The following is a 115,343-nucleotide window of genomic DNA, read 5'->3' as shown; positions in this document are numbered from 1 at the left end:
ATAGTGTACGACACTAAAAACAAGAACGCTGGAAGTCCAGCGTTCTTGTTTTTTTAAATATAGGAAAGTATAAGTTTTCACCATATACATGTTCCAATATTTCATCGGTAAACGCGCCTGTCAAAGGACGGCGGAGCCGTTTATCCTTGATACTACATATGAAACTGGCTGTATGACCGTAATACTCAACAACTGTATACGAATGTAAAAACAAGTATATCGAAGAGAAGTGTAAGCGTTTTTATACTGGTTGTAGGAAGAAGTATGTTGTCTTACAGGAGGAGGCTTGTTGTCTTACAAAAGGTGAAGGGTTAATGTGTTGGCGGGATTAGGAAAGTTTGAAATGAAAAGGAAAGATGAATAAAGGAGGAAAATGAAGTGAGATGTTCGCGAATTTTTTTAATCATGTTTATTGTAATCGCTTTCTGTATGCCATCCATTGCTCCGGTGCAAGCGGAAGCGGCGGATGTGAATTTGGCGCTTAATAAGCCAGCGGTAGCATCCAGCACAGAACATGACAATGGTGTGCCATGGCCGCATTTGCTGCCAGAGAAGGCGGTAGACGGCAGCGCATCAAGCAGATGGTCTGCTGACCGAACAGATGATGAATGGTTCTATGTTGATTTGGGGGAAAGCATGACGGTATCGCGAGTTGTCATCAACTGGCTTACAGATGCCATGGCAGAAAAATTTAAAATTCAAGTGTCAAATGATAAAGAAACCTGGACGAATGTATATGCTGACGACAGGGAATTAAAAGCTAGCGCCTCGGGAAAGGATACGCTGGAGTTTGAACCGGTTCAGGCACAGTACGTGAAATTTCAAGGCATTAAGCGTACAAGTCAATTCGGTTATTCTTTTTTTGAGTTTGAGGTTTATGAGAAGCATGTAAAAAAGCCGGCAAATGTGAATTTGGCGCTTAATAAGCCAGCGGTAGCATCCAGCACAGAGCATGACAATGGCGTGCCATGGCCGCATTTGCTGCCTGGAAAGGCAGTAGACGGCAATGCCTCAAGCAGGTGGTCAGCTGACCGAAATGACAATGAATGGTTCTATGTGGATTTGGGAGAAAGCATGACGGTATCGCGAGTGGTGATTAACTGGCATGTACCTGCTGTAGCGGAGAAATACAAGCTGCAAGTGTCAAATGATGCGCAAACGTGGACGAATGTATTTGCAGGTGAAACGGAACTGACAGCCAGTTCTTCAGGAAAGGATATTATAGAGTTTGAGCCAGTTCAGGCGCGGTATGTGAAATTTCAAGGTGTGAAGCGCGCCAGTCAATACGGCTATTCCATCTATGAATTTGAAGTCTATGAGAAACATAATCTGTTGCCTGCATTGTTAAAAAAGATTCAAGATGAAGCAGTTGTCACTTCAGATCAAACTGTATTTCAATTTCCTGAGCTGGATGAAGGATATACAGCTAGCTTGATCAGCACTGATAATTTACAAGTAATTGATGCGGATGGCAATATTCATAAGCCGCTTGTATCCCAGCTCGTACAGCTGTATTTCAAGCTTGAAAGTACAAATGATGCTTCTTATTTTGCCATGGCTAATGCAGCAGTTTTGGTGCCAGGGCAATATGAGCAGCAGCCTGACTCAAATCCGGAGCCGAGAGTGATTCCGTCGCTTCGTGAATGGCTTGGCGGTCAAGGCAAGCTGACGCTTACTGCACAGTCAAAAATAGTCATTGATCTTGCTTCTGAAGGGCAATTAAGAGATATGGCGGAGATTTGGGCGCAGGAGCTCGCAGAGACGACGAAGCTCAACCTGGCAGTTGAAGCAGGACTGCCGCAGTCGGGGGACATATATTTAACTTTCGATAACAATCAGGAAGTGCTTGGCAAGGAAGGGTACTTGCTAGAAATAAAAGAATACGCGACAATTCGCTCGGCGCATTACGAAGGATTATTTTATGGAACGAGAACGGTGCTGCAGCTGCTTGCTGGCAGTGAATCCGGTCACGATATGCCGCAAGGATTGACTAGAGACTATCCTAAATTTGCAGACAGAGGGTTTATGCTGGATGTAGCCCGCAAGTTTTATACGATTGAATTTTTGCAGGATTACGTCAAGCTAATGTCCTATTATAAAATGAACCGTTTCCAAATCCATTTGAATGACGATGTCGGAGGGACGGGGAAATTTCGTCTGGAAAGCGAGATCTTCGATGGCCTTGCAAGCGATGATGGTTACTATACGAAGGATGAGTTTAGAAATTTACAGAAGCTAGGCATGGATTATGCTGTTAACGTAGTGCCGGAAATTGATACACCGGGTCATTCAGGCGTGTTTATCGCTTACGACGATAAGCTAGGCACGGGCAGCCAATTGGATATTGAGAGCACGTATGCGCAAGAATTTATTAAGAAGCTGTTCTCTGAGTATATGGATGATCCTAATCCAACCTTTATCGGTCCTGAAGTTCATGTCGGCACCGACGAATATGCAGGCACCAATAAGGAAGCTTTCCGCAGCTATATGAATCTGCTTATTGAGCATGTGTCTGACAGTGGCAAAAAGCCTCGCGTGTGGGGCAATCTGACCAAATTCAATGGCGATACGAAGGTAAACACGAGTGCCATTATGGATATTTGGTATGAGGTGGACGGCAGTGCCAAGGATGCAGTTGAACAGGGCTTTGATATTATCAATGTGAATACGAATTTGCTTTATATTGTTCCGCAGTTGTACAGCAACTATTTGAATTATGAATACCTCTATAACAAATGGGAAGCGAATGACTGGGTAGAAAACAAGCTTCCTGACGGACACCCGCAAGTGAAGGGCGGCATGTTCGCGCTTTGGAATGATGTATCGGTCGAGAAGGGCGTATCTATGGCAGATACCCATCAAAGAGTGCTTCCATCCATGCAGATTGTTTCAGAAAAGCTATGGGCGGGTACGCGCGCAGACGGAGATTTAGCCGCATTCCAGGCAGATGCAGCGAAGCATTTAGATCCGCCGGGTACACATCTTTCTCATCGCATGCCTCAGTTAAACGAACGAAATGAACTGTTTGTATACGACTTTGAGGAAGATTATACGGATCAATCCGGAAACGGCTTTGACGGCACAGCTGCCAATGTTGATATCGTTGAAGGGATGCAAGGCAAGGCAGCAGCTTTGAAGGGCGGCAGCAGCTATATTGAAACGGGATTAAGATCAGTTGGCTTCGGCTGGACAATGTCTATGTGGATGAAGCCGGACAAGGACAATGCAGCGAATGCTGTATTGCTAGAGTCGCAAGACGGGCAGCTTGTTTACAATATTGACGGCACAGGAAAAATTGGCTTTAAAAAAGAAGGCTATAGAAGCACATTCAATTATAAAATCGAGCCTGGGCAGTGGACGCATATTATTATGACAGGCGACGATACTGGAACATCCATTTTTATTAATGGTTCTGAATTTGCGGTTACGCTGAAGGACGGCAGTAAGCTGGATACTTTGGTGCTGCCTGTTGCTTCAATCGGCAGTTCGGAAAATGCGTTCAAAGGCCTTGTTGACGAAATTGTTGTCATGAATAAATTTATTGATTTTCATGGCAATCTGGCTCTTCATAAATCGGCATCATCATCTGAGATTGAGTCAAGTGCTTATTCAGCAGATAAAGCCGTAGACGGCAAAGGAAATACCCGCTGGTCGAGTGCTTGGAGGGATGAAGCATGGTTTATGGTCGATTTGGGTGAGGTAATTGAAGTGGATACCGTGTCGATTATTTGGCAATCAGCCTTTGCATCCGAATACAAGATTTTGGTATCGACAGACGGTAATAATTGGACAAATGTTGTCCCTTCCAATAATGGCATAGAGCGCGGCAAGCGAGGACGTGTAGTAACAAGCTTCAAAAGCACGCCGGCCCGTTATGTAAAATTCGAAGGGATTAGAAGAGATACGATATTCGGGTACTCCTTCGAAGAATTTGAAGTATTTAGTGAAAATAATAAGCTGGGCAATAAAAAGCCGATTCTTAATCTGATCAATCAGATCGCAGACAGTCAGCTGAACGAAGCGAATTTCTCGGAAGAAGGCTGGAAGGCGCTGCAAGCCGCTATCGTAAAAGCGCAGGCTGCTGTATTGTCTATAACGTTGACCAAGCCGGTGGCAGATGAGCTTCTGGGTGAGCTGCAAGCAGCAAGAGATTATTTGACACTTGAAGAAATTAGAGAATTAATTACGCTTAACATAAAAGAAGCCATTACGAAAAATGTAGCCTTGCCTCAAAAGGGAGCTCAAGGCACTCGCATTGTATGGAGCAGCTCTCATCCTGATTATTTGAATGCAAACGGTCAGCTGTTAAAGCGCCCGAGCAAAAGCCAAGGTGATCTTCAGGTCAAACTGACGGCAACGATCGTGAAGGGCAATGCAGAAATTAAGAAAGATTTCCTTATTACAATAAAAGCGCTGGACGGTACGCCATGGTATCCGAATCCGAGTACTGGCGGAAATAATGGCGGAGGAAGCGGATCTGATAACGGAAACGGCAGTAGCGGAGAAGGAAATGGTTCGGGAAATAATGGAGGCGGTTCTGAGCCAGGAGAAGGCAGTGGAAATAATAATGGCGGAAACAGTGGAGGCGGCAGCAGCCAAGGCAGCTTTACGGATACCGTTAACCATTGGGCTGCGCCGTCCATCGAGAAAGCTGTAAAAGCTGGATTTATTAAGGGATATGGAAATGGACAGTTCAAGCCGGATAAAACCGTTAGCCGCAGCGAATTTGCTGCAATGCTTGCAAGAGCCCTGAAGCTGGAAGACAGCAGTGTGCTTAGCTTTAAAGACGAAGCAGACATTCCGAATTGGGCGAAGGCAGATATCGCCAAAATGCTTGCTGCAGGTATCGTGAGCGGATATGACGATCAAACCTTCCGTCCGGCAGCGCAAATTACACGCACAGAGCTGTCTGTTATGGCTGTTCGTGCTCTGGGGCTTCCGCTAAAAGATGGCAGCAGCCTGACTTTTGCAGATGCAGAACAAATTCCTCATTGGGCGAAGGCGTATGTGCAAGCTGCTTTCGAAGCGGAAATTATGAACGGACGAAGCAATAACAGCTTTGCCCCGACTGCAACAGCTACACGTGCTGAGGCGGCAGTTATCGTACTGAGAATTATGGAAACAATGGATACAAATAAGTAACATGATAATTCGTATTCAATAGTTTAATGAGACAGGGGTTGTCCTTCGGCTGCGTAGCTGAAGGGCAGCTCCTGTTTATAGCAAGAACCGACCATGAATCGATGCAGCCGAAGCTTGCTTATTGCCAAATTTATCCCACTGGTTAATGGTATTTATTAAAAGCAAGGCTTGCATGCTCGCTGTATTTCACTCTATTGAATGTAATGTACGCGCGGAAAAAACTAGATAATTACTGCTGTAGACCGTCTGTACCGTTTGCTCTTTCTCCCTCACAATTTTATAATTAAAGGAGTAATACAAGAGTAAACCACAGGAGGGATAAGTAATGAAAAAAGCTGTTGAAACATTATTCGTCAATACGTTTATTGATGGTATTTTGGATCCAGAGAAAGACATGCTTGGCCCTGTAAAAGATGGTGGACATATTATTGCTAACACTGCTCCCGGTTGCTGGGGGCCCATGATTACACCTTGTATAAAAGGCGGTCATGAAGTAACAAAGCCGATCTATGTCGAAGGGGCAGAGATTGGAGATGCTATTGTAATCAAAATAAAATCGATTGAAGTAACGTCTCTGGCTACAGCATCAGGCAATGATGAGCCTGTAGAAGGCCGTTTTCTCGGCGATCCTTTCGTCGCTGTAAAATGTCCCGGCTGCGGCACCCTGCATCCTGAGACCGTCATCAAAGGCATTGGGCAGGAAGCAATACGCTGCGCAGTATGCGATGCTGATATTACGCCATTTATATTTACGAACGGATATACAATTGCTTTTCATGAGTCCGGCAATGTAGGAGTAACGCTGCCTAAGCAAGCAGCAGAGAAAATTGCAGAAAACGGCCGTCATTATATGAGCACGCCAGATGCATCCGTGCAAAATCCGATTGTTACGTTTGCTCCGCATGATCTTACCGGTGTTGTAGCTCGAATGCGTCCATTTTTAGGTCAGCTTGGCACAACCCCGTCGAAGGCGCTGCCTGATTCGCATAACGCAGGCGATTTCGGTTCATTCCTAGTGGGAGCACCTCACGATTATGCGGTTACACAGGAGGAGCTGGACGAGCATCGGACAGACGGGCATATGGATATTAGCCGTGTACGAGCCGGTGCAACCTTAATTTGTCCGGTCAAAGTTGCCGGCGGCGGCGTATATCTCGGCGATATGCATGCGATGCAAGGAGATGGAGAAATCGCCGGGCATACCGCGGATGTAGCCGGTATTGTTCATTTGCAGGTAAGTGTGCTGAAAGGCGCCAACCTCGAAGGTCCGATTTTGCTGCCTAATGTTGAGGATTTGCCTTACACAGCAAAGCCTCTCACAGATGCAGAACGGCGCTCGGCAGAAGCGCTTGCCGCAAGGTGGGGAGTAGCTGAAATCGAGCAATCGCTGCCGATTTCCGTTGTAGGAACTGGCGTTACGCTTAATGCGGCGACGGACAATGGTATGGCTAGAGCAGCCAAGCTGTTTGGCGTAACTGTTCCGGAGATTATGAACCGGGCAACGATTACCGGGTCGATCGAAATTGGCCGCCATCCGGGCGTCGTTACCGTTACATTCCTGGCTCCTCTTCGCTATTTGGAGAGTTCGAAGCTGGATCATATTGTGAAGCAGCAATATGAGGGATAGCGTACGGCTATTTGAGGAATAAACCAAAACCCAAGAACACCGAGCTTTCGGCGTTCTTGGGTCTTTTTTTCCTCCAGCACGAAAGGGCTCGTGCTTAGAAAGGAGGAAGCGGTGTACGCGCCCGTTTGTACGAACTCCCGTACAAATACGTTTAACTGAAATAGTGTGCAGATCCTTTTGTACGAACTCCTGTACAAAGTACGTTTAACTGAAATAGTGTGCGGGTCCTTTTGTACGAACTCCCGTACAAAATACGTTTAACTGAAATAGTGTGCGGGTCCTTTTGTACGAATTTCCGTACAAAAACGGTCAACTGGAGTAGTGTGTGCGTGCAATCAGCGTCCGAATGTCATCCAAACGCGCGAATGTATATGATTTTTCATATACAATTGAGCGATCCGCGTCCAAACGCGCGAATGTATATGATTTTTCATATACAATTGAGCGATCCGCGTCCAAACGCGCGAATGTATATGATTTTTCATATACAATTAAGTGCTCCGCGCCCAAACGCGCGAATGTATATGATTTTTCATATACAATCGGGCGATCCGCGTCCAAACGCGCGAATGTATATGATTTTTCATATACAATTGAGCGTTCAGCGCCCAAACGCGCGAATGTATATGATTTTTCATATACAATCGGGTGATCCGCATCCAAACGCGCGAATGTATATGATTTTTCATATACAATCGCCCGTCGGCCCTACATGCGTCTACCCAGCATGCCCGCCCGTCGGCCCTACATGCATCTACACTACATGCCCATCTGCCCTGCATGCGTCTGCACCACGCGCCATCAGTTGCAGGTTTTACTGCTTCACCAGCTCGACGTTATCAAAATAGAAGCTGCCTGTCTGCCCTTTGTACGCATGAAGCACAACTCGTACCTGGCTTCCTGACGCTGTAAAGGTTAGCTGCTTGTTTTGCACGCTGCCGCTCGAGCTGCCGACCTCATACACGCTCGTGCCATCGTAAACGCGCAAGTAGCCAAAGGTTTGCCCGTCTGAGCTGTTCATATCCGCTCGCAGCGTATATGTTTCCGATGGCGTAACGGATACAAGCTGCTCAGCCTCTGCACTAAATGTTGTCGCTGGCTGCAGCTTCATTTGTCCTGCGGAAAGTTCCGCTATTGCAGGTGCAGTAGATATATCGGTCCAGTGCTGTGTTCCCGAAAAGTCGCCATTTTGAATCAGATTGACAGCTGGCGGCCCGCTCGGAGTTGGTGTTAGCGTAACGGTCGGCGTAGGCGTAATGGTTGGTGTTGGTGTAACTATCGGTGTTGGCGTAATGGTTGGTGTCGGTGTTGGGGTCACAGGTCCGCCGGAAGAAGCCTTCGGATATTCGGAATATTGGGCAAAGTCATAGCTGCCGGGGAAGACGCTTTCCATCACTTCTTCATCGCCTGCCTGATGGAAAGGTGTGATCCGAACCCAATCGATCTCCAGCTCGGACGTATCAAAGTTTGCTTTGCCAGCCCAGCCGCGCGGGAACCATGCCCCAATCCAGAAACGGCTGGCACGGGTCGGAATATGAGTATAGGTTGTGTTGACCAGCTGGTCATCAACATAAAACTCAACCCGTGGTGTTTGCCCGGTATCGCCGGTATGCCAATCAAAGCGATAGGTATGGAACTGCCCGTCATTTTGAGCGGCGCTTAGTGTGGTATAGTTTGTCGTATATTCATCATCATTTTCTCCGATCCAAGTGTTAAGAAGCGCTTTGCTGAAGGAGAAATCTTGGTGCGCAGGACCAGGCCGCCCCGGAAATTCGATATCAATCTCATGATTGATCGCATAATAGCCGTCTCCATCTTCACCACAGCCTACTTCTTTGCAAATAAAGCCAGGATCATCTGGATACAGCTCTTCATAGTGGAATGTCCACAGTGCTGAGGCGACACCCGGATCCGGAGCTACTTTCATCCTTACCTCATAGCTGCCTGAAGCGTAATAGTTGGTCGTTGCGACTGCGGCGCCGACTCGTTTGCCATCTGTACGCTGTGAGCCATTTTTGTTAATCCCCATTACAGGGCCATTATAATAATTGCCATGCGCTTCAAGAACGAGATTGCCGTCCCGCAGCTTAACGTTTTGCGGCACGACTCCGCCATTGAAGCTCGTTTCCCGGCTGAGCTGCCCGCCCCAATTTTTCTTGGCGATCATCCAATTTCCCGGATCAAGCGAGCTGCTTGTAAAGTCATCGTAAAAGACATCCTCCGGTATAGTCGGGTCCAGATAGGACCAGCCGTCATTCGGATAGGTTTCGGGGAACCAATTATCGCCTTCCTGCTCGAAAGGAGTAATTTTCACCCAATCCACTTCAAGGGTTTCGATATCAAAATCAGGCGTTCCCGCCCAGCTGTTAGGAAACCATGCGCCAATCCACAATCTGCTTGCATGGGTAGGGACATGGTCAGTTGTTGTATGGATCAGCACATCATCGATGTAAAATTCAACCCGTTTTTGTTCGTTATCATCCCCCGTATGCCAATCAAAGCGATAAGTATGAAATTGCCCGTCATCAACTGCCTGCCCGAGGCTCGCATACTCAGTCGTGTACTCGTCATCATTTTCGCCTATCCAGGTATTGAACAAGCCTCTGTCAAAGGAAAAGTTCGTATGAGCCGGACCCGGACGTCCCGGAAATTCCATATCGATTTCATGATTGACCGCATAATAATCCTCGCCGCCTACAGGCTTGTTCTTGTACATAGGATCGCCAGGCTCATATTCCTCATAGTGGAATGTCCAAATGGCCGAAGCTACGCCAAGCTGAGGGGCAACCTTCATACGCACCTCGTATTTGCCAGATGCATAATAGTCCAAAGTAGCGATCGCACCGCCTACCCGTTTGCCGTCCGGGCGCAGGGAAAAATCACGGTTAATTCCTTTCACATCCCCGGTGTATTGATAACCGTAAGCTTCGATTACGAGCTTGCCATCTTGGACGGAGACATTTTGCGGCAGCACGCCGCCGTTGGCATTATTTCCGCCCCACTGCTTGAACGCAGTGAGCCATTTTGTCGTGTCCAATTTATTTCCTTGGAAATCATCGAAGAAAATACTTGTTTCAATTGCATCTGCTTTTAAAGCTCCTGGAGTTAGAAAAAGGGGACAAATCAGTACAACACAAAGCAACCGGTAAATCTGCTTTTTCAATGACATGATGATCCTCCTCTTATGGTTTATGGCCTTCTGACCACATTATTTGATTCCATATCCCGCCAAGTCAATAAAATTGTTGGAAATATAGAGGATTGCTACATACTCACAGAATTGACAACAGTAAATCAACAGATTTGCAACAGTTTGAGGGGAACGCTTCTTTAGCTTGCGGGACCGGCGGTATATGCTTCAAACAATACAGTATCTGCTGCAAGCAACAGGGAAAGGAGAGGAGAAGTAATGAGAGGCAAGCCATTTAGTACGCAGCTGCTTAGAGATTCCAAACGTCATTATCAGCTGTACATGCTGGCAGTTCCAATGATTTTGTTTTACCTCATTTTTGTATACACGCCGATGTACGGCATTATTATCGCCTTCAAAGATTTTTCAATCGTGAAAGGAATCGCGGCAAGTCCTTGGGTGGGCTTTGAAAATTTTCGCAATGTGTTTGAAAACATTTTTTTTAAGCGTGCTTTTTTCAATACGTTATTTATTAGCTTTGGGAAGGTGCTGTTGGGCTTTCCTGTTCCGATTATTTTGGCGTTATTGCTTAATGAGGTCCGGATTCGCTGGTTCAAGGGATTGTTTCAAAATGTGATGATTATTCCTTACTTTTTATCCTGGGTCGTTTTTGCAGGTATTTTGGAAAATCTGTTCAATGCATCAGGTCTGATCAACGGGATTTTGGCGGTTAGGGACAGTGAGCCTATCGCTTTTCTGGCGGACACGAATTGGTTTCTCGGCATCGTTTTTGTCTCCGATATTATAAAAGGCGCAGGCTGGGAGACGATTATTTATTTGGCGGCGCTCAGTTCCATTGATCCGCAATTGTATGAAGCGGCTGAGGTGGACGGGGCGAACCGCTGGAAGCAAACCAAGCATATTACGCTGCCGGGCATTGCCAGCACAATCGTTATTTTATTAATTTTAAGAGTTGGCTATTTGATGTACGCAGGCTTTGAGCAAATTTTTGCGCTGTATTCGCCTATTGTTTATGAACGAGCAGATATACTCGATACATTCGTTTATCGCCTTGGCATTGAACAGGGCAATTACAGCTTTGCCGCAGCGGCCGGGTTATTCCAGGGACTAATTGGGTTGGTACTGTTATTCAGCGTTAACTGGATTACGAAACGAATGGGCTCCAGCGGTTTGTTCTAATAATGGCTAAGGAAGGAGGCGGAGCGCTATATGCTCGCGAAAAAAAGAACACCGCTGTCTCAAGTATTCATTGTGGCGGGGCTGACGGCATTCATGCTTTTGTTGATATTTCCGTTCTATTATGTGCTTATGATTTCCGTTATGCCTAATCAGAATTATGTAACGCAAGCGTATCACCTGCTGCCCAAAGGATTTACCCTGGAGTATTACGAGCTTATTTTTACGGATAAAAGAATGATAAATGCGGTGATTGTTTCGATCATCGTAACGGTAGCCGGTACCTTCCTCAATGTAATCGTAAGCGCGGCAGGCGGTTATGTGCTAACGAAAAGCAGTCTGCTATGGCATAAAGGGCTTAACCTGATGGTGATTATCCCTTTAATGTTCGGCGGCGGGTTAATACCGCTTTATCTTGTCATTAAAGGGTTGAATCTGACAGGCAGCCTTTGGGGGCTCATTTTGCCGTTTGTATGCAATTCCTTTTATATCATTTTAATGAAAAACTTTTTTGCCAGCCTGCCGGTTGAGCTGGAGGAAGCGGCCAAAATAGACGGCGCCAAGGAAGTGAAAGTATTCACCAAAATCGTGATGCCTTTATCAAAACCGATTCTTGCGGTTATGACCTTGTTTTATGGCGTATTCCGCTGGAATGAATTTTTTTGGTCCGGCATTATCGTCGGTCCGGATAAATATCCGATGATGGTGCTGCTCAAGCAGCTTATTCGCCGGGTGGATTCACAGATGCAGATTCAGCTGCCTGGACTTGTGCCGATGTCGCTAACCTCGGCCATAATCGTTGTGATGGTTATTCCAATTGTGCTGGTTTCACCACTAATTCAGAAGCATTTTGTTAAAGGGATGATTCTGGGGGCAGTTAAATCATAAAAAGGGATGAATATGAGGAGGAATGAATATGTTCAGAAGGTGGTTGCATTTTTCAGTTGTTATCATTTTAGTTATTGTGCTAGCTGCGTGCAGCAGCGGAAAGGGAGGCACAGAAAATCCTTCTAGCTCGCCTAGCTCAAATGGGGAAAAATCAAGCGCGCCTCCTGCCAGCGCCTCGCCTTCACCGGAAGTAAAAGCTGATCCAAGGCCTATATCCATTTTCAGTTATGACAGATCCGATTACAGCGGCGACCGGGTATTAAAAGAAATTGAAGAAAGAACGAACACCAAAATTACGATTCAACCAGGAATACCGTGGGATGAAGAGCAGCTGAATATGATGGTTATGTCCGACAGCATAGCGGATATCGTAACCATTATTGACAATGACAGCTTTGACCGGACAGGTCAGTGGATTAAAGAAGGCCTGCTAACACCAATCACACAGGAAATGCTGGATAAGTTTCCGAACCTGAAGCAGCTTGTGACTCAGGGCGAATTCAGCGATTTGAAGGTAAATGGCGATTACTATTTGATTCCGATGCGCGATGAGCCGCCGCTAGGCTCTGCGGGACAATTCGTATTTCAAATCAGGCAGGACTGGCTGGATAAGCTGCAGCTGCCGATGCCGACAACGACGGATGAATTCTTCGATACACTGATGCAATTTAGAGATAAAGACCCGGATGACAACAATAAGGCAGATACTTATGGGCTAATTACAAATGGTCTCGACAAGCTCGTTTCCTATAGCGTTGGCTTCTGGGGATTGCCTCATGATGAAAGAAGCACAGGCTTTTTGAAGGTTGGCGACAACTATGAATATTGGGCGATTCAGCCTGAGGTGAAGGAAGCGCTGCGCTGGGTGAAAAAGCTGTACGATAACAAGCTGATTCATCCTGATACGTTGACGCAGACGAATATTGTACAGACAAGACCTGTATTTGCGGAAGGACGCATCGGTGTCACAGTAGAAAATATGAACTTCGACCAATTAATTAACCGCAACAATGCGCTGAAGACGAATGTGCCGAACGGAAATATTGTACAGATGGCGGCATTGAAGGGGCATGACGGACCTTACGGCTATTCGCAAGGAAATGGCCACTATGCATACACGGCGATATCTAGTAAAGCGAAAGATCCGATGGCTGCGGCTGAGCTGCTTGACTTTTTAATTTCTGAGGAAGGAACGAAGCTGAGCACGGTAGGCATAGAAGGCGTTCATTATACAATGAAGGACGGCAAGCTGGAGTGGAATTTGGAGGAGAAGAAAAAGGATGCCGGGTTTAATGAGAATACTTCTGGTCAATTCCACGAGCTGAACTGGGGTATCGTACGCTGGTCGCCGATGGTTAGCGAGTTTTATATAAAAGCGTCAGAGGTTACAGTGCCTCAATATGGCGAGATCGTAAACAAAAGCTTGGAGCAGGTCAATAAATATTTAATAGAGCCGGCCTCTTATAATGCGATTAATACGGAGTGGTCGCAATTTATGGGAACAGGCAAAACGCTGCAAAATGAATTTTTTATTCAAGCTGTGCAAGGCAAGGTAGATATTGACGCAGGCTTTGAAAAGTTCGTTGCAACATGGAAAAGCGCCGGTGGCGAGCAGGCTATGAAAGCGATGAGCGAAACGATTAAAGCTAGCAAATAATGCCACTGAATCGATTAGATTAGAGCGTCAGAATTGATTATGAAATTGACTTAATTGCAAAATTGAATTTAATAGGGAAAAAATGTCTATCTGATGGTACTATAAAGAGAAGAAGGTTGGAGGCTGCCCGCTTGTAGATGGCGGGCAGCTATTGTCGCTGAGGAGGGCATATCATGGTTGTAAAGCCGCTAAGCAGATCTATAGGATACCTGATATTGCTCGCCGTGATATTGATAACAGCATGCTCGCAAGCCAGGTCTCTTCCGAACGGTAGCGAGCATAGAGAAAAAATAAGTATATACAGCTTTGACCGTCAGGATTATCAGACAAACGATGACCGGGTGCTCACATATATCGAGGAAGCTAACGATATGGATATCGAAATCAACACTGGGGTATGGGATGATTCCCAAATGGATGTGCTTATTGCGGCAGGAGATTATCCGGATATACTCACTATCGTTGATAGCGAGAATTATGGTCGGTTCAATAAATGGATTCGTGACGGCAAGCTTATTCCGTTTACACCTGAGCTGATTGATGGGCTTCCTGATTTGCAAAAAGCGCTCTCGATCGACAGGCTGGCAAACCTGAAGGTGAATGAAAGCTTCTATGGTTTGCCGATTCAAGATGAGCTGCCGTATGACAGTCCTGGCCAGCATGTGCTCATGATTCGCGAGGATTGGCTGAAAGCGCTTCAGCTGAAGCAGCCCGAAAGCTTGGAGGAGCTTGAGCAGGTGATGGCCGCTTTCAAGCAGCAGGATCCGGACGGCAATCAGATGGATGACACCTACGGATTGATTTCCGATGGTCTTGCATCTATCGTCAAGCAGCTAATGGGAGCGTGGGGAATTCCGGTTGATGCCCGCAGTACAGGCTTTCTACAGGTTGGCGAACAGTATGAATACTGGGTGATCCAGCCTGAGGTGAAAGAAGCGCTATATTATGTAAAGGGCTTATACGATAAAAAGCTGATTCATCCCGATACGCTGTCTGCAAGCTCTAATGTGCAAATCCGGCCAAGGTTTATAGAAGGGCGCACTGGAATCATTATTGATAATATGAATTTTGAAGAGCTGGTAAAAAAAGAAGAGCAGCTGCAGCGCAATATGCCGCGGGCCCAGCTTACGATATTGCCCGCACCTGCCGGACCGGCGGGTGAGCGCGGCTACAGCGTCGGATCGGGATATTGGGGCTATACGGTCATTACAGACCGGGCCGCCAATCCGCGTGCGGCGGCTGAGCTGCTCGATTATTTGCTGTCAGAGGAAGGAGAACGATTAACGCTTTACGGCGTTCCTGATGTTCATTATAAAGAGCAGGATGGTAAGTTTATGCTTAATATGGAAGAGAGGAGCAAGGATATTGGCTTTCATTCTGCGACGACGGGAGCGCCTCATGAATTGAATTGGGGTATCGTAAGCTGGACCAGAATGACGGAAGAGCCGTATTTGCAGCTGCGCGATCTGACCATCCCTGGGTTCTCTTCAAAGGTTAAGGACAATCTGGCTATTGCCCGGGAGCACTTGATCTATCCGGCTGCCTTCCATATTGCAACTCCGGAATGGATATCGTTCAAGGCGAATTCCGATCAGCTGTATGACGAGTATTTCAGCAAAATGATTCGAGGGCAGCTGGACATAGAAAAAGGCTTCGCCGAATTTGTCGAGAAGTGGAAAAGCTCCGGTGGGGAAAGAGCGATGAAAGAGATGAGCGATGCGATCAAGGCGGCTCAATAAGGAATAAAAAAGGTGGGATAGGCAAGTGGTCAGATTCCAGCAATGGCTTTATCAAACGTTTATCCGCAGCAGGCTGCCGTTTTATTTTGCTATTGTCGTTCTGCTTGTTATCGCGCTCCTTATTGTGCCGCTTTATTTCACTTTCTCAAACAATTTGCGCGCTCAGATTACAGGCATCAATGCTTCCTTGCTGTCGCAGATTGAGAATCAGCTGGATACGATGCTGAAGGATATTGATCGTTCGTCGATAAAAATTTTAGAGGATGCCGATGTAAAGCAGTTTATATTTTTATCAAAAAATAATTTGTTCGAAGATGTTGAGGACTACCAATCCGCACTTAAGAAAATGTATGACAAGCTGGCCGGAGAAGAAAAAATCCATGGAAATATGATAGCTGTTTCATTATATATTCCAGGGGCAAGTCAGGTTGTTATGAGTAAATTTACAAAATCTATTGCGGATTATGAAGATCGCCAGCTGCTTGAGAAGCTGGTAGCAAGTGATTTGCCGAGCAGCGGTTGGCTGGGCAAGCGGCTCACCGAGACGAATTACATTAGCGGGTATGCTGCCGAACAGGAAGTGTTCAGCTTCTATCGCCATTTGACAAACGATGGAATCGTGAATGACGCCTTGCTGCTCATTAATGTAAGATTAGACCGGCTCAGCGGTTTGTTTAAAAATTTGGACAGCGAATATCCGCTTGGCATTACGATCGCGGATGAAAGCAGGCAGCTGATATATACACAAGCGAAAGATCTTGATATCGGTGCTTATTTGCAGCATGCTTCTCCGCAGGATGATTATTTCATTTCCAAGGTGCAGTCCCGCTATAATTTGTGGGAGTACGGGGTAATCGTGCCGAAGAAGTGGCTGTTTGCACCGATGCAGTTTATTACGAAGGTTACAATTTTGCTTACGATCGTTGTCATCTTATTCGGATTGTTTGTATCGATGTATTTAACAAAACGCTTTTATCGCCCGTTCGATGCTCTGCTTGCGCGGCTTAAAGGGAAGCTGCCTTCAGAAGCACAGCAGCCCGCACAGGTGGATCAGCTGCAATATGCGTTTAGCTGGATGATGGAGTACACCGAACAATACAGCAAAATTATGAAGGATAATTACACTGTTATTAAAAATAAAAGCCTGCTAGACATATTAAAAGGCAATAAGTGGGCGGGCAAGGACTATGTAACACTTCGGCTGGATGAGTCAGCGGCAGTTTTTCAGGTCATTAGCTGCCATTGCGACGAGGTAAGTGAGCTTAGTGAGCAGGATAAAGGGTTGTTCGTCTTTGCGGGGGTTAATATTGCCGAAGAGACGGTCAATTATGAGGGCTATCAATTTGAAACGGTGTATATTGATGAGCAATCGTTCGCTATTGTGTTTAGCGGCGGCGATTCCTATCCCGAACCGGATCGCTTCGGTGAACTGCTGGAAGTTTTAAAGCAGCGGTTGAAGCTGTATTTGAAGTACAATTGGACGATAGGTGTAGGCAATCGATATGCAGAGTTCAGACAAATTGAAACCTCTTACCGGGAATCGCAGACAGCACTTCGTTATCGGATCGTAAGCGGGAATGGCAGTCTGATACGCTTTAAGGACCTGCAGCTTTATAATGAGCTGACCCTGTCCGAGAATGAATGGATGAGGCTGAAGGATGACATTATGAATCATATACGGGTTCATAATGAAGAAGAGGCCTATACGGCTATACGGCTTTTTGGCGAGTGGATAAGCAAGCATGCCTACCCTAATGAGCATTTGAACCGCATTTATTATTATTACAACTCTGTGTTTATGGAGCTGGAGACGATTATTTTTGAGCTTAATCTGAATCGTGATGCTATCATTCCTAATGTGAGGTATTCCATTGGAACAAGTCATCAGGCTTTAACGATTACGGAGCTTGAGCAATTGCTGCTCACCTGCTGCCGAGAGCTGATTCTGGCTCTATCTTCGCAAAAGCAGCAAGCACGATCTGCGCTTGTCCAATCGATTCTCACCTATATAGAGACGGAGTATCAGGCGCAGCATTTAAGTCTGGAAAGCGCGGCTGAGCGATTTAATATGAATCCATCTTATTTCGGACAAATCATTAAAAGAGAAACGAATAAAACCTTCCTGCAGTATTTGAGCTATATTCGCATTCAAAAGGCGAAGGAGCTGCTGGATGATCATGAGTTGAAAATACAAGAGGTGGCCGAAGCGACGGGCTATGGCAATCGTTCTACTTTTATACGCGTGTTCAAGGCGCAGGTAGGCATTACACCTTCCGAGTATCGCAACAGACTTATGACGGGCTGAGATATAAACAGGTATGAGAAAACAGGTATAGTGCAAACAGGTATGAGAATAGTGCAAACAGGCATGAGAAAACAGGCATTGTGCAAACAGGTATTAGAAAACAGGCGTTAGGAGCAAACAGGTATGAGTTGCAACAAGGTATGAGTTGCAACAAGGTATGAGGTGCATATAGGCATGGGATGCAAAAAGCAGCGGGCTGAGGACGGTACCTTGTTTTTCGTCTCTAGCTGGTCAGACGATCCGTTATTATGCTCAAAATAGCAGTTTTGAGGTTCCAAAGTGACAGACGTTCCGCTATTGATCCATAAATCGCAGAAAAAGCCCCATTTAGAGCCGAATAGCGGAATGAGTGACCGCGAAATTAAAAAAATGGCGCTTTTAAGGCAAATAGCGGAACGTGTGACTATGTCGAATCATTATAGGCAACCTTGCAGATCAAGCAGGTTTGGAGCCAGCATTTGGACGCTTGGTTCAGTCAGTTTGAGGAGCATGTGTGCAAGATACTGAACAGATATTATGAGGCTATGACAGACATTTATCCAGAAAAGTAGAAAAGTAGAAAAGTAGAAAAGTAGAAAAGCAGATTCTAAGGAGTTGTTTGGATGATCGGCAAAAGCTGATGTCTGAACAACTCTTTTTGTAAATAAAAGCTTCCCTCTATCTGCTAACCTATTATAATAAAAGAACAGAGACAGCACTGCTTGTATGGGTATAGAATACATCATCGACGGATGCGGAAAGCAAGGGGTTGAGTAAAAAATGAAAGCGTTTCAATATATGCTTCCTTCCAGAACTAAAACGAATTCTTTGTTTGTTCATCTTATTTTAGCCTTTTTATCGATCATTATTGTTCTTGTTACTCTTCACTTTATTACGATTTCGATCTCCTCCAACAAAGTAAGAGAGGAAATTATTAAATACAATACGCTGAATCTCAATAATACGGTCGAGAGCTATGAGAAGCATTTTGAGCTGTTGAAGGGAACGATGCTGTCCTTTTTAATCCATGACGATGTGCGCCAGTTTTATAAATCGAGTCAATATATTAAGTTTCCGATTATTCAGGCAGAAATACAAAAGATTGTCAGCAATTCAAATTTGTTTATACGCGATGTGTTTCTTTATTCCAAAACGACGTCGCAAATACTGGATAAAAGCAAAAGTACAAGCCCTGCATCGATGTTCGGCGTTTTTATGTACAACCCTCAGTATACAGAGCAGTTTTGGGAGGGGCAGTTTGAAGCGGATTTTGCTTATAAAGTATTGCCGGCAGTCCGATTTGAGGACAGAACATCATCACGAGCTTCGGTCACATCCGATCAGCTTCTTCCAGTGTTGTTCAAAGGATATGCACCGGATCAATTTTATATTGCCGCGCTAATGGATGCCAAAGGGATGCTGGATCAATTTCATATTTCATTAAACGAAAATCTGGTTATTCTGGATGGACAGCATACCATTTATTCCAATGCTACGCCTCAAGTGGCGGAAGCTATGCCTGAACAGATGCCTGCAGACAAACAATATGTGTTATCCAATCAACACTACTATTTTTATGATAAAGGCGAGCAAACCGGTTTTACCTATGTTCATATTGTTCCACAAGAAAGCATTGCTGCTCAAATGAAAATGAAAGCGACCCTGCTCTTTGTTTTGTTTGCCGCAATCTTTGCAAGTATTACTGCAGCCCTGCTGTTTATCCGAAAAATCAATAATCCGCTCAAGCGAGTGATTGAGGCTCTTGGTGATATGAATGCGGGTCTTGATCTGCAGGGAAGCAAAATCAAGGAGTTTCATCTGATAAGCGACCGCTTCAAGCAATTAGTAAAGGCGAAACAGAGCATTCATAAGGAACTGGATCAGGAAAAGGAACAGAGTCGTCATTATTCCTATATGAGACAGCTCAAAGAAATTCAGTTTAGCGGGGGCTTGAGCAAGCAGCAAGAGTTATCCTTTACAGAGCAGCCGTTTGTTGTTTTGCTGTTTGAGTTTATTTTTAAGCAACGCAGTGAGCAACTTAAGGATACGGAGAAAAAATGGTATTTGTATGCAAAAGAGTTTGTGGATTTATCTGTAGCAAGAGGCGGAAAAGAAGCTTTAACCTTGCAAATGGAGCGTAATCAGGTGCTGAGTCTGTTGTTTTTGGATAGCGGGCAGCAGCTGGAGGAGATACTTGGCAAAGTAAAAGCGGTATTTGATCTGGATCGTGATTCCGGTTATGCGGTTATTGCGGTTAGCTCAGTGTACGACAATTCTGCAGAACTGACAAAAGCGTATGAGGAAGCTGCAAGCTATATGCAGTATCAAATGTTCCATGATGAGACGCAAATTCTGTCGGCAGCGGCAATGAGCAAGCTGCAGCCTTTATTTGACACTCATATCGTCGCTTCCGAGCAACAGCTGGATGCACAGATTAGTCAGGGTAACAGGACGGAAGCCGTGGAGCTGCTGCAAAAATCATTGGCGGAACTCCAGAAAAGAGGGAGTACGAGGACAGTTGTTGCTGCTTTTATAAAAAGAGTAACGGATAAAGCGCTGCGAGCACTTCATCTGGCAGGCGTACCGGATACAGAACTGAACGATTTTTCCAGTGCTATTAAGCGTCTTGACCAGACATGCAATTTTGTTGAATTGGAGCATGCTTTTATTCCTTTGCTGGAACAGCTCTGCAAGCGTATCGAGGAACAAAAGCCGCAACAAAGCGATACGGCTATTACATTTATTACTACATACATTAAAGAGCATTTGGCAGAGGAAATTTACTTGGATGCGTTAGCGCAAAAACTGAAAATGAGCAGCGGTTATTTATCGGTTTATTTTAAAGAAAAAACAGGACAGAACTTTATCGACTATTTAAACGAGATGAGAATTGAACAAGCCAAGCATTTGCTGGAGCACACCGATTTGAAAGTAAGAGAGATTGCCGTGCAATGCGGCTACCAAAATATTAACTCATTCAACCGTATGTTCAAAAAATTTACGGGTACGACGCCAGGAGAACACCGCAAACAGAATTTTAGTGACCAATAGACTGTTTTTTATATTGTGGTACATTTTTTAGATTGCTAATTTATCGTGAAGGTTATGTAAAACTGCCGATTTACCCTCAATAAGCTTGCCGGATATAGTGAGGATGTCACCCGAAAGGGTCATGAAGTGAAGTTGAGAGGGGAATGGTGAAAGAATGAACGTGCTATTGAAAACGAAAAAACAGCGTTCAACTAGGTATGGGCTGATTATTGCTATTTTATCCATACTGCTGGTCCTGCAAGCTTGCGGCGGAAACAATTCAGGTCAACCGACGGAAACAGGAAATTCGGGCAATGCCAAACCAAGCGCTAGTGAAGGTACAGGCGATAAGCCAATTACGCTTCGAATGTTTACTAACATCAACCAGGGCTGGCCTTATAGTAAGGAGTGGCCGATATGGAAATGGATCGAAGAGGACACGAATATTGCTTTGAATGTAGAAATACCTACAGGAAACTACCATGATACACTTGCGCTTAATATTGCTTCAAAAGATTTGCAGGATATTATTTATGTGCCAAGTGAATTGACCAACAAGTATGGAACAGAGGGCGTATTTTTGGATCTGTCCAAGCACTTGGATGAGCTGCCGAACGTAAAACGATTTTTGGAAGAAAATCCGCATATCAAGTCGAGAGTGACAGCTCCAGATGGTGAGATATTTCATATCTTGCATGACGGAGCGGGCATTACGAATCAAATGATATTGTTTTACCGCGAGGATATATTTGCCAAGCACAATTTGCAGCCGCCGACTACGTGGGAAGAGCTGTATGAGGTAAGCAAGGAGCTGAAGAAGCTTTATCCGGATAGCTTTCCATTTATTTATCGCCACGGGCTAGGTAATTTAATGAATTTTGCGCCGTCATTCGGGACATTCCCTGCCTACTTCCCTGACCCGGAAACAGGTAAAGTGCGCTATGGTCCGACAGAGCCGCAGTTCAAAGATTTGATTGCTTATTTGAATCAATTTTATAAAGAAAAGCTGTCGCCGCCTGATTTTCTGTCAATGGATCCAAAAACATGGACACAAGCGATGCTGACTAACCAGTCCTTTATTACAGTGCAGTACATTGGGCAAATGGAAATTATTAATAATCAATTGTCGGAAGGACATTTGAAGCTGCTGCCTCCTCCGGCAGGAACAGGCGGCAAAGGCTATATAGCCGATACTAACTATGAAGTGCACGGCTTTGCGATCTTCTCGCAAACAAAAAATAAGGAAGCTGCTCTCAAACTGCTCGACTATTACTACTCTGACCAGGGAAAAGAAACGTTAAGCTGGGGCAGAGAGAATGAAACGTATATCGTGGACAATGGAGAAAAGAAATTTAAGCCAGAGTTCAAGGAATTTACCGATTTGCGTAAAAATATGGGGATTATGACACCTGGAACATATGGTGAATTTGATACCAGTGCGTTAATCAGCATTATTAACGAGCAAGAAAGCTATGCCTATGAGGAGGCGCCTAAATATGCCTTCCCGGTACAGGTCGTTACGCCTAACTTTAAAGAGGAGGAGCTGGAGCGATTCCAATTGCTGCAGGAGCCTATTACCAAGCATTATGAAGAGAATATGGCCAAGTTTATTATAGGCGAACGCTCGCTTGATCAATGGGATGATTATGTAGCAGAAGCGGAAAAGCTTGGAATCGAGGAAGTAAAAGCCATGCATCAGACCGCGTGGGATCGTCAGTCAGGCAGCAAGTAGTGCAATTTGCCTGTAGCAGCATCTTCATAGAAGTTGTTCTGTTACAGGCAGGTCTTTAACAGGAGGTGGAGACAGCGTGAAAATTCGCGCGGGAGGCAGCCTGGTAAAGGGATTGGCACGGGATAAATACTTGTTGCTATTACTGGCGCCCACAGTTTTATACTATATCATTTTTAAATATATTCCGATGTTCGGCATTGTCATCTCCTTTAAGAACTACAGTCTTTTTAAGGGGATTTGGGACAGTGATTGGGTTGGTTTAAAGTACTATATCCAATTTTTCTCAAATAAAGATTCATTTAACATTATACGCAACACCTTCTTGCTGGGGTTTTACAAAATATTGTTCAGCTTCCCAGTCCCAATTGCGCTCGCTTTGTTACTGAACGAAGTGAGGGTTGCGGTATATAAACGCTTTGTGCAGACAGTCAGTTATTTGCCGCATTTTATTTCAACCGTCGTTGTTGTGGGCATGGTAACGATGTTTTTGTCGCCAACGACAGGAATCGTCAATCAATTTATTGAATGGCTCGGTTATGAACCGATTAACTTTCTGCAAAGCGCAGGCTGGTTCCGTACAGTATACGTGACTTCGGAAATTTGGCAGGAGGCAGGCTGGAGCTCGATTATTTACCTGGCTGCATTGACCGCTATCGATCCCCAGCTGTATGAAGCTGCCGATATGGACGGGGCTAACCGCTGGAAGAAGATGAAGCATATTACTTTGCCGGGCATTGCGCCAGCTATCGTTATTATATTAATTTTGAATATTGGCAAAATGATCGATATTGGATTTGAGAAAGTATTTTTGCTCTATAACCCTGCTACTTACGAGACAGCTGATATTATATCAACCTATGTATACCGTACTGGTATTGTACAAGGGAATTTCTCTTACGGTACAGCAATCGATTTGTTTATGGGTTTGATCAGTCTCGTCTTTTTGAGCGGAGCCAATTACATTAGCCGCAAAATTGGCGGCAACAGTCTATGGTAGGGGATGAGTATGAGACTAAAACTGCAGTGGTTTTCCGTAGTGAATGTGCTTTTGTTGCTAATTGTTGCACTGGCAACGCTATACCCGTTTATTTATATGCTTGCTGTATCCTTCAGCTCAATGGAATATGTATTGCAAAACAAAGTCAGTATATGGCCCAAAGGCTTTAACTTGAAAGTCTATGAATATGTGCTGAGGGATGAGCGTATTTGGATGGGATATAAAAATACACTAATTTATACAACTTTAGGTACGCTTCTTTCCCTTATTGTTACTGCGATGGGGGCGTATGCGCTATCAAGACGAATACTTGTGTTCAAAAAGTTTTTTCTTATGATGATCGTCTTCACGATGCTGTTTAGCGGCGGGATGATTCCAACATTTCTCGTAGTAAGAGATTTGGGCTTTATGAATACGATTTGGGCGATGATTATACCGGGGCTTGTATCTACCTGGAATTTGATTATTATGCGTACTTTTTTTCAGGGGATTCCCTATGAATTAATTGAGTCTGGCAAAATCGACGGATTAAATGATTTAGGCATCTTTGCTCGTATAGTCATGCCGCTTTCCAAATCGGTATTGGCAACGATCGGGCTCTTCTATGCGGTTGGCATCTGGAACAATTTCTTTAGCGCACTATTGTATTTACGGATGGAAAGCCTGTTCCCGCTGCAAGTATTTCTTAGAAATATTGTGCTTGCCGGACAATACCAGGATGGCGCAGTAATGGGCGGAGCCGATGGAGAGATGCTTATCGATGAGCCGTTAAAATTCGCAACGATACTTGTTTCTACTTTGCCGATTATTATGGTGTATCCGTTTATTCAGAAATATTTTGTAAAGGGCGTACTGATCGGTTCCGTGAAAGGATAAGCAACAATTGGATATGGAGGATTAGTGATGGAAAAGATTTCGACAAGTGAAGCGCAGGAAATGCCGCATTACTGGCGCAACAGCCTGCTTCATATTGAACAAGCCTTAAAGCAGGTGAAACGCGGTCAAGTCCGGAGTTTGGCTGTCTCGGCAGGGGGACGCGAAATCGCGGTAGTTGAATATGGGGAAAAGCAGCCGTACAATCGTCTAGCGAACTACAACTCTGCTTGTGGTGCAGGCGATACACGTTATTACAAGGACAAAACAATCAATAACCGCCCGGTTATTCTTATTATTGGCGGCATTCATGGAGGAGAGCTGGAGGGCGTAGCAGCAGTGCTTAATCTGATTCATGCGTTGGAAACAGGAACAGATTTGCGCGGAAAACAACTTATCGATGCCGACCGGGTGCTGGAACAATTCCGCTTATTGCTCATTCCATGCATGAATCCGGATGGGCGCGCTCGTGTGCCTGTTGAATCAGTGCTTGGCATGACTATGGAGGAGCTGCGCTACTTTGTGCAGGGGGCATGGCAGGATGGCTCGCTATGCGGCTGGCCGGATTGTAAAGCTATCCATCCTATACTGGAGCATGCGGGTCATTTGGGAGGATACTTCAACGATAACGGCATTAATATGATGCATGATCAGTTTTTTATGCCGTGGGCAGAGGAAACTAAGGCGCTCTTGAAGCTGGCGGATGAGGAAGCGGTGGACGTTTCTGTACAATTGCACGGGGGAACGAATGTAGTCAATCAGATTTTGAATACTGCCTATATTCCTCTATCGGTGAAACGAAAGCAGCTGGAGTTTTGCGAGCAACTAAAAAAAGTTAGCGATGAACGAGGGCTTCGCTATTTGGTCAATGAACTGAACGAGCGGGACGGCGAAGCGGGATGCCCGCCGTCATTTAATTTGGCATCAGCGATGCATCATGTAAGCGGCGGCATGAGTATGGTCTATGAAACAAATATGGGGCTTGACGCACCGGGCGAGTGCTATGGCTATGAAGAGATTATGGACAGTCATATGACATTGTTTGAGCAGTTGTTTCTTTTTAACTATTCGATCGAGTAAGGATAAAGGAGGCTGCAATTATGATGAAATCAATGCTTCGGATTAAATCAATCACACTATTTCTGTTAGCTGCTATATTACTGCTTCCGTCAGGTGCAGGCTTTACAAATCGGGCATGGGCGAATCAGACGGATACTATTAATTTGGTGAAGAACGGTTCGTTTGAACAAGCAGTAGTAACGGAAGGATTGGTCCCACAGTGGGGAGCTTGGCTCCCTGCTGGCAACCCGGTTGTTTCAATTGTTGAAGAAGATGCTAAACAAGGGCAGCAAGCGCTATATATCTCAGCTACTCAAACTGGAAGTGTAGGAGTACTGAACCAATCAGTAGCTGTTGGCAGTCAAAAAAGTTATGTGCTCGGCTATTGGATGAAAACAGAAGATATTGATGCAGGCGGCGATCCTTTGGGCGATGCCTATGTGCGCATTCAATTTTTAAATAGCCAAGGCACACAAACCGGCTCTTCTCTTGCGACAGGCAGCGCAGATAATAGCGGAAAGTGGCGCTACTACAGCACCAGCTTTACCACTCCTGCGGGGACAACGATGATTAAGGTGGAACCTATGCTATACCGGGCAAGCGGTCATGTTTGGTTTGACGATGTGCTATTGTATGATCCGGTAAATAACACAGCTGATGGATTCATTCATGCTGAAGCGGAGCTGCAGGCAAGTGGAACTGTAAGGCTTGCATGGATGCCGCTTCTATCTGGAAGCAGCGGAAGACAAGTGACGTATTATATTTACCGCAGTAATGAAAGCGATTTCATAGAAGGGGACAGCTTATTGGTCGGCACTGTTCAGGATCAGCAGTTTTATGATCGGTCTGTGAAATCAGGTGAGAATTACTACTATACCGTCCAATTTGAAGCAGATGAGGGAGAATGGATCATGTCTGATCCCATTCAAGTTACGGTTCCCGCACAGCTGCCAGCCGTACAACCTGTACAAAGCTTTAAAGCCATCTATACGATTAATCAGGAAATTATGTTGACATGGTCATTGGAAAACGATCAGCGTGCGGCTTCCTTGCGTCTATATGCCAGTGACCAGCCGATCACAGAGCTAACTATTGGAGATGCGCTTGAAATGGTAGGAGCTGAAACGCCAGCACCGGATCGGCTGGAGTGGATTATTCCTGTTTCCCAATTTCCACAATATAATAAGCCATATTACGCGGCTGTCGTTACCGACGGAGATGGTCATACATCGACAGTGGCAGCTTCACAGGTGTATTCTTTTCTGCCGCTTATTGATGAAGCAGCTCCCGAGGCCGAGCACCCTTATTTGATGACAACTCAGCACAAAATCAATCAAGTGCTTGCCAACATACCGAATTACCCCTGGATGCAGACGATGCGCAATATGATTATAGCCAATGCGGATATAGCCAAAACAAATTATAGCGGGATGACGGTGCCGCTACCGAAAAATGATGGCGGGCACTGGCAGATGACCGATGCAGCAAGACTGCTTGCTTATGCCTATATTGTTACCAATGATGAGAGCTATGCAGCAGCAGCCCAACATATTTTGCTTTTATACGCGGATTATTACGCACAACATGATTTTATTTTCAATCAAAGCAAAGACGATGGTTATATGCTGGTTCCGCTTGCCTGGGGATACGATCTGGTATATAACAGCAGTGTTTGGTCAGAGGAGCAGAGAGCTCGTGTTGAGGAAGGGGTCTTCCGCACAGGAGCAAAACGAATTTCACAATTGCCGCGCGGTCGTTTGAATAATCAAGGAGTAACAAACTGGGCTGTCGGGGTCATTGGCTTTCTATTACGGGATCAGACTTTGCTTAATGAAGCTTTTGACAGGGATAACTATGGTTTAAAATACAACATTATTAATGGTTTGCTGGACGATGGCTATTGGTGGGAACAGACGATGGCTTACCATGAGGAAAGAACGGAGTATATGATTTATTTGGCAGAAGCAGCCGCCAACAGCAACTATGATTTATACGGCTATATGTTTAATGGCGAGCGGGATATGGCCTACCAGGGCAGTGATGCACCGCGGATGGTTGAGGGAAGGCTCACGGAAGCAGAGGATAGAAGTATAAAGGAACTGCTGGATTTTCCGTTCTACTTTATGTTTCCGGACTTGTCCCGTCCTGTGTTTGCTGACTCGGATTATTCCTATTTAACAGCTCGAAACATGTATGAAATGGGCTACTCTCATTATGAAGATGAGAAATACGGCTGGCTGCTGTCTCGCTATTTGGGGCATGATCGTTCCAATGGCGGTTTGGAGCAGTATTACAGCTTATTCTCCGCTCAGCCACAGCTGCCGGACGGAGCAAGCTTTACGATTGGCAACGGATATTTCAGTAAAAAGGGATATAACAAATTGGGCAGCTCGATATTTCTGGACAGCGGGGCAGCTATACTGCGTTCGCCTGGGAATTACATGGAATCTGTTAATTTAGCTATGCAATGGTCGCCGTTTGGATCGGTTGGACATTCCCATGCGGATAAGCTCGGTATTGTGTTATTCGGACAAGGCAAGCAAATTTTAGTTGACCCGGGACGCTATACTTATGGTTCAGCCGGGCATAAGGAGTTTGCCAAGCATACTTTGGCGCATAACACATTGGTCGTAGATGAAAAATCGCAATATCCTTACACAGACAGTGATGATGAGTGGAAAGCGGATGCGCCGGACAGATCATCGGGCGGTGAACGGAATGCAGTGTCTATCGGACCAGTTGCCAGAATATTGCAGGCGTCAAATCACAATGTATATGTTGATCAAGGTGTGGACCTTACGCGTACCGCTGTGCAGATTGATGATTACGTCGTTGATATTTTTAAAGCTGAAAGCACACAAGCTCATCGTTATGATTATCCGCTAACTGTAAACGGCTTGCTGGAACATAGCAGTACGGTACTTGCGGCGAGCAATCCTGAGGTCAGATTGGGCAGCTCGATGGGCTACAAGCATGTTAAGGAAATTTCCAAGGGAACAACGGACGAAGCTTGGAGCACAAGCTGGGATTTGGGGGAGAATAAAGGATTTCGAACGACTATGCTGGCTGGAGGGGAAACCGAGGTTATTAAAGGCAGCGGTATTTCCAAAAGCGGTAATTTTACTAATGAATTGTTAATTGCCAGACGAGATGGACAAAGCCATACACTTTTCTATAATGTGCTGGAGCCTTACACGAAGGGTAGTAGCGAGCGGACGATTACTCCGCTTACTGTGCAGCAAAGTGATCCGAATAGCCCGGAGGCGCAAGCCGCTCAAATTGTTTCTGCGGATGGTGTCAAAGACACGATTATGGCAGGGATGCAAAGAGGAGAGAAGCAAGCGGGGCTATTAACTAGCGATGGGGAAATATCCATTCATCGTGAAATATCTTCTTATGATGAGATGCTTGCGTTAGTTAATGGGACTCATATATCCGGAATTGATTTATCGTTGCAATTGTCTGCCGCATCAACGATTCAATTGACACGATTAGCCGATCATGCGTTGCGCATCGATTTTGACGGAAGTGAAGCAGCCGAGGTGGCAATTAGCGGTTTACCGCAGTCGTATCAAGTTTATCAATTGGCATTGCAGGATGAGAATGAGTTGTCAGAGGTGGTATTCACCTATTCAGGTACGGAGCAAACGATAAGCTTTACAGCTGAACCGGAAAAGATATATATCCTTGCTACTGTACAAGGGGCGGCTTCCTTGCCTGCTCCAACGAGCATTCCAATGGGAGGCAATGAGCAGCAACAGCAAGCACTGCTGCCGGGCAAAGTTGAAGTGATTCAATCTCCGCTTGCAGGAACAAAGATAGAAGCTGAGGATTTTGTTAGGGAAACAGGCGGAAAAGTTACTGTTGCGTTTAAGGAAGGCTCACATACAACGAATAATCCGCTTGGAGATGCTTTTTATGGCTGGGATAACAAAGGGCATCAGCTGGAATGGGAGATTGATATTCCAACTAGCGGGAAATATCGGGTCATGTTGCGTTATGCGACGCTTGTATTAAATTCCGTTCGAGAATTTCAGATGGATGATGGACCGCAATGGCAATTTCACTTTCCACTAACACCAGGCTGGAATGACAGACGGAATGGCCTGCTGCAAAAGGCAGACGGCGAGGATCTATTATTTGAACTGGAGACTGGCAAGCATACGATACGGATGGACAATATTAGCGGTGCGCTGAATCTTGACTATTTTGTACTGGAGCTAGTGGAAGCAGACGTGTCCGAGGGTGGCAATCCTAACAATAATGAGAATGGACAGAACGGAGAGAATAGCAGTCAGACCGGCAACAGCAACGAGAAAGAAAATGATGAACAGGATAACCATAATTTAGATAACAATGAGCGTACAACTATTGATGCAGATGAAGTTCAATTAACAGATGTGGAAGGGCATTGGGCTAGCACAGCCATTCAAGAGGCGGTGCGGCTTGGTATTATAAAAGGCTATCCGGATCAGACGTTTCGTCCAGATGTTAAAGTGACCAGGGCAGAATTTACAGTTATGCTGGCAAGGGCATTAAAGCTGGAGGGACAAGAAGTGCAGCTGACCTTTCGTGATAAGCAGGAAATCAGCCAATGGGCGCTTTCGGCTGTAGCAGGAGCAGTGAAGGCTGGAATCATTCATGGATACAGCGATGATACTTTTCGGCCTAAAGCGCTGATCAGTCGTGCTGAGCTAGCAGTCATGCTGGCTCGCAGCAATAACTTGGCAGCAGCTACACATACCGTTCCGCTATTTAAAGATGTACAGCATATTCCATTGTGGGCAAGAGAATATGTTGCAGCTGTATATGAAGCAGGTATGATGGTTGGACGTGCCAATCAGCTGTTTGCTCCACAGGAGCAAGCATCGCGTGCTGAAGCCGCAACGGTTCTCGTACGTATGTTAAAGAAAACATAGGTTTTTGTATTTTCGCCGAATTAGGGTCAATATCTACATTCTCCTAGTATTCAAAAAAGGCCTCGGTCCTGCATCAGGACCGAGGCCTTTTGAATATTTATTAATGCTGTGTCCAAACCTTCAAATCTGCAGTTGTCTGCAAAATATCAGCTGTTTGTTCAGGACCGGAAATCTCTCTTTCAATAATATACTCGCCTGTAAAGCCGATTTCTTGCAGCTTTTTAATGAAATTTGGAAAATCTACTTTACCTAGACCAGGGCGAACCTCTTCTCCAAGCTGTTCTCCATCAGTCGGATAAAGCCCGTCTTTGACATGGATATTGCTTACATAGGCGCCGATTGTATCAAGAGCGTCGATTGGATTGCCTTTTCCATATAGAATAAGGTTGGCCGGGTCAAGATTAATGCCGAGATTTGGCGTGCCGATTCTTTGAATCGTACGAAGCAATACGATAGGCGTTTCTTGCCCTGTTTCGAACCAGAAGCCAATTCCTTTCTCATTGCAGTATTCCGCTACTTCACGGATTGCGTCAACTACAATTGGATACTCGGGGTCAGTCATATTTTCAGGAATGAATCCGCAATGTGTAATAATAGCAGGTGCGCCGATCCAGGTTGCGAAGTCAGCCCAGCTTTTTAAGGCAGCAATACGTTCTTGGCGATATTGCTCTGGCACAAGTCCGAGCGTAACGGGACCTTCAGTGAAATTCCACTTGGCTGGTCCTGGAACGCCTGCCCATACAGCGCATACGCGCACGCCGGATTCTTTTGAATCCTTCACAACACGCTCAGCATTTTCTTTTGTGCATTGTGTCATATCCCAGGAGTTTAGCTGGCACACTTTAAAGCCGAGGTCGCTGACCGCTTGGAAAATATTGCCTTCCACATTTGTATTTAAGCTATGAATAACTCCGATTTCCATTTGTTTATTGCCTCCCCTATTTGCTTATATGTTCTATTCTACTTATTTTTTTGCAGAAAGATTTAGCCAATCTTTTAATTTGTTTGCACTAACGCTTGCATTATTGACCGGAATATTTATACTTTATGGATTATAGCCAGATTGATGAATGAAGGCATGAATGCTTTTCAAATCAACTCGTTTCCGCTCCTTTCCAATAAACAACAGGTTTATGGCTCCGAGCAGCTATTTAAAATTTGCCTGCAGCAGCTTTTGCTTACTTTAATTCGCAATTCTGCAGGGAATCGGGAACGTCAATCGCTTATAACGATTACTAGAGAAAATCAAACTGCTGATATGGTTAATCAGCTTATCCAGTACATTGAGCAGCATTTGTCAGAAAAAATTACACTCGATGAATTATGCGCCCATATCAACTTGGGCAAAACACAAACGAATATTATGTTTAAGCGAGCAACTGGGCTCGAATTAATAGCCTATGTTAATAAAACAAAAATTGAGCATGCCAAAAAGTATATCCGCGAGGAAACGTATAATATTTCAGAAGTTGCCAATTTGCTCGGCTATAGCAGTATCCATTATTTTTCTCGCCATTTTAAAAAAGAAACCGGCATGACGCCGTCTGATTATGCGAAGACGATCAAAGCGCGATATGAAAAAATGGAGTAACATTTTTTTTGCAAAACGCCTCTGCAATACTTCACAATTCGACAAATTTTGTCGATATTTCTTATAAGAAAATTGTGGGGGCTACATAATGAAAAAGAAGCTTAGAATGTCTTTAACGATTAAAATGACTTCAGCAATTATATTACTGCTAAGCATTGTATTTACAGTAATCATAGTAAGCACTCTTAACCAGCTTAAATCAATAAGCGTGGATAAGGGAGAGTTGGAGGCTAAATATGCTGCAACTGCATTTGCCGCACAATTTTACGAAGAGTTAAATGGCTATAAGCAGGAGCTTGATACGATGGCTATTGTCCTCCGCCATGCAAGCGAGAAGCAGCTTTATTCCAGAGAAGAGGTTATTCACTTGCTAGAGCAGATGCTTCAGGAGCATCCCGAGCTGCTAGGCGTTTATTCGGTATGGGAGCCTAATGCTTTCGATGGCAAGGATGCCGAAAACAAAAATAAAAATGCGTATCACGATGAGACAGGAAGATTGGTGCCGTACGTTGTCCGCGAAGGCGATGGCTTTAGCATTGAGGCGGTGCGTGACTATGAAACGGTTGGCAGCGGAGATTTTTACTTGGTATCGAAAAACGGCAAGGAGCCTGCTCTGATTGAGCCGTATAAGTATGTGCTAAGAGGGGAAGAAATCCCGATGACCACGCTCGTTGTGCCCATTCTTAATGATAAGGATGAGTTCCTTGGCGTTATTGGCTTCGATATATCATTAGATTCCCTTCAAAGCAAAGCTACACAGGTTAAGCCGCTGGGCGGATATGTTAATGTTATTTCTGGACAAGGCAAATATGTCGCCAATTCCGAACAACCGGAAAAAATATTGGAGCTGTATGCTGACGAAGAGGACAAAGCAAAGTTGCTGGATAATGTGATCTCCGAAACGGGCATGACGGGCTACATTGAAAATGTGCATGGCGAACAGGCTCTTAGTGTCTTCACAGCTATTACGCTGGAGGATATTGATAATAAATTTTACGTAGAGGCTGTTATTCCTGAGAAGGAAGTACTGAAAGACTTTAATGAAAGTAAAATGTTCTTCATTATAATGGGCATCGTATCGATGTACGCGCTTGCTGTTATTTTAATTATTCTTACCAGAATAATGATTATTCGACCAATCAAACGCTTTGTCACTAGTGTGCAAAAGATGTCCGAGGGAGATTTGACCCAGCATGTGGAAGTGAAGAGCAGGGATGAAATTGGACAAATGTCAGAAAGCTTTAATCATATGACAAGCGAGCTGAGAGGAATGTTTCATCTCGTAGCTGATCTGTCCATGTCTGTAGGAGCAACCTCGGAAGAGCTGACAGCAAGCGCTGATCAGACATCAAAAGCGTCTGAAACTATCGCTCGAAATATTGAAGAGGTTGCCGCAGGCTCGGAGCTGCAAAATCGTTATGCAGGCGAGACAGCAGTGGCGATGAATGAGATGTCTGCTGGTATAGAGAGAGTTACGGAATCTTCCGCTTCTGTATTATCGTTTGTAAATGATATTGTGGAGCAAACTAAGCTAGGTAACATTAAAATGCATGAGACGGAAGTGAAAATGAAAGACGTGCTCGGATCTTCCGTTGAAGCCGGAAAAGCGATACAAATGCTGGAGGAGCATTCCAAAGAAATAGGCGGCATCGTAAGCATGATTTCGCAAATTAGCAGTCAAACTAATTTACTGGCTTTGAACGCCAATATTGAAGCGGCTCGGGCAGGCGAGTTTGGACGCGGCTTCTCTGTCGTTGCAGCTGAGATTCGCAAGCTGGCCGATCAATCTCAGAAAGCGACTGCGGAAATTGCGCAGCTCATTGCCAGGGTTCAAGCAGATACAAGCAATGTCGCTGCAATCATGGTGCAAAATTCCGAGGATGTAACGATAAGCGAGCAGCATATTATCGAAAGCGCCGATCTATTCCAGCTGATTACCGATAAGATGGAAAGCGTAGGCGAACAAATGCAGGAGGTTTCAGCAGCGTCTGAGCAAATGAATGCGAGCGTGCAGCAGGTTAACGCCTCGGCGCATGAGCTTTCCCGCATCGCTGGCGAGGCCACTGACAATTCGCAAAGCGTAGCTTCAGCTTCCGAGGAGCAGCTAGCTTCGATGGAGGAAATCGCTTCGGCATCGGCTACCTTAAGCGATATGGTGCAGGAGCTGTTGGAAAAGCTGAGCAAATTCAAAATCAGCTAAATTTGCCCCTAACAAAGCCCGCAGAATAGAACACTTAATAAGTGGCTATTTTTGCGGGCTTTATCAATGTTACAATTTATAACGCAATTTTCGCAAAACCAAAATAGGCATAAATGTATGATGCAACTGGACTAAGGAATACGTCCCCTATAATAGCTGCCCAAATCGGCCTAACGGTTGCTATCGATGCTATTTCGATTATTTTAGCTTATTTGAGCATTTAACGGTTGCCATGAGCGCTATTGTATCATTTCTCAAGCAAAATCAGTGCTTTTTGGGAAATTAAGCGTAATAGCAACCGTTAGAAAATTCAAGCTGTCATTTTTGCACGAATAGCGTTTATGGCAACCCTTAGAAGTTTATCATTAACAGTGATGGATTGCCAATGTCACCAGTTACATACAAGGCAAGGCTTGCCTGTCAAATTTATGCGATAGCTGAGTTATAATTTACTGGTAAATGCGCTCGTCCATAGGACGGCAGAAGCTGTTTATCCTTGATAACTTCTTCTATTCAATTAAGCCCATTTCTTTATATATCGTGCGCGACACTACGCCGTTAGGCAGCAATTTCCGATCACGTTGAAATTTTTTGAGAGCTGCCGTAGTATCCGAGCGAAATTTCCCGTCACATACACCTGTAAAATATCCGCCGCTCTTTAATCGGGATTGAATTAATTGCACGTCTCCGCCAACATCGCCTTCTGCCAAATCTCTAGGGTCTCGACTCATATCACCAAGCACATGACCGTGTATCGTAACTTTAGTGCCAACCGGAATAATCTCATATAATTCTAAAACATGCGAATTGTGCATACGAATACATCCATGGCTGAGATGCTGGCCGATGGAATGAGGCTTGTTGGTGCCATGTATGCCATAGTAGCCCCAAGGAACGTTCAACCCGAGCCAGCGCGGGCCAAAAGAAGGTCCCCAATTCTTCCCTTTGTAAATGATTGTATAAACACCAACAGGGGTTGGCGTAGAAGGATTGCCTACAGCAACTCTATACTGCTTGTATAGTTTTCCTTGTTTATATACAGTTAGACGGTGTTGAAGCGGAAAAACCTCAATTGTATATTCACTTTTTGGCGCATAAATCGGTAACGGGTCTTCAGTCGCAAGAACAGGTGCTGATGATGTGACGGAAGCCCATACGAATACAATAAGCTGCAGCACAAGTATACATCTGAAAAGTCTCATTTGTTATCTCCATTTACGTCATAAATTCTTGAACTTAATTATATGGGCAGGGCAACAATTAATAATAAGGTTTCCAGAATATAAGAAATCATTCGAATATGAAAAAAGCTGATTCCATTAAATCATGGAACCAGCTTTTTAAGCTTAGGATGGAGTGTTATCCTTTTCTCCTGCCGCAGGAGAATAAGCTATTAAATTAACCTTTTCTCCAATTGTTTCTTCGATTTTTTTCTCGAGGCTGCGAATGTCTTCGACTAATGATTGATCCAATTCAGTGAATTTGTAGTTGTTATCCATAATAATCTCCTAGCATGACCTTTTTCGAAAGATACCGTACATCCTCGATTAAGGACGACGAAGCTGTTCTATCTTATTATGGATAAACGATTGCTTTGCTATACGAATGGGTATTGGATCAGCTCATTGACGGAGCTGATAATATAGGTTGGCTTATACGGGCTTGCCGCAGCATCCTCCTCAGTAGCAGTGCCGCTTAATACGAGCGCAGTGTCTACTCTTGATTGGTTGCCCATATAAATATCGGTTTCCAGTCTGTCGCCAATCATTAAACATTGGCTTGCTTTCAAGCCAAGCACAGCAAGCGCTGTACCGATCATATGCTTGGACGGCTTGCCCATGACCATATCAATTTTTTTGCCAGTAGCTCCTTCTAAGGCGCCGATCATGCTGCCGCAGTCTGGCACATCCCCGCCCGGCATCGGGCAAGTGCGGTCCGGATTAGTGGCCATCACTACTGCTCCGTGCTTGACAGCACGATAAGCAAATTCAATATGCTGATAATGAAAGTTGCGGTCCCAGGAAAGAATTACGACATCGGTTTCTTCTGGTGAGGCTGCGAAAGGAATACCTTCCTGCTCAAGCTCTTCTTTGAAAACTGCCTCTCCTATAACATAAACTTTCTTGCTGTTAAATTGCTCACGCAGCACCTTTAACGTCGTTACTACAGGACTAATCATTTGTTCAGGAATTGCCTGAATGCCCAGATTGTTCAGCTTCTTCATAATATAGCTGCGTGATTCGATCGTTTTATTCGTTAGAAAAACGGCTTTTTTTCCATCTTCCATCAGCTTGTTGACCGTTTCGACGGCACCTTCTATCGCTTGCTGCCCGAGATATAAGGTTCCGTCCAGGTCGAAGATGTAGCCATTGTATTGCCGCATTTCTTGCTGCCTCCTTAAAACTTTTTCGAGCATTTTGCAGCTTTACAATTTCACATTTGCAATAACCGCATAATGATCGGATGGGAAGCCGTAATTACGCTGTTTCGTATCGACATAAGCAGATAATAGCTTTATATTTTGAGAAGCAAAAATAAAATCGATCGGCTCGCCGTCATGATCCCCTGAATAGCCGTGGAAGGTGCGTCCAGGAGGAGCATTCATAACCGAATAAACAGATTGGAAGCTCTCATGCAGCATGGCCAGCGCTAAATTGCCAGGTTCTGCATTGAAGTCTCCAGTAAGTAAAAACGGTACATCTTTGCTGGTGCTAGAAGTAATATGCTCGATAAGCAAGCGGGAGCTTTCTTCCCGCGCCTGCTGCCCCAGATGATCATAATGTGTGTTATAGGCATAGAAATGCTGGTCCGGCTGTATTTTGCTGGCAAGAAGCGCCCAGGAGCAAATGCGCGGAAGGCTGCTATCCCAGCTTAAACTGCCGGGATTATCAGGTGTTTCTGACAGCCAGAATTGTCCTTCCTCCACGATTTGAAACAAATCTTTTTTGTAATAGACCGCACAAAACTCGTCTGTTTCCGCTTGCCCTAAGTCCAGGCGGCCGCGGCCAAAGCGACTGTATTCAGGCAGACCCTTATCCAGATCCTTCAGCATGTCAAGCGTGCCTTCCTGTGTGCCAATAATATCCGGATCAGCTTCTGTGATCGCTTCTATAACACGGTCAGTCCGGTTCGGCCAAACATTGATCCCGTCTATCGGTGTATTTACTCTCAAATTAAATGTCATTACGGTCAGCTTCATTCGATAAGCCCCCAATTAGGTTTCTTATATTGAAATATTGATTAATTGTTGTAAAGACAAAAAGCAAAGGAAAAGGATGGCGCTGCGACCAAGATTGGACTTACGACCGCTGTTGTATGTCAATTTATTTGACTTTATAAACCAGATATTGGTTAAATTGCCATACAAAGGCGGGCCACTATCGTTTCTCCAGTTCCAATCTTACCCTCCGCTTCTCCCTTCTTTGCTTCAAGTAATGTTGCTACAATTAATCTGCAATTTCCTTTATTTAACGGCACCATCAGTTAAACCGCCGATAATGTATTTTTGCGTAAAAGCGTAGAGAACCGTAATCGGCAGCATAGACAGCACGAAGCCGGCAAATGCAAGGTTAAAGTCAAAGCTTACTTCGGATTTAAAGTTATAAATAAACAACGGCATCGTCCACATATCCGGATGTCTGTTCAGCATAATGACTGGCAGTTGGAAGTCGTTCCAAATCCAAAGGCTGTTCAGAATAAGAATAGTAGCAATGATCGGCATCATCAGCGGGTATATAATGCGGGAAAATGTAAGCCAAACGCCGCAGCCGTCAATTTTTGAAGCCTGGTCCAATTCCATCGGAATGTTTTTCAAAAATCCTACCGACAAGAACAAGCCCTGCGAGAAGGACAAGGTTACATACATAATAATAAGTCCCGTTTGATTCAGCATTTGCAAATTGCTCATATGACGGAAAATCGGAAGCATAACCGCCTGGAAGGGGACAAAAATACCAAGCAATATTAATGTGTATACGCCCTTATAGTAAGCTTTATTCCAGTTCCGGGAAATAGCATAAGCAACCATTGGAATAACAAACAGCATAATGAGCAACGAAACTGAAGTGATTAGAAAAGAATTTTGCAACGATTGCAAAAAGTTCGCTTTTGTAATAACAGCAGTGAAATTGTCCAAATATAAGCTCGAAGGCGGAGCAAGAAAGCTTTTATTCGTCTCAGCCCTTGATTTGAAAGCTACGAACAGCGTAATGACAATTGGAAAGAAGATAAAAAGTGTTCCGATGCTTAGGAACAGATAGCTTAAAGCGCGAAGCAGCTTATTTTTCTTCATTGTTGTCCAACCTCCTTACGCGATAGCAGCTTGATTTGGATAAAGGAAATAAGCGCAATGAGGAAGAACACATAAATGGCTTCTGCTGTACCGTAACCAAACTTCATTTCGTTCATGCCGTGCTGATAAATTAAAAAGCCGAGCGATTCTGTTGAGCTTGAAGGACCGCCATTTGTCATCGCTACGATGTAATCAAACACGGTTAGCCCTCCTTTGATCGCCAATACAACATTAACAGTAAGCATTGGAATCAGGAACGGTATCGTTACTGAGAAGAAGCGCTGCATAGGCGAAGCACCGTCAATAATAGCCGCTTCATTCAAATCCTTTGGAACACTGGCAAGTCCTGCGATAAAGATAACCATCGGAACAGCAAAGCCCTGCCAAATATTCGTAAGTGCAATTCCGTAAATAGCGGTCTGCTTATTACCAAGAATATTGCGCGACAGCCAATCAATGCCTAAAGCTTCGCCGATAGGCGGGAAAAGGGCATAAAAGAAGTAGTTGAAGATCATACCGACGGTAATCATGCTAAGTACCGCTGGGAAGAAATAAACAGAGCGGAAAAAACCGCGCATTTTAAGCGATCCGCTAAGCAGCAAAGCAAGAACAAGCGCAACGCCAAGCTTGCCGATTACGATAATAACCGTATAAAGCCCCGTAAAAACCAAGCTGTTCATGAAGCGTTTATCCTGCAAAATCTTCATGTAATTTTGTAAACCAACCATATCATAGGATAATGAAAAGCCGTCCCAGTTCGTCATACTGTAGTAAACGCCGATAAACAGCGGAACAAGAAAGAAGATCATATACAATGCGACGGCAGGAAGGGTGAGCAGGAAAAAAATCAAATTGGACTTTGATCCTCGTAAATTCATATGTCTACCTCCGTTAAAAAACAAGGCGGGAGCACCTCGCGCATCGTTGAATGAATCAAGGTCTTCCCGCCTTATTGGATTACATTATTGATTCAATACATTGTAGAAAATAGAATCAAGTGCTTTTAAATATTGCTCTATATCTTTTGTTACGAACATTTCTTGCGTAGCTTTTCCAACCTCGGCATTCAAGCCTGGCGGCCATACGCGTTCGATCGTCGGGTAAACCTTGCCGTCTTTGATCAATTGGCTTAAGGAAGCCATTTCAGCAGATCCAGTGTCTACACCATTAATGCCTGACGGATAGCCCCCTTTTTCCAAGTATGCTTCAACGGCTTCTTTGGAGGACATAAACTCTACAAATTTACGAGCTTCAGCTTCGTTTTTACCGCCTGTTGGAAGACCGATCGCAGTGTCAACGGATACCTGTGTTTTTAGATCCTCTGCTTTTTCAGTCGGAAGCGGGAACATAGCGAAATCAAGCTCAGGATTATTCAATTTAATTTCTTTTTGCGCCCAAATTCCTGTGAACCACATTGCTGCCTTGCCATTGGAGAACTCGCGCAAAGCGTCGTCATATCCAGTTCCCATAATGTCTTTTTGTCCAAATTCTCTTAGTGCCAGCAATTTTTCAGCGAATGGCTTGAATTCAGGGTTATCTGTAATATGAGCCTTGCCATTCATTACGTCGTCCAAAAATTGCTCTACGTTTGGCATGGTTTGCCCCATTTTATAAACAACCTCTTGACGAATGCCATTGAAATCCTTGTCATGGAATAGCATCGGCGTAACGCCTGCTGCTTTCAGCTTCTCTGAAACATCAATAAATTCTGCGTAAGTGGTTGGCACTTGCAAGCCGTGCTCAGCAAAAATAGCTTTATTATAGTACACGCCTAGCGTAGCAAGACCGATTGGGACCATGTAGTTTTTGCCTTCTATTTTGCTGATTTCAGCAATTGCAGGCAATACATTGTCAAGCAATGGATCGTTAGTAAGATCTACTACACGGCCTTCAATAGCCATCTTTTGAAAAACCGGGTTATGCGGATAGTGTGTAAAAGCGGCAGGCGCATCATTGGTAGATACACGCATAGACCATACGTTTTCCGGGTTTGGCACATTGTTTTGCTCGACGATAATGCCAGGATTTTCTGTTTCGAATTTTGCTATCAGATCATTTACAATCTCGACAACCTCAGACTTCATCTGGAAGTATTCGATTTTGACCTTTCCGCCGTCATTTCCCCCGTTATTGGATACGTTTTCAGTTTTACCATTAGAACAAGCTGCAGCTACTAATGTCAAACCGAGCAGGACTGCAAGACCGCCCTTGATCAAGCTCCTTTTCATTTGCCCAACTCCTTTTCTTTGTTGTACAGTGTTCATTTTATCAAGAGTATAAATCCGACAAATAGGAGAGTTATGACTCTATGAATAGGAGAAAAATGATCTTTAAAAACTTTTTATTTGACTTGTATCATTTTACCCGGCGTATCCCCGAAATATTTTTTGTACATTTGAATGAAGTAGGAGTCATCATTAAAGCCAACGCGCTCTGCCGCCTCTGAAATCGATCGTGCCTCGCCGTTCTCCAGCAGCTTTTTCGCTTTTTCCATACGTACAGACAGCAAATAGCTGGTAAAGCTGACGCCGCTTTTCCGTTTAAATTGCCGGCTTAAATAACTCGGATCTACGAAATATTTATTTTTGGCAAGCTCCTCTAAAGTGATGCGTGAAGCATAATGGAGCTCGACATCTGTTTTAATATTTTCAATCAGCTCTGTCTTTGCTTCCTTTTTCTTAAGCAGGCCGCAAATTCCTTTTGTCCAAGTCTCAAGCTGCCTGATATGCGCTTCTGCGGTAAAGTAATCAAATAAGCTGTGCTGCTCAATAAATGAAGCTTCCACCTCTTGGTTGGTATGGCCTATAATGGTGTTCATAATATGAACGGCTTTTGCAAACCAGTCCTGCTGCATATAGGCAGAAAACTGCTTTTCTGTCGATTGAGCAGGCCATGCATACAGCATGGCAACAGCTTCATCCTCTTGCAGATTAGTTAATTTACGCTGGAAGGTTTGCGCCCAATCCGTTAAAAAGGCGGCATCATACAAATAGTCGGATAGTATGCTGCTGCTGTTTATCGTTTTCTTGGACCCGCTCAAAACCGCTTGCAGACTGGCCAGCTTGGCTGCCTTGTAGGATTCATGAATGTTCTGTCCGCCCTTTTGCAGGGAGGAGGTTCCGCTATAGGCGATTGAGACTGTCATTTCGCAATTTTGTTCGAGTTGTTTGTTGACAGTGTCGCAAAGAACACGGATGCTGTCATATTGAAGATCGATCTCTTGCCCGCACAGCCAAATGGCGAGAAGATGTGGGTGCTGGCGGTCAGACAGCAAGGCAGCATACTTAAAGCGCTGACTAAGCAGCGAGCGCAGTTCTCCTGCGGCTGCAGCATGAAGCTTAGGCTCCAGCCATAGCACGATTGTGCGGGAGCAATCATTATGCTCATCAATATTTAAACTGGCGCTAAGCTTTGCAGCAATGCCAGTATTATTTTCTTCGAATAGAGCCGCTTCTATTAGTCCGTTCAGCTGCTGCTTTTCAGCAGCTATACATTTCTCGTTCAGCTTGTCGAGCTGGGGATAAAGCTCTGACCGGTCAACCGGCTTTAACAAATAATTATCAACTCTGTAACGAATCGCTTCTTGCGCATAATGAAAGTCATCAAAGCCGCTAATTATAATAACAGCCGAACTGATTTGATTGTCATACACATACTTTGACAGCTCCATGCCGTCCATGCCGGGCATGCGTATATCGGTCAGTATAATATTCGGATTATGCCGCTTTATTAGCTCTAGCGCTTCCGTTCCGTCCTCCGCTTCCAGCAGCTCTGCCTCCGGATTCCAGTCCGCCGCCATTTGCATAACGGCTTTTCTTGCAAAATATTCATCATCAGCTATTAGTATTTTCATTGCTGCTCATCTCCTCGCTTATCGGAATATACATCATAATTGTTGTGCCTTGCTGTTCCGAGCTGTTTACTTCCATACGGTAATTCTCGCCATAAAAATAACGGATGCGCGCATGGACATTGCGGATGCCGAAATTGCGATTATTATCTCCGTTCAGCTCAGGCTTGCTTTCGTTTAAAATATCAGTAAGCTCTTTAAGCTTATCAGGCGGAATACCTACTCCATCGTCTTGAACAGAAATAAATAAGGTTTGGTCAAGCTGCTTAATGGTCAGCTTTAAAATACCTTGACCGCCTTTAGGCTCAAGCCCGTGATAGAAGGAATTTTCAATAATCGGCTGAATTAAAAATTTCAATATTTTATAAGACAGCACCCGCTTATCAATATCGTACTCAACTTTAAACTTGTTAAGAAAACGGATTTGCTGAATTTTAATATAGTTATTAATTTGTTCAAGCTCGTTGCCGATCGTGACCTCATCGCCGAATTTAATATTATAACGATAAATGCTTGAAAGGCTTTTAGTCATGATTGATATTTGATCAAGACGATGCAGCTCGGATATCGCATGTATCGTATTTAAGGTGTTATATAAAAAATGCGGATTGATTTGCGATTGCAGCATTTTTAGCTCAGCAATCTTTTGCAAATTGCTGGACGCAATTTCAGATTCACGGCTCTCCTTCAAGCGTTTAAACATCTCGTTAAAGCTGTTTATAAGCCGGCCGATCTCATCCCCGCGATCGCTGCTTCGAACCGGGAGAGGCACATTCAACGTATCGACGGTTTTCATGGACTTGCTCAAATTCAAAATAGGCAAAATGAAATAGCGGTGGAAGAAAAAAGCGAGCACAAACGCTGCGAGCAGGGAAAGGACGCTGAGCAGCACATAATTCAAAGTATTCGTTACAAAAGTATCAAAAATATGATTGACAGGTATAAATTGAATGATCGTCCAGCCAGTTACCTCGTTAATATTGCCGCTGAATAAATACTGCTTGCCGTTGTATTTTAGCTGCAGCGTTTTTTTCTCGTCTCGTGTAATTTCCTGAAACTTGCCTGCTATTCTTTCCATTTCCTCGAAATTGGCATTGCTCATAAAAGCATCTGAGTTATATAAAATTTTGTTGCCATCAAGCACCAAGGTGCCAAGCTGGGCGGAATCATCGGAAATACCGCCGAGCATATTTTCAAAGGCACGGTTATAAATATCTACTTTTACATAGCCTTCACGGCCATTCGTTAAATACAGATCGGATAAATATCGGATTATAGAAATGGTATGATTTGATTTACTGTCCGAAGTATCCTCAGTTACGATAAAAGGAGCTTGTTTTATTTTTTCCTTGCCATATCGGCTGACAGCAGTCATTACCTGGTCCACTTTCTCCGGCTTACTGCCATACATGCCTCCATTGGGCGTTACGATGGAAATCATCGCAATATTGCTGTTAATGAGAACAAATTGCTCCATAGACGATTGCATATAGTTGCCATCCGAAATGTATTGCTGTTCGGAGGACGGTCTAGTTTTACGGACAATTTCCATGAGCCGGGGCTGTGTCATATAAAAAAAGGAGCTGCGTGCCAGGCTTGTAAAAAAGTCGTTAAGAGTTACGTTAGTACGTCTGTTGAGCTGCTGTAAAATATTTTCGTAATCTGTATTGGTCTGTTTGTACAGCTGCAGACCTGATGCAAACAGTGCGGACATAACCGGAACAACTATAATAATAATGTAGGTCAGAATAAGCTTCTTGCGGAAAGTAGTATGGTGAAAACGGCGCACTAATCGCTCGAACATAGCTGCCATCCTTTCAAAATTGTATATCAGTATTTATGACATGTTCAAAGCTCAAAGGCAAGCAGGCTAGAAAAAGTTTGTTCAAGTTTTCGCTTGATTTAGCAAAAAAATACCAAACAAAAAATGAAAAGCAGCTTGTTTCCGTTAGGCGGATACAAGCTGCTTTTCTTTGTTGTACAATAAAATATTCCATTTCGGCAGGCAATTATTTTGCAGGCGCATAAGGTGCCAGCGTACCGCCGTCAAAGCATTCAAAATCAGTTATAAAGGCAGAAACTTTTTTATCGTCTAATTTGTTGTGAATGAGATCGACAAGAAGGCTGACGGTCTCTTCTTTTTTATTGCTGGAAACAAAATAAGTAGTCAGCTGAGGCATGCTTAGCTTGACTAATTCAGTAAAGCCCGAGCCTACCAGACTGATTTGACCTGGTACAGCAACGCCTATGCTTTGCAAATATTGAAGGGCGCCAAACTGAATAACTGTATTCGCACAGAAGGCTGCTGAATAATCTAAACGCAGCATGTGAGCCCGCTTGCAAATCTCATAGCCATTCTCATCATTGCTAATTTGAATGAGCGATTTATCCACTTCGATCCCCATATCTTTATGCGCATTTAAATAACCGTCCAAAGTGTGTTGATGAATAAGATAGTCGAGTGTACCCATAAAAAGGGCAATACGGGTATGTCCCATTGAAAGTAGGTTTTTGACAGCATCGTAAGCAATCTTTCGGTCATCAATTGCAATATAGCTGACGACGTCTTCCACTTCTTCAATAGGTTTTCCATATAAAATATATGGCGTGCTGGAATACTGAAAAATACGCATTAGCTTTTCATCAACATCTCCGGCTATTACAAAGCCGTCAACCTCTTGATTGTCTATAATTTTTTGCAGCTTATTCAATGATTCAGCTTCATGTGTAATGTTCATAAAAATCAATCCGTATTGATGCTGGCTCGCAGCAGATTCAATCGCATGCAAATCCGCCATATAACGCGGGTCATTAGCGTCACGGTCATACAGCACATAGCAAAGCTTAGGAGAAACCTCGATATCTCGATAGCCGAGGTCTTTGGCTGCTTGCAATATTTTGCTGCGGGTTTCTGCGGAAATCGTACTGCTTGGTGTATTGTTGAGCACGAGAGAAACGGCAGTGCGCGAAATGCCGAGGTATTCTGCTATTTCTTTTTTAGTTACCATATCCATAAACTCCTTTGAAAACTGTTCATAACGCTAGTTATATTATAGGCTGAAACTGGTCTATACGTCAAACTTTAATATAATTAGTGGTTTAACTCAGGATCCAAAACAGGTATGTAAGCACATTAAATGTAAAAAATATTATTTGAAAACAGGGTTGACAACAATTTATAACGGGTGTTATGATCACCTTGAAAACAGGTTTACCGATTTATGGGTAGTGTAGACCTAGGTTAAGAAGGGTGTGATAAGGTGCGCCAAATAACGGCAGTGTTAATGGGCGCCGGGGCAAGAGGAAGATTTGTGTATGGAGCTTATGCCAATAAGTATCCAGATGAATTGAAAATTGTCGCGGTTGCAGATCCCGATGAAGAACGCAGAACGCTTGCAGCTGCCGAACATGGCTTATTGCCAAATCAAGTGTTTGAAAGCTGGGAGCAGCTGCTTGATCAGACTAAAATGGCAGATATCGCTATTATTGCAACACAGGATAGGATGCATTTTCTACCTACAGTGAGAGCATTGGGGCTGGGCTATGATGTGCTGCTTGAGAAGCCAATGTCTCCATCAGAAGCTGAGGTTATTGCGATGATCGAAGCCTCCCGCAGCTCTGGGAGATTGCTAACTGTATGCCATGTATTGCGTTATACCTCTTTTTGGTCAAATATTAAGCGGGTGATTGAAAGCGGTGCCATTGGGGATCTCGTATCCATACAACTGAGCGAGAACGTTGGATATTATCATATGGCACACAGCTTTGTAAGAGGCAATTGGAACCGCTCGGAAGAAACAAGCCCCATGATATTGCAGAAGTCATGCCATGATATGGATTTGCTGACGTGGCTTATGGATGAACCGTGTATAAGGGTTAGCTCTTTTGGCTCTTTAAAGCATTTTTGTCTTGAGAATGCCCCGCCCGGCTCGACTGAACGATGTCTGGACGGCTGCACCGTAGAGCGTGAGTGCCCTTATTCTGCTATTCGCATCTATGAGGAGGCAGAGACGACAGACTGGACCAGATTTATAACGCATGATCTTTCAGCACAAGGCATTCGCAAGGCGCTGCAAACGGGGCCGTTCGGAAAATGTGTTTATCGCTGCAATAATAATGTTGTCGATCATCAGGTTGTGAATATGGAGTTTAATAGCGGTGCCACAGCATCCTTTACGATGTCTGGCTTTTCGCACGATATTTCAAGAACGGTTCAAATCATGGGAACGATGGGCGAAATTCGAGGCTATATGGAGAAAAATGACATACAGCTTTACCGATTTGGAGCTAAGCCTGAAACGGTTCCAGTCACTCTTGAAGAAGGAGGGCATGGAGGAGGCGATGAAGGGTTGATGCGCTCGTTTTTGGAGCAAGTACGGTCTCATGGCGAGGATGCAGGGCCAGGGCTGACATCAGCTGAAGCCTCCATGCAAAGCCATCTGATGGCTTTTGCGGCAGAGAAGTCAAGGCTTTCTGGCGGCAAGTCTATTGAATTGGCAGTTGGGCTGAGAAGCGATCAGCTTTTAAATAGCATCAGCTGAATAAAAAACTAGGGGGTAATTCAATTGAAAAGGTTTTCTGTACTTTTATTATCCGTAGTAATGTGCTTTGCCTTATTAACAGCTTGCGGCTCCAATGGAAACAATAAACCGTCAAGCTCGCCTTCAGCAACGCCGAATGAGTCTGCAGCTCCAACTGATTCGGCAAATCCGGCTGAACCGGAAGTGTATGAAAATGGGCTTCCTAAAGACGAGAAGGTTACTTTAAAAGTGGGATTATGGGAAAGCGGATCCGGCCGTGTCTGGATGGATTTGGCTATGGCTGAGTTTACCAAGAAGTATCCAAACGTTACATTTGATTTGACTTCGACACCAACACTAGAGACGATTCTGGAGCCGAAGATTGCGGCTGGCAATGATGAGGATATGTTTGATCTGTTCATGCCGCGCTTTACTGCAGCCGGATCAATGGAACGTCTTGTTGAAGCAGGCAAGCTGGAATCACAGGATGATCTTTGGGACCGGCAGCTGCCGGATGGTTCAGGCAAAACGCTTCGTTCCGTCATCTCCGATGATTTCTATGATACAGCACTAAGCCTTGGCATGACGGCTCGTGTGCCCGTTGTCGGCTACACGTCCGGATTGTTTTTTGACCAAAAGCTATTTGACGAGAAAGGCTGGAACAAAAGCCCAAATACTTGGGATGAGTTTGTTGCTCTGCTTGAACAGATCAAAGCAGATGGCATCATTCCGATTACATTCCCAGGGGTTTACGCAGGTTACTTAACGGATTATGTATTCAATGTATTGCAGTTTGATCTTGCCAAAGCAAATGGCAGTTTTGATACTTACTTGAAAAATTTCCGCAATTTCGATGGGCCTCAGCTTACAACAGAAGAGAATAAAGAAGCGTGGAGCCGTATGTATGATTTCGGCAAAAAGGGCTACTTCCCGTCCGGCGTAGCGGCGCTTAATCATACGCAATCGCAAATGCAGGTCATGCAGCATAAAGCTGCAATGGTTGCAACAGGCGACTGGGTCGGCAATGAAATGAAGGAAAGCACGCCTGAAGGCTTTACATGGGGCTTTATGAGCATCCCGGTTACGAATGATCCGAATCAAACGGTTTTTGTTAATGCCGGTGTAGGCGATGTAAGCTTTGTTATTTGGAAAAACAAACCTGATCTGACCAAGAAGTGGGCAAAAGAGTTTATTATGAGCCTTTACAATTTTGAAATTCAGGAGTCGCTGGCTGTTGATGCGGGCTCTTATCCAGGAAGATTAGATTACGGCGATGATCCTGCACGTATTGAGAAGCTGCAGCCGACACAAAAAGCAGTGATGGAATATTCAACGAAACATAATGTAGAGTACATTTCTTATCGCCGCAACTTCGGCTTGTCCAGTCCAGAGGATGGGCAATCTCAAAAAATGATCAGTGAGCTGATTACCGCGGTCGCAACAGGCAAGAAGGACCCGCTTCCAGTGTTAGAGGAAGCTGAGAAGCTGAAGCAAGCAGCCATCGCTAAAGACCGTCCGTAACATCATTTGCGGATTTGGGGGAAATGCTACTTCTCCCAAATCCGTGTAAAGGAGGAAGAATGCGCATTGGATGCTGAACTTAGACCGGCACAAACAGCGGCAAAGCCGAAGAAAAAAACGAATAAAGCCAGCCGGCAGAAGATGACATTTTTGATTATTGCTATCGCTCCATCCTTGCTCGGCTATATTTTATTTACGTTATATCCAAACATTATGTCCGTCTATTATTCCTTTTTAGAATGGGATGGCTTAACAGCGCCCAAATATGTAGGCTTTGATAACTTTGTTCATCTGGTAAAAGACAAATTCGTTTGGCGCGCTTTATATCATAATGTCATCTATATGATTATTGTGCCTGCGCTTATTGTATTTATTTCATTATTGCTTGCCTATTTGCTCAATATGAAGTCCTACAAGGAAAACGCCTGGTATAAAGTGATTTATTTTTTTACTAATGTGCTTTCTACAGTAGTTGTAGCTTTGTTATGGGCATTTATTTTTGACGGCAGCTTTGGCTTGCTTAACGGCATCATTGAATTGTCCGGCTTAAAGATGAATGATTTTTATTGGCTTGGCAGTACGAAGACTGCCATCTGGGCGCTTGTGCTGCCGATGGTATGGGGCGGCGTAGGATTATATGTGATCATTTTTATTAATGCTATGAGCGCCATACCCAAATCGCTATATGAAGCGGCACAGCTCGAAGGCGCTCGGCCGATGGAGCTGCTCTTTAAAATTACGATACCGCTCATTCGCAATGTTATTCGGGTCTGTGTCGTTTTTGTTGTGCTAGGATCACTCAAAGGCTTTGAAATGATTATGATTCTGACCAATGGCGGACCTGAAGGCTCAACAGATGTAATCGGGCTATATATGTTTAATCTGGCCTTTGGAAAAGAATATCACAATTATGGTTATGCTTCTGCAATTGGCATGCTGCTATTTGTCATCTTGATAGGAGCAAAACTGATCATTGATAAATATTATCCAGAGGAATCTATTGAGTTTTAATAACTTGCGAGGGGAGGAGCGAGGATGGCTGAACGGCGAACATTTATGGATTACATTTGGAGGCTGGCACTGTTCTTTTGGGCAGCTACCATTATTTTTCCGGTAGTATGGATAGCTTATCAATCACTGAGGACAAATGTGGAATTTTTTCAGGATATATGGGCGCTGCCAACAAGCTTGAATTGGGCCAACTATGAGAAAGCATGGACGTCCTATAATATTGGGCAATCTATGTTGAACACTGTCTATTATGTAGGGGTAAGTTTAGTAATTGGCACTTTTTTGACAACGCTTAATGCCTATGCGCTTACGAGAATGCAATTTCGCGGCAGAGCATTTATATGGGGACTTATAATGCTATCTCTATTTTTGCCCGGGATCAATGCTTTAGTGCCTCAGTATATATTGATGAAAAGCTTGAACTTAACGAATAGCTTGTCTGGGCTCGTTATATTGGATAGTTTCGGAGAGAACGTATTTTTCTTAATGCTGCTGGGCGGATTTATGTCCTCTTTGCCGAAGGATCTAGAGGAAAGTGCTTATATGGATGGAGCATCTATTTATCAGACGTTTTGGCGCATCATTATTCCATTGTCAACACCTGGTATTGTAACCGTTGCGATATTTAAGTTTTTAGGACTGTACAACAATTTCCTGGGCCCTTTTATATATTTAAGCGATCCGGCTAAGTATACGATTGGCGTAAATATGTATCAGGCGAACATGAAGATGCAGTATACATCAGATTGGGTAACGATGTTTGCGGGGGTCGTTATCGTAATGATTCCTTCAGTCATTTTCTATATGATGTTCCAACGCAAAATTATGGAAGGCGCAACGATGGGGGCAATGAAAGGCTGATTGAATAGGGATAGGCATGTATGGAAAAGCACGTGTCCATGCATCGTCCCTAGGTTCGTTTCGTGTAAGCGCTTCCAAAGGAGGAGAGGAAGGAAGTGAGTGAATTTTAAGAGAGGAGGTACGACTCTAAGACAGATATATTCTTCAGACTAATAGGAGTTTCGGAGAGATAAATAGTAAAGGAGTGATTTTTGTGAATAGGTGGAAATCAAGAAGTAAAAAATGGGCTGTTCAACTTTTAATATTAAGTCTTGTTATACCGTTTTTTTCAGGCACAGGCTATGTTCCGAAGGCAGAAGCAGCGTCCTCTGGTAATATGCTAAATAATGCTGGCTTTGAGCTAATTTCAGGAGGCAAGCCGGTTGGCTGGCAGCATTCAGCGGGTCAATTGGGAACGGATTTTGGCATCAGCGACCAAGAAAAGCATTCCGGCATGTATAGTATTTTTATAGATCATTCTACGGGAGAGGGTTTGCCGAACTGGGAGCCTATAGAGTCCTTGCCTGTGAAGGATACAGAAGAATATGAGTTCTCGGTTTGGATCAAGATAGTAGATCCGGAAATGGCTGGACGTCCGCTGCTAAATTTGGATTTCTTTAATGAAAATAATGGATGGATAGGTGCGCCGCACAAAAAAATGGAGGGGGAAGAGTTTACCGGCGATTGGCAGCATTTCACCTACCGATTTAAGCCTTTAGAGGGCGCAAAAAGTGTGAAGCCTTATTTGATGATGTCAGGAGGCACTGGCCGGGTTTACTTGGATGATGTCTCTTTCGTTCAATTAAATGATGGCCCGCAGCCAGTTGAAGGCACGTATCGCATTTGGACAGCGCCTAGCACAATGAGCTTGAAACGTGATGCTGCCCCGCTTTCTTCAAATGAAGTGAAGCTTGAAATGGCGGGTCGTGAATATCAAAGCGGTCAGGTTTTGCTTACAGCTGATAACGGATATGTCAACATAACGGAAGCGGCTATATCAGATTTGAGCTCGGGCAGCACTATCATTCCTGCCAGTGATATCGAGGTGCTTGTGCAGCATTATGTGAAAACAACGGCCAAGTCAAATGGCGCTCATGAGCCGGGCTGGTATCCGGATGCTTTAATTCCATATTCGCCGTATATGGACTTGCATGGCTCCATCCAAGTGGAAAGCGGCAATAATCAAGCAATTTGGTTTACGGTAAAAACGGAAGCGAATACGCCTGCTGGCGTTTACAACGGTACTATTTCCGTAACGGCTAATGGCAATGTTGAGCAGGTGCCGATTACAGTAAAGGTTAGAGACTTTGCTCTGCCTGAAGAAAACCATGCACAAACGGCGTTTGCTGTGTGGGGCTGGATGCTTCCATATGGTTACCCAGGTCTTGTTGAAGGATCGCCTGAGTTTTGGGACATTATGGAGAATTATTATGAATTTCTATTGAACTATCACGTTACGCCAACGGCATTGCCTATCCCGACAGATGATTACGACCAGTATGTAATCGATGCTGCGCCTTACATTAACGATCCACGTGTATCTGCCTATAATTTACCTTATACGGTAGGCGACTTTGAAAGCGGCAGAGCGCAGGAACTAGTTAATGACCTGAAGTCGAAAGGGCTGCTGGATAAAGCCTATTACTATTTAGGAGCAGAAATTGATGAGCCGACAACGGCCATGTTCCCAAAGGTAATAGAGCGCAGCCAACAAATCGCTGCTATTGATCCTAATTTAAGACATATTGTGACGACTGGTCTTCATCCTGCGCTTATAGACGATGTTAATACATTCACGCCTTTGTTCCGTGAGTTCGAGAGTAAGGAGTATTTGCAGCAGGTAGCAGAATTTAAAGCCGATGGAGGTAATATATGGTGGTATGGCTGTGTCGTGCCGTCTAATCCGTATCCGTCGTATCATCTTGATGATGATTTAATAAGTGCACGTCTGGTGCCTTGGATGCAGCATTCCTACGATATTGAGGGGAACTTGTATTGGGCGGTTAATATTTATGGAAAATGGACCGGTACACATTATACGGAACGCAATATTTGGAACGATCCGCTGGCATTCCCGGGAGCAAACGGCGACGGATATATTTTGTATCCGGGTGCTAAATACGGCATGAATAGCCCAATTGCTACATTAAGGCTGCAAGCCATTCGTGATGGCAATCAGGATTATGAGTATTTGTGGCTTCTGGAAGATCGGATTAATCAAGCGGCGCAGCAGTTGGGAATAGAGGTATCGGCAAAGGAGCTGATCCAACCGTATTATGACCGCTTGTTTACTAATGTAAAGTCGTTTACTAAAAATGCAGAGGAGCTGCAGCAGGTAAGAAGTGAAGTTGCCGATTTTATTGAAGAGCTGGCACTGAATCCGCAAGCACTAGTCATATTTAATGATCAGCCTAATGAATATGCCAAAAAAGAAGTTGTTGTATTTGCTGAAAAGGGGACTGAGGTTTCCATTAACAACGTAGCGATTAATGCTGAAGCAATTCCAGGCAATAGTGTGAGCGATCGTTACAGCTACATTATGGATTTTAATTTGGGTATGAACGAAGTCGCTATAAAGCTTAAAAAAGGCGCTGTCGAGCGTACGGTTACAAAGCACGTGATCATTAAGTCCCGCACGCTGGAGCCGATTATGCAGAAACGGGTCATTCATAATTTCCCTGATCAGCAGTCGATTAGCGGTATAACAACTGAATACGGCGTTACACTGTTAGGTATTACCGATGAACATGCGACCGGAGACGGCAAAGCGCTGAAAGTGAAAATTCCAACAAGCAATCAGGAAAGCTATCCTGGCATTCGTATTCCTGTAAGCCAGGAACTGCAGGATTTTACTTGGGCCGAAACGGTAGAATTGGATATTTTCAATGCGAGCAACGAGCCAAGAGATATTTTTATAAAGTTTTTCGATAAAGATGGCGCTCCTTCAGACCACCGGATGGGCACCATAATTGCAGGCAGCAATCATTTATCATTCGACCTTTCTGAGCTTAAAAATAACAGAGCGAGCATAGCAACGATCCTGTTCTGGACATTGCCGGGCAATCAGGAAGCAGAGCTGTATTTCAGCGACCTTCATTTGCTGGGCGTGGATACGGAAGCGATGAAGCAGTATGAGCTAAATTCCAGCCAGGTTGTTCCTTATGTGGATGGCAAGCTGAATGAACCGATGTGGCAAGCGCGCACATCTCTCACGCATAAAACAGGCACGAGTGACAATGAAGCATCTGTCTCCTTCCATTACAATGATGAGTATTTATTTGTAGCGGCTGCAGTTAAAGACCAGCATGTTATCAATTCTGGCGCAGCCAACCCGTGGGATGATGATTCCTTGGAAATTTATGTGGATGGAACAGGCAAGCAAGGCGCATATGATGATCATACGGCCAGATATGTGTTTCGGGCAGCTGATCCGCAAGTGCATATTTATAGGGAAACACCAAAAGCCAATGAAAAAATTAAATACAGCTACGCTGCAACAGCAGAAGGCTATAACATGGAAATCGCTATTCCTTGGCGATCGCTAGATATTAATCCGGTGGAAGGCAATATTATCGGACTCACCGCACATGTAAATGACAAGGATGTCGATAATTCCAGCTTGGCGGCATCTGGTAAGCTCTCTTTAACGGAGGACATTTCCCAGGATGACGTATCTTCTTCTGCTTGGATGCCGAAAAAATTTGTGAAAGAAAAACAGACTTATAACCTTGAAGCTGTAAATATGGCTTCAATGAATATCGACGGCATTATAGATGAAGCAGCTTGGAACACCAATTGGAATATTGGTTATATGGCCTTCGGCAACTTGCTTGATGAGACTAGCGGAGGAAGATTAGGCTTATTGTGGAGCCCGACTCATTTGTACGCAGCCTTTGATGTGAAGGACGGCAATATTCATGTCCCTAAAGCGCGTCCCGTATGGGAAGAAACAAGCGTAGAATTGTTTGTGGACAGTGAATTTGTGCAAGGTGTGCGCGATGACAGAACGCATCAATACACCATTAGAGTGGATGATCCTGAAATCTATTATAACGGTGCTCCTAATGCGAATCTGACACAAGACATTATTCAAAAAAGCACACGGACTGCGGATGGTTATCAGGTAGAGATGGCTATACCTTGGACAACGATTGGCATAACGGCTGAAGAAGGCCGCAAGATAGGGGTTACGGCACATATTAATGTCATAGAGCCTTCAAGCACAGCAGCGCTTAGCTTAACGGACAATGGAATTATGGATGGCGCTTCGACAGTCAATTATGTTGCCTTTGAAATGAAGGCGCTGACTGTTGACCCGGTTGAACCAGTTGATCCGTCAAATCCGCCTTATACCGGCGGTAACCCTGACTCGGGTTCGAAACCTGGCGAGTATGTTGTGAAGCAGCAGGATATAGCTTTAGATCAGCCGGTAATTGTATTGGGGGCCGATCAGGAAGCGGCAGTTCTCTTGCTTGATATTTTGAAACAGCTGCATGGCAAGAACAAATCTCTTACTATTGAGCAGGGTGATGCTCAGCTAGTGCTTAGCCCTGAGTGGATAGACGAATTATTGAAATCGAGTGAAGCAGAAGGCTCTGAGAAGCTTAAGCTGGAGCTGAGAGCATTGGCAGAGGAAGAAGGACAAAGCTTGGCATCGCTTGCTGCAAAGAGACAATATGCCGATGTTTCTTTGCCGGATAAAGTTTGGGAAGTGCTGGTGAAATGGACAAATGGCGATAAAGAGCAAGCGGCTAAGCCGTTTAAAGCTCCGCTGACGCTTTCATTGTTAGCCGCTAAGGATAAGCTGGCGAACTACTATGTGTATCAGATTGGCGCAGATGGAGAGCTTATCTATATGGATGAAAAGGTAACTGGTGATCGCCTAACCGTTCAGCTGCTTCAGGGCGGGCAAATTGCAGTCTTGGTATTTGTGAAGAAATTTGATGATCTATCGAAAGTCCAGTGGGCGCAGGAAGCAATCCGTGAGCTTGCTGCCAGACAGATTATTAAAGGCACAACAACAGCTAAGTTCGCACCTTCTCGCGAAATTACGAGAGCTGAATTCACAGCTTTGCTGGCAAGAGCGATCGGGCTGGCTGAAGGAGGCAGTAAAACGTTTGCGGATATAAGTCCTGATGCATGGTATGCAGGTGTAGTTAGTGCCGCAGCGCAGGCTGGCCTAGTTAACGGTCAAGGAGACAATCGCTTTAACCCTCAGGCTTCGATAACGCGCGAGGAGATGGCAGTTATGCTGAAGAGAGCGCTGGAGTGGCAAACAAAGCAAGCGATCCAGGCTTCTGAGGCGCAAAGCTATGCAGATGACGCTCAAATTTCTGCATGGGCAAAAGAAGCAATCAGGGCTTTGGCAGAACAGGGCATTATGATTGGACGGGGCAACAATAACTTTGCTCCTAAGGCTTCCGTTAATCGAGCTGAGGCAGCACAAGCCATCTTTAATTTTTTGAATAAAAAATAAGCGAATTAGGGCAGTCCATCAGTCATGAATATGACGGGGATTGCCTTTTTTGCAATAATTTAAGGTGCTATCTGAGAGTGTCGATTAATTGTGGGCAACTATTGATAAGCAATAAGAAAGGGGAACGGAGAGCAAGATTGGGAATGGAGAAGCGGCAGCGTCCGCCTTTGTGGGCCAATTTTATCTTTTACAGGAGTTATTTATCTAAAAAATTGGACTACAACAGCGGTTGGAATCCCAAACTTGATCGCAGTGGCCCCCTTTTACTTGCTTGTTGCCCTATCCACAATTAGTCGACACCCTCTATTTAATCCATAAGAATGTCCTAGTCATAAAAATGGTGCGAGAGGGAAACAGTAACAAGATACTATACGAGATTAAAGGTGTGTATTTTATGTTATGGAATCGCAAATCCAAATCGCTGACACTAGCGCATACTTTATCGGAATTTGAAGATTGTATCGATATTACTCATCGTTCTTACCCAGAATTCAGCCTTGACCTGGTTTATTTCAGTCATCAGATCGATCAAGACAAATTACATAGAGATGTTATATCTCCTCTTATAAATACATCTGCTAATGATATTTCGGCAGTATTACAACAATCTCAATTTACCAAAATTAAAGAAAGCAAAGACTTAATTACTGGAATCTTAGCTGGGGAAGTAGCCATTTTTCATGGGCGCAATGTTTTTCTTATTGATATTTTTGGCCTTCAATCCCGTACGGTTTCCCAATCGGAAACAGAAACGGTTATTATCGGCGCACATGACGCATTTACTGAACAAATCGGAACGAACTTATCTTTAATACGTCAACGGATCAAAAGCTCACACTTGAAGACGATCAAGCTTTCGGTTGGGGAAGTTACGAAAACAGATGTATATCTCCTTTATATTAAAAATATAGTCAATATGGATTATGTGAATGAAGCTACTCATAGAATATCCAATATTGAAATTGATTCCTTGTTCGATACGCATATGCTGCTGCAATTCATAGACGATTCTCCGCTGTCTATTTTTCCGCAATTTTTTACGTCCGAGCGCCCGGAAGCGATGGCTTCAAAATTAGTTTCGGGCCGAATTGTCGTGTTTGTTGATGGCAGTCCTTCCGCCTTTAGCGCTCCAACTTCATTTTTTGAATATTTCTCTTCTTCCGATGACTATAATCAGCGTTGGATGCTCGGAACCGCTAGCAGATTATTAAGATTTCTTGCGCTTTTTATTACGCTCTCATTTACGGCGCTATATGTCTCGGTCACAACCTATCATTACGAAATGATTCCTGAAAATCTGCTTTTAACTTTAACGGAATCGCGCTATAAGGTTCCTTTTCCGCCTCTAATTGAAGCATTAATAATGGAAACGACTATAGAGCTGCTCCGGGAAGCGGGCGCCCGGCTTCCGTCCAAAATTGGTCAAACGATCGGTATTGTTGGCGGTATCGTAATTGGACAAGCCGCAGTGCAGGCTGGCTTGACGAGCAATATCCTGATTATTGCAGTTGCTTCTTCAGCCATTGCTTCTTTCGTTACGCCAACTTTTGTTATGAGCGCATCGATAAGGCTGCTTCGCTTTGGTTTGATTATTTTGGCAGGAATATGGGGAAACTTTGGTTTGGCTGTTGGAATTGCTGCAATTGTCATTCACATATCTGGACTGACCAGTTTAGGGACTTCTTATCTCACGCCTGTTGCACCATTCCAGCCGATGGATTGGAAGGACACGTTTATCGTAGCCCCTTTTAAATTTCTGAAAAGAAGGCCCACGCAAAGCAAGTCGCCAAATACGATTAGAAATAGGATGAGAAAATAAAAATGGAGACTAGAATTCAAGAGAAATTATCACCCTTTCATTTGGCCATTTTGATCTATATGACGCAGTCAGGTATGGTCATATTTAGCTTATCTCGCCGTCTTGCTGAACAATTTGGGACCAATGGATGGCTGGCAGTTCCGCTTGTTTCTTTGATTGTTTGTGCAAATATTTTATTGATGGCTGTTGTATATCGAATGGGAAAGGGAAAATCCATATTTGACATTATGGAACAATCAATCTCTAAGATTATACTTTTCCCCTTATATCTGTTTCTGCTATTAGTATGGTCATTAATTGGCTGCCTGGTTGCAAAACAATATTTGCTGGTCTTTCAAATGATTGCATTTCCCACAACCAATCCGATGTTATTTAAGCTAGTATTCGATATATTGGCTTTTAGCCTCATCATTAAAGGAGTTTATAATATTTCGAAAGCGGCTGCGGTGTTTTTTTGGTCCATTATTTGGATGGTGTTCCTACTGTTTTACTTTTATTACGACTTTAAATGGGCAAGGCTTACGCCTTTTATTTTTCAAGACAGCACTATAACTATACAAAGCTTTTCTAACATCTATTTAGCTTTTTTGGGCATTGAGCTTTGTTTGCTCCTGTTTCCTTATATCAATAAAAAATCAAAATTTACAAAATCAATTCTTGCTGCAAACTTATTTGTTACGCTTATGTATACATATCTAGGTTTCGTTAGTTTCGGCTTTTACGGGCATAATTACTTAAAAACATTGCAATTTCCATTGTTAAGCATGTTTGCCTATATTCAGTTCCCATTCGTGCAGGGGACAGAAATTTTATTTTATGGCTTTTTTATGTTCTCTATTATCATTACATCGGTTATGTATTTGTGGGCGGCGAAGGAGACCTGCGCAAGAATCATTCCAATTAACGGAAAACTGATTACAGCCGGTATTCTTTTATTCTCCTACTTTGTTGCCTATATACCTGATGTAATGAGCGTGGTTGAGAAGTGGTTAACAGTGCTGGGCTATTTCGAGTTTGGCATTTCATTCGGGCTGCCCCTATTTTTAATAAGCCTTCTTCTGCTGCAAAGAATGAGAGGTGAGCGAAGTGAGTAACAAATATCGATTTATCAGCGTGATGATTGCCCTTCTCCTGCTGACAAGCTGCGGCGATCAGCGTATTTTGGAGAAAACTGGCTTTATCCAGTCTACCAGCTATGATTTGCTCCCAAATGGAAAATTAAAGTATACGGTATCCATTCCTATTGCAAATCCGGATATACAAAAATCAAACGCCAGACTCATTCTTAATACAGAAACAACAGGCGGCAAAAAAGCGCGGATAGAGCTGGCGAAAAAGACGAATCTGATATTGGTGAGCGGTCAATTGCGTACGGCTTTATTTGGAATACCGATAGCAAAAGAAGGCTTGATGGACTACATGGATACGTTGAAGAGAGACCCTACGATTGCCGAACAAGTGAAAATTGTTGTTGTGAATGAAGACGCTGGGAGTTTGCTCTCAAAGGATTTTCCTGAAAATCCGCGAACAGGAAAATATATTGATCATCTAATCGAAAAAGAATCATTGGGCCAATCTATTCCTGAAACAACGATCTATTCATTCTCAAGAGATTATTATGATGACGGGATCGATCCGATTGCTCCAGTCATTAGGGATGCAGGAAATAGTATCGCCATTGATGGAATTGCGCTTTTTAAAGATGATAAATATGTCAGCAAAATCCAATCGGATGATGCTGTTATCTTTTTCTTTCTTAAAAGAAGCTTTATTCAAGGAGAAATCAGTATCGATCTAACCGATCCATCGGGGAATACCACGATCATGCTTAGCGCCTTGAACAGTTCGAGGAAGCTCAATGTCAAACACGAGAAGAATGGTCAAATTACGGTCAACATACAAGTTAATGCACTGGCTTCGTTACTGGAATATAATGGTGACCTGAAATTAGGCAGCCCAACCGATAAGCAGCAGCTAGAGAATATCATTTCAGAAATGTTAACCGAGCGCGCAAAAAAAATCATTAAACAGCTGCAAAGCAAAAAAACCGACAACCTTGGCATCGGCATTCATGTCCGAAACAGCATGTCTTATAAAGAGTGGAAAAAAATGAACTGGCAGGAACAATATCCTGATGTCGTAATTAACTGCGTCGTCAACCTTAAGATTAAGGAGCAGGGATTTCTGAAAAATTAAAGGTTGGGACTGGTGGAGCGGGAGGTGAAGTAAATGATGGATCGACAACCTCCAGTGTGCAAGAGAGCGAGTAAATGATGGATCGACTATAACGGCTGTGAGGAGACTGTCGATTAATTGTGGGCAACTATTGATAAGCAATGAGTAAGGGGAAACGGAGCAAGAATGGGAATGGAGAAGCGGTAGCGTCCGCCTTTGTAGGCTGATTTTTTCCTTTACAGGGGTTATTTATTCATAAAAATTAGACTACAACAGCGGTCGGAATCCCAATCTTGATCGCAGGGCCACCCCTTCTATTGCTTGTTGCAACTATCCACAATGAATCGACAGCCTCGTGAGAAGCGTTATTTTGCAAAAAACAGCTGTTTAAAAGTTGTAACGGTTGTCATCGGTGCTATTCGTGAATATTTCACTCATATTGCTCGATTTGAGGCAAATAAGCTCAACTGCAACCGTTAGATATTAAAAAGCGGGTTATTAGACGGATTAGCGCTTCCTGCAACCGTTAGAGGGGAGTAAAGGATAAATCACGGTTGGTGCTACCTCAAAATGGCCAAATGTATATGAAAATTCACATAGAATAGGCAGAAATGGCGTGAAAAACACAAATGTATATGAAATATCATACAGAACTGGTCGGTGCTACCTCAAAATGGCCAAATGTATATGAAATTTCATATAGAATAAGCAGAAGTGGCGCGAAAAACACAATTGTATATGAAATATCATACACAATTGGTTGGTGCTACCTATTTTGATGAATGCATATGCGCTTTGTGAACTCATTCGAATGGCAACAACCACCAAGCTCTTCAATTGGGAAATCTTGAAGAGGTTGCGCTTAAGCTGGCTTTTGCCTCGCCTACTCAGGAAGCAACTCCCGGTGGGGGAGCGATATTTCTGTGCAACCGCTCCGCATTCATCCTCAATACCGATTCTGCTTGCGGAACTCGGACGGGCTTATGCCCATCTCCTTGCGGAACACGCGGCTGAGGTAGAAGCCGTTTTCGTAGCCGCAATTTCCGGCAATGACGTCAAGCGTCCACTCCGTGGTCAAGAGCAGTCTGCACGCATGCTTGACCCGGAACGATGTTAAGTATTGCAACGGGTTGACGCCATAGCTCTTTTTGAACTTGCGAATCAGTTTCACAGGCGTCATTCCGAACTGCTGCGCGACATGGCGGATTTCGAGCATCTTATGGGCATGGTTATGCAAATAGTCCACGACATCACGAATGGAGTCGTCATGCCCGGCTAAAGAATCGGTGTCAGGGGATTCCATCGCCTGCCGTGTGATCATTAGCCAAATGTCGACTAAATAATGCTGCCGCAGCTTATGACTTTTCGGATTATAGGACAGTTGCTGATCCGCTTGTCGTAAACTGCTGTAGTTTTCGGACAGTCGTCGGATTTGCGGCAGTCTGATTTTCCGCTGTGCAAGAAGGGGCTGAATCCGCTGTTCTTCTCCTTCGGGGAGCAGGAACGTAAGGGAATGAAAGCTTAAAGGCGTTATTACGTTCCGATGAAAAGCAATTTGGGGCGGGCACACGACCACGTCGCCGAACTCCGCTACTCCGTAATCTTCTCCGATCTGATATTCAAAACTTCCTTCTTCCACCGCGAAAAGCACCCATGTCGCATAGGTATCCGCTTCCATCAGAAATTTATCTTTTTTAATCCAATAGTTATGCCATATAAGTTTGGGCAAGTCTGCGGGCATCTTGGTTCACCTCGTCGATTCAATGAAATTTTGGATATGAAAAGTAAATTTTATGAATTCAAATACGAGAATAAAAGATAGTATCATATAATTAAAGATATAGTATAGCAAGTAAAGGAGTCAATGAGTGATGGGAGAGACTAATTCGAAAATATTGGATACGGACGTTTTGATCGCCGGCGGAGGGATGACTGGAGTAGCAGCCGCATTAGCGGCTGCGCGCAATGGCGCGAGTGTTATTTTGTGTCAGGATCGTTCTGTACTGGGCGGGAATGCCTCGTCAGAGATTCGCATGAATATATCCGGCGCTTCAACCATTGGAAAGAAACTGGAGGCGGAACGCAGGGAAAGCGGCATTATTGAGGAAATCATGCTGGAATGCGCTGTACGAAATCCACAACGAAGCGCGAGTATGCTGGATTTGATCTTGTATGAGAAATGCCGCGCCGAACCGAATTTGACGCTGTTGTTGAACACGGCGGTTGTCGGAGCCGATGTCGAGGATTCCCGGATTCGTGCCGTTCATGCGGTTAGAGAGAGCACGGAAGACCGCTTTACGATTCATGCCGCAATTTACGCGGACTGTACGGGTGACGGCAGGCTGGGATTTGAAGCGGGCGCCGCATTTACGACTGGCCGTGAAGCGGCTCATGAATTTAATGAGTCCGGTGCGAACCTGAATAGAGACGCATACCGGCTTGGCTCCTCCCTGTTGTTCACCTCGAAAGATATGGGCCGCCCGATGCCGTTTATTCCACCGCCATGGGCCCGCAAGTTTACGGAGGAGGATTTGCAGTTTAGAGACCACAACACATGGGAGTTCGGCTATTGGTGGGTGGAATTCGGAGGAACACTGGATACGATCAAGAACAATGAGTATATTCGCGACGAATTGCTAGCGATCATGCTAGGGGTATGGGATCACATCAAAAATAGCGGTCATCACCCGGATTCTGCAAATTGGGCACTGGACTGGTTCGGTTTTCTGCCAGGCAAAAGAGAGTCCAGACGATTTATCGGTGAGCATGTCCTGACACAAAACGATATTCAACAGGCTGTCGATTTCGAAGATGTAATCGCTTACGGTGGTTGGTCGATGGATACTCATCCGCCTCAGGGCATCGATGCGAAGGACGAAGAACCTTGCAATCAGCCGTTTACACCGTATTTGTATAGCATTCCGCTGCGCTCGATGATTAGCAGGAATATTGCGAATCTGATGTTCGCGGGCCGAAATTTGTCGGCTACTCATATCGCCTTCTCCAGCACGAGGGTAATGGCGACATGCGCGGTCATGGGAGAAGGGCTTGGAACATTCGCAGCAACGGCGGTGAAGCACAAGTTGCCGCTAGAGCGAGCATATCGTGAAAGCGGTGTCGTGAAGGAGGCGCAGCAGCAATTGCTGCGGCAGGGAGCTTTTTTACCGGGTCGTATGCTGGAAGGAAATCTCGCGAAGCTTGCTCGAATTTCCGCATCATCCGAGCAAGAGCAAGGAAGATGCAGTAATGTGGTGGACGGGCACACTCGCGCGGTCCATGGGGAGAAGGGAGTACGTCCCGACTTGACGACGGCGGGCACACATCGCTGGATGTCGGAGCCGGGAGATGAAAGTCCGTGGCTGGAGCTGGAGTGGGCAGAGCCGGTTACAGTTTCCCGAATTACAATCGTTCTCGATACCGGGCTGCACCGATTGCTGATGCTATGCCATTTGGATGTGCTTCAGAAGCATATGCAGTGGGGACGGCCGCAAGCCGAAACGCTGAAGGAATTCAGGCTGATTGCGCACGACGATGGCGGAAGGAAGGAAATTGCTCATATAAAGGATAATTACGAGCGAATGATTCGTTTGCCGGCAATGCTGAAAAATCTGAAGACGCTCCGTCTGGAGGTCATCGCGACGAATGGGCTGGACCATGCGCGAGTGGTTGAAATCGTTTGCGAGTAACCTGCCTGGCGGCAGCGTCCTCGGGAGGAGAAAAGAATGAATAACGGCAAAGCCAGTCCCGTCTGGCTCTACATGAGAAAAAACAAATGGCTGTATATGTTGCTTATACCGGGATTTCTTTATCTGTTTATTTTTAAGTACGTTCCAATGTTCGGAATTATAATTGCATTCCAAGATTTCAATTTGATTAAAGGCATAACGGAAAGCGAATGGATCGGCTTCGAAAATTTTCGCTATTTGTTCCAGTCGGACGATTTCTTCATGATCTTGCGAAATTCACTCGTCATCAGCTTCTATCAGGTGTTGTTCGGATTTCCTGCGCCGATCCTGCTGGCCATTCTGCTCAACGAAATGCGCAATCTGTTGTTCAAAAAATTTGCGCAAACGGTGCTGTATTTGCCGCACTTCATATCGTGGGTCGTCATTGCCGGCATCGTTATTAATATGCTGTCCCCGTCGTCAGGTTGGGTCAACCGACTGATCGTCGATTTGGGCGGGGAGCCGATTCATTTTCTGCTCAAGCCGGAATATTTCCGAACGATTCTCATTTCCGCGGAAATATGGAAGGAGCTTGGTTGGGGAACGATTATTTACCTGGCCGCGCTGACGTCCATCGATCCGTCGTTTTACGAAGCAGCCACAATTGACGGAGCCAACCGGCTACAAAAAATATGGTATATTTCGCTTCCCAGCATCGCAACGACGATCGTCATCATTTTGATTTTGCGGGTCGGAAGCATTTTGGATATCGGCTTCGAGCAAATTTTCTTGTTGTACAATCCCGCCACGTACAAAGTGGCTGATGTGTTTGAAACGTACACATACCGGGTGGGGCTGCTGGAAGGAAGGCTCGCTTTCACGGCTGCGGTCGGCTTGTTCAAATCGGTTGTTGGACTTGTTATGATCGTATTCGCTAATCGGATTGCGCGTCTGTTCGGCAAGTCATTATGGTAGGAGGTAAAGGAACTTGCGAAAAAGAATCGAGCTTTTTGACATCGCCATCTATCTGATTGTATCTATGATCTGCGTGGTTATGCTGTATCCTCTACTGAACGTTGCCGCAGTCTCGATCAGCTCGCATACCGCTTATATGCAAAACCCGATGCGCATATGGCCGAGCGACATCACGTTCGATGCTTATAAGGATATCCTTTCGCATCCCGTGCTGGCCAGAAGTTATCTCAATACGATAATTATTACTATTAGCGGCGTGGCATTAGGGATATTTCTGTACATTATTACTGCTTATCCGCTCTCCAAGCTACATCTGAAAGGCAGAGCGCTTCTGATCAATTTGGTTATTTTCACGATGCTGTTCAACGGCGGGCTCATTCCGAATTTTTATTTGATTCGCTCGCTCGGTATGGTAGATACGCTGGCTGCACTTGTGTTTCCTGCGCTGTTCTCCGCATTCAGCTTGATTCTGATGATCAATTTTATGCAGAACATTCCGGAGGAGCTGGAGGAAGCCGCGAAAATGGACGGAGCTTCAGAGCCCTACATTTTATTTAAAATCGTCGTCCCGCTTTCAATGCCGATTATTGCGACATTGACGTTATTCGCAGCGGTCGGTTATTGGAACAGCTTTTTCACGGCGATCATCTATATTCGCAGCGTGGACAACTGGCCGCTCATGCTATTTCTGCGGGAGGTCATCGAGGGAGCCAATATGCTGCAAATTTCTGCAGAAGGCAATAGCGCCGAGCTTGGCAATATGAATGTCATGCCGGAGACGCTCAAATACGCGACGATCATGATCGTCATTCTGCCGATTTTGTCGGTGTATCCTTTCCTGCAACGTTATTTCGTCAAAGGCATTATGCTTGGGTCCGTTAAAGGATAAATCCTTCCGGTCCTTGCCATAGATAACATACTTAAGGGAGGCTGAATCAAGATGAAATTCAAAAAAACAATAGCTTGTGTAGGTGTTGCGGTGCTGCTTGTCACAGTTGCCGCGTGTGGAGGCAAAGGCGGACCGGCAGAAAACGGCGCTTCGAAGCCGTCGTCGTCACCGTCGTCGTCGGAGGGAACGGCGGAAACCGCCAAACCGAAAGTAAGCATGAAAATTATGGGAGAATTTGCGTCATCTAACTTGTCAGAAACGGACAAGTTGCTTGTTAAATCGATCGAGGAAGCGACGAATACGGAGATCAAATTCGATATCCCGCCGTCGACAGGCTATACCGAGCGATTGCAATTAGCGCTAACGACTGGCGAACTTGCCGATGTCGTCTGGTTTCCAAGTCCGGATGATGCGGCGTTCTTGAAAGCGGTTAAGGACGGCGTTATCGTTCCGATCGACGAATATTTGGAAGGAGCCGAGAATATCCAGAAATATTCCTACGACGTTTCCTGGGACGCTCTGCGCGTGAACGGTGACGGCAAAGTTTACGGCATTCCGCGTACAACCGTTATCCGTTCCGACGGGTACTGGTTCCGAAAAGACTGGCTCGATAAATTGAATATCCAGCTCCCTGAGAATAATGAAATTACTTTGGATCAAATGATCGAGATCATGTACAAATTTTCGAAGGAAGATCCGGACGACAACGGAAAGCACGATACGTACGCATATGGATGGGCCATGCAGCCTGACAAATCGCTCAGACCGGTTTTCCAGAATGAGCAGGGACTTTATGGCTGGCAGGAGTCCGATGGGGGAGAGTACAAGTATATGAATCCCCAATACGATCTGAACTCGAATAAATATACGAAGGCTTTGGATTTGACTGCCAAGCTGTTCAAAGAAGGAGTGATCGATCCGGATGGTCCTACGATCGATGGAAGCAAAGCTCTGGAACGGTTTCAAAGCGGTAAAACGGGTGTGATTGACGGGTTTGCAGGTCATTACGAAACTTTCCTGAATGCCGGTAAACAGATCAATCCGAATTTCGAGCTTGCCTATGTTTTCGTCAAGAACGAGCAAGGCGAGATGAAGGGATTGGGACAAGGTACGGGCTTATGGGGCTTCTGGGCGATAACGAGCAGTGCGAAGGAACCGCAAAGAGTGGTTGACGTATTCAACTACATGCTTTCGGATGAAGGTTGGGATTCAATCTACACCGGTATTGAAGGGCATGACTACAAGGTGGAAAACAACAAGCGCGTCTATGCGGAACAGCCGCTGGAAACGTTCGTCCGCAAAAATATGGTTCGCCGCGCCAACGACTATATGTTCTTCATTAATCCGGCTATATCGGAGGAACTGAAGCAGATACTCGTGCCGAATATTGAGAAAGCCGTAAAAAGAATCGTGATGTCCAAAGACCGCAACTTCACGCCAGCCATTGCGAAGACGCCGCCTTACCTGGACTTTAACAAAAAGTTCAGTGAAGTTACGACAAAAATCATTATCGGCGATGCGCAGTCATCCGAGTACAAAGAGGTGCTTCAGGACTGGAATGCGAAATTCGGCCAAACGTATCTGAAGGAAATGAACGACTATATTGACCAAATGGAAAACAAGAAATAATTATAAGCAAGCTTGCTGATATTTCCTTTTGCCCCACGTTCCGCATGAATAAAACGAAAACAGAAATGCTTTCATGCGAAACGTGGGTTCCTTTTGTTGCGTCCAATTTTGCTCATTTATAAATTTATCATAGTATTGCAGGTGCGAATAACCTCGAATCATGATTAAAAGGAGATGATTGATTTGAAAAGAAAACGCTTTCTTTTCTGGGGAATGATCATTGCACTATTGTTTTCTTTAGTCCCCCCGGCCTTGGCTGAAAATGGCTTAACCGGTCTGCCAGAGGAGACTGGCAAGGAACCTTTGATAACAGCGATGAATGATGAGGGTTCTAAACTCGTGTTGGTTGAGAACGGAGTCGCCAAGTCGACCATTATTCTTTCGCCAAGCGCAACCGAACCGGAACAAAAAGCAGCACAGGAACTCAAAGACTACATGAAACAAATATCCGAAGCTGAGTTGCCTGTTGTGAGCAATTCGGCTGGTGTGGACGGAATCAGGATATATATTGGAAGCGCTGCTCCAGACCTTGATGCAGCCAAGGCTGCAATCCGTGCCGAGGGAGATGAACCCGACTCATTCCAGCTGTATGTTGAGGAGGGAATCATTAAACTGGTAGGTTTGGAAGACCACGACAAAGGAAGCCTTTATGCCGTTTATGAGCTCCTCGAGCAAATTGGCGTACGGTGGTTCATGCCCGGTGATATCGGAACTGTTGTTCCGGAGTTGGACACGATTGAGGTCAATTATCAGGACACCATCCAGCACGCGGGTCTTTCTTTCCGTTTTTTTCAAGCTACCTCGCCATATTTATGGGCTGCCGGTATGCCTATGGGGAGCAATCTCGAAGAGGCTGCACCTTGGGTCGAGCATATGCGGCTTAATCAAAAGACAGTAGGTGCGCATGAATTGTTGAGCTCCCCTCCTTCGAGATCAACGCGAGCGGATCTGTATCTGCCCAACGCCGACGGAACACCGTCGTTACATCTCGATGTGACCAAGCCAGAGGTGCTCGATCTTGTTGTAGCAGAGTCACTTGCAAAATTGCAGAAAGATCCCAACCTTGAATATCTGAGTATAGGACCAAGCGATGGCCATGTGGTGGTACTCAAGCCTGACTCTGAATGGGATGGGGATGATAGGGATGTATTAACAGGAGCATTATCAACGACGGATCGTTATATAAAATTTTTTAATCTTGTTTTGGATGAGCTTGAAAAAGAAGGGTATCCAGATGTGAAAATTGTTTTCTACGCCTATAACACTTACTATAATCCGCCGGTCCGGTGGACGCCAAATCAACGAATTGTACCGATGATTGCTTCCCTCACCCTGGATCGGATACACAGCATCGGAAATCCGCTTGCATGGGAGCGTAACTATCTAAAAGAAGTTATTGATGGCTGGAATGAAGTAAGTCCCATGGTAATGATTTATGACTATCTTTATAACCCTGCCGATCCGGGCCTGCCTGTTTCGCTGGCAGAAAGAGTAGGTACGGAGTACAAGTACTTCAAAGAACATGGAGTTGTAGGTATACGCGCCGAGACTACGCCGGAGTGGGGGTATGGAGGCCTGGGACTTTATCTGGCAGCCAAAATGATGTGGAACCCCGATCTGGATGTGGAAGCTTTGAGGGAGGACTACTTTACAACGTTTTATGGACCTGCGGCATCGCCGATGAAGGAGCATTTCGAAATCTTGGAAAATGCTTTTGCAAAAGCGGATTATTCTGCCGGAAATATTTATGATTTCCTACACATTTTGACCGATGAAGTCATGCAAGAATTGGCAAGAACACTTGGGGAAGCAAAGGCGAAGGTGGCATCGGATTCGGTATATGCCAAACGGATTGATATGATCAGCATCGCTTATGGTTTCAGTGAAAACTTTCTTGAAATGCTCGAACAGTTCAATAGTTTTCATTTTGATGAGGCAAAGGAAAAGCTTAATAACGTTTATGATTTCAGGGAACAGGCTGTTCTTCACTCCCCTGCCATTTTAAGCAGCTATAAAGCTTATACCTATGTAGAGTGGTTTTTTGACAGAATGGTAAATGGAGGAAAACAACGGGTCAGTAATGGAAACCAAATTGTTGCTAAGTTGCCGGATGAATGGAATGTCAAGCTGTTCCCAAATGCATCCGGAGTTGACCTGGGGCTTTGGAAACCTGGATTGGGAACAGAATCCTGGAGGAAGCTGAAAACCTATTCAAAGACCTGGTCCGCCCAAGGGCTTCGTTATTACAAGGGACATGCCTGGTACCGGACAACGATAGATGTCGCTGAGGAATTTGACACAGGAAAACCGATTCGGCTTTGGTTCAGCAGTATCGATGAGACAGCCAGGGTTTGGATAAATGGCGAAGAGCTGTCATTGGTGCAGAAGGGGACGGGTTTGACAAAACCTTGGGAATTTGACGCTACGCCGGCGGTTAAATTTGGTGAGCCCAATGTAATTGTTGTTGATGTTCGTAATGAAGACATAGATGAACTGGGTACCGGGGGGATCATGGGTCCTGCAATACTTTGGCAGGTCAATACGGAGCTGGATTATCTCCCGCCTGCAGATGTGAAGAACTTGAAAGCTGTACACATTCCCGGTACCACCACCGTGAAAGTAACTTGGGATATACCCGCAGATAATACAGGAGTTACAGGATATCAGTTGGAAATGCTGAACCGGGAGAGCGTAGGGGGAGTGCTTGGATCGGTAATCACTACGACAAATGAATATATCGACACCGGTATGGAACCCGGCATGGAACGCAGGTACAGGGTAAAGGCAATTGATACTGCCGGAAATAAATCGGTTAATTATAGTGCTTACGCACGTGTAACAATGAATCCGCCCTCAACGGTGACGGGTTTGAAGGTTAAGCAAACCTCCGCCGACCAGGTTTATATAAGCTGGGACCCTTCTACCGCTTATGGAGATTTCGAAATTGCCGGGTATAGCCTAGAAGTGCTGAACCAGAATCCTCCGGGGGGAGTACTGGAAACGATAAAATCGACAACGAATGCTTATATCCTCAGCGGACTGCAACCCGGTATGACACGCAGGTTCAGGGTGAAGGCGATCGATACTGCCGGAAATATGTCTGCTGACTATAGTGCTGTAGTGCAGGTAACCATGTCGGATAATGTAACGCCTGTTGCCCCGCCCGCGGCCCCAGTGGGTTTGAAATCTGAGGTGCTCGCTAACGGTGAGATGAAAATAAGCTGGGATCCGGTTACATCTGATGTTGGGATTGCCAAATACATGTTGGAGGTGTGGGATGTAGACGGCGGTGCGGGACAACTCATGACGGTAGAAGCAACAACAAATGAATTTATTTTCACCGATTATTTTAAAATGGGCATCGTACGCAAGATAAGGGTACTGGCAGTTGATAATGCTGGAGGTCAATCTGCTGCGAGTGCTTTCATTACTCTAAAAGTCCCGCCTACAAAGCCTACATTGACCGTTGAGCAGATCTCTGACACCGAGGTGACAATAAGCTGGACTGCATCCGAATCGGTTTACGGAATGAGGGAATATGTTTTGGAATTGCTGAATCCGGTCCCCCCGGGAGGAGTCAACAAAGAACTAATGAGAGCGTTAGCAACGGAATTTACCCACACCGGACTGGAAGCTGACGGCAAGACGCTTAGGTACAGGGTAAGGGCAATCGATAATTATAGTACGGCGTTCCCGAATGTAAGCTCTAGTGACATAGTGGAAATCACCATGCGGCCCCAATGACCCTCTAAATTATGGATGATAGGAGTTGAGCATCTTGACAAGAAAACTTTTTCTTTGCTGGGGATTAATCATTGGGCTGTTGTTTGCTTCGGTGCCCCAGATTTTGGCTGCAAATGGCCCTACAGGCTTAACAGAGGGAATTACAGTCTTGAATGATACGGATCCCAAGCTCGTATTGGTGGAGAACGGAAAATCACGGTCTACGATCATCTTGTCGCAAAGTGCAACCGAATATGAAAAGAAGGCGATGCAGGAACTCAAAGACTATATTCGGCAAATATCCGGAGTAGAATTGCCTGTGGCTGATGACACGGCCGAGGTGCAGGGAACAAAGATCTATATCGGTAGAGCCGCTCCAGATCTTGATGCAGCTAAGGCTGCAATCCGTGCTAAGGGAACTGAACCCGATTCTTTCCAGCTATATGTTAAGGAGGGGAGCATTCAATTAGCAGGATTGGATGACAATGACAAAGGGAGCCTTTATGCCGCTTACGAGCTCCTAGAGCAAATTGGTGTGCGGTGGTTCATGCCCGGTGATATCGGCACCGTAGTTCCGTCAATGCGTACAATTGCGGTCAGTTATCAGGACACCATCCAGCACCCGAGCTTTGATTTCCGTTTTTTGCAAGCTGTTGCGCCATATGTCGCAGGTGCCGGTTTGCCGGTGGGTGTCAATCTGACAGAAGGTGCGCCCTGGGTCGAACATATGCGTCTGAATCAGAAAACGTTAGGAAATCATGGATTACTGATTACATCGCCTACGAATAAAGAACGCCCTGATTTGTTTTTGCCCGATGCCAAAGGAAATCCGACCGGACAATACGATGTGACCAAGCCGGAGGTACTGAACCTTGTTGTGGCAGAGGCAATCAGAAGATTGGATGCAGACCCCAAGCTTGAATATTTAAGTATGGGACCCAATGACGGACCTGTATTGGTACTCCAGCCTGACCCAGAGTGGGACGGGGATTTTAAGGGTGCCATACATGGAGGAACATTATCGTTAACAGATCGCTATGTGAAATTTTTTAATCTTGTTTTGGAAAAGCTTGATGCTGCCGGATATCATGATGTGAAAATTTCTTTCTTTGCCTATGATGAGTATTATTATCCGCCAGTAAAGCATATGCCGGATTCCAGGATCGTACCGATTATCGCTTCCATTAGAACGGATAGGATGAAAAGCATTGAAAATCCGCTTTCGTGGGAGCGGCAGCACATCAAGGACATGATTGACGGCTGGAAAAGGGTAAGTCCTAACGTAATGATATATGATTATCTTTATAACCTTGCTGATCCAGGGCTACCTTTTTCACTTACAGAAAGAATAGGAACAGAATACAAGTATTTCAACGAACAGGGTATTATCGGAATACGCGGCGAGGCGCTTCCGGCGTGGGCCTATCATGGACCAACGCTCTATGTGGCGGCCAAGATGATGTGGAACCCTGATCTGGATGTGGATGCTTTGCTGGAGGACTACTTTACAACGTTTTATGGATCTGCCGCAGAGCCGATGAAAAGACATTTCGACATTCTGGAAAATGCTTTTGCCCAAGCAGATTATTATGCGGGAAGTATCAATGATTTTCAGCATATTTTAATTGACAGTGTCATGCAGGCAATGGAGCAGTCGCTAACGGAAGCTGAAGATGCGGCGCAACGGGCAGCGGATCCAGTATATGCCCGACGGGTCAATATGGTGCGTGTTGCTTTTAGCTTTGGCGACAACTTCCTTCAAATGAAGGAACGGATTAACAGCTTTAAGTTTATTGAGGCTAAGGAAAAATTCGATCAAATCTCTAAAGTAAGAGAACAGGCTGTTATTCACTCACCTGTCATGCTCAACACCCTCGCCTCCTATAATTATACTGACTGGTTCTTTGATAAAATCACAAATCAGGGAAGTCAAAGGCTCAGCAACGGCAACAGAATGGTTGCCGAGTTGCCGGACGAATGGAATGTTATGCTGTTCCCGAATGGTTCCGGGGATAAATTGGGGCTCTGGAAACCTGGGTTGGGAACGGAATCCTGGATGAAACTGAAAACCTATTCGGAGTCCTGGTCCGATCAGGGGATTGGTTATTACAAAGGACATGCCTGGTACAGAACAACGGTTGATGTTGATTCGGAGTTTAATACAGGAAAGCCGATTCGGCTTTGGTTCAGCAGTATTGATGAGACAGCGAGAGTATGGATGAACGGTACAGAGCTGACATTAGTTCAGAAGGGCTCCCCTCTGATGAAACCGTGGGAGTTTGACGCTACGCCGGCGATTAAATTTGGCGAACCGAATTTGATTGTTGTTGATGTGGGAAATGAAGTCCTGGATGAACTGGGTACCGGGGGCATCACCGGTCCTGCAATGCTTTGGCAAGTCAATACTGAACTGGATGTAACACCGCCGACAGCTCCGGAGAATTTAACTGCCAAGCAGATCTCCGACAGTGAGGTGCGTGTAAGCTGGTCGCCGGCTACCGATGATGTAGGTGTTGTTGGATATATTCTGGAAGTGCTGAACTCGCCGGAAATAGGTGGGATTAATGGAACGGTCAGAACGGATTCAACAACCTATATTCACACCGGATTGGAGCCTGATGCGGTACGCAGGTACAGGGTAAAGGCCATCGATGCGGCCGGAAATATATCCGGGATTAAAGATGTCGTGCTCATAAAAATGGAATCCCAAGGAGGAACTGAAGAACCGAAGACCTATACAGTTTCCTTCAACACTAATGGAGGCAGCGGGGTATCAGTGATTGCAGATGTCTCCAGCGGCAGTGCAATCACAGCACCGACGCCGCCTACCAGAACTGGATATACCTTTGCCGGATGGTATAAGGATGAAGGTTTAAAAACAGCATGGAACTTTACGACAGACAAGGTGACCGGGAATATAACGCTGTATGCAAGGTGGACAGTGAACGGGACGACAAGTCCGGTGACGCCTCCGACGACACCAACACCAACACCGACACCAACGTCTGTGCCTGGAACAACGGTTGAGGATGGACGTGTAACAACGACGATACCTGTAAAGCCTACGACAGATCAAAACGGAAAGGCTGTAGCGCCAATATCCGAGAAACAGGTGGAGGATGCCATCGCGAAGGCTGCGGCTGAAGCGGCAATGCAGGGTGTAGGAACAGAGACAACAGTTAGAATTGAAGTGAATGCGGGGGCTGATGCCGGGACAGCGGGTGTCAGTCTGACAGATGAAGCCTTGAAAGCGTTCATAGATAGCAATGCGGATACCTTGGTCGTTTCTACACCGTTTGGAACGATGACCTTTGATGAGAGGACGGCAGAAGGACTTCTGAAACAGTCGGCGGGAACTATTTCCATTACGGCTACGAAGGAGAAAAGCACCGGATTGCCAGCTGAAATTCGAAGCCAGGTTGGTAGCAGACCGGTAGTGAGCTTTGATATTACCAGCGGAGAAAAGGAAATATTACAGCTTGGCGGCAAAGCGGAAGCAGCCATTCCATATACACTGAAAGCAGGAGAAAATCCGAATGCCATTGTCGCCTACGGCATCAACGAAGAGGGACTACCGGTGGTAGTGACCAAAGGCATCTACGACCCGGCAACCGGAACACTGGCCTTCAAAACAGAAGGAGCCTCGAAGTTTGCAGTTGCGTACAACAAGGTTGACTTTGCAGATGTGGCAGAGGGCGCATGGTACTATGAGGCGGTAACCTTTGCGGCGGCAAGAGGAATCACCAAAGGAGTGGACAATGCAAACTTCGGTTCGAATGATAGTGTAACCCGGGCACAAGCCTTGGTCATGATTATGAGAGCATTTGGCATCAGCCCGAACGAAAACGCCGCAAACAATTTTAGCGATGCCGGAAATACCTATTACACGGGATACCTTGCGGTGGCGAAGCAATTAGGAATTACCAACGGGGTGGGCGGTAACAAATTTGCTCCTGACAGACAGGTGACCAGACAGGAATTGTTCGTGTTGGTATACAATACGCTTAAGAACATAAATGAATTACCGGCAGCAGGCAACGTCAAAAATCTGTCAGACTTCAAGGATGCAGGGAAGATTGCCGATTATGCCAATCACGCCATTGAACAGTTTGTGAGAGCGGGAATTATCGCCGGGACCAATGACAACATCCTGCCACAAGATTTGGCAAGCAGAGCGCAATTTGTACAGATACTCTACAACATCATGACTAAATATTAATAAGCAGGTACAACGGGGCAATTGTGAGCATATGACTATTGCCCCGCCGTTATAGGAGGTCCTATGAAGAGAACAAACTAAACTATACTAAACTTAACTAAACTAAACTAAACTAAACTAAACTAAACTAAACTAAACTAAACTAAACTAAACTAAACTAAACTAAACTAAACTAAATAAAAAAATCCTGCCCTTTGTGCTGGCTTGGGTGGCGGTACCACATATACAAATTATTTTCGGAATCTACGTTAATCTGATATTGATAAAAAGCGGGTTATTAGACGGATTAGCGCTTCCTGCAACCGTTAGAGTGGAGTAAATGATGGATCAACTGTAACGGTTATGAGAAGCGTTATTTTGCAAAAAACAGCTGTTTAAAAATTGTAACGGTTGTCATCGGCGCTATTTGTGAATAATTTACTTATTTTGCTCGATTTGAGGCAAATAAGCTCAACTGCAACCGTTAGATATTAAAAAGCGGGTTATTAGACGGATTAGCGCTTCCTGCAACCGTTAGAGTGGAGTAAAGGGTAGATCAAATGTGACGGTTGTGAAATGTATATGAAATTTCATATAGAATAAGCTGAATTGGCGCGAAAAACACAAATGTATATGAAAAACCATACAGAACTGGTAGGTGCCACCTCAAAATGAGCAAATGTATATGAAATTTCATATAGAATAAGCAGAAATGGCGCGAAAAACACAAATGTATATGAAATATCATACAGAATTGGTCGGTGCTACCTCAAAATGAGCAAATGTATATGAAATTTCATATAGAATAAGCAGAAATGGCGCGAAAAACACAAATGTATATGAAATATCATACAGAATTGGTCGGTCCTACCTCAAAATGGCCAAATGTATATGAAATTTCATATAGAATAGGCCGAAATGGCGCGAAAAACATAAATGTATATGAAATATCATACAGAATTGGTCGGTACTACCTCAAAATGAGCAAATGTATATGAAATTTCATATAGAATAAGCAGAAATGGCGCGAAAAACACAAATGTATATGAAATATCATACAGAATTGGTCGGTACTACCTCAAAATGAGCAAATGTATATGAAATTTCATATAGAATAAGCTGAATTAGCGCGAAAAACACAAATGTATATGAAAAACCATACAGAACTGGTAGGTGCGACCTCAAAATGAACAAATATATATGAAAAACCATACAGAACTGGTTAGTGCCACCTCAAAATGAACAAATGTATATGAAAAACCATACAGAACTGGTAGGTGCGACCTCAAAATGAACAAATATATATGAAAAACCATATAGAACTGGTTGGTGCGACCTCAAAATGAACAAATGTATATGAAAAACCATACAGAACTGGTAGGTGCGACCTCAAAATGACCAAATGTATATGAAAAACCATACAGAACTGGTAGGTGCGACCTCAAAATGACCAAATGTATATGAAATTTCATACATAAATGATCAGCGCTGCCGCCGCGCCTAACCCGCCTCTGCTTTTATTCATTCTGTTCCTTCACTTGGAACAGATGCTTATTCGCGGCTTGCTGCTGCCGGAATTGTCCGGGCGTAAGCCCCGTCCGGTTTTTAAACATTTTGTTGAAGTAGCTTACGTTCGCATACCCGATTTCCCGGCAAATTTCCTCAAGCGAAAGGTGAAGCTGCTTCAATAGCTCCATGGCTCTTTTGATCCGCAGCTGGATCAAATAGTCGTTGATAGTCATACCCGTAGATTCCTTGAAGACACGGCTTAAGTAGGATGAGCTGCGCTGCACATATTCAGCAACCGTATCTACGGATATATTTTTGTTGAAGTTCGCATCCATATAATCCGTCGCCAGCTGAAGAGTCACATCGGTCATCTTGGAGCGTTTTTCCTTATGGTAGTCGATGATTCTGCCGCACATGTCGAGCAAGCACGCTTCCATATCCGGCAAGGTCTCGGCACGCGCGAGCGCTTCAGCATAAGAAGGCTGGTCGCCAAATACTGCCGATGTATCGCCCCTTGATTGGACCAATGCCTTTAAAATTTCTCCGCTCAGCTGGAAGAACAGCTGCTGAATATTTGCCTTGCTCAGCTTCTTATTAATCGCCGTTTGTGTAATTTGCCGGATGGCCTTGAAGCATTCCTCTTTGTCTGTTTGAAGAATCGATTGCAGCAGCTTCGTTTCCAGCTCGTACGGATAATAGTAAGCTTCTTCCTCTGTCTTCCAGTCGCCTAGAATGGAGTATGGCAAAACTTCGCCTTTGCCGATGTACATTTTTAGATTTAGCGCTTCGAGCGTGTCCTCATAGGCTGAGCGGACGGATGTTTCTCCCGCATAGATTCGGCTGACGGCAATCGTGACAGTTATGCCGTACCGGCTCAACAAGAGCTCTTTTAGTCTTTTGGCCTGCTCAATCGGGAAGCTGTCTGCGCTTAAAGGAACGGAAAGGAGGATAACGGTCCTCTTATCATCCTTGGCGAATATCTCTCCGTCAATATCGGCTCCCAGTTCTTCCATCATTCCATAACGAAACAAATGATATTGGAATATACCGTCCGCTCCCATCTCCGGAAAAGGCTTTTCCAGCTCAAGAGTTAGCATAGCGAACCTTGCAAAATCGAGACGGATACCCAACAACTCCGCTGCCTGTTCTGTTCCGCCGTCGCCTTGGATAAGATCATTCAAATACTTTTCCTTAATGGCCGTACGATTATCGGTTAGGACAAGATCTACTTTCCGTTTCTCCTTCATCAGTGTCTCCCAGTTGCGAACGAGCTGATCGAAGCTGTGACGGATAAAGCCGGCTTCGTCACCCGTGGGCGCAGCTTTGCTCTCGGTTTCCCGCTGGCCTGCCGCAGAGCCTCGGATGTAGGTGATAACGCTTTGGAGCGGCCGGTACAATCTTCTTGACAAATAAAAGGAAATGGCGATTGCCACTAGCAGGTATGCCGCCGCAACGGTGAAAACAATGAATTTGATGCGGTCCATGCCTTGCAATAGCACGGAGCGTTCAGTGACATCAACGAACTTCCAGCCGGTTAGCTCTGAGGTTGTATAGGAGATGATCTGATTGGAATCGTCTATATAGTATCCGCTCCGATCGGTAAGCCTTCCAGGGTCCACCCGCTGCAGCAAGGCTTCTCCTGCGGCATCATCGGAGTAAAGCAGCTCGGAGTTCGGCCCCAATACGAGCGTGGCTCCTTTTTTATTGTGATAATGGCTCAAATAGTCGTTGAAAAGCTGTTCCAGCTTCAAGTTGATAACGATGGCGCCGTCTACTTGACCAATCAAAGGCATTTTTTGCAGCAGGCTTGCGGCTGGTTGATCCGATGCGAAGCCGTTTGGTCGTCCGGTTAACCAAATGGTGCGGTTTTCAGATGGCTGCTTCCAGATGTCCAGCCAGGATGTATCTGCAAAGGTGGAAATAGGCGACGTTTTGATTTCGGGACGTGATGTCAGGACTAGCTCCAACGGCTCGTAATATAAATAGATGGAATCGATGTAAGGACTGATCTTTTTCTGTTCTTCAACGAATCGTGACAAATCGATCAGAGAGCTGACGGTTAACTTGCCGTTTTTAGTTTGGTACAGGTACGATTGGTTTGCCATCATGCCGGCGACGGCATATCTGATTGCGGTCAGGTCTTTGTGGATGAGCTCCTGCTGCTGCGTCAAAATGGATTCGTTGTATTCGATGGCGTTATGAATACTGTTATCTGCCGAAATCGAGTAGGTGACTGTGGCAATAAGAATGACGGTGATCACGGCAATTGCGGTTAAGGAGAGAAGCAGCTTGACGAACATCGTATTATTTTTGATCGCTCGGTATCCCAGCAGGGTAATCACACCCCTTCTTCAATTGGTTGCGCTTACATAATACATTGCGAAATTAAAGTGCAAATCAAGTGTGCCGATAAATTATGCGAAATCATTCGTTGAGTCCATAGAAACAGGAAAAGAGGCGCTCTTATCGCAAACACTATAGAGGGATTATATCAATAGTTGAGCTGAGCGCAAAGGGGAAGCTCGAAAAACATATAAAAAGCTGAAAAACATAATGCATTCCAAACAGCAAAAATCAAAAAAACATAAAAAAGAATCGAAATAAAAGATTGTGAACCTTGCCAGAGAACGCTATCGTAAAAGTTGTAACCGCTATCAAATCCCGGCCGGGAGTGAAAGCTGCGATACGGTCCAATCATATTGACTCTAGGGGGAGATTTTTTTGCTAAGCAAACGCAAGAAATTAGGAAGCATCTTTTTGGCAGCAATGATGGTAGCGGGCCTGCTGGCCGGCTGCGGCTCCAACTCCAACAATAATAATAACAATAAAAGCAATACGGCATCGCCAAGTATCAGCCCGAGCGCAAACCCAAGTGAAGCAGTTGAAAAGCCAATAGAAATTACATGGGGCATCCACTTCCAGGCTTCCGGCGTTGTAAAAGACTCTGAGGTTCAAAAGTGGCTTGAAGAAAAATTCAATGTGAAAATCAAGCCGGTGAAGGTGACGGATGCCAGTATCGCATCCGGCGAAATTCCAGATATTTTTATGCTGGGCGATCCTGCTAACGTGGCCGCATACCAGAACCAGGGTGTCCTGATGAGCATCGATCAGAACATGCTAAAGGAAAAGCTGCCTGAGTATTATGCAGATATTGAAAAAAACAGTGCCCTGTTCCAAACGGTTACTTTTAGCGATAAACTATGGGCCATCCCGATGTTCATCGATCTGAAGCCTTATGATCTGGCTATGCTTTGGCGTAAAGATTGGCTGGACAATGTTGGGATTACGAAGGTTCCAGAGACACTCGAGGAGTTCGAGCAGGCGGTTTATGCGTTCGCGCAGAAGGACCCGGATAAAAATGGCGCCAAAGATACGTACGGCTTGACAGGTACAGCTACCTCCACCTGGTCATCCGGTTTCTATTCCATTTTTGGAGCGTTCGGCGTAGAACCGACGATGTGGCATGAAAGAAACGGAGAAATTATGAACGGCTCTGTCATGCCGGAGACAAAGGAGGCCTTGGCCAAGCTGCGGCAGTGGTATGCTGACGGGGTTATCGATCCTGAGTTCATTACCGATACGCAGGATTCGTACCGGAAGAAGCTTTACAATAACCGGATTGGCGTCATCGAGGAGCAAATTGCCAAAGGCGCGCTTCCAGAGTCCGGGACCGTGGTGGAAATGAAGTCCTTGAATCCCGATGCGGAGCTGGTGTTCGCCAGAAATCCGAAAGGGCCAGGCGGGGACGGCTCTTGGGATTGGGGAGTGAAGAGTAATTTCGTCGTCCTTGGCAACAAAGTGCAGGATCAGCCGGAGAAGCTGGAAAAGCTTCTAGAAATTATTCGTGCGCAGAGCAGTGACGAAGAAACGATCAATATGACCAGCCTCGGGGTAAAGGGAAAAACTTGGGACTTCACAGAAAGTGGAGCGACTTCTGGAGCAACTAAATATCTTGAAGGCTTTGAGAAGCAAGAGCAGCGCGATCAGCTCGGCATTCGTCTCTTCTCCCTCGGTAACATTACGACGCAAGCTTACCGCGAGAAGTATTCCAATTCAAAGCTGAATGAAGCGATCAAAACGTATTCCTCTGCTCCTAACTTGACCGATGCGTTGTTGTTCTCAGCGCTGCCATCCGATGGCAAGTACAAGGCTGACCTTACTTCGCTTATGCAAAAGTACTTCGCTCAAATTATTAGCGGTGAAATTCCGCTCGATGATTTCGATAAATTCGTAACAGAATGGAAAGCAAGAGGCGGCGATGAGCTGACCAAGGAAGCAAACGAGATGTATCAGGCACAATTCAAAAAATAAGCGGATTCCGCTGTTCTGCAAAAGCCGAACTTGGCTTTTGCAGAATGGCAGGTCCGGGCTGCAAGGAAGGATAGCATGAAAACGATACGTAAACACGGAGAGCTGCTCACGCTGTTTCTGTTTTCCTTTGTGTTTTTTTTCATTTTCAAATACGGTCCGCTGTACGGCGTAGTCATCGCGTTCAAGGATTTCCGAGTCGTGGACGGGATTTGGGGAAGTCCATGGGTAGGGTTAAAGCATTTTATCGAACTGTTTCAAAATAGCGATTTTTATCGCCTTCTGAAAAACACCCTGCTTCTTAACCTATACTTGCTGATTTTTGCATTTCCAGCTCCGATTATTTTGGCGCTATTGCTGAATGAGGTCCGGTCCCGGTATTTTCAAAGATTCATACAAACGACGATGTATTTGCCGCATTTCGTTTCCTGGGTCATTATGTCTGGACTGATCATCTACTTTCTTTCGCCGACCTCCGGCGTTATAGCTGAAATCACGGGATGGTTCGGGAAGGAGCCCGTTTTCTATATGGGCAAAAAAGAGTATTTTCGTTCAATAGTCGTCTCCACGGCAATTCTGAAGGATTTGGGCTGGGGGTCGATCATTTATTTTGCAGCACTCGCGGGCATCAACCCGGAGCTGCAGGAATCGGCCATTATCGACGGGGCGAACCGCTGGCAGCGCATTATCAAAATCAATATTCCTTCGATCATGCCTACAATCGCGATCATGTTTATTTTGAGTCTGGGCGGCTTTTTAAGCGCAAATTTCGAACAAATTATTAATCTGCTTAATCCGGTCACCTTTGAAACCGGCGATGTTATTGACACTTATGTTTATCGCGTCGGACTGCAGCAATTTCAGTACAGCTACACGGCAGCGATTGGCCTGTTCAAGTCTCTGGTGGGGCTGTTGCTCATTCTTGGTGCCAATTTGACCATAAGGAAGCTGAGCCGAGGGGAGAATGGGTTATGGTAGAAGCAGGAAGCAAGAGGAAAACAGGTATGAAGGCAAAAAGTTGGAAAGACCGAATCGCTCCCTTTTTCATCTACTTGGTGTTAACGATGCTCGCGCTCGTCGTTGTGTATCCGTTCATCCATGTCATTGCTGTATCCTTTAGCAGCCGCGGGGAGGCGCTGCGCAGCGGATTTCATTTTTTTCCGAGGGAATTCGAATGGAGGGCGTATCAGGAGCTGCTTGAATATCCATTCATCTGGTCGGGTTATGCGAATACACTGTTCCGCATGGTAGTGGGGACGTTTTTGACCTTGCTCGTTACCGTCTGTGCCGCTTACCCGCTGTCGCGGCCCGATTTTCCTATGAAAAGGATATTAGTACTGCTTTTGCTGTTTACGATGATCTTCGACGGAGGCATTGTGCCGAATTACTTGCTGATGAAGGAGCTGCATCTGTTGAACTCCTTATGGGTCTACGTACTGCCGTCGACAGCTAACGCCTTTCAAGTGCTGGTCATGCTCTCGTTCTTCCGTTCCATACCGGATCCGCTGATTGAAGCGGCCCGTATCGACGGAGCAAGAGATTTGCGGATTTTATTCCGCATCGTACTGCCGCTCTCCATCCCGTCGCTGGTCACGATCGGGCTTTGGTCGCTGGTACACCATATCAACGCATTTATGGATAATTTACTTTATGTGACCGATCAATCGAAGTTTGTGCTGCAGCAAGTCGTTCGGCAAATACTGATCGAGAACAAGCTGGATCCGTTTACGACGGCAACAAATCTGACGCCTCCTGCGCCGGAGAGCTTGAAGATGGCGTCGGTAATCGTATGCTCGCTGCCTGTGCTTGTCTTGTATCCGTTCTTGTTGAAATATTTCGAGAAAGGAACGATGATCGGTTCTGTGAAAGGGTAATCCGGGAACCTTATGGTTCCCTCTCAGAAATTCAGATCGAATAGGAGGTTTGAATGTAATATGAGAAGAAAAACGATGATGTTTTTGTGGATCATTGCCTTAATAGCGAGCTGTATCCCGGTCACGGGGGTCCAAGCGGAGGAGATGCAAAGTTCTGGAGCGGTCTATTTCATATCTGAAAATGGAAGCGATTCCAATCCCGGGACAGAGGAAGCTCCTTTCCTTACCCTGGAGAAGGCCAGAGATGCGATCCGCCAGCTGAAGCAAGGCCCGGGGTTGCCTGATGGCGGTGTTACGGTTTATTTAAGAGACGGCATCTACAATCGGACTGGAACCTTTCTGCTGGAGGAGCAGGATTCCGGGACGGCGGACAAACCAATTACTTACCGGGCCTATCCGGGCGAATCCGTGCGGTTGAACGGCGGCCTGCAGCTGGAGAAAGATTGGTTTACTTCTGTAACGGACGAATCGGTTCTGAACCGGATTATCAGCACGGATGCTAGAACCAAGGTGCTGCAAGCGGACTTGATGGCGCATGGTATTACCGATTACGGCGTTATGAGCCGTCACGGCTATTACTTGGCCAATGATGTCAGCCAAACTCCGCCAATGGAGCTGTACATCGATGGTGAAGGCATGACCCTTGCAAGATGGCCGAACAACGGAACAGTTCAAATGGGCAATATTCTCGACCCGGGCCCAACCCGCAGAGATCCCGACTTGCAGACCCGGGGCGGCACATTCACATACACCTATGAGCGGCCAGAGCTTTGGAGCCAGGCGGAAGACATATGGCTGGACGGTATTTTCGGCTATAGCTGGGAGTGGTCGTACAACAAAATCGCTTCTATTGATACTGAGAACAAGGCGATCACATTAGCTTATGGGGAAATGAGCGGTCTCTTCAAAAACTGGTACCCGGACTTCCATTTTGCCCAAAACTTATTGGAAGAGATCGACATGCCGGGAGAGTATTATATTGACCGGAGCCAAGGCATTCTTTATTTCATGCCGACTGTCGCCTTCCTGGCGGAAGCTCCTGAGATTACAGTGTCCATGTTGAAAACTCCTATGATTAATACGGTTAACGCTTCGTATGTGACTTTCGAGGACCTGATTATGGAAAATGGCCGGGATTCGGCCGTGATCATTATGGGCGGCAGCCATGTCCGGGTGGTGCATTGCGAGATTCGCAACTTCACTGAAGGGGGCGTGCGAATTAATACACAAAGCCGCTGGCTGTACAACGATTTCGCCAAAGGAACGGGAGTCAACCATGCCGTCATCAGCACCGACATTCACCATGTCGGAGGAACGGGGGTCATTCTGAATGGCGGGGATCGGCTGACGCTGGAGCCGGGCAACAATGTAGTGGAGAACAGTCATATCCATGATTTTGCCTATTATCATAAAGCTTATAACCCTGCCGTCATCCTGACGGGAGCTGGAAACCGCATTTCTCACAACGAAATTCATGACGCTCCCCATCCGGGCATACTCATTTTTGGCAACGACCATCTTGTGGAATACAACAACATTTATGACGTATGCAAAACGTTTTCGGATCTCGGCGCCATCTACATGAATCTGGGCGCAGCGCCGCAGGAGCGGGGATCGGTTATTAGGAGAAACTATTTCCATCACATCGGGGAAGGCATCGCTGGTGTTCAGGGCGTCTATCCGGACAACTTCACGATGGGCGTTACAATTGAAGAAAACATTTTCTATCGGATGGGCAATTCCGCTGTTTTAAACAACGGCGGTGCTCATATCCGTACACAAAATAACCTATTCATTGACGCCAAGGTTCCTTACGATTACGCAGACCTGTACTTGGGCGACAAGCCGGAACAGCAAATTTCTAAAAACTATATGGGTCCGTGGCGTGCGCTGTTCGAAAAATACAACAATTTCGTAGGAATGCCGCATCTGACGAAATATCCTGAGCTGGCGGACTTTTTTACGGAGAACCGTTACTATCCGGACACGAATACATTCCAAAATAACGTCATCTACAATCCTACGAAAACGAGAAGCAGCACGACGAATGCGAACGGCGCTTACGATAAGTTCAATCTCGTGCAATATGCGAACAACTGGGTCACGGATCAGGATCCGGGCTTTGTAAATCTAGCAGGCGGTGATTTGAATCTTAAGCCCGATGCGGCGGTGTTTCAGCAAATCCCGGGCTTCAAGGACGTCCCGTTCAGCGAGATGGGGATCATAGGAAAAGCTGGGCCATATTTGACACCGGACGAAATTCCTGTTCAAGCGGTAAAGCTTTACGATGATCAAGTGACGATCGGCATTGGCAAATCGTATTCGCTGTACTCGGCGGTGCTTCCTTGGAACGCTACTAACAATAAGCTTATTTTTGCCTCGAGCGACCCGTCGATCGTGAAGGTGGACGCGGATGGCAAGCTGAAGGGGGTTAATCTGGGGAATGCGGTCGTTACGGCAGTCTCTGCCGATAATCCGCTCCTACAGGACGAGGTTCAGGTGACTGTCGAGGTTGGAGACGGGATTATGGACTTTACGAACTTCGAGAACGGACGGAACAGCTGGCCGAGCGATCCGAACCGGAGCATCGTGGAGGTCGAAGGCGGCAATCACATGTATAAGCTGCTCAAAGGTGCAACCGCGCTGAACGAGAATGATTACAGCGATTACGAGCTGACCTTCAAGCTGAAGACGCCGCCTGTCATTCCAGAATTGGCTACGTTCTACGTGTTCGACCGGTTGAACCAAAGCGGCAGCGGCGGCCGAATCGGGTATCGGAAGTTTGCGGACGGCACATCCTCCTGGATTCTGTACAATAAAGATTGGGCCACCATTAAGCAAAACATATTGCCCGCGCAGGACCTGCTGCCGGATACCGAATATGATATCAAGATTATCGTAAAGGGCAAGGAGGTCAGCGTTTATGCCGATGGCAAGCTAAAGCTGAAGGCAGCCGATCCTACATTCAATTCGTCCGGCAAGGTCGGGTTCTATGCAGGCGGCTTTGACTATCTTCTATTCGACGATATTCAATTTAAAGTTCCTACGACGGATGTGGCCGGTTTGCTGCTGGATGAGAGCCTCAATATGGTCGTAGATGAACAGCAGCAGCTGCAGGTGCAATTCGACCCGTCAGATGCCGCTGACCGGACCGTCCTCTGGCAGTCTGCAAATCCAGAAATTGCATCCGTCGATGTGGAAGGAACGGTCACTGCTTTGGCCAAAGGAGAAACTGTAGTAACTGTTACCTCAGTTGCCAACCCGGCAGCTGCGGCATCCATCCGGATTGTCGTTTCGGATATTCTTCACTTCACCGATTTCGATTCGGGGGCGAAGGGCTGGCCGGTAGACCCTAATCGCAGCATTGTGACGGTGAATGGCAACAAGATGTACAAAATTTTAAAAGGCGCATCTGCACTGCATCCAAAGCTATTTACGGATTACGATTTAACGTTCAAGCTGAAAACACCTGCCGAGATGCCGTCTCAAGGTACATTTTACGTGTATGACCGTTCCGCTTCTGGAAACTCTGGAAAGATCGGATACAGGAAATTGCCAGATGGCACTTCACAGTGGATTTTGTATGATCCGGCTTGGGCTATACTTCAAACCAAAGATATACCATACGAGGATCTATTGCCGGACACGGAATACAACTTCCGTATTCTAGTAGAGGGCTCTAGTATCCGTGTTTACGTGAATGGTGATCTGAAGCTGAATGGTTCTGATCCCAAGCATAATCCTTCAGGAACAGTAGGCTTCTATGTAGGCGGGTTCAGCGAAATGTGGTTCGACGATGTAAAGCTTACTATGATTGACCGAACCGCTCCTGTGACCTCAGCGGTCCTGAGTCCAGCGCTGCCTGACGGGACAAATGGCTGGTACAACGGACCTGTTACCGTTGAGCTGAATGCTGACGACACGGACACGGATGTAACGACCGAGTACAGCACGGATGGCGGAGAGACATGGCAGATCTACAAAGAGTCTCTAACTTTCATACAGGACGGCAGCTATGAGGTTGCATACCGCTCAGTAGATTGGGCTGGAAATCTGGAGGACGAGAAAATGGTCAGCTTCAAGCTGGATGGCAGTGCACCCGTACTAGCCATTGAGGGGCTAGCTGCAGGTGATTATGCAAGTATGGAAACGCTGACTATAACTTGGACGGCTTCCGACGCGCTGTCGGGGGTGGATGACAGCAAGACCGTCGCGCTGTTAGATGGGCAGTCAATAGAGCATGGAACGGAGATTCAGCTCTATACGCTAGCACCGGGCTCCCATACATTCACCGTATCCGTCAGTGATAGAGCGGGGAATACTCAGGAGAGCACGGTAACCTTCAATACGTATGCCAACGCGAGCACACTGAAGGAACTCGTCGATCTGTTTATAGAGATGTCCTGGATCGACAACCATGGAATCGCAAACAGCTTGACTAAGAAGCTTGAGCATGGCCAATTACAAGCTTTTATTAATCAGGTTCAGGCACAAAGCGGCAAGCACATTAGAGCTGAAGCTGCCACCTATCTGCTGCGGGATGCCAACTATATTATTCATGGGTTGGATTCGACGGATTAAGTTCATACTTGATTGAACGCAAGGATTCAATAAATTTAGTTCATACGTGATCGTTAGCAGAATTAAGCTTTGGACTAGGATAAACGGTTCCGCCGTCCTTTGGAAAGGCGCGTTTACCGATGAATTATAAGAAGAAGTTTATAGAAAAAAACTTATAAAATTCTTATAATTCGAAGAAAGCCTTGGACGAAGTTGTCCAAGGCTTTTGGGGTTATGATTGCCGGTCAAAGTAATTCAAGGCCATTCAAAACCTGTGGCAGCGGTTTAGGCTATCCAACCTTTTATGTCACTGTGGTCTGCAAGCCGAAATGCTTACTTCGCAATAAATTGAAGCTCTGGAAATACCCAAGCGTACGATTGAAAATAACCGTTGTTCTTATTAATATGGCCGATTATAGGGCGATAAGGAGAGACGAATCGCTCGTATGAGGGATCTCCATAAATTTTGGACATCGCTTCAAACAAATCCAACGGCCATGTATGGGCGCCAAGCGGAGGAATGTTTTGATCTTTGTCGTATGGCCATTCTTCTGTATGACCGTCGACATAATACAATAACGTATCGAGCGCTTTTTTGATGCTTTTGCCGCCTGGATAGGTACGGTGGAACAGATCTTCGCCAGTCTCGTCAAGAATTAGCTTGGAAGCTGCCGTTATGGGGGCCAAGGCGAAATAGTGATACCAGACCGCTTTTGTTCCTCTCTTTGTTTCTTCGGGGATAAATCCGGAAGGTGCAATACAATCTTCGATATGTTTTTTTAGATTGGCGGCTTCTGCCGCGAAGCATTCTCTGTCATCCATGAAGCGGAACAGGGCCAACTGGGCGTATAAGCTCCAGCTCCACCAGTTGTTACGGAGCGGGATGCCGTCCCATGCCGGCAAACAAACCGTGGTCATCCAGCGCACGAACTGATTTTGATTATCCTTGCGCCAGCCCGTATAGGATTTAATGAGCTCCGCCGCTTGTATGAGACCCACTCCCAAATAAGCGGAAACAAGCGGGCCATCGTTGTCGGCCAATTCCTGATTGATGCTTGCCCATCCGTTAATCAGTTCGATTGCTTTATCCGCATAGACGGCTTCTCCTGTAATTTGGTGGGCCAGCGCTGTCGTGTAGGCGGCTTGTGCGTCTGCTTCCATGAGCCGTTTGGCAGCTTGATGTCCAGCCGGATCGAAATAGTAGCCGGGAATTTGCCAGATCGGAACGGCATGACAGCGAACTTGCAAGCTCTCATTCGCAACTTGCAGCAGCTGGTCCAATGCGGTCGAGTTGTTCATAGCGTGCATCTACCCTTTCCTAACTATTCTGTCTTCATTATAGTACCAGACGAATAATTCTCGGTTGCACTAAAATATAACTAGTTTGCGATAATAGCATCGGGGGTGATAGAGTTGGCTTCTTACATCGAGTATGTGGATCCGGCGCAAAGCAGCTTTTTTCTTGCATATCGGGATGAGTGGTCGGATGACCATTTTCTTAAATTTCATGCGCATCAGGGTTTGGAGCTGTTGTTCATCCATGAAGGCCACGGGATGGTGGAGGTGGAGGGCTGCTCCTACAAGCTGGAAAAAGGCATATTTTTCTGCTTCCAGCCTTACCAGCTGCACAAGCTGGAGGTTTTCGCCCAAAAGGGGACCCGATATGTCCGAACGAATCTGACCTTTGATCCCCGTTATTTGGAGCCCTATTTGGCGCCGTATCCCAAGCTTCAAACATTTTTTCACTATCTGTCCAAGGGAACGCTGCCTTCTCCCAAATTCACATTCTCGGATAACAGGCTGTCGGGACTTATGGAGAGCCATGTTCAAGCAGTAGAAGAGTCTGGCGAGGAGCGGGAGGAGGCCCGCATCTTATTTTTAATTTCCTTGCTGCGTCAACTTCAATTAGCGGTTATTGCACATAACGAGCTTCCGCTGGAAGGCTGGGCGATCAAAAAAACAGTTCATATTGAAGCGATTATGGATTGGATTGAAGCTCACTTTAAGGAGTCTTTCAGTCTAGAGCTGCTGGCGAAGGAATTTCATCTTTCTCCTTACTACGTGTCTCATCTGTTTAAGGCATATACCGGGGTTACCCTTACTGATTACATCACATCCAGAAGAATACGCGAAGCCTGCGTGTTATTGGGCAATTCCGACAAAACGGTACAGCAAATCGCTTGCGAGATCGGCGGGTTAAGCGCCCCTTATTTTTGCAAGCTGTTCAAAAAACACAAGAGCATGACGCCGCTGGATTATAGGTCTGCGCTGCATCATTCCGCTAATTAACGGGCATAGAGTAACAAGCAATAGAAAGGGGGCCACTGCGATCAAGATTGGGATTCCGACCGCTGTTGTAGTCCAATATTTCTGATTAAATAACCCCTGTAATGGATAAAATTGGCCTACAAAGGCGGACGCTACCGCTTCTCCATTCCCATTCTTGCTCTCCGTTCCCCCATTTTCATTGCTTATTAATAGTTGCTCACAATTAATCGACACCTTCGTCAGCAGCGTTATCTGTGAACTTTTTGCTCATTATGCTCCATAGCGGTATCGTGCCTATCAAGCGCCTCTAGGATGCAACAGCTGCATTGCTCTGCCCTTTAATCCAAAAAAATTGTGTCAAACGGATAATTTATCGTTTGTTCGCGATATTCGCGAGGGGAGAAGCCCAGATAAGCTTTGAAGGTTTTGCTGAAGTAGCTGGGACTGTCAAAGCCGCATTGCCTGCCGATATCCTGTGCGCTTAAATCGGTTGTGCGCAGCATCGTGACGGCTGTCTCAATTCGCCGCCGGCGCAAGTATTCGAGCGGAGAAGCCAGATCATTTCTTTGAAACAGCCGGCACAAGTAGGCTCCGGTTACACCGCAATGAGTGGCGATATCCTCCAAAGAAAGCGGCAGCGCGTAGTTTTCTTTTATAAAATGCTTCGCTTTACTGACGATAGTCGAGTGCTCTGTTTTGGAGGTTAGGCCAGCCTCCGGCGTCAACAGTGACAGCATAAATCGATACAACAGTACGGAAAGCTCTGCGCAATCGGAAAGCTGATCCTCAGAGATAGATTTGTACATATCCCAAAAGCTGGACAGCGCTAAGCTATTTTCATGCAAAGAGAGTATTGCGCCTTCTTGTTCGATAATTCGGTCACACATCTGAAGCGCATCCTCACCCTTGGCATTAAGCCATATAAACTCCCATGGCTCTGACGTTTTGGCCGAATAATAATAGCGATGATTGCTAGGGACTTTAACGAGAAATGCTTTGCCCGGCGTTAGGCTGTAGCTTTTACCCTCCAGCTCGATTCGCCCTTCACCGCTTAACGTATATTGAAAGACAATATGTCCAAAATCTGATCGTTCCCGTCCGTCATTGCCATAATAAGGAGAATCGGTAGATTGCCAGCCTATCGAATCTAGCAGCAAGTAAGGGAGAGCATCTGTAAAACGGAAAGCAAAGGCGCCTTGTTTCATCGAAAATATCTCCTGCCTTTCCATAATCAATATATAAACTATCTTTATACATAATATTTTCTGAAAATAAAGTCAAGATTGTTATAGTTTGTTTAATATAGTTAGATTGCTGATCTATGCTCCAGTTGTTATGATGAAACCATCAGAGTTAAAGGAGGATACGTAATGAATAGTGCTTCGACTATATTTGAGACGCGTTGTTTAAGCTCCTTGAGCAAGGTGTTTGGAGACACAGAATTGCTAGATTCGAAGATCAATAGCGGAACAGCTTTGTGGAATGAGGTGTATTCCTTTCAAGTAGCGTACCGCTCTAACAGCTTGCTTCGCTACCTTAATGTTTCTGTCGAATCGGAGCTGGAGCCGTATGTCACAGTTCGGTCTGTAGGTTTATCACCGTTGGATATGCCGACATTTGCACAGTCAGATGATGACTATATAAGAAAAACGCCTGGCATGTACCCGGATATTTTATATCCGCTCGAGGAAGGCGTACATGCGGTACCGGATCAGTGGCGCGCAGTATGGGTGACCGTTGCGCTGCCTGTCAAAGCTCAGGTTAATTGTGGGGAGAAAGCTGCCGCTTATGCTATAAAGCTTGCTTTTGCGGACAACAGCGGCAATCGTTTGGGAGAGGAGCAGTTCACGCTGGAGGTGCTTCCGGCAGAACTGCCTGCTCAGCAATTGCTTCATACAGAATGGTTTCACACCGATTGCATTGCAACGCAGTATGAGGTGGATGTATTCAGCGAGGAGCATTGGGCGCTTATTGAGAAGTATGTAAACAATGCGGCCAGACATGGCGTTAATCTGTTGCTTACACCTTTGTTTACGCCTCCGCTTGATACAGCTGTTGGCAGTGAGCGCCCGACGGTGCAACTGATCGGTGTGGAGCGAACAGGTGAAAACAAATACAGCTTCAGCTTTGACAAGCTGGAGCGCTGGATTGCAATGTGCCAAAGAGCTGGCGTTGAGAATTACGAATTTTCTCATTTGTTTACGCAATGGGGAGCCGCTCACGCTCCTAAAATTGTAGCCGACGTAGATGGTGAAGAGAAGCGGATATTTGGCTGGGAAACCGATGCGGCAGGTGAAGCTTATGTTGCGTTTCTGAATCAGTTTCTACCCGAGCTTGTCGCATTCATTCATAAACATGGCTTGGAGAAGCATGTATTCTTCCATGTATCCGATGAGCCGGCATTGGCGCATCAGGAAAATTATCGCAAAGCAAGTGAAATACTTAAGGCTCATCTCGGCGCCTTTACTTTCCTAGACGCGTTGTCCGATTTTGAATTTTATAAGCAAGGGCTTGTTGATGTGCCGATTCCGTCAAATGACCATATCGAGCCATTCATTGAGCAGCAGGTAGAGCCGCTATGGACTTATTATTGCTGCGGACAATATATTGAAGTGTCTAATCGCTTTTTCAGCATGCCTTCGTATCGCAACCGGGTTATTGGCACACAGCTGTATAAATTTGACGTTAAAGGCTTTTTGCACTGGGGCTTTAATTTCTGGTACAGCCAGTATTCGACTAAAGCAATCGATCCATTCCGAGTGACGGATGCAGACTGCGGCTTTCCTTCCGGAGATGCCTTTGTCGTTTATCCGGGCTCAGACGGTCCGCTTGATTCCTTGCGCTGGGAAGTGTTCTATGAAGGTCTGCAAGATATGAGGGCGCTTCAACTGCTGGAGCAGCTTGTGGGCAGAGGGAAAGCACTCGAGGTATTGGAGCAGGATTTGGCAGAGCCTATTACTTTCAAGCAATATCCTAGAAGTATAGATTGGCTGCTGCAGGTTCGTCACCGCATTAATGCTGCGATTGCGGAAGCTTTAGCTTAAAGCAGAGTAGCTGTACAAGGATTGAAGGCGCTGGGGATTGTTCCAGCGTCTTTCATCGTTCTTTATGCTTTTTCAAATTTGATATGTTTTTCGAAATTGCGAAGGGCTAACGCCGTAACGCTTTTTAAATACCCGGCTTAAGTAAAAGCCGTTCTGATAACCGCACTGCTGCGCAATATTGTCCAAATTAAGCTCAGAGTTGATCAATAAGCTCTGGGCTTTTTGCATGCGGATCCCTGTCAAATAGATGATAGGGGTTACTCCCATGCTAGCTTGAAAGCGTCGGGAAAATTGCGACTGGCTAAGCGCCGCTTGATCGGCAAGCTCCTGCAGCGATAAAGGCTCAAACGCATGATTTTGCAAATGGCTGACGGCTTTGCGAACGATAGGATCCTTGGCGGCAACAAGATTTGCAGATTCCTGGTGCTGATGTTCAATGATGTACAAATATAAAATATCCCGTAACAGATGCTGCTTATGAATCCAATGGTGTGGCATGTCTATATCAGAAAATTCGCGGATTAAAGAATAAATAGTAGAGTAGCGGTCAATGCGGTGAAATGAAATCTTCCCGCGCGGAATAGTGGCAAGTAAACGCTGCACCTCCTCGTTCATATCCCCCCAATGAAATTCAATGAACAGGAACGATAACTGTTCTAGCGCGCGCCTCTCTAACGGTACACCAGGCGGACAAAGGATGATATCGCCGAATTTCGCAATGCCATTTTCTTTACCGAGCCTATACTCAAATCTGCCCTCGTCAGCCGCCAGTATAACCCAATTGTCATACGTATCCTCTGATAACATAAAAAAGCGTTTTGTATTCGTTTGATACCATCGGATTAGATGAATGCGCATCAGCTGCTCCAACATAGTAGGAAGCTCCCTTCGACACAAAAAAGGATATGTAAATTGATTATAAACTGCATGTTAATCAAGCTGAGTCAATAATATGATTATATCAAGGATGCAGAAAAAATATATATTCTTTTTAAGAAGAGGAGTGCCAACATGAAAATCTCTACCTTTTTAACAGATGCCCAGCTAAAAGATTATAAGGAAAATGGATACCTTGTCCTTCGCAATGTATTTTCACCAGAGGAAGCCGCAGTATGGCAGAAGGAATGTGAAAGACTGCTTACGTTAAACGAATATTTGGATCCGAATAACCTGCGTGTAAATTACCGTAAATTAAATGACCGCAATATTATCGAGAAAATCGACCCTGTTCAGGATATATCGAGTGTTTTCCAAAAACTTGAGAAGGATGAGCGGATACTTACTCCATTGCGTGATATTTATATGGACGAACCGCTGTTGTTCAAAGATAAGCTGATATTTAAGCTGCCTGGCGTGTCCGGTTATACGATGCATCAGGATGCTTCATGGTGGCAGGGCTTTCCGATTGAAGGACTGATCTCGGTTATGGTGGCGATTGACGGGGCTACCGAGGAAAACGGCGGGCTTGAGCTGTTCCCTGGCTATCATGACCGCTTCCGGTCAACAATTGGCGAGCTGCGCAATATGAACGATGAGGAAATTGCAGAGATCGATGCGTCCAAAGGGGAGATTGTGGAAACCCAACCTGGAGATATTATTATATTCCATTCGTTTGCTCCGCATCAAAGCGGACCGAATACAGCGAATACGAGCAGAAGACAGCTATATTTGACCTATTCCCCAGCTAAAAACGGCCAGCTGTATCATGCCCATTATCAGCACTACTGCCGGTATATCAGCCATATGAGAATCCAAAACGATATGCCAGAAATGTACTTTAAATGATAAGGAATAGGAAAAGGGAGCATCTCCGTTAAAGGGGAGGCTTCTTTTTTTTGAAATAGAGGCATCTTTATGCCCACAATTAACCAAATCGGACATAAATGTCCCTTAGCTGATGAAAATGGCGAAAAAAAAATAATAACGGACATTTATTAAGGAAGCTGTCAGCCACCTATGCTAGACCTAGTGCAGAAGGCTTAAACTTTTTATTGCGGCATAAAGGGTTCAAGCAAATGTTGTCGAATGATGTAATATAATATCCATTAATATGTAAAGCGACAGGAGGAAAATAATGAATAAGTTAGAGGCATTTATACAAGCGGCGCCTTACTTGAAACAGCTTTACAGAGACGAGGAAGTTATGATTGCGGTTTCGGATCTCGAGAAATACATTTACTTTGACGCTGATCCTTCTATGCAAATGACTGAGGCCGGAGCAGCAGTTATCCCCGGTGATGGCATGTACGAAGCGATTCAGGATAACGAGACCAAATATATCGAGGTGCCAAAAGAGGTGCGAGGCACTCCGTTTATAGCGGTAACGATTCCGGTTATTGATATTGAAGGAGAGGTTATAGGAGGATTTGGCGTCGGCAGGTCTACGGCTAAAAAAGAAGCGCTTATAGATGCCGCTACTAATCTGGCAGCATCTTTGGAGCAAATTTCTGTATCAGTTACCGATATTGCAGACAAGGCGCAATCCTTGACAAAAACACAAGAAAACACAGGCGACCTAATGAAGCAAATGAGCGAGCATGCTAAGAAAACGGGAGAGATAAGCCAGCTTATTGTGGAGATTGCAGATCAGACTCACTTGCTTGGACTCAATGCAGCTATAGAAGCAGCTAGAGCGGGTGATCAAGGACGCGGCTTTGGTGTAGTCGCCAATGAAATTCGCAAGCTTGCCCAGCACAGCAGAGATGCTGTGAAAAATATTGAAAGCAGCTTGGAAGCTATCAATCAATCGCTGGCAACAGTAGTTGAACAGGTTACTGAAAGCACGCTCATGATTCAGTCGCAAGCGGCCGCTACGCAAGAGGTAACCGCTAGTGTTGAGGAATTGAACTCAATGTCTCAGTCTCTGGTAGATATGGCAAACTAGTTTTCCAGTTGTACATAGAATGGATGCTTTTACTATAAGCGATGCAATATTTATGCACAGGCATGAATGTTGCATCGTTTGTTCCATATAAGCAGGAATAGGTTTTCTCCTTAACGAGGGCCGGTGAAGCTATTTATTTTTATGTAAGAAGCATTTTATGAAAAATGACAAGATGTGACAGGAAATGCTTGTGAATCAATTCGTACAATGTTACTATCGAGTAAATTCATATTAAATTCATATATTGAAAAATGATAGATACCAGAAGCCTTTGTTGTTAACTTTATCTGCAGCATTGACTGGACATAAGGGAGCGGAAAAGCATGAGCCTATTTGGAAAAAAGCCACAGTCATGGAATTCTTACATAAGCCATTCCAAATCAACAGACATTTCGGGGATTGACGAACGCATTAAAGCGAGTCTCAATTTTATGGGGATAGATAAAAATGTATTGCAGCAAGTGAAAAAAGCAGCAGAAATTTTAGCTCCGCATCGTTCTGAGCTCGTGAATCATTTTTATGGCGCGGTTACTAACGTCGACCATTTGAAATCTATCATTAATAATCATTCCACGGTCGAACGCCTTAGAAAAACGATGGAAAAATATTTGGACCAATTTCTGCAAGCAGAAGTAAACGAGGATTATGTTAAAACAAGAGTCATCGTAGGTCATGTACATAGCCGCATTCACTTAACGGCAGATCATTTTATATCCGCGCATCACTTTTTGCTGCAATTAATGACAACTTTGATCATGCAGAATATGCATGGCAATCCGCATCAGATGATTCAATCCGTTATGGCTGTACAGAAGCTTGCTGCATTTGACCAGCAGCTAATCGTTGAGGTTTATATGGAAGAGACGTTAAAAACATTTTTGTTCAGCGTCTCCGATACGGTTAACAATATGACACAGCTGGATACGACAAAGCAGCTGATTCTTGCTATGGAACAGCAGCTTGATGAGAGCCTTAGCGTGACTAGCGCGACGGAGCAAATGAGCGCATCGATTCAAGAGGTTGCTGAGCATTCCTCCAGAGTAGCTGACGGTACAGGGGATGCTGTTGAATCTGCTGAGCTGAGCCAGCGTGTTATCGGACAGGCATTGGGCAATATTGAGCAGGTAGGGCAAGTATACGGAGAAGTGCTTGAGCAGGTCAGCCAGCTTAATAAGGAGATTGAACAAACACAGGATGTCGTCAATATTATTAGAGAAATTTCCGATCAGACGAATTTATTGGCTTTGAATGCGAGCATTGAAGCTGCCAGAGCAGGAGAAGAGGGCAGGGGCTTTGCAATCGTCGCTGCTGAAGTACGTAAGCTTTCCGAGCATACTAGAGAGCAGATTACTCAGATTACAGCGAATATGGAATCTTTGAAAGCTGCCTCCGATCAAGTGAATAGCAAGATGATTCGTACGAGAGCGATAATGGAAAGCGGTGTCAATGATGCCAAGTCTGCTGGACAAGAGCTGCAAATGATTGTCGCGACGATGAAGGAAATTAATCAGTCCACGACTCAAATCGCGGCTATGACAGAGGAACAGGCATCTTCGGTCGCTGATATTGCGCATCGCAATTCGATTATTCATGATCTGAGCTCACACTCTCAGGAAATTGCATTGGAAACTGCAAAGATGATCTACGATTTAAGTGAGCAGATTGATAAGTACCGACTAACCTTCCTTAACATTAATATAAAAATGAATGCGAAGGATATTGTTAAAATCGCTAAAACCGACCATCTGCTATGGAAGTGGAGAGTATACAATATGCTGCTCGGCTTAACGAAGCTTGATGTCACGAGGGCATCCTCCCATACAGCCTGCAGACTGGGCAGGTGGTATTATAGCGAGCTGCCAGAAACGATTAAAAGCCAGCCTGTTTATAAGCAATTGGAGAAGCCGCATCAAATGGTGCATCAATATGCTCTAGAAGCTGTCGAGCAGTATGAGCAGGGGCAGCATAATGAAGCTCAAAACACGTTAGTAAAGCTTCAACAGCAATCAAATGAAGTTATTGAGCTGCTGAACAAGCTGGAATTGGAGCTCTAGCAACAGCGATTATACAAAAAGGACGCAAGCAAAAGCGGATCAGCTTTTGCTTGCGTCTTTTTTTTTTGTTGGGAGGGAAACATCTTTTTATAGTTTAGAAGAGCGCAAGCCCATCAGTTCAAGCAGCTGATCCTGATTGAGCACGAGATCAGCAAGCGAATATTGATCTAGTACATTCAAATAGGCGCGCAAAGCTTCGTTCAGTACAGACTTAAGCCGGCAGGCAGGGCTGAGGATGCAGCTGTTTTTCGTTCGATCAAAGCATTCGACCATAACGAATCCCTCTTCGGTTTGCCTTACAACACTTCCGATATTGATATCCTTTGGGGAGCGAGCCAGCCGGATGCCGCCGCCGCGTCCTCGTATCGTTTCAACTAATTCTAACTTACCTAGCTGATAGATGACCTTCATCAAGTGATTTTTTGAGATGTCATAGGCATCCGCAATTTCTTTGATATTAGATAATTGATCCTGAGGCTTGATCGCTAAGTAAATTAATACACGCAAAGAATAGTCTGTGTAATTAGTTAAATGCATGCAGCAATTCACCCACTTTCGAAGCGGAAATTTTGATAATCCTTATAATTAATAAATTTTTGTGCAGAATATGGTCAGCGTTCAAGATACCGTACTTGCTTAATAATATCACATTCTGTGGAAACGGATTGAAAGGTTGTGCATCCATTAAATATTACAATATTGTGGAGATTTAAGCGAGTAAATGTGTCCATTTTTCAAAAGAAGTATTTTAAATATTGCTTTATGACACGCCAAATGATAAAAAGATGTATATATAATACTTCTTTAACCGAAAGGATGATCAAGCATGCTTAATTCTGAAACAATTGCAATCATTAAATCTACAGTGCCTGTACTGGAGGTTCATGGCAATGCTATAACGACTCGCTTTTATCAGCTATTGTTCGAAAATCATCCTGAGCTGCTGAATATATTTAATCATGCCAATCAGAAGCAAGGCAGACAACAAACTGCGCTTGCGAATGCTGTATATGCCGCTGCTAAAAATATCGATCAACTGGAAACTATTATCCCTGTTGTCAAACAGATCGGCCATAAGCACCGCAGTCTTGGCATTAAGGCAGAACATTACCCGATCGTAGGCAAGCATTTGCTTATGGCAATTAAAGATGTGCTTGGTGATGCTGCTACTGATGAGATTATTAATGCGTGGGCTGAAGCATATGGCGTTATTGCAGATGCGTTTATATCGGTAGAGCATGAAATGTATGTAGCCGCAGAGCAGCAAAAAGGCGGTTGGGCTGATTTTAGAACATTTGTTGTTTATAAAAAAGTAGAGGAAAGCAACGTCATCACTTCTTTTTATTTGAAGCCGGTTGATGGTCAAAGCATTGCAAGCTTTATTCCGGGACAGTATATCAGCGTCAAGGTGAACATTCCGGGAGATGATTATACGCATATTCGACAATACAGCTTGTCAGATGCACCCGGACAGGATTATTATCGGATCAGCGTTAAACGTGAGGATAGCTTAAACGATAAGCCAAATGGCAAGGTATCTACCTATTTGCATCAATATATAAAAGTAGGAGATACATTGGAAGTGAGCGCTCCAGCTGGCGATTTTGTACTGGATACTGAATCGAGCGAGCCGCTCGTCCTGCTTAGCGGAGGAGTTGGCTTAACGCCAATGATGAGTATGCTTAACACTACTCTTGCAAATCAGCCTGAGCGTAGCGTTTCCTTTGTTCACGCGGCAATTAGCGGAGAATACCAAGCATTTGGTGAATATGTGAAAGAGCTCGATAAACGCCATGATTCCTTGTCCGCCTATGTATGCTATGAAAAGCCGACAGCTGATGACATCGCGAAGCAGCAATATAATAAAGCAGGCTATATCGATTTGGAGTTTTTACAAGCAAATGTTGATAAGCAGTCTGTATTTTATGTTTGCGGCCCTGTACCATTCATGAAAGCTATGTATCAAGCCTTAAAGCAGTGGGGCGTGCAGGATAACAAAATTCATTATGAGTTTTTCGGTCCGGCAATGAGCATGTAACTTAAAATAATGAACTAGCATGATTTACGATAAAATTGACATTCAAACTGCTCAAGTTTGAATGTCAATTTTTATTTTGGATTAAGGGAGACGGTTCATTTCTAGAATAATCGGGCAATGATCGCTGCCCATTATCGCAGCGTCGATGCTGCTGTCAATAAGCTTGTCCTTAAGTCTGTCTGACGCTAGAAAATAGTCGATGCGCCAGCCGATATTTCGCTCTCGCACCTTTGCCATATAGGACCACCAAGTGTATGCGTCGGCAGTATCCGGATAGAAATAACGAAAAGTATCAATAAAGCCATGCTGCTGCAAGCGTGTCATTTTTTCACGTTCTTCATAAGTAAAGCCAGAGTTGCCAACGTTTGATTTAGCATTTTTCAGATCGATTTCCTGGTGGGCAACATTAAGGTCCCCGCATACGAGGACTGGCTTTTTTTGATCAAGCTGTATCAGATATTGTAAAAAACGGTCCTCCCATTCAAGTCGTACATCCAGTCTGGATAAGTCGCGTCTCGCATTAGGTGTATAAACATTTACCAAATAAAAGCCTTCAAATTCTAATGTAATAACTCTGCCCTCGGATTCATTATCTTCCTCAAGACCGTACCAGACGGATAAAGGTTTTATTTTTGAAAAAATGGCCGTACCTGAATAGCCTTTCTTCTCGGCATAATTCCAATACTGGTAATATTCCTCACTTAGCTGCAAATCAATCTGTCCTTTTTGAAGCTTCGTTTCTTGAAGACAGAATAAATCTGCCTGCATTTTGTTGAAATAATCGATAAAGCCTTTGTTGACACATGCTCTTAGTCCATTGACGTTCCAGGACACTAATTTGATGGTTGCATTCATTATAATAGCTCACTCTTTTTCATATCAATTATTGGATTGCTTTGCTTTTTGCAAAGACGGTACGTAAATATTCAGTGGGCGACATATGGATAATCGCTTTAAAATCTCTAGAAAAGCTGTGCACACTGCTGTACTTCAGCTTATTTGCAATTTCGGTTATCGTGTATTGCTCAGATCGAAGCAGCTGCTTGGCCTGTTCGATTTTGAGCTCGCGATAATAGCGCATAATGCTAATTCCTTGCTGCTCCTTGAATAAATTGAGCGCATGGCTTCTGCTGAGATGAAATGTTTTATAAATTTGCTCAAGCGTCAGATCGTCGCATATATGCTTTTTCATAAAGCTGCACATTTGCATGGCGAGATTCGCTTCACTTTTGGATTTAATGGCGCTGGATTGCCGTTTGACAGTTTTGGTGGGCTCATCGCCTTGGCTCAGCAGGTCAATCAGCAGCAGCTCAAGATGCAGTTTTATTAGCTGCTCAGCTCCAATGGGAGCATCATCTCGCCGATGCAGGGTATGATATAAATGATCGTCAAATGGAGGCTTGAAAGCGGCGAAGCCATTTTTAATAATTTGCGCAAGCAGCTCCTGCTGATAGGCAGTTAAGCTGACAATTTTATTTTCAAAAAACGCCATTTCCTTTGCTGTGCATACGAACGAAATAATAATGACATTAGGTGCAATTTTGTGATTTGCCCAAACACCGTGAAATTCATTCGGCTTATGAAAAATCATATCGCCTTGCTTCAGCAAATAGCCTTCCGTATCGGCGAATACAGCAAGCTCGCCTCGATCCACGTAAACAAATTCCCAAAAATCATGCTTTTCGCCTTCAAAAGAAAAATCTTTGGAAAATTCAAAGTAATGCAAGGAAACGATATGTTTAACTGGCAGAGGTTCGTAAAGCTTAGTGCGAATAAAAGCTGTATCCGACATATTAGGGAAACCTCCATGACATAGAATCAACCTCCATTATATCATACTGTCTTAGAAACAATTCCCACGGTTTTAATAATAAAACGAGTCAATACTATGTCCATAAATCATTAAGGAGTGATAAAAAAATGGATTTGCACAATAGTGTTCAGCAAGAACTTTCAAGCTTAGATGCAGAGGAAAAGGATCAAATTTTACAAAACTTTGATCACTTCAAGCAGTTTCTATCTTCTAAAGTAGAAATTGGCGAAAATATGGGTCTAAGTGATGAACACTTGGCTAAAGCAACAGAGTTTGTTGCCAGCTATTTGGCGAAGCATGAAGAGCCTCGCAACAGAGAAGAACAGCTGCTTATGGAGCTTTGGAAATCAGGCAGCAAGGAAGAGCAGCATTCTCTTGCCCACATGCTTTTGAACATGGTACAAAAGTAATTAATGTCAAGCAATAAGTATATTATATATGAGTATTACGCGGACAAGCAGCTAAATTTAGCTGCTTGTTTTTTTGGTTGCTTGGTTTCTGGTCTAGCTATCCGCTATGAATCATCTGCTTTCCAGCTGGTCAGTCGTTCCGTTTAGGCAAATAACGGAACGTGTGACCATGTTCGATTCAATTGGGCGACCGGCGGAATTGACTAACTTAAAGATTAGGCAAGTCGCCAAAATTTTCGGACTAATTGCTATTTTTTATGTACTTTTTGCTAAATCAATTGTCATAGGCAGCGCTTACAATGAAGGGAAACAGTAACATGACAGGAGGAGATTCGATGAATGTACTGGCAGTGGGCTGTCATCCGGATGATTTGGAAATCGGCTGCGGCGGGACACTCGCAAAGCTGTCTGCTGAAGGTCATAAGGTAACGATGGTGCATGTGGCAAATGGCAATAAAGGACATAAAGTTATCCCGACAGAAGAGCTTCGGTTGATGAGAAAACAAGAGGCTATTGCTGCGGGGAAGCTCATCGGCGCTGAAGTGATCAGCTTGGATGTTCCTGATTTATCGGTAAAATCCGATTCCGATGAATTGGTGCAAAAGCTTGTTCAAGTTATTAGACGAGTGAAGCCGGACTATATGATTACGCATCCGCCGGAAGATTATATGAAGGATCATATGGAAGTATCGAGGGCGGTGTTCGATGCTAGCTTTGCCGCAACGGTACCTTATTATGATGAAGCTTCAGGATTAGCTGAACATCATAAAGTAGCACCTATCTATTATATGGACACATTGGCGGGAGTCGGCTTTCTGCCGACGGAATATGTGGATATTTCCGATTATATTGAATTGAAAATACAAATGAATGATTGTCATCAAAGTCAAATAAAATGGCTGTACGAGCATGACGGCATTGATTTTTTGGATTTTGTGCGAACCGTATCCAAGTTTAGAGGCTTGCAATGCGGCAAGCCGTATGCGGAGGGCTTTACACAGTGCCAGGCATGGCCGAGATTGACGACAGTGCGTTTATTGCCATAAGAGCAAGCAATCGATATAAAAAATCAAATGAGGGTGTCGATTAATTGCGGGCAACGATTGATAAGCAATAAGAAAGGGGAACGAAGAGCAAGATTGGGAAATGGAGAAGCGGCAGCGTCCGCCTTTGTAGGCCAATTTTATCTTTTAAAGGGTTTAATTAAATCAATTGGACTACAACAGCGGTCGGAATCCCAAACTTGATCGTAGTAGCATTCTTTCGATTGCTTGTTGCCGTATCCACAATTAATCGTCACCTTCCAAATTCTAGTTAAGGGAGCGATTGAGAATGAATTTTGTTAATACAGTACAAGGCTCATTGCTTGAGGGCTTTTATCCGGCAGGCTGGGATATGGAAGCGATTGACCGCTGCTGCTCGCATCCTCCGGAAGCAATTACGGAGCGGCAATCGTTTTGGCATGCGGATTTTAACCCCATCTCCTGCAATAATGTGCAGGAGCTGAATGTACGGATGGGCCATGAAATTGCGATGCAAATTAAGAAAAATCGCGAGGAAGGCCGCAAAACAGCGCTTATTTTACCGGCCGGGCCAATGGGCATGTATGAATGGGCTGTATTTTTCCTGAAAGAATGGCAAATCAGCTGCTCGCATGTATATGGCTTCAACATGGATGAATGGAGCGACGGAGAGGGGAACACATTGCCGCCTGAGCATACAGGCTCCTTCCAATATGCGATGGAGCAGGCGTTTTATGGTCCGCTTGGCGACCTTACTGTTCCAGTCGAGCAAAGACATTTCGCAACCTTGGAGCAGCTGCCGACTTATGCGGAGAAAATTGCTGCACTGAAGGCAGAAGGTGCTGAGCTCGTTACGATATTCGGCATTGGCCGCGTTATGCATATTGCATTTTGGGAGCCGCAGTATGGCGGCGAATTCAGCAGCGATCAGGAATGGAAGCAGGCGACTCATCGCATCGGCGCTCAGCTGCATCCGCTTACCATCGAGCAAAATGCAATAACGAGCTTCAAGAGCCGCACTACATTAGTACCTTGCCGCGCCAATACGATTGGTCCGGGGCTGTTCCTTCAGTCGGATCGCATCATCGGCGGCTGCGATGGGGCGTTAAGCAGAGGCATGCAGTGGCAAGGACTGTCCTTGTGGACGACGCTCCGGCACGGGCCTAGCCGCTGGATCCCATCGAGCTTTATGCCTACATTGCCAGGCAAGTTGTTTTTCCTTGAAGAATTGGCAGGGCCACTGCAGCCTGGCATTAACTAAATAGGATGAACCGCCTTTCAAAAAGAAGGCGGTTTTTTGTTGTTATAAAAAATGGCTAACACTTTACAAAAACCGAGCAATGATGCTTCTAAGGGGTGCCACAAACGCTATTCGGGCAAAAATGACAGCTTGAATTTTCTAACGGTTGTTATTGCGCATAATTTCCCAAAAAGCACTGATTTTGCTCGAAAAAAGGGACAATAGCGCTCGTGGCAACCGTTAAATACTTAAATGAGCTAAAATAATCGAAATAGCATCGATGGCAACCGTTAGGCGATTTGAGCATCCGCGAAAGTCGAGTTACTAATTCAAAAAAATAGTATTATTGTTTGCGCAAGTATAGCAAAAAGCTATAACTGGATATAACATTTCGGACATACGCTATAGCAGCATAACCATGATATGTTTGTGTTAACATTTATAAAAATAAAGGCTGTTGAAAATAACGTTTGGATATTGTAACGAATGTCGGGAAGCTGCCGATTCATTTTGGGCAAAAATTTCTTTTTCAACAGTCGGAGATAAAAGGGATAGTGTAAAAAGGAGAGAACAATTATGTCCGGTGCATCAACGATAAGTAAACGAACAGATACTCCGTTTCGGTATGATATTGTAGGCAGTTTTTTACGGCCAGAGCCGTTAAAGATAGCTAGAGAGAAATATTTGAACAATGAAATAACAGAAGAGCAGCTTCGCGCGGTTGAAGATGTAGAAATTATTAAACTGATTGCAAAGCAAAAGCAAGCAGGCCTAAAAGCGGTAACCGATGGCGAGTTTAGACGGTCCTGGTGGCATCTTGATTTCATGTGGGGTTTTGCTGGCGTGGATAAGGTGCAGCTGGAAAGCGGCTACGTATTCAAAGGGGTGGTGACTCGAGCAGAAACAGCTAGATTATCATCCAAAATTAAGTTTTCAAACGAGCATCCATTTTTGGAGCATTTTGCGTTTCTTAAGGCGGCTGCAGGTGAAGAAGTAGTGGCGCGCCAAGCGATTCCAGCACCTGCGCAGCTTTTATTTGAATTGCTGCGAGTAGGTGACAATTTGCAAAGCACTTTAGCTGTGTATGACTCCATCGATGAGTTGATTGCCGATATAGGCGAAGCTTATCATCAAGCTATTTTAGCTTTTTATAACGCAGGCTGCCGCAGTTTGCAATTGGATGATACGACATGGGGCATATTATGTGATCCGAAAAATCGTGCCCGCATTGAAGAAAGCGGCGGCAATCTGGCCGAGACGCTTGCTCGTTCCGTCAAAGTAAATGAGCTGGCAACGAAAGATCTGCCAGAGGATCTTGTAATAACAACACATGTTTGCAGAGGCAACTTTAAGTCTACCTATTTGGCAACAGGCAGCTATGATGCGATTGCAGAAGCTTACTTTAGTCAAGCTAACTATGATGCTTTTTACTTGGAATTTGATACAGAGCGGGCTGGCAGCTTCGAAGTGCTGCAGAATTTGAAGGACCGTCATGTTGTACTAGGCATGATTTCTTCGAAAACGGGCGAGCTTGAGAATAAAGCAGCGATCATTGCCCGAATTCATGAGGCAGCGCAGTATGCAGATCTGGATCGTTTGTGCCTAAGCCCGCAGTGCGGCTTTGCCTCGACCGAGGAAGGCAATATTATTACAGAAGAAGAGCAGTGGAAAAAGATTGCGCTAGTGCGTGAAATTGCTGAAGCGGTGTGGCAACAATAAACAGGTCAACTGAATACAAATTAGATTGGGGAATAAAAAAATGGGAGCTTGTCATGTCTGAAGGGGACATAGGCAGGCTTCTTTTTTTGTATCCAAATTTGCATACATCAGAAGCTGGAAATCCTTGCATCAATAGCGATCGAGTAGGTTAATAGATTCTGTGACGCTATTTAGAGAAGCAACTTTAATCGTTGAACTGGCAGGTCAGAGGATTTGTAATTGTATCAGGCCGAAATGGAGAAGAGCTAGTCTGCTTCATAGCGCGGACCGGCTCTTTTTTAAGTTAATCGTCATCAGGACGGAAATTGTGGCACGGGGTCATCCTTTTCTCGTTGGTTTAATATCAGCGGCTTCGTCAAAGTAAAAGCGGCGCTTGCCTTTGCTTACCAGCACAATAATGCAATGAATGAGAAGAGTAAGACTTCCCAAAAAATAGATCGCAGCAACTCCCACCTGCATCCATACGGTCAGAATGTAATTATGCGAGCCTATCGGAAATTCGATTTGATTCAGCAATCCAAGCATTAGCGGTACTAGGTACACTGCATAAATAGCCAATGTTCGTTTAGCTAATTTTTTAGCTGTTGCAGCTTTGCTGTTATAACTGTCATATCTGAATTTCATAATAAAGCTCCCCAAGGTGTTGCCTTTCCATAGAACAGGAAGCACAAAAAACATAGCAATAAGTATGATCGAGTGAATAATGAAGCTCGAAAAGCCTGTATTTGGCGTAAATAGCTGAAGCAAAGTTGCAGCGAGCTGTATGACAATAAAGTCTATAAGCAAGGACAATAGAATGGCCATTGGCTTCACTTCATCCTGCTCAAGCAGCTCATTGGCTTTGGCTGCCACCTTTGCTCTAGAAGGGAAAAGTGCCAGGAAAATTGGAGCAGTGAAAAATCCAAAAATGCCCCCAGCCGTGTTCAGCATAAGATCGTCTACGTCAAAAATGCGGTATGCGCAGTTGTAAATGCCATAAATGCCAGTAGCTTGTGTAATTTCATAAAATAGCGTTAACCCGAAAGTAAGAAGCAGCGCTCTGGCCCAATACTTTTTTTCTTGAAAAAAGTAACGCAAGTAAATACCGAAAGGCATTAGCAGCAAAAAGTTAAAAAAGGCTTGCTGAAAAGCCGATTGCTTCAGTGCCCAAATATAAGTGGACGGCTGAGATAATATAATGCCGCTATCCTTCAGTGTATCTTTTACAAATTGAAAGGGCATTAGCGAGTAGGATTTGGCTCCAGGGGAAAGCAGAGCGCAAGTGTCTCGCGATTCCGGCAAAGGCAGCAATACCAGAAATAAAGCAGATAGAAAATAAAAGATAAAGGAAAAAGCAATCAGCGTTGTTGAAACCGACAAAAAGCCGAATTTGCGGTATGTATATATAAGCCAGGGAACAAACATCATGAATGCAATAATGATAAATACTAAAGCTGCCGTATAAATAGGCTGTGAATAAGCGCTCAACGTTCATCCTCATTTCATAATTGATACGCAGTTTAGCATAATGAAAATACGAGCCGCTGTCAATTAATGGCTCGTATTAATTGTTTATGTTATGGTTTCAGATGCTGCGCAACTATATCCTCAAGAACATCCATATAATCATCGGAATCATTTAGAAACTCAGCTGCTGCAAATTCAAGACCAAGCTCGGCCGCGTATTTCCCGCTTTCTACACGGCAATCGAAAAGCGCTTCAATGTTTTCCGTCATGGAAAGCAGGTCGCATATGACGACAGCAGTGCTGCCTTCAAGCATAGCGCTATTAATTACATGCTTTACATCAGGCTCCAGCCATTTTTGTCCTGGCGTTGCACTGCGATAAGCGGTTTTCCAATTAGTTAGTCCAAGCTTTGCGGCAATGGCCGCTGCCAGCTCATGAAATGCTGTTACATATTCTTGATTGGCATGCGGCAAGCCCGGCTGGCTATGGGCAGTAAAAATAACAGCAGCTGCAGCGCGATTAGCATGTGACAGCCAATTCAGCGCGGTTTGCAGGCGCCACGCCAATGCCTGAATAAGCCCTGCATGCAAATGCCAGCGTGAAATGAGCGTCAAAGGTATCTCCTGGCAGCTTGTTTGAATGGATTTTTTTATTTGCTGCTCATAAAACAAAGTACCTGTTCTGGAGAAGAGAGGGGATCCGGGCAAAGCTATAATTTTAGTCACCCCATCGCTGATCATTTGACTGATCGTTTCGGAAATAAACGGCGGTGTATGCTTCATCGCTGTGTATACCTTTATAGGCTGATGTGCCGCTTTGCGCTGCAATCTTTTTTCTAATGAATAAGCTTGCCTCGCTGTTACCGCTGCAAGCGGATCGGCAACCTGATAGTGGCGAAATTTACGCTCAGCCTCCTGCAGAATCACATCAGACGGCAGCCTTCCATGAAAAATATGGGTGTAAAAGGGCTGTAAATCATCAATAGATTGAAGCGCGCCATACGATAAAAGTACAATGCCTATCATTGCTTATTTTTCCCCCTTTCCGGGCTAGAAGCGATCAGGATGAAGCCATCTCGCCAGCTCCTGTAAGCTGTCCGTATTATAGCGGTTAGGATAAAACAACTGCTTGACCGTCATTATTTTAACGTTATTGCCCTTCACGGCTTTAAGCGTTTGCCAGCCAGGAGTATTGGTGATTTCGTCCAAATCCGCTGCATCGCCTTCCTTCCATTGAATAAGCAAAATATAATCGGGATCCGTTTTTATGATTTGCTCAATAGATGCTTTGGTAACCCGTGTAATGCCAAGCTCATCGGCACTGTGATTGGCCCCTGCCAGCTTTACGATTTCATAGGATATATTAGACGAGCCGATAAAATAAGGTCCAGTGCCCGGTCCAAGCGGAGAGATGACGAGTACCGAAGGCTTTGCAACTCCTTCCAGCTTTTGCTGAACTTCATCCACTTTTGCTTTCATTTCATCAATGATCTGCTTGGCGGAATCCTCCTCGCCTATCGCTTCTCCAATCCATGCATAGTTCGTCCATATATGTTCAAAGGTGTTCCACGCTGATAGTGACAGAATCGGAATGCCTGCTTTTTTTAAAAGCTGGTCTGCGTCCTGTTCGGCATTGTGGACCTTCGTCATAATAATCAAATCTGATTGGAAGGCTAGTACCTGTTCCGGATCGAGAGAGGCAGCGCTTGCTATTTTATGCTCGACCTTGCTCGCTTCTTCTGCCTGAAAAGCAAGAGCGGGATCAGTTGAGCTTTTAGGAATAACGGCTAAATGCTTGGCGCCGCTTATATCTAAAACAGCTTCTGCCGCATCCAGAGACAATGCCGCGATTCGTTGCGGCTGTTTTTCGATACGAACCTCCTCCCCTTGAACCGTTATCGTTTTAGGGAAGGAATTTTGTTGTACAATGGGCTTGCTGGTCGGATCAATTTCTATTTTGCTGCTTCCGCAGGCGCTTATTAAAACGAAAGAAAAACATACTGCCAAACTTATTACCAATTGAAATCTTTTCATTAATTATCCCTCCACATCATATATCCATGAATTAAAAAGGATTGCCAGCTTCTTTTAAAGCAGTTATTGCCGGAGCTGCCGTTTGAGAATCAAACTCGACATGAGCTTCTATCTGGTATGCACGACGAATGGTTGTTGGCGTCAGCACGTCAGAGGGAGGACCTTGGTGAAGGATGCAGCCATCGGTTAGCAGCAGTAATTCGTCGCAATATCTGGCAGCCAAGTTTAAATCATGCAAAGCGGCAATGGCGGTCATGCCTTGCCCTGTCAAATGGCGAATTAGCTCCAGAACACGCAGCTGGTGGCGAATATCCAGTGCCGATATCGGCTCATCCAGCAGTAAAAGCCGGGGCTGCTGCGTCAGCGCCTTAGCGATAAAAACCATTTGCCGCTGTCCACCTGATAAATTTGTTACCAGCCGTTCAGCTAGATGCAATGTATCGGTGAGCTGCATCGCCTGCTCTGCAATATCGTAGTCCTGCCCGTTTTCTCGGGCAAAACGCGACTTGAACGGATGCCTTCCCATGAGAACGATATGCTGCACGGAAAAATCAAAGTCGATATTCGTATTTTGCGGAACATATCCGATTATTTGTGCCAGTTCACGGGAGCGATAAGCTGTAATATGGCGATCTGCTATCTTAATTTGGCCCTCGTCATGCGCGGTGAATGCTGCTAATGAGCGCAGCAACGTTGATTTACCGCTGCCGTTAGGACCAATTAAACCAATGAATTGCCCGCGTCTTGCCTGGAAGGAAATGTCCTGAAGGATGAGCCGTTTATCGATTTGCACTTGCAGCTTTTCAACGCTAACGATTGTCATTCGGTTATCCCTCCGTTGCGGGCTCGCCATATTAATGCAATAAATAAAGGCGCCCCGATACATGCGCAAACTACGCCTACCTGTAAAGTGACAGGCTGTAAAATCATGCGCGACACCAAGTCAGCCAATATGAGAAAAATGGCTCCGCCAATTGCGCTCATCGGCAGCAAAAAACGATAGTCTGGCCCAATAAGGAGCCGTATCATATGCGGGACCACTAAACCGACAAAACTGATTATTCCGCTTACCGCAACTGCTGCTCCTGTCATGAGTGAAGTAAGTATTAACAATGTGAATCTTGTTCGTCTAACCGGAATGCCAGCGCTTGTTGCCTGCTCATCGCCAAGCAGCATCATGTTAAGATCACGGCTGTACATAATGGTAATAAGGCTGCCGAGAATAATCGGCATTGCGATGAGCTGCACATGCTCCCATGTGCGTGCTTCCAAGCCGCCCTGCAGCCAAAAAACAATGCTGCGCAGCTCCTGCTCGGTGTTGGAGCTTGCTACCATAATATTGATAAGTGCAGACAGCATGGCGTTAATGCCGATCCCGAGCAGCAGCAAGGTTGCAATTGATTTCAAGCGGCTGCTTTGCCATACGCCAAGAATTAGGAAAATCGCCGCAACCGCCCCAGCAAATGCGGATAATGGCACTGCCCACAAGCCTAGCGCGTTCCAGCCAAAAAACAACGCGCATACAGCTCCGACAGCTGCTCCGCTTGATACACCGACATAACCAGGTTCAACTAAGGGATTGCGGAAAAGCCCCTGCATCGCAGCTCCTGAAACGCCGAGTGCTGCGCCGACTAAGCCGCCTACAAGAACACGAGGCAGCCGTATCTGCAATACTATAAGCAGATCACGTTCAGAATAAGGAGCAGCCGCCGTAAGCCCAAGCTGTTTAGCCAGTATTGCCATCGTGTGGTGAAAAGGAATATTCACAGGCCCGATTGAACTGGCGAGCAGAATAGCGGCGAATAGGATAATAAACATAGCTAGGAATACAAATGAAAATTTTGTATTCCGCCATGCTTTTAGCTGTTGCAGGCGAACTGGCTCTTTAGCTTGATTATTTGGCGTGGTAGTGATGATGCCCATCGCTAAAATTCACCTCTCCTTGTCTTTTATGCAGAAAAAAGTTTACCCAATGCAACTGAGTTGTATTGTAGACACTAAGTTTCCTTATGTCAACAAAAAGATTGGCGAGTGATTTTTCATCCCGGGAATAATCTTTCACCTTGCAAATACTAGTAGCTGCCTATACAATCGACGGTAGACTACGATAGAGGGTGGGGAAGACATGTACATATCGAGAATGAAAGAAATTATAACTTATTGTGCCAATCGGGCCGGCAAGCTCGAAAAGCTTCCGAGCGGATTATGGCATCATCACGATATTCGCAATAACTTTTATGACGCTTCTTATTTATTTGCAGCTGCGCTGGATCACAGCATCGCTTTGGAGGTTGACCGGGAGCACGCTAAGCGGGAGGCTGAGCAGGTCATGCTGCAGGTGCTGCGGCTGCAGGATCGTCACAATGAGAGCGATACTTATGGACACTGGCCGCTGCGCCTTGAACCGAGTCCGGCTGAGGCGAAGGTTAATCCGCTGCCAGCGGAGCTGATGGGACTATTAATGGTTTATTTCTACAAAAGGTATAAGCAGGAGTTGTCTGCTGAGCTTCGAGCAGAATTTGAAGCGGCTTTTGAAACCTTGCGTAATAGCAGCTTCTACCGTGTGCCGCTGCACTATTATCATCATCACGAAGCTAAATATACAGCTGCTAAAATTATTTATGGCACTATTTTTAACGATAGCGGGCTGCTCAAGGATGGAGCAGAAAGCTTGAAAGCTACGTTAGAGCGAATAAAAAAAGTTGGCATGACCGAGTATGGCTGCTTGCCTTGGTTTTGGCATTGGGTGCAAGCTTTTACAAGCGCTTATGAAATTGCGGACGACGAGCGGCTTCGCAGCAAGCTGAAGGAAATGCTGGATTTTTTATGGGATACAAGGGCCGTCTTCTATTGGAAGGGAGCTTGGGTAGGTGCGCATTCCAGAGGCTTGCCGCATGATCTGCCGTCAGACGGCAATGTATTGTTTGATTATGTTCAATTCGGAGACTTTAGTTTCCCTGCTGATGTGCCTCGAGTAGAATATGCAGGATTTTTGTACGCAGAGGCGCCTGTCTATGCGATAGCAAAAGTAAATGAGCGCACATATCCGCATGAAGTGAAGCAGCTTGTGCCAGCCAAGCCGGAAGCTTCCAACTATGAAGTGCTGCACAGTTATGTTTACATGGATAAAAGCTTCACTGCAGGTGGAATGTGGGAGCGGGCTGTTGAATTTGATAATGAGCAGCATCGCTGGAGCATTACGCTGCCGGCAAGTGGCGACGGCTTAGCTAATCGCGTGTACTTCTTCCATCCTGGCGTTCATTTTGGCGGTGTGGAATCGAATGACTGGAGACACCAAAGCAATATAGAACAGATTGTTATGCATAAAGGCGCGGTGCTGGCTTTGTATCCGATTGCAGATAATGAGGCTGATCATATAATCGGCTGCTTGCCGAAAGGAACTTGGTTGTTCGAGGAGAAGGCGATGTACGGCCAGTGCGGCGATGTCTATATTGCGGTTCATTTGCAGCAAAGCTATACAGCAGAGGAGCGAAGCGTCGCTTGGAGAATTGTCAGCCAAGGCAGCAGCAACGGAGCAGCTGTCGAAGCAATCAGCTTGGAGGAAGCTGCCAAGCAAGGCATTGCAAACCTGGAGCAATTTGCTGCTGCGCAAAGGCAGAAGCCAGCTGTATTTGCCGGAGGGCACGGAGCTGAATATCGTACGCTTGCTAATGATAGGCTTGAACTTAGATTAAATGAAGAAATGAATCAATTCCACAGCATCGTTAATGAGCAAGAAGTGAGCTTTGAAGCGTATCGTGTAAATGTATAAGGAATGACAAATTGGCAAGGGCTGCCTCAATGGTTCGTATACGACCAATGAAGGCAGCCCTTGTATTGTAAACGCGCCCTTCCTAAGGATGGCGGAGACGTTTATCCTTGCGTTCACGATTTTGAAGCCGCCATACGAGCAAGCCGAAAATTAGAGTTGAGAGGACAGCGATAATAGCATTGTATAAAAAGACGTTGCGCAGGCCAAAGCTTGTAATCGCAATCCCTCCCGCAAGGCTCCCGATAATTCTCGCTACTCCGAGATTGAGCAGGCCGTTGAACGTTTGACCGCTTGCCTTCAACTCCTTTGGCACCTCACGATTAATATAGGCAGCCATCGTGACGGTCAGGACAATAAACATCGCGCCATGCAGGAGCTGGACAGGCAGCGCCCATAAAGGCGACTGTATCGAATAAAACAAAATCCAACGCAATGTAGTCGCAATCGCCGCAGCTATTAAAATATAATGAATTTTTACCCGTTTAAAAATTTTATCAGCAAAAAGCAGAAAAGGCACTTCGGCAAGTGAAGAAATAACCATCGACCAGCCGAGCAGCACATTGTCTCCGCCCAGCTCACGGAAATAGATAGGGAAGAATGAATAATAAAAACCTAGCGTAATTTGTAAAATAAAATTAAAACCAAGGTAGAGCATCAGCTTGTAATTTTTTAAAATAACTCCAATGGACATGCCTTTTCCTTTTGTCTGATGCCCAGCAACATGTGGAAATTTAAGCACAAGCAGGAAGCACAGCGCCATTATGCTTGCATAGATTGGAAACATCGAGCCAAGCTGTCGTTCGGCAATGAATCCAAACACAAGCGACATAATCGCAAAGCCAAAGGTTCCGCCCATTCGGATATGCCCAAAATTGCCTGTGCGAAGCTTATCGATCGCTTCAAGCGTAATCGTATCGCTAATAGCAAATATAGAGGTTTGAAATAAAGTGAATATGCAGATGACTGCGACAACGTAAGGAAATGCCGTCGACAGCGGAACGAATAGCATAGCTGCGGCGCTGCCGACGATCAACAGCAGCAAAATCATATTTTTCGAACGTGCGCGGTCGCTCATTGCTCCCCAGAACGGCTGTGCCAGCATGGCGATAAAAGGGCCGAAGCTGAGAATGGTGCCGATTTGCATAGGTGTAAAGCCTATATCATTAAAGTAGACAGGAACAAAAGTAGAATAGATAGCATGTCCGGCATAAATAAAAATATAATATAATAGAAAATAGCGTAAATTTATATTCATTTCTGGCAGCACTCCGCAACGTTTACATTCTTAATTTTTAAAAAAAGTGGAACAAATTCATCTGTTTGTCCGTATATATGTCGTTAAGTATATCATAGTTGAAAGACGGAAATAGCCGGATATAAGGGATAATTTACAATTATTTTTCTACGAGGCTGGAATGGGCTATAATAATGAGGCGTTCTATAACTACTAATGAATTGAGGTACCAGAATGGAAATTATAAAAAACTTAATAAGCTTTATCATACATATTGACAAGCATCTTGTTGAAATTATTGATATGTTCGGCAACTGGTCGTATGCCATTTTATTTTTAATCGTTTTTGTGGAAACAGGAGTCGTTATTTTTCCGTTCTTGCCTGGGGATTCGCTGCTGTTTGCGAGCGGAGCATTTGCTGCGCAAGGAGCTTTTAATCTAGGGATTCTTATGCTGGTGTTTTTCGCAGCTGCCGTGATTGGCGACACAGTCAATTATCATATCGGAAAAAAGGTCGGAACGGTGATCAGGCCGGATACATGGTTCGGCAAGCTTATTAATCAAGAAAAAATGGACAAGGCAGAAGCTTTCTTCAATAAGCATGGCGGCAAAACGATCATTATTGCCCGCTTTATGCCTTTTATCCGCACATTTGCCCCATTTGTTGCAGGGGCCAGCCGGATGAACTACCGCTATTTTATAGCTTACAACATCATTGGCGCAGTTATTTGGGTAGGCCTGTGTACGACCGCCGGCTACTATTTTGGCAATATACCCGTTATCAAAAATAATTTTTCGACCGTTCTGCTGCTTATCATCTTTGTTTCAGTGCTACCAGCAATCATCGCCTTTCTAAAGGAAAAGTTCAAGAAGAAATAAAGCACTCGCCTTTATGAAAATAAAGCCTTGCTCTGTTTGAAGAGAGCAAGGCTTTTTACTGATCTGACGTTCCATCATACGAGAGACGAAGCCCGGCACAAAACTCAGTACGCAGCTCAGCAGCTCTATGTATATACAAACCATATGTATACGAAGAATCATACATAATCGGCGGCGCTTCCTCCAAACGGCTCAATGTATATGAAAATTCATACACAATACGCTGAAATGCCCCAAAAACCCCAAATGTATATGAAAAACCATACACAATCGGCAGCGCTTCCTCCAAACGGCTCAATGTATATGAAAATTCATACACAATACGCTGAAATGTTCCAAAAACCTCAATTGTATATGTAAAATCATACACAACCAGTCGGCGCTTCCTCCAAACGGCTCAATGTATATGAAAATTCATACACAATACGCTGAAATGCCCCAAAAACCCCAAATGTATATGAAAAACCATACACAATCGGCGGCGCTTCCTCCAAACGGCTCAATGTATATGAAAATTCATACACAATACGCTGAAAAGCCCCAAAAACCCCAAATGTATATGAAAAACCATACACAATCGGCGGAGCTT

General features: G+C 44.9%; 73 protein-coding genes. 45 read left to right on the top strand and 28 right to left on the bottom strand.

Annotated features, from left to right (window positions below; genetic code table 11):
* The first annotated feature begins 378 nt into the window (after window positions 1-378).
* Complete coding sequence (locus ACRRU2_RS04775) at window positions 379-5,142, top strand: discoidin domain-containing protein (protein ID WP_432500155.1); 4,764 nt, start codon at window positions 379-381, stop codon at window positions 5,140-5,142.
* A gap of 325 nt (window positions 5,143-5,467) precedes the next feature.
* The gene (locus ACRRU2_RS04770; RefSeq protein ID WP_432500154.1) at window positions 5,468-6,769 is read left to right on the top strand and encodes an acetamidase/formamidase family protein; all 1,302 of its coding nucleotides are present in this window, start codon (window positions 5,468-5,470) and stop codon (window positions 6,767-6,769) included.
* 814 nt (window positions 6,770-7,583) lie between these two features.
* Here the strand turns inward: ACRRU2_RS04770 and ACRRU2_RS04765 are convergent.
* Complete coding sequence (locus ACRRU2_RS04765; protein ID WP_432500153.1) at window positions 7,584-9,938, bottom strand: glycoside hydrolase family 16 protein; 2,355 nt, start codon at window positions 9,936-9,938, stop codon at window positions 7,584-7,586.
* A 240-nt stretch (window positions 9,939-10,178) separates the two neighbouring features.
* On the opposite strand from ACRRU2_RS04765, the gene ACRRU2_RS04760 reads away from it, so the two are divergent.
* From ACRRU2_RS04760 to ACRRU2_RS04710, 11 genes are all read left to right on the top strand, one after another.
* The gene (locus tag ACRRU2_RS04760; protein ID WP_331702550.1) at window positions 10,179-11,099 is read left to right on the top strand and encodes an ABC transporter permease; all 921 of its coding nucleotides are present in this window, start codon (window positions 10,179-10,181) and stop codon (window positions 11,097-11,099) included.
* A 30-nt stretch (window positions 11,100-11,129) separates the two neighbouring features.
* A complete protein-coding gene (locus ACRRU2_RS04755; RefSeq protein WP_432500151.1) occupies window positions 11,130-11,984 on the top strand; it encodes a carbohydrate ABC transporter permease in 855 nt (284 codons plus the stop codon).
* Window positions 11,985-12,012: 28 nt separating this feature from the next.
* Entirely contained in the window at window positions 12,013-13,641 is a 1,629-nt protein-coding gene (locus ACRRU2_RS04750; protein ID WP_432500150.1) for an extracellular solute-binding protein, read from the top strand.
* 173 nt (window positions 13,642-13,814) lie between these two features.
* The gene (locus tag ACRRU2_RS04745; RefSeq protein ID WP_432500149.1) at window positions 13,815-15,380 is read left to right on the top strand and encodes an extracellular solute-binding protein; all 1,566 of its coding nucleotides are present in this window, start codon (window positions 13,815-13,817) and stop codon (window positions 15,378-15,380) included.
* Window positions 15,381-15,405: 25 nt separating this feature from the next.
* A complete protein-coding gene (locus ACRRU2_RS04740; protein WP_432500148.1) occupies window positions 15,406-17,685 on the top strand; it encodes a helix-turn-helix domain-containing protein in 2,280 nt (759 codons plus the stop codon).
* Window positions 17,686-18,444: 759 nt separating this feature from the next.
* Window positions 18,445-20,715, top strand: a complete 2,271-nt coding sequence (locus tag ACRRU2_RS04735; protein ID WP_432500147.1) for a helix-turn-helix domain-containing protein — start codon at window positions 18,445-18,447, stop codon at window positions 20,713-20,715.
* Window positions 20,716-20,869: 154 nt separating this feature from the next.
* Complete coding sequence (locus tag ACRRU2_RS04730; protein ID WP_331702556.1) at window positions 20,870-22,426, top strand: extracellular solute-binding protein; 1,557 nt, start codon at window positions 20,870-20,872, stop codon at window positions 22,424-22,426.
* 76 nt (window positions 22,427-22,502) lie between these two features.
* Window positions 22,503-23,423, top strand: coding sequence for an ABC transporter permease (locus ACRRU2_RS04725; RefSeq protein WP_331702557.1), 921 nt, complete (start codon window positions 22,503-22,505; stop codon window positions 23,421-23,423).
* Window positions 23,424-23,432: 9 nt separating this feature from the next.
* Window positions 23,433-24,299, top strand: a complete 867-nt coding sequence (locus ACRRU2_RS04720) for a carbohydrate ABC transporter permease (RefSeq protein WP_432500146.1) — start codon at window positions 23,433-23,435, stop codon at window positions 24,297-24,299.
* Window positions 24,300-24,326: 27 nt separating this feature from the next.
* The gene (locus ACRRU2_RS04715; protein WP_432500145.1) at window positions 24,327-25,376 is read left to right on the top strand and encodes a M14 family zinc carboxypeptidase; all 1,050 of its coding nucleotides are present in this window, start codon (window positions 24,327-24,329) and stop codon (window positions 25,374-25,376) included.
* 20 nt (window positions 25,377-25,396) lie between these two features.
* Window positions 25,397-30,274, top strand: coding sequence for an S-layer homology domain-containing protein (locus ACRRU2_RS04710; protein WP_432500144.1), 4,878 nt, complete (start codon window positions 25,397-25,399; stop codon window positions 30,272-30,274).
* 100 nt (window positions 30,275-30,374) lie between these two features.
* On the opposite strand, the gene ACRRU2_RS04705 is transcribed toward ACRRU2_RS04710, so the two are convergent.
* On the bottom strand, window positions 30,375-31,196 hold the full coding sequence (locus ACRRU2_RS04705) for a sugar phosphate isomerase/epimerase family protein (RefSeq protein ID WP_432500143.1): 822 nt from the start codon (window positions 31,194-31,196) through the stop codon (window positions 30,375-30,377).
* Window positions 31,197-31,340: 144 nt separating this feature from the next.
* On the opposite strand from ACRRU2_RS04705, the gene ACRRU2_RS04700 reads away from it, so the two are divergent.
* Together ACRRU2_RS04700 and ACRRU2_RS04695 are read left to right on the top strand one after the other, a co-directional pair.
* On the top strand, window positions 31,341-31,865 hold the full coding sequence (locus ACRRU2_RS04700) for a helix-turn-helix domain-containing protein (RefSeq protein WP_432500274.1): 525 nt from the start codon (window positions 31,341-31,343) through the stop codon (window positions 31,863-31,865).
* Between the two features lie 88 nt (window positions 31,866-31,953).
* Complete coding sequence (locus tag ACRRU2_RS04695) at window positions 31,954-34,065, top strand: methyl-accepting chemotaxis protein (protein WP_432500141.1); 2,112 nt, start codon at window positions 31,954-31,956, stop codon at window positions 34,063-34,065.
* 509 nt (window positions 34,066-34,574) lie between these two features.
* Here the strand turns inward: ACRRU2_RS04695 and ACRRU2_RS04690 are convergent.
* The 10 genes from ACRRU2_RS04690 to ACRRU2_RS04645 all read right to left on the bottom strand — a co-directional run bounded on the left by ACRRU2_RS04690 (window position 34,575) and on the right by ACRRU2_RS04645 (window position 45,214).
* Window positions 34,575-35,267: a L,D-transpeptidase family protein gene (locus ACRRU2_RS04690; protein WP_432500140.1), complete on the bottom strand. Its 693-nt coding sequence runs from the start codon at window positions 35,265-35,267 to the stop codon at window positions 34,575-34,577.
* A 144-nt stretch (window positions 35,268-35,411) separates the two neighbouring features.
* Window positions 35,412-35,564 (bottom strand): hypothetical protein, encoded by a 153-nt coding sequence (locus ACRRU2_RS04685; protein ID WP_331702218.1) that lies wholly within the window; start codon window positions 35,562-35,564, stop codon window positions 35,412-35,414.
* A gap of 98 nt (window positions 35,565-35,662) precedes the next feature.
* Window positions 35,663-36,448, bottom strand: a complete 786-nt coding sequence (locus tag ACRRU2_RS04680) for an HAD-IIA family hydrolase (RefSeq protein ID WP_432500139.1) — start codon at window positions 36,446-36,448, stop codon at window positions 35,663-35,665.
* A 42-nt stretch (window positions 36,449-36,490) separates the two neighbouring features.
* Entirely contained in the window at window positions 36,491-37,264 is a 774-nt protein-coding gene (locus ACRRU2_RS04675) for an endonuclease/exonuclease/phosphatase family protein (protein WP_432500138.1), read from the bottom strand.
* 264 nt (window positions 37,265-37,528) lie between these two features.
* On the bottom strand, window positions 37,529-38,356 hold the full coding sequence (locus tag ACRRU2_RS04670; protein ID WP_331702223.1) for a carbohydrate ABC transporter permease: 828 nt from the start codon (window positions 38,354-38,356) through the stop codon (window positions 37,529-37,531).
* A complete protein-coding gene (locus tag ACRRU2_RS04665) occupies window positions 38,353-39,234 on the bottom strand; it encodes a carbohydrate ABC transporter permease (protein ID WP_331702224.1) in 882 nt (293 codons plus the stop codon). The genes ACRRU2_RS04670 and ACRRU2_RS04665 overlap by 4 nt, the downstream gene beginning before the upstream one ends.
* 84 nt (window positions 39,235-39,318) lie before the next feature.
* Entirely contained in the window at window positions 39,319-40,584 is a 1,266-nt protein-coding gene (locus ACRRU2_RS04660) for an ABC transporter substrate-binding protein (RefSeq protein WP_331702225.1), read from the bottom strand.
* A gap of 113 nt (window positions 40,585-40,697) precedes the next feature.
* Entirely contained in the window at window positions 40,698-42,209 is a 1,512-nt protein-coding gene (locus tag ACRRU2_RS04655) for a response regulator transcription factor (RefSeq protein WP_432500137.1), read from the bottom strand.
* On the bottom strand, window positions 42,190-44,010 hold the full coding sequence (locus ACRRU2_RS04650; RefSeq protein ID WP_432500136.1) for a sensor histidine kinase: 1,821 nt from the start codon (window positions 44,008-44,010) through the stop codon (window positions 42,190-42,192). Before ACRRU2_RS04650 ends, ACRRU2_RS04655 begins: the two co-directional genes overlap by 20 nt.
* Window positions 44,011-44,215: 205 nt before the next feature.
* On the bottom strand, window positions 44,216-45,214 hold the full coding sequence (locus ACRRU2_RS04645; RefSeq protein WP_432500135.1) for a LacI family DNA-binding transcriptional regulator: 999 nt from the start codon (window positions 45,212-45,214) through the stop codon (window positions 44,216-44,218).
* Between the two features lie 252 nt (window positions 45,215-45,466).
* Between ACRRU2_RS04645 and ACRRU2_RS04640 the strand changes: the two genes are divergently transcribed.
* From ACRRU2_RS04640 to ACRRU2_RS04605, 8 genes are all read left to right on the top strand, one after another.
* Complete coding sequence (locus tag ACRRU2_RS04640; RefSeq protein WP_432500134.1) at window positions 45,467-46,747, top strand: Gfo/Idh/MocA family protein; 1,281 nt, start codon at window positions 45,467-45,469, stop codon at window positions 46,745-46,747.
* 24 nt (window positions 46,748-46,771) lie between these two features.
* A complete protein-coding gene (locus tag ACRRU2_RS04635; RefSeq protein WP_432500132.1) occupies window positions 46,772-48,247 on the top strand; it encodes an ABC transporter substrate-binding protein in 1,476 nt (491 codons plus the stop codon).
* Between the two features lie 66 nt (window positions 48,248-48,313).
* Window positions 48,314-49,258, top strand: a complete 945-nt coding sequence (locus ACRRU2_RS04630) for a carbohydrate ABC transporter permease (RefSeq protein ID WP_432500131.1) — start codon at window positions 48,314-48,316, stop codon at window positions 49,256-49,258.
* 24 nt (window positions 49,259-49,282) lie between these two features.
* Window positions 49,283-50,119, top strand: coding sequence for a carbohydrate ABC transporter permease (locus tag ACRRU2_RS04625; RefSeq protein WP_331702232.1), 837 nt, complete (start codon window positions 49,283-49,285; stop codon window positions 50,117-50,119).
* 193 nt (window positions 50,120-50,312) lie between these two features.
* The gene (locus ACRRU2_RS04620) at window positions 50,313-55,574 is read left to right on the top strand and encodes a glycoside hydrolase domain-containing protein (RefSeq protein WP_432500129.1); all 5,262 of its coding nucleotides are present in this window, start codon (window positions 50,313-50,315) and stop codon (window positions 55,572-55,574) included.
* Between the two features lie 394 nt (window positions 55,575-55,968).
* Window positions 55,969-57,393 (top strand): spore germination protein, encoded by a 1,425-nt coding sequence (locus ACRRU2_RS04615; protein ID WP_432500128.1) that lies wholly within the window; start codon window positions 55,969-55,971, stop codon window positions 57,391-57,393.
* 2 nt (window positions 57,394-57,395) lie between these two features.
* The gene (locus ACRRU2_RS04610; RefSeq protein WP_432500127.1) at window positions 57,396-58,487 is read left to right on the top strand and encodes a GerAB/ArcD/ProY family transporter; all 1,092 of its coding nucleotides are present in this window, start codon (window positions 57,396-57,398) and stop codon (window positions 58,485-58,487) included.
* Window positions 58,480-59,589 carry a Ger(x)C family spore germination protein gene (locus ACRRU2_RS04605; protein WP_331702236.1) on the top strand — a complete coding sequence of 370 codons (1,110 nt, stop codon included), beginning with the start codon at window positions 58,480-58,482 and terminating at the stop codon, window positions 59,587-59,589. Before ACRRU2_RS04610 ends, ACRRU2_RS04605 begins: the two co-directional genes overlap by 8 nt.
* 925 nt (window positions 59,590-60,514) lie before the next feature.
* Here the strand turns inward: ACRRU2_RS04605 and ACRRU2_RS04600 are convergent.
* A complete protein-coding gene (locus ACRRU2_RS04600) occupies window positions 60,515-61,309 on the bottom strand; it encodes a helix-turn-helix domain-containing protein (protein ID WP_432500126.1) in 795 nt (264 codons plus the stop codon).
* A gap of 130 nt (window positions 61,310-61,439) precedes the next feature.
* On the opposite strand from ACRRU2_RS04600, the gene ACRRU2_RS04595 reads away from it, so the two are divergent.
* The 6 genes from ACRRU2_RS04595 to ACRRU2_RS04570 all read left to right on the top strand — a co-directional run bounded on the left by ACRRU2_RS04595 (window position 61,440) and on the right by ACRRU2_RS04570 (window position 74,668).
* Entirely contained in the window at window positions 61,440-63,254 is a 1,815-nt protein-coding gene (locus tag ACRRU2_RS04595) for an FAD-dependent oxidoreductase (RefSeq protein WP_432500125.1), read from the top strand.
* 36 nt (window positions 63,255-63,290) lie between these two features.
* Entirely contained in the window at window positions 63,291-64,208 is a 918-nt protein-coding gene (locus ACRRU2_RS04590; protein ID WP_331702240.1) for an ABC transporter permease, read from the top strand.
* Between the two features lie 13 nt (window positions 64,209-64,221).
* Window positions 64,222-65,097: a carbohydrate ABC transporter permease gene (locus tag ACRRU2_RS04585; RefSeq protein ID WP_331702241.1), complete on the top strand. Its 876-nt coding sequence runs from the start codon at window positions 64,222-64,224 to the stop codon at window positions 65,095-65,097.
* A 51-nt stretch (window positions 65,098-65,148) separates the two neighbouring features.
* Entirely contained in the window at window positions 65,149-66,726 is a 1,578-nt protein-coding gene (locus tag ACRRU2_RS04580; protein ID WP_432500124.1) for an extracellular solute-binding protein, read from the top strand.
* A 183-nt stretch (window positions 66,727-66,909) separates the two neighbouring features.
* Window positions 66,910-70,470, top strand: a complete 3,561-nt coding sequence (locus tag ACRRU2_RS04575) for a DUF4838 domain-containing protein (protein ID WP_432500123.1) — start codon at window positions 66,910-66,912, stop codon at window positions 70,468-70,470.
* Window positions 70,471-70,504: 34 nt separating this feature from the next.
* The gene (locus ACRRU2_RS04570; RefSeq protein WP_432500122.1) at window positions 70,505-74,668 is read left to right on the top strand and encodes a DUF4838 domain-containing protein; all 4,164 of its coding nucleotides are present in this window, start codon (window positions 70,505-70,507) and stop codon (window positions 74,666-74,668) included.
* 1,496 nt (window positions 74,669-76,164) lie between these two features.
* On the opposite strand, the gene ACRRU2_RS04565 is transcribed toward ACRRU2_RS04570, so the two are convergent.
* The gene (locus ACRRU2_RS04565; protein WP_432500121.1) at window positions 76,165-78,498 is read right to left on the bottom strand and encodes a helix-turn-helix domain-containing protein; all 2,334 of its coding nucleotides are present in this window, start codon (window positions 78,496-78,498) and stop codon (window positions 76,165-76,167) included.
* A 379-nt stretch (window positions 78,499-78,877) separates the two neighbouring features.
* On the opposite strand from ACRRU2_RS04565, the gene ACRRU2_RS04560 reads away from it, so the two are divergent.
* The 4 genes from ACRRU2_RS04560 to ACRRU2_RS04545 all read left to right on the top strand — a co-directional run bounded on the left by ACRRU2_RS04560 (window position 78,878) and on the right by ACRRU2_RS04545 (window position 86,919).
* Entirely contained in the window at window positions 78,878-80,467 is a 1,590-nt protein-coding gene (locus ACRRU2_RS04560; protein ID WP_331702670.1) for an extracellular solute-binding protein, read from the top strand.
* Window positions 80,468-80,542: 75 nt separating this feature from the next.
* The gene (locus ACRRU2_RS04555) at window positions 80,543-81,442 is read left to right on the top strand and encodes an ABC transporter permease (RefSeq protein ID WP_331702671.1); all 900 of its coding nucleotides are present in this window, start codon (window positions 80,543-80,545) and stop codon (window positions 81,440-81,442) included.
* 26 nt (window positions 81,443-81,468) lie between these two features.
* Window positions 81,469-82,338: a carbohydrate ABC transporter permease gene (locus ACRRU2_RS04550; RefSeq protein WP_432500120.1), complete on the top strand. Its 870-nt coding sequence runs from the start codon at window positions 81,469-81,471 to the stop codon at window positions 82,336-82,338.
* A 60-nt stretch (window positions 82,339-82,398) separates the two neighbouring features.
* On the top strand, window positions 82,399-86,919 hold the full coding sequence (locus ACRRU2_RS04545; protein WP_432500119.1) for an Ig-like domain-containing protein: 4,521 nt from the start codon (window positions 82,399-82,401) through the stop codon (window positions 86,917-86,919).
* Window positions 86,920-87,231: 312 nt separating this feature from the next.
* On the opposite strand, the gene ACRRU2_RS04540 is transcribed toward ACRRU2_RS04545, so the two are convergent.
* Window positions 87,232-88,206, bottom strand: coding sequence for an alginate lyase family protein (locus tag ACRRU2_RS04540; RefSeq protein ID WP_432500118.1), 975 nt, complete (start codon window positions 88,204-88,206; stop codon window positions 87,232-87,234).
* 105 nt (window positions 88,207-88,311) lie between these two features.
* Here ACRRU2_RS04540 and ACRRU2_RS04535 point away from each other — a divergent pair, with 105 nt between their 5' ends.
* A complete protein-coding gene (locus ACRRU2_RS04535; protein WP_432500117.1) occupies window positions 88,312-89,187 on the top strand; it encodes a helix-turn-helix domain-containing protein in 876 nt (291 codons plus the stop codon).
* Window positions 89,188-89,504: 317 nt separating this feature from the next.
* On the opposite strand, the gene ACRRU2_RS04530 is transcribed toward ACRRU2_RS04535, so the two are convergent.
* The gene (locus tag ACRRU2_RS04530; protein WP_432500116.1) at window positions 89,505-90,371 is read right to left on the bottom strand and encodes an AraC family transcriptional regulator; all 867 of its coding nucleotides are present in this window, start codon (window positions 90,369-90,371) and stop codon (window positions 89,505-89,507) included.
* Between the two features lie 165 nt (window positions 90,372-90,536).
* On the opposite strand from ACRRU2_RS04530, the gene ACRRU2_RS04525 reads away from it, so the two are divergent.
* Window positions 90,537-92,210, top strand: a complete 1,674-nt coding sequence (locus ACRRU2_RS04525; protein ID WP_432500115.1) for a DUF4091 domain-containing protein — start codon at window positions 90,537-90,539, stop codon at window positions 92,208-92,210.
* A 72-nt stretch (window positions 92,211-92,282) separates the two neighbouring features.
* On the opposite strand, the gene ACRRU2_RS04520 is transcribed toward ACRRU2_RS04525, so the two are convergent.
* The gene (locus ACRRU2_RS04520) at window positions 92,283-93,083 is read right to left on the bottom strand and encodes an AraC family transcriptional regulator (RefSeq protein ID WP_432500114.1); all 801 of its coding nucleotides are present in this window, start codon (window positions 93,081-93,083) and stop codon (window positions 92,283-92,285) included.
* A gap of 138 nt (window positions 93,084-93,221) precedes the next feature.
* On the opposite strand from ACRRU2_RS04520, the gene ACRRU2_RS04515 reads away from it, so the two are divergent.
* From ACRRU2_RS04515 to ACRRU2_RS04505, 3 genes are all read left to right on the top strand, one after another.
* A complete protein-coding gene (locus ACRRU2_RS04515; RefSeq protein ID WP_432500113.1) occupies window positions 93,222-93,995 on the top strand; it encodes a phytanoyl-CoA dioxygenase family protein in 774 nt (257 codons plus the stop codon).
* A gap of 289 nt (window positions 93,996-94,284) precedes the next feature.
* On the top strand, window positions 94,285-95,094 hold the full coding sequence (locus tag ACRRU2_RS04510; RefSeq protein WP_432500112.1) for a methyl-accepting chemotaxis protein: 810 nt from the start codon (window positions 94,285-94,287) through the stop codon (window positions 95,092-95,094).
* 323 nt (window positions 95,095-95,417) lie between these two features.
* Complete coding sequence (locus ACRRU2_RS04505) at window positions 95,418-97,148, top strand: protoglobin domain-containing protein (protein WP_432500111.1); 1,731 nt, start codon at window positions 95,418-95,420, stop codon at window positions 97,146-97,148.
* Window positions 97,149-97,235: 87 nt separating this feature from the next.
* Here ACRRU2_RS04505 and ACRRU2_RS04500 read toward each other — a convergent pair whose 3' ends face one another.
* Window positions 97,236-97,685 (bottom strand): Rrf2 family transcriptional regulator, encoded by a 450-nt coding sequence (locus tag ACRRU2_RS04500; protein WP_331699756.1) that lies wholly within the window; start codon window positions 97,683-97,685, stop codon window positions 97,236-97,238.
* 289 nt (window positions 97,686-97,974) lie between these two features.
* Here ACRRU2_RS04500 and hmpA point away from each other — a divergent pair, with 289 nt between their 5' ends.
* Window positions 97,975-99,186: an NO-inducible flavohemoprotein gene (gene hmpA / locus ACRRU2_RS04495; protein WP_432500110.1), complete on the top strand. Its 1,212-nt coding sequence runs from the start codon at window positions 97,975-97,977 to the stop codon at window positions 99,184-99,186.
* An 81-nt stretch (window positions 99,187-99,267) separates the two neighbouring features.
* Here the strand turns inward: hmpA and ACRRU2_RS04490 are convergent, their stop codons facing one another.
* A complete protein-coding gene (locus tag ACRRU2_RS04490) occupies window positions 99,268-100,029 on the bottom strand; it encodes an exodeoxyribonuclease III (RefSeq protein WP_432500270.1) in 762 nt (253 codons plus the stop codon).
* A 40-nt stretch (window positions 100,030-100,069) separates the two neighbouring features.
* The gene (locus ACRRU2_RS04485; RefSeq protein WP_331699753.1) at window positions 100,070-100,978 is read right to left on the bottom strand and encodes an AraC family transcriptional regulator; all 909 of its coding nucleotides are present in this window, start codon (window positions 100,976-100,978) and stop codon (window positions 100,070-100,072) included.
* A gap of 128 nt (window positions 100,979-101,106) precedes the next feature.
* On the opposite strand from ACRRU2_RS04485, the gene ACRRU2_RS04480 reads away from it, so the two are divergent.
* The 4 genes from ACRRU2_RS04480 to ACRRU2_RS04465 all read left to right on the top strand — a co-directional run bounded on the left by ACRRU2_RS04480 (window position 101,107) and on the right by ACRRU2_RS04465 (window position 105,390).
* The gene (locus ACRRU2_RS04480) at window positions 101,107-101,409 is read left to right on the top strand and encodes a DUF3243 domain-containing protein (protein WP_331699752.1); all 303 of its coding nucleotides are present in this window, start codon (window positions 101,107-101,109) and stop codon (window positions 101,407-101,409) included.
* A 335-nt stretch (window positions 101,410-101,744) separates the two neighbouring features.
* Complete coding sequence (locus ACRRU2_RS04475) at window positions 101,745-102,455, top strand: PIG-L deacetylase family protein (protein WP_432500109.1); 711 nt, start codon at window positions 101,745-101,747, stop codon at window positions 102,453-102,455.
* A 286-nt stretch (window positions 102,456-102,741) separates the two neighbouring features.
* Window positions 102,742-103,692: a glucosamine-6-phosphate isomerase gene (locus tag ACRRU2_RS04470; RefSeq protein ID WP_432500107.1), complete on the top strand. Its 951-nt coding sequence runs from the start codon at window positions 102,742-102,744 to the stop codon at window positions 103,690-103,692.
* A gap of 552 nt (window positions 103,693-104,244) precedes the next feature.
* Window positions 104,245-105,390 carry a 5-methyltetrahydropteroyltriglutamate--homocysteine S-methyltransferase gene (locus ACRRU2_RS04465; RefSeq protein ID WP_432500268.1) on the top strand — a complete coding sequence of 382 codons (1,146 nt, stop codon included), beginning with the start codon at window positions 104,245-104,247 and terminating at the stop codon, window positions 105,388-105,390.
* 318 nt (window positions 105,391-105,708) lie between these two features.
* Here the strand turns inward: ACRRU2_RS04465 and ACRRU2_RS04460 are convergent, their stop codons facing one another.
* From ACRRU2_RS04460 to ACRRU2_RS04440, 5 genes are all read right to left on the bottom strand, one after another.
* Window positions 105,709-106,857 (bottom strand): VanZ family protein, encoded by a 1,149-nt coding sequence (locus tag ACRRU2_RS04460; RefSeq protein WP_432500106.1) that lies wholly within the window; start codon window positions 106,855-106,857, stop codon window positions 105,709-105,711.
* A gap of 89 nt (window positions 106,858-106,946) precedes the next feature.
* Window positions 106,947-107,861 carry a ferrochelatase gene (gene hemH / locus ACRRU2_RS04455; protein ID WP_432500105.1) on the bottom strand — a complete coding sequence of 305 codons (915 nt, stop codon included), beginning with the start codon at window positions 107,859-107,861 and terminating at the stop codon, window positions 106,947-106,949.
* A 24-nt stretch (window positions 107,862-107,885) separates the two neighbouring features.
* Window positions 107,886-108,869, bottom strand: coding sequence for an ABC transporter substrate-binding protein (locus ACRRU2_RS04450; protein ID WP_432500104.1), 984 nt, complete (start codon window positions 108,867-108,869; stop codon window positions 107,886-107,888).
* Between the two features lie 31 nt (window positions 108,870-108,900).
* Entirely contained in the window at window positions 108,901-109,692 is a 792-nt protein-coding gene (locus ACRRU2_RS04445) for a heme ABC transporter ATP-binding protein (protein ID WP_331699743.1), read from the bottom strand.
* Entirely contained in the window at window positions 109,689-110,792 is a 1,104-nt protein-coding gene (locus ACRRU2_RS04440) for a FecCD family ABC transporter permease (protein ID WP_331699742.1), read from the bottom strand. Before ACRRU2_RS04440 ends, ACRRU2_RS04445 begins: the two co-directional genes overlap by 4 nt.
* 202 nt (window positions 110,793-110,994) lie before the next feature.
* Here ACRRU2_RS04440 and ACRRU2_RS04435 point away from each other — a divergent pair, with 202 nt between their 5' ends.
* Window positions 110,995-112,641: a hypothetical protein gene (locus tag ACRRU2_RS04435; RefSeq protein ID WP_432500103.1), complete on the top strand. Its 1,647-nt coding sequence runs from the start codon at window positions 110,995-110,997 to the stop codon at window positions 112,639-112,641.
* Window positions 112,642-112,723: 82 nt separating this feature from the next.
* Here ACRRU2_RS04435 and ACRRU2_RS04430 read toward each other — a convergent pair whose 3' ends face one another.
* On the bottom strand, window positions 112,724-113,896 hold the full coding sequence (locus tag ACRRU2_RS04430) for an MFS transporter (protein WP_331699740.1): 1,173 nt from the start codon (window positions 113,894-113,896) through the stop codon (window positions 112,724-112,726).
* 213 nt (window positions 113,897-114,109) lie between these two features.
* Here ACRRU2_RS04430 and ACRRU2_RS04425 point away from each other — a divergent pair, with 213 nt between their 5' ends.
* Complete coding sequence (locus ACRRU2_RS04425; protein ID WP_331699739.1) at window positions 114,110-114,754, top strand: DedA family protein; 645 nt, start codon at window positions 114,110-114,112, stop codon at window positions 114,752-114,754.
* A gap of 55 nt (window positions 114,755-114,809) precedes the next feature.
* Here ACRRU2_RS04425 and ACRRU2_RS04420 read toward each other — a convergent pair whose 3' ends face one another.
* Complete coding sequence (locus ACRRU2_RS04420; protein ID WP_432500102.1) at window positions 114,810-115,124, bottom strand: hypothetical protein; 315 nt, start codon at window positions 115,122-115,124, stop codon at window positions 114,810-114,812.
* The coding region (locus ACRRU2_RS04415; protein ID WP_432500101.1) for a hypothetical protein at window positions 115,117-115,343 on the bottom strand (227 nt) is incomplete at its 5' end. The genes ACRRU2_RS04420 and ACRRU2_RS04415, both read right to left, overlap by 8 nt.

The organism is Paenibacillus sp. GXUN7292 (genome assembly GCF_050864975.1).
Lineage (GTDB): Bacteria > Bacillota > Bacilli > Paenibacillales > Paenibacillaceae > Pristimantibacillus.
This window is presented reverse-complemented; position numbering and strand designations above follow the sequence as displayed.

Coding starts and splice junctions, on each gene's coding strand:
- ACRRU2_RS04770 (WP_432500154.1), top strand. CDS start 5,468: ATGAAAAAAGCTGTTGAAACATTATTCGTCAATACGTTTATTGATGGT.
- ACRRU2_RS04765 (WP_432500153.1), bottom strand. CDS start 9,938: ATGTCATTGAAAAAGCAGATTTACCGGTTGCTTTGTGTTGTACTGATT.
- ACRRU2_RS04760 (WP_331702550.1), top strand. CDS start 10,179: ATGAGAGGCAAGCCATTTAGTACGCAGCTGCTTAGAGATTCCAAACGT.
- ACRRU2_RS04755 (WP_432500151.1), top strand. CDS start 11,130: ATGCTCGCGAAAAAAAGAACACCGCTGTCTCAAGTATTCATTGTGGCG.
- ACRRU2_RS04750 (WP_432500150.1), top strand. CDS start 12,013: ATGTTCAGAAGGTGGTTGCATTTTTCAGTTGTTATCATTTTAGTTATT.
- ACRRU2_RS04745 (WP_432500149.1), top strand. CDS start 13,815: ATGGTTGTAAAGCCGCTAAGCAGATCTATAGGATACCTGATATTGCTC.
- ACRRU2_RS04735 (WP_432500147.1), top strand. CDS start 18,445: ATGAAAGCGTTTCAATATATGCTTCCTTCCAGAACTAAAACGAATTCT.
- ACRRU2_RS04730 (WP_331702556.1), top strand. CDS start 20,870: ATGAACGTGCTATTGAAAACGAAAAAACAGCGTTCAACTAGGTATGGG.
- ACRRU2_RS04720 (WP_432500146.1), top strand. CDS start 23,433: ATGAGACTAAAACTGCAGTGGTTTTCCGTAGTGAATGTGCTTTTGTTG.
- ACRRU2_RS04715 (WP_432500145.1), top strand. CDS start 24,327: ATGGAAAAGATTTCGACAAGTGAAGCGCAGGAAATGCCGCATTACTGG.
- ACRRU2_RS04710 (WP_432500144.1), top strand. CDS start 25,397: ATGATGAAATCAATGCTTCGGATTAAATCAATCACACTATTTCTGTTA.
- ACRRU2_RS04705 (WP_432500143.1), bottom strand. CDS start 31,196: ATGGAAATCGGAGTTATTCATAGCTTAAATACAAATGTGGAAGGCAAT.
- ACRRU2_RS04700 (WP_432500274.1), top strand. CDS start 31,341: ATGAATGAAGGCATGAATGCTTTTCAAATCAACTCGTTTCCGCTCCTT.
- ACRRU2_RS04695 (WP_432500141.1), top strand. CDS start 31,954: ATGAAAAAGAAGCTTAGAATGTCTTTAACGATTAAAATGACTTCAGCA.
- ACRRU2_RS04690 (WP_432500140.1), bottom strand. CDS start 35,267: ATGAGACTTTTCAGATGTATACTTGTGCTGCAGCTTATTGTATTCGTA.
- ACRRU2_RS04685 (WP_331702218.1), bottom strand. CDS start 35,564: ATGGATAACAACTACAAATTCACTGAATTGGATCAATCATTAGTCGAA.
- ACRRU2_RS04680 (WP_432500139.1), bottom strand. CDS start 36,448: ATGCGGCAATACAATGGCTACATCTTCGACCTGGACGGAACCTTATAT.
- ACRRU2_RS04675 (WP_432500138.1), bottom strand. CDS start 37,264: ATGAAGCTGACCGTAATGACATTTAATTTGAGAGTAAATACACCGATA.
- ACRRU2_RS04670 (WP_331702223.1), bottom strand. CDS start 38,356: ATGAAGAAAAATAAGCTGCTTCGCGCTTTAAGCTATCTGTTCCTAAGC.
- ACRRU2_RS04665 (WP_331702224.1), bottom strand. CDS start 39,234: ATGAATTTACGAGGATCAAAGTCCAATTTGATTTTTTTCCTGCTCACC.
- ACRRU2_RS04660 (WP_331702225.1), bottom strand. CDS start 40,584: ATGAAAAGGAGCTTGATCAAGGGCGGTCTTGCAGTCCTGCTCGGTTTG.
- ACRRU2_RS04655 (WP_432500137.1), bottom strand. CDS start 42,209: ATGAAAATACTAATAGCTGATGATGAATATTTTGCAAGAAAAGCCGTT.
- ACRRU2_RS04650 (WP_432500136.1), bottom strand. CDS start 44,010: ATGTTCGAGCGATTAGTGCGCCGTTTTCACCATACTACTTTCCGCAAG.
- ACRRU2_RS04645 (WP_432500135.1), bottom strand. CDS start 45,214: ATGGTAACTAAAAAAGAAATAGCAGAATACCTCGGCATTTCGCGCACT.
- ACRRU2_RS04625 (WP_331702232.1), top strand. CDS start 49,283: ATGGCTGAACGGCGAACATTTATGGATTACATTTGGAGGCTGGCACTG.
- ACRRU2_RS04615 (WP_432500128.1), top strand. CDS start 55,969: ATGTTATGGAATCGCAAATCCAAATCGCTGACACTAGCGCATACTTTA.
- ACRRU2_RS04610 (WP_432500127.1), top strand. CDS start 57,396: ATGGAGACTAGAATTCAAGAGAAATTATCACCCTTTCATTTGGCCATT.
- ACRRU2_RS04600 (WP_432500126.1), bottom strand. CDS start 61,309: ATGCCCGCAGACTTGCCCAAACTTATATGGCATAACTATTGGATTAAA.
- ACRRU2_RS04595 (WP_432500125.1), top strand. CDS start 61,440: ATGGGAGAGACTAATTCGAAAATATTGGATACGGACGTTTTGATCGCC.
- ACRRU2_RS04590 (WP_331702240.1), top strand. CDS start 63,291: ATGAATAACGGCAAAGCCAGTCCCGTCTGGCTCTACATGAGAAAAAAC.
- ACRRU2_RS04580 (WP_432500124.1), top strand. CDS start 65,149: ATGAAATTCAAAAAAACAATAGCTTGTGTAGGTGTTGCGGTGCTGCTT.
- ACRRU2_RS04555 (WP_331702671.1), top strand. CDS start 80,543: ATGAAAACGATACGTAAACACGGAGAGCTGCTCACGCTGTTTCTGTTT.
- ACRRU2_RS04550 (WP_432500120.1), top strand. CDS start 81,469: ATGAAGGCAAAAAGTTGGAAAGACCGAATCGCTCCCTTTTTCATCTAC.
- ACRRU2_RS04545 (WP_432500119.1), top strand. CDS start 82,399: ATGAGAAGAAAAACGATGATGTTTTTGTGGATCATTGCCTTAATAGCG.
- ACRRU2_RS04540 (WP_432500118.1), bottom strand. CDS start 88,206: ATGCACGCTATGAACAACTCGACCGCATTGGACCAGCTGCTGCAAGTT.
- ACRRU2_RS04530 (WP_432500116.1), bottom strand. CDS start 90,371: ATGAAACAAGGCGCCTTTGCTTTCCGTTTTACAGATGCTCTCCCTTAC.
- ACRRU2_RS04525 (WP_432500115.1), top strand. CDS start 90,537: ATGAATAGTGCTTCGACTATATTTGAGACGCGTTGTTTAAGCTCCTTG.
- ACRRU2_RS04520 (WP_432500114.1), bottom strand. CDS start 93,083: ATGTTGGAGCAGCTGATGCGCATTCATCTAATCCGATGGTATCAAACG.
- ACRRU2_RS04515 (WP_432500113.1), top strand. CDS start 93,222: ATGAAAATCTCTACCTTTTTAACAGATGCCCAGCTAAAAGATTATAAG.
- ACRRU2_RS04510 (WP_432500112.1), top strand. CDS start 94,285: ATGAATAAGTTAGAGGCATTTATACAAGCGGCGCCTTACTTGAAACAG.
- ACRRU2_RS04505 (WP_432500111.1), top strand. CDS start 95,418: ATGAGCCTATTTGGAAAAAAGCCACAGTCATGGAATTCTTACATAAGC.
- ACRRU2_RS04500 (WP_331699756.1), bottom strand. CDS start 97,685: ATGCATTTAACTAATTACACAGACTATTCTTTGCGTGTATTAATTTAC.
- hmpA (WP_432500110.1), top strand. CDS start 97,975: ATGCTTAATTCTGAAACAATTGCAATCATTAAATCTACAGTGCCTGTA.
- ACRRU2_RS04485 (WP_331699753.1), bottom strand. CDS start 100,978: ATGTCGGATACAGCTTTTATTCGCACTAAGCTTTACGAACCTCTGCCA.
- ACRRU2_RS04480 (WP_331699752.1), top strand. CDS start 101,107: ATGGATTTGCACAATAGTGTTCAGCAAGAACTTTCAAGCTTAGATGCA.
- ACRRU2_RS04475 (WP_432500109.1), top strand. CDS start 101,745: ATGAATGTACTGGCAGTGGGCTGTCATCCGGATGATTTGGAAATCGGC.
- ACRRU2_RS04470 (WP_432500107.1), top strand. CDS start 102,742: ATGAATTTTGTTAATACAGTACAAGGCTCATTGCTTGAGGGCTTTTAT.
- hemH (WP_432500105.1), bottom strand. CDS start 107,861: ATGATAGGCATTGTACTTTTATCGTATGGCGCGCTTCAATCTATTGAT.
- ACRRU2_RS04450 (WP_432500104.1), bottom strand. CDS start 108,869: ATGAAAAGATTTCAATTGGTAATAAGTTTGGCAGTATGTTTTTCTTTC.
- ACRRU2_RS04445 (WP_331699743.1), bottom strand. CDS start 109,692: ATGACAATCGTTAGCGTTGAAAAGCTGCAAGTGCAAATCGATAAACGG.
- ACRRU2_RS04440 (WP_331699742.1), bottom strand. CDS start 110,792: ATGGGCATCATCACTACCACGCCAAATAATCAAGCTAAAGAGCCAGTT.
- ACRRU2_RS04435 (WP_432500103.1), top strand. CDS start 110,995: ATGTACATATCGAGAATGAAAGAAATTATAACTTATTGTGCCAATCGG.
- ACRRU2_RS04430 (WP_331699740.1), bottom strand. CDS start 113,896: ATGAATATAAATTTACGCTATTTTCTATTATATTATATTTTTATTTAT.
- ACRRU2_RS04425 (WP_331699739.1), top strand. CDS start 114,110: ATGGAAATTATAAAAAACTTAATAAGCTTTATCATACATATTGACAAG.